The sequence below is a fragment of the Aliiroseovarius sp. D2-2 genome, from assembly GCF_055809455.1.
The window spans coordinates 1,254,236-1,368,524 of sequence record NZ_CM147913.1 but is presented as its reverse complement, the minus strand read 5'-3'; the positions used below and the strand labels follow the sequence as shown (position 1 = coordinate 1,368,524).

The following is a 114,289-nucleotide window of genomic DNA, read 5'->3' as shown; positions in this document are numbered from 1 at the left end:
AGAACTCGGCTGATAGCTCGGTCGTTGATGCTCTGGGACTTGAAACCCCTGCAGCTGAAGGCGAGGCCACACCGTCTGTTCCGGATGTCAGCGATTTGCTGCCGCCCGTTAACACGGATGAAAGCCTGACACCGCCACGCGCGGATTGATCAATCGGGCAGGCCTGTCTGCCCGCTTTGTACTGTTGCGCCGGTTTTTGCCTTGAAAACCGGACGATAGAGAACCCACACAAGACCTAGACGCTGGGTGCAAAAGCACCCCATCATCTAGACGATCCGGTTGCGCGGGGAACCGGAATCGATTATATCTTTAACCCCGTGGAGTATGGATTCGCAGCGGCAGATTCTATCTGTAGACCTGCGTATCTTTTCACCAGATTTTTTTGACGCAACGACGTCTAATTCACGGGGGCAGCCAACCATATGGCACGTTACATCTTCATCACCGGCGGTGTTGTTTCATCCTTGGGCAAGGGCCTGACCGCGGCTGCGCTTGGTGCGCTGTTGCAGGCACGAGGCTACACAGTGCGTTTGCGTAAGTTGGATCCGTACCTGAACGTAGACCCCGGCACGATGAGCCCGTTTGAACATGGCGAAGTCTTTGTGACCGATGATGGCGCGGAAACCGATCTTGATCTGGGCCACTATGAGCGGTTCACCGGCGTTGCAGCCCGCAACACAGATTCGGTCAGCTCGGGTCGCATCTATACCAATGTGCTCGAGAAAGAACGCCGTGGTGACTATCTGGGAAAAACCATTCAGGTGATCCCGCATGTGACCAATGAAATTAAAGACTTCATCGAAATCGGTGATGATGAGGTCGACTTCATGCTGTGCGAAATCGGCGGCACGGTCGGCGATATCGAAGCCCTGCCCTTTTTTGAAGCCATCCGTCAGTTCAGCCAGGAACGTCCGCGCGGTCAGTGTATCTTCATGCACCTGACTTTGCTGCCCTATCTGGCCGCATCGGGCGAGCTGAAGACGAAGCCTACGCAGCACAGCGTGAAAGAGCTACGCTCGATCGGTATTGCGCCCGACGTGCTGGTTTGCCGCTCGGAACACCCAATCCCGGACAAAGAACGCGCCAAGATTGGACTGTTCTGTAACGTGCGTCAGGAATCAGTCATCCCGGCCTATGATCTGAAATCGATTTATGAAGCGCCAATGGCCTTTCATAAAGTGGGACTGGATCAGGCGGTTCTGGACGCGTTCCAGATTGCACCGGCCCCCAAGCCCGACCTGACCCGTTGGGAGGATGTGGAAGACCGCATTCACAATGCCGAAGGCGAAGTTCGGGTGGCTGTTGTGGGCAAATACACCCAGCTTGAGGATGCATATAAGTCGATCAAAGAAGCCCTGACCCATGGTGGCATGGCCAACCGCACCCGCGTAAAGCTGGAATGGGTCGACGCCGAACCTTTCGACAACGAAGACCCCGCCCCTTATCTGGAAGGCTTCCACGCCATCCTTGTGCCCGGGGGCTTTGGCGAACGTGGTACTGAAGGCAAGATCAAGGCTGCTCAGTTCGCTCGCGAACGCAAGATTCCTTATCTGGGCATCTGCTTGGGCATGCAAATGGCCGTGGTCGAAGCCGCGCGTAATGTGGCTGGCATCACCGATGCGGGATCGGAAGAATTTGACCACGAGGCGGGCGAAACCCGGTTCACTCCGGTTGTCTATCACCTGAAGGAATGGGTGCAGGGCAATTACAAAGTGAAGCGAAAGGTGTCCGACGACAAAGGCGGGACCATGCGTCTGGGCGCCTATACTGCTACGCTGACCGAAGGATCAAAAGTGGCTGAAGCCTATGGCACAACCACAATCGAGGAACGCCATCGCCACCGCTATGAAGTGGACACGAAGTATCGCGAGAAACTGGAAGCCTGTGGTTTGGAGTTTTCGGGCATGTCCCCCGATGGCCGTCTGCCTGAAATCGTCGAATGGAAAGACCACCCATGGTTCATTGGCGTCCAGTTCCACCCGGAGCTGAAGTCAAAACCCTTTGATCCGGCACCTCTTTTTGCCGACTTCGTGCGCGCCGCGAAAGAGATCGAGCGACTGGTTTAACGCAGACCACAGACTGACAAAGGGCGGGGATTTCCCCGCCCTTTTCTTTGCGGATTGGCTTCATTAGGGTCAGGATCATCAAGGAGATCCCAATGACCGACCTTAGTTTCTGGACCAAAGACGCGCAGCGCACCATGGGTGTCCTGTTGGTACGGCTTGCCCGTGCGGATGCCGATTACGCACAGGCCGAGATCGCCCGCATCGACCGCCTTTTTGCTCGCCACTATGATCTCAGTCCAATTGATGCGGCCAAACTGCGCGCAGAATGCGAGCAGCATGAGAAAGAAGCTGGCTCTATCGAAGAACTGGCGAACATCGTTCAAGACATCATGCCGCTTGAGCAACGTATCAAGGTTGTCACCGCGCTGTGGCAGGTTTCTTTGGCCGATGGTGTGTTGCGAAATGAAGAAGCGGATTTGGTGACCCGCGTGGCAGATGCAATAGGCGTGCCGCGATCTGATATCACCGTGGAATGAGACTGGCGGCGCTCCTTGCTTTATGCCTCTCGACCAACATGGCGACGGCGCAATCCGTGGTCCCAACTCCTTATGAGATAGTTGAAAAACTCACCGCCGGGGTGCTGGATTTCGAAAGCTTTCCAACGATACCTGAACCAGGCCAACCCATTGCGGGTGTGACGCGCATGCAGGGCTTAACCCTGGGGGAAAGCCTTGCGGGTCAGATGGTGCGCAAGGACGGTGGATATGATGTGCTCGCAGGCCATTTGACCACGCCAATCACTGTCGTTGTGGCGGATGAGGCACCGCTGGCCGTGGCCTATCACACGGGCTTTGGATCGAATGCAGCGTTTCCTATTGGCCCGAACGGGTTTGCCAAACGGTCCGGCCGAGGCGAGGGAGCAGTAGCAATTACTTTCGATAATCCCATCACTGCCTTCGCCCTGCGCCTTCATGCAGACTATCTTGACCCATTGGGCAGCCGCCCTTCCCCCGGACCCATTTGGCTGCATTTCTACGACGCTCGCGGGGCATTGATGCATCTGGAAGAGTTTACACCAATCGCAGGCGTCCAGAGCTATGGCTTCTTATCCTCTTCCCCGATCCAAGCCATCACACTAACCCACCGCGATCCGGGCGGAATTGCGATTGACGACATCCGCTATTCACTGGACAGTCTGACAAACTGAAAAAAGGTGGCAACGATGGCAAAAGGATACTGGATCGGGCGTGTCGATGTGCAAGACCTCGACCGATACATGGACTACGTTAAAGCCAACGCCGCCCCCTTCGCCGAATTTGGTGCGCGTTTCATCGTGCGCGGCGGGGACTTTGAAACGGTCGAGGGCACATCGCGTTCACGCAATGTTGTGATCGAATTTCCAAGCTACCAAGCTGCACGAGACTGCTATGACAGCGACGGATATCAGGCCGCAAAGAAATTTCGGGATGATGTTTCGATCTGCGATCTGATCATCGTTGAAGGCTATGACGAATAAGTGAAAGGTTTGGGCTTGGCATCTTGCGTGCCGCACCCAAGTAAAATGAATGCTTCGATCAATCCTTGATAAACTGACCCAACCCACAGCAGAGCCGCTTCCTGACAGCGACGCGCGCCTTGCTGTAGCGGCTATTCTTGTGCGCCTTGCGCGGGCGGATCACGACTATGATCCATCTGAACAGCAAGCCATCGACCGCATCCTTGCACAGCGACACGGGCTTTCCGATGACGCAGCAACGGCCCTTCGCAAACAAGCGGAAGAACTTGAAGCCGAAGCCCCCGATACGGTGCGGTTTACCAACGCGGTGAAAGACGCCGTTCCACTGGAAGATCGCATCGCAATTCTTGAAGCGGCTTGGACCATTGTGCTGACCGATGGCGAACGTGCGTCCGAGGAAGATGCCTTGATGCGGATGATTTCCAAGTTCCTTGGGATCAGCGATATGCAAAGCAATTTGGCCCGACAACGGGCTGCAAAAGCCACCTAAGGGCGTGAACCCTCGTCCGGTTTGATTCCTTCGACGACTCAGCTGCGCGCGCCCGACCAACGCGTCTCAACCCCGTGTTGATCGCGACGGACGCAATCCGACATTCTGCTGCTCAATCCGACATTCCACCCGTATTTACGCGACTTCCCCGTCATTTCGCCGTTGCAATCCAGAAGGATTTACTCCCTACTCGGTGCTCACAAAACCTGACTTATGCCGGAACCACTCGTGCCTCGCGACAATACTGACCAAGATACCGCCGACACCTCATACGTGATCGAAATCCGCGACCTGCATAAAAGCTATGGTTCGCTGGAAGTTTTGAAAGGCGTTGATCTGGTTGCACCGCGTGGGCATGTTGTGTCGCTGATCGGCTCATCGGGGTCCGGAAAATCCACTCTTTTGCGCTGTGCGAACCTGCTTGAAGAAAGCCAGCAAGGCGACATTCGCTTCGAAGACGAACCAATTAAGTGGAAGGGTCATGGGTTGAACCGTCACCCATCAGATCGTGCGCAAGTCACGCGCATCCGTACAAACCTGTCGATGGTGTTTCAGCAGTTTAATCTGTGGTCGCACATGACCATCCTACAAAACGTGATGGAAGCCCCAGTCACCGTCCTTGGCCGCGATAAGGCCGAGGTCGAGGTGAAAGCACGCGAATATCTTGAGAAAGTCGGCATCGGCGACAAATGTGACGTCTATCCGGCCCAGCTTTCCGGCGGGCAACAACAACGCGCAGCCATTGCGCGTGGCTTGTGTATGGAACCCAAAGCGCTGCTGTTTGATGAACCGACCTCGGCGCTGGACCCGGAGCTTGAACAAGAAGTGGTTAAAGTGATCAAGGATCTGGCCAGCGAAGGCCGGACGATGATCATCGTGACCCACGATATGCGCATGGCGCATGACGTCTCGGACCACGTGGTGTTTTTGCACCAAGGTCTGGTCGAAGAAGAAGGCGCACCCGCAGAGCTATTCGGAAATCCGAAAAGCGAACGCTTGCAGCAATTCCTGTCTCACTCGAACCCCGTGTGAGACCAAAATCAAACTAACTACGTAACCAGGGAGTAAATCATGAAAAAACTGATCATCTCGACGGCGGCGCTGGCCCTAACGGCTGGCTTCGCAATGGCCGAGGGCAAGACCGTACGTCTTGGCACAGAGGGCGCATATGCGCCGTGGAACTTTGTGAATGATGCTGGCGAAATCGACGGCTTCGAACGCGAGCTGGGCGATGAGCTGTGCACACGCGCCGAGCTGAAATGCGAGTGGGTGAAGAACGAATGGGACACCATCATTCCTAACCTCGTATCGGGCAACTACGATGCGATCATCGCGGGCATGTCGATCACCGACGAGCGTGACGAAGTCATCGACTTCACTCAGCCCTACACACCGCCAGATCCCTCGGCTTATGCAGCTATGTCGGCTGACGTAGACCCTTCTGGTGGCGTTGTGGCCGCTCAGGCGACCACCATTCAGGCTGCTTTCGTGGCTGAACAAGGCTGGACACTGATTGAATTCGCGACACCGGAAGAAACCGTTGCTGCCGTTAAAAACGGTGAAGCCGACGCAGTTCTTGCGGACAAATCCTTCCTCGACACCATGGTTGGTGCCGATGGTCTGATGTTGCTTGAGCGTATGGAGCAAATCGGCGGTGGCGTCGGTATGGGTATCCGCGAAAGCGATGGCGAGCTTCGTGCGATGTTCGACAAAGCCATTCAGTCGATGAAAGACGATGGCACGCTGAACACCATGATCGCCAAATGGGAAGTTGCTTCTCAGTGGTAATCTAAGTTTCGGGCCCGTGCGCAAACGTGTGCGGGCCCTGATTTTCTAGCGGATAATCTAATCACGCGATGTTTTCCTACTGCACCGATCCTTCCACGCTTGAGGGCCTTCAATGGCTCAGCTGCTACCTGACCACAGGCAAGCACATGGCGTTCTATTCGTCCTTTGCGACGGTCTTGGTGTTGTTGGCAATCACCGCGCCTGTGGCGCTTTTGTTTGGCTTTGCCGGCGCGACCGCTGCCCGGTCACGGTTTCTGCCCCTAAGCCTTCTTGGCAAGGGCTACACGTCCATTGTGCGCGGTGTTCCTGACATCGTCTTCTTCATGTTCTTCGTGATCGCTCTGGATCAGGCATTTGAATATCTGCGTCACAAGGTGAAATGTCCCGATTGGTCAGAGCCAATCCGGCAAGGCAACGACTTTGTCGTGTGTACTCAGGCCAAACTGCCCTTGTCTGCAAGCCCTCAATGGGTCCACGAGACTTACGGCTTTTCCCTTGCTGTCCTGACATTCGCCATCGTTTTCGGTGCCTTTGCTGCCAACGTTCTATTTGGCGCGATGAAAGCCGTGCCTCGTGCGCAACTGGAAACAGCCGAGGCCTATGGCATGAACCACCGTCAGACCTTCTGGCGCATTCTGGTTCCACAGATGTGGGTCTATGCCCTGCCCGGCCTGTCAAACCTCTGGATGATCTTGATCAAGGCAACACCGCTTCTGTTCCTGCTTGGGGTCGAAGATATCGTCTATTGGGCACGAGAATTGGGCGCCACTAAAAGCCCCAAGTTCTCGGACTATCCACACGGCAATTGGCACGCGATCTACTTCTTCGGGCTTTTGGTGTTCTATCTGATGCTCACATCGGTCAGCGAGCGGGTGTTCAAGCGTATCACGGCCCGATTGTCTCACGGCCAGGCGACAGCTGCAGGTGAAGCTCAACGGAAGGCTGCCCTATGAGCTGCGCACAAACCATCCAGGACTACGCGCTGCGCTCGATTGGGTACGGCGAACGGCTTTTGCCACGCGAAGACTATACGCTGTGCGAGCAGTTCACGCTGATTGGTTCCGGGATGATCTGGAACATCTACTACGGTCTTGTCGCACTTTTGTTTGGGTTTTTTGCGGCCACCGGGCTGGCCATGGCCAAAAACAGCACGAACAAATGGCTGCGCAAACCGGCTGAGTTTTTCATTTACGTGTTCCGTGGATCGCCGCTGTTTATCCAGTTTTTCTTTGCTTACGCAGTGTTCTTGTCACTCAAGCAAAGCTTTCCATTCCTCCAGCCGCTCACGTCAGCATGGCTTGGGGCAACCCTGGTCCTGTTTTTCAACACCGCCGCCTACTCCGCCGAGATTTTCTATGGCGCGCTACGGTCCATTCCGAAGGGCGATATGGAGGCTGCAGATGCTTATGGGATCATGGGGTGGAACAGGTTCAAACGTATCACTTGGCCCACAATGCTTCGATTGGCGTGGCCGTCCTATACAAACGAAGCAATTTTTCTGTTTCATGGCACCGCGCTTGTCTCATTCTCAAGCTTTCCTGTGCGTGGACAAAAGGGGGATGCGCTGTATTACGCAAGTTACTTTGCGGACAAGACGTTCAACCCGTTCGTCCCCTACCCCATTTTGGCGTTTTACTTCATCCTTTTGACGCTGGTGGTCATCACCGTGTATGGCACCATCGGGAAGCGGTTGAACCGCCACCTTCCACAAGCTGTCATGCGTCGCCCAAGCTTCATGCGCACCTTGTTTCGCTGAGCTTCTGGAAAGATTACCCTTGCCCAATATCCACGGCTCAGCTAGGTCAGAAGAGACCTTTCGGTAATTTGATCAAATTCGGTGCGATATGAAAATTGGCATTCTGCAAGCGGGCCATTCCCCTGATGAACTGCGCGACAGCGTTGGCGACTATGGCGAGATGTTTACGCGTCTTTTGGATGGGCATGGGTTTGAGTTCCAGATCTTTTCAGTTGTGGATGGAGAGTTCCCATCTGGCACCGACGCCGCCGATGGTTGGCTTATTACCGGATCAAAACACGGCGCTTATGAAGACCATGACTGGATCCCCCCCTCGAGACCCTGATCCGCGATATTCGTGATGCTGGGCAACCTCTTGTAGGTGTGTGTTTTGGTCATCAAATCATCGCGCAAGCCCTTGGTGGCAAGGTTGAGAAATTCGACGGTGGCTGGTCGGTAGGTCGCACCGAATATGACTTTGGTGATCAGTCTATGGCCCTGAATGCTTGGCATCAGGATCAGGTTGTCAAAGCCCCTGCTGGGGCTGAGGTGATTGCATCGACCGATTTCTGCGAAAACGCGGCGATGATGATCGGTGACAAGATTTTGACCATTCAGCCCCATCCAGAATTCACAGCACCACTTGTTGCGGGCCTGATCGAACATCGGGGGCGTGGAAACGTGCCGGATGACTTGCTGAAAAAAGCCGTCGATGCGCTGGAAACAAATACGGACAACAAGCTTTTTGCAGAAAAGATGGCAGCCGTTCTAAAATCCTGACGTCCGTTTGATCAGTTGGCGCTTTCGCATAGCGCAAAACCTCGAACTATTTGGTGGGGAGCGTTTCTGCCCCCAGCACCAACATAGCTGCACCCAAGTTGTTCGTAACAAAAGCATAACAACCTCAAAAACTTTGCCTCCGAATTGCTAACGAATTTTCTGGTCAGATACGCCTGTCTCTTTTATGTTTTCTTAAATTAGTTTTCGAAAAAGCCGAAAAGGTAAAGCTCGAAAGAGGAGACAGCATGACACTGGACCCGCACGCCGCGCAGAACACGGCCCCGAACGTTCATGACGCCGAACCCATTCCCGAATCTGCCCGCGATGAGATCGATCGACTGCTCCAGTCTGGCGATCTTTTCCGCTACACCGCCCCTGAGAATGCGCCCGTCGCCCTTCTTGAAGCCGAGTTTGCCGAGATGATGGGTGCAAAATATGCATTGGCTGTGGCCAGCTGTTCAGCAGCGCTGTTTCTATCCCTGAAAGCACTCGATTTACCCCGCGATACCAAAGTGTTGATACCCGCCTTCACCTTCGCAGCCGTGCCCAGTTCAGTGGTGCATGCGGACTGCCAACCGGTTTTGGTGGATGTGAAAGACAACTACCGGATCGACATGGCGGACTTTGAAGCCAAGCTGACATCAGATGTCGGCGCGGTGATTATCAGCCACATGCGCGGTCACACATCAGACATGGATGCGATTATGCAGCTGTGCGACGCAGCAAGCATTCCAGTCATCGAAGATGCAGCCCATTCGCTGGGCACGCTTTGGCATGGGCGCAAGATCGGCACGATTGGTAAAATTGGCTGTTTCTCGTTCCAATCCTACAAGATGCTGAACGCGGGCGAAGGGGGCATTCTGATCACCGATGACGCCGAGCTGGCCGCCCGTGCGGTGATCATGTCCGGCGCGTATGAACACAACTGGAAAAAACACAAAACACCGCGCGGCGAGAATTCGACCGATCTGGCTGATGCCTTTGCGCGTTGGCAAAACAAGCTGCCGCTGTTCAACACACGTCTGTCCAACCTCTCGGCCGCAGTGATCCGTCCGCAGCTGAACGAACTGGACCGCCGCGTCACCGACGGGCTGCGCAATCATGACTATGTGGCTGCCAAGCTTGAGAAAAGCCCGTGAATCTCGGTTCCTGCGCCATTGGCCCCAGAAACCCGCGCGCCGGATTCCATCCAGTTTAATCTTGTGGATGTGACAGACGATGAAACGCGCGCCTTCCAAGAGGCCGCAAAATCACGCGGTGTAACCGTTCAGGTCTTTGGCATGAGCGAAGACAACGCCCGCGCTTTCTGGAACTGGCAGTTCATCGGCGATCAGGGTCCATTGCCGCAAACACGCAATATGCTTTCGCGCGCCTGCGACACGCGTTTGCCTGTGCGTTTGAAAAAGCCCGAGCTGGATTTCATCGCAGAGGCCATTACCGGGGCAATTGACGACGTGAAATCCCGAAAGAATAGTTCTGCAGCCTGAGGGGGTTACAGAACCCGCAGGTTGCCGTCCAACCACGGATAGGCATCGACGACGGGTTTGACGATCAGCTGATCAAGAAGTGTCTTACATCTTGCAGACAGATCGCCGGGCAGCTCCCCCAGAACATCCTTGCGTGCAACAAGATTGATGCGTCTTGTGAACGGCGCGAAAGGCAGTTCAATCAAATCCGCCGCATCCCGAAAGCGTTGTGCACGTAAAAACCCAAGCGGCGTAATTATCGTCCAACCGGCACCACCTGCTACCATCGCCATGATCGCGTGATAGCTGTCGAGCTCAAAGCGGTTGTCCAGTTTCAGGTTTTGGCGCGCCAGATGGTCGGAAATAACCCGCCCCATATGATGCCGCGCGGTGTACTGCACCAGTGGCAAATCTTTCAGAACATCACGCGGATTTCGCGTCCCAATCACGCCCTTTGGCACTGCGGCCACGAAAGGTTCTTCGAGAAGTGGATGAACCTCCATCCATGGGGCAGAGACCCCAGTGTCGGCGGCGACAACCACATCTAAGGCACGCGCATCCAGCTGGTCATGCAAACGATGGGATGCCCCGGTTTCCAGCAAAAACCGCGTGGTTTTCAACTGTCCGGCCACCTCGGACAACAAGCGTGGAGTTACATCGGCATCGAAATCCTCGATCATGCCAAGACGAAGGCGCGATAGCTCTGACATGGCGCCCAGTGTCAGCTCGGCTTTAGCCTGTTCAGCTTCATTCAGGATGGCCTGCGCGCGTTTTAAGAACAGCGATCCCGCCACGGTCAACGTAATGGGACGGGCAGAGCGGTCCAGCAGGTTGGTCCCCAACGCGCCCTCTAGATTGGTCAATTGCTGGCTGACCGACGAAGGACTTACCCCCAGCCTGCGCGCCGCCACCGAGATCGATTGCTCGTCGGCAATCGCGACAAACACTTCAACCCCCCAAAGTGTGATCCGCCCGGCGGTTTCGACCATGGAACTCTCCTTTCGCCAAAAGCTAGGGGGAAAGATGCAACCGGGCAATATGCAATCAGTGCCCGCGCGTCCAAAGGCGGGTGACGTCATCCGGGCGCGAGGGATAGATTTGCCAGCCATCCGGCGTCGTTCTGACTGCAACCGCCCCGCTTTTGGCCAGAAACTCTCGGTCAAGCACGTCGCAACCATTGGGGATATCCCCTTTACGCCATGCTGAAAGCACCACCAGATCCCCTTTGGTGCAAGCCTGTGCAAGTCGGGATTCTGCACCACGCCCGGTTAGGTGAACAAGTGAGAAACCAGAGAGTTCCACCTGCATCTCACCTTTCTGACCCAGAAAGCCAGACCGCTCAGCCGCCATTTCCTGCAAAGCCGGGTCACCGTCATTTTCCAACCACGACCGCGCCGCAAACCCTTCGCCGCGCGGCTTTGACAGGGTGCGCCCCTGATCAGTCATAACGCCAACCAGCCCACCAGTTTCGCTGATCAGGATTTCTGGTCGATCAACATCTGCCCAGCTGTAGACGATGAAAACAAAGGGAAGGACGGTGATCCACTTCTCGCGTCCGCGCAGCAATATCAGCAAAATGCCCGTCACGGCCAACATTGGAAGCACCACGGAAGGGGGGGATGGCACCTTGCCGACCGCCCCTTCCAGTGATGAAACCGATTCTGCGACCCACAAGATCCAACGTATTGGAAAATCCATCAACCACAGGGCAAGGGCCTCGAGCCGGACAAGCGCCAGCAACGCAGCCAGCACGGCCAGCGGCATGATCACAGCGCCCATAATCGGCACGCTTAGCAAGTTGGCCACCAAACCATAGTGGCTGACCTGATTGAAATGCGCGGCCCCTATTGGTGCCGTTGCAAACCCCGCCACGGCAGATGAAATGACAACCGCTGCGATCGGTCTGGCCCATCCAGGAAGCCTGCGTGTTGTTTCCGATCGCGACCGATCACGCAGCCAAGCGAACACGGCGACAAGGGCTGAGGTGGCCGCAAAGGACATCTGAAAACCCGGTTCGGTCAAAGCTTCTGGGGTTAAGACCAAAACAATCAACGCAGCCATGGCAACTGCGCGCAGGGTAAGCGCCCGCCTGTCGAACAAGATTGCCACGAACATGGTCGTGACCATGATGAAAGCCCGCGTGGTGGCGACACTCCCCCCTGACAGTGCAAGATAGAATACGCCCGCACCAATGGCCGTCACAGCCGCAAGTTTCTTCACCGGGAAGTTCAGCGCAAGTCTTGGCCAAAGCCCCATCAGAACGCGCATCGCCTGAAAGACAAACCCGGTCAGAAGCCCCATATGAAGCCCCGAGATCGCCAATAGATGCGCCAGATTTGAGCCCCGCAATGCCTCGATCGTTGCGCGATCCATTGAAGACCGATCGCCGGTTGTGATTGTTGCTGCGAAGCCTCCGCTTTCCCCCGGCAACACTGCGCGCACACGATTTGCAATCTTCTGCCGCAGCCGCGCCACTGCCAATGAAAGCTCGCTTGTCGGCGGTATCAACAGCAGCGCTGGGGTCCGCGTATATCCAACCGCGCCGATGCCGCGAAACCACGCCATGCGCTGAAAGTCGAAACCGCCCGGTTCAACCGGACCATTTGGGCCTGATAAGTGAGCCGTCAGGGCAATGCGTTGTCCAATGGCTGGCTTAAGGTACCCCTGATCCCCATGCAGTGATACCCGAACCCGATCCGGTACTTTCCATGGGGCAACATCGCTTAATCGCACCTTGTCCAAGGTCAGACGCACCGCATCAGACTGAGATCGATCCATTACGATAACGCGCCCTTCAACGGGGCCGTAATATCGAAACTCAAGCACCGGACCAGCAATCCAATGGGCGCGGGCCCCTGCAGCACAGAAGCCAAGGAGGACACAGATCAGGACGCGTGCAAGCGGCCCGCCCCCCCATGGCCAAAGCCATGCCCCCACCAAGCCAGCAAGACCAAGTAAAGCCAAGGTGGTGTAGGTGATGATGTTCGGTTCTTGTGATTGTGCGAAGTACAAGCCGATGCCCGTGCCAAAAAACAACGGTGCCCAAATCAGGAACCGACCACGCTCTTCTTCAATCCGGGTTAGGAGTTTCACGGCCAGCACCCTTGTTCACGGCCTCCCTTTTGCTTAACACCTGCTTAACTCGCGCTTGGTTTCCAAAAGGTTAATGTCCGATGTCCCAGACACCTCAGATTGTCACCCGTTTCGCCCCGTCCCCCACAGGCTACTTGCATATTGGCGGTGCTCGTACGGCGCTGTTCAACTGGCTTTACGCCCGCGGACGCGGCGGAAAATTCCTGCTGCGGATCGAAGATACGGACCGCGCGCGCTCGACCCCGGAAGCAACCGAGGCGATCCTGAAGGGAATGGCATGGCTGGGGCTGGACCACGACGGAGAGGTTATCAGCCAGTTTGACCGCGCAGATCGTCACGCCGAAGTCGCACGCGAGATGCTGGAAAATGGGCACGCCTATAGGTGCTTCGCCACGCAGGACGAAATTCAGGCCTTCCGTGATGAAGCCCGCGCCGAAGGCCGATCAACGCTTTACCAAAGCCCGTGGCGCGATGCCGATCCATCCACATACCCGAACACGCCTTATGTGATCCGCCTGAAAGCCCCGCGTGAGGGCGTGACGGTCATTCGCGACGAAGTGCAGAAGGACGTCACCATCCGCAACGATCAGCTGGATGACATGATTTGTTTACGTTCTGATGGCACACCCACCTATATGCTGGCTGTTGTTGTTGATGATCATGACATGGGCGTCACCCATGTGATCCGGGGGGATGACCACCTGAACAATGCGGCGCGTCAGATCATTGTCTATCAAGCCATGGGCTGGGATCTGCCCGTTTGGGCCCATATCCCGTTGATCCACGGCCCCGATGGCAAGAAGCTGTCCAAACGCCACGGTGCACTTGGCGTCGAAGAATACGAGGCGATGGGCTATCCCGCCGCCGCGATGCGCAACTATCTGGCCCGCCTGGGTTGGAGCCACGGAGATGACGAGTTTTTCTCGGATGCGCAGGCGCTGGAGTGGTTTGATCTTAGCGGCATTGGCAAAAGCCCTGCCCGCTTCGACTTCAAAAAGCTCGATAACCTATCCGGGCAGCATCTGGCTGCCATGGCAGATGGCGATGTGATGGCTGCTTTGGAGGGCTACATTGCTGCAGCGGGCGAAAAACCTTTGCAGTCGCAGCAATTTGATTTGATCGGAGCGGCAATTCCCTTCTTGAAAACAAGCGCCAAAAATTTACCGCAACTCCTTGAAAAGGCACGATTTGCCACCGCTTCGCGCCCTCTTGATCGGGACGAAAAAGCGGAAAAAGCACTGGATGAAGTATCCCGTGGTATACTGAAAGAATTGACGCCGCAGCTGCAAAATGGTAGCTGGGATCGCAACACGCTTGAGGACATCCTCAATGGCCTCGCCGAGGCGCATGACCTCAAGTTCGGTAAACTCGCAGCGCCCTTGCGGGCTGCCCTTGCCGGACGGGCCGCTTCGCCCAGCGTTTTTGATATGATGCTTGTGCTTGGGCGCGATGAAACCATCGCACGGCTTGAGGACGCAAGCGCTTAAAGCAAGAGGCGCTCGCCCAACGGGGTGGGTTGCTACTAACACGAACATGAAGGAATGATACATGGCTGAACCAACCGGAACCGCGAAGCTCACTTTTGGCGATAAGGAGCTGGAACTGCCCATGTATTCCCCCACAGCGGGGCCGGATGTAATCGACATCCGTAAACTGTACGCTCAGGGCGATGTATTCACTTATGATCCCGGCTTCACTTCGACAGCAAGCTGCGATTCGACCATTACCTTCATCGATGGCGACAAAGGTGAGCTGCTGTATCGCGGCTATCCGATCGACCAGTTGGCCGAGAAATCGCACTATCTGGAAGTCTGCTATCTGCTTCTCTACGGTGAGCTGCCCAGCGCAACCGAAATGGAAGACTTCGAAAGCCGTGTGACCAATCACACGATGGTACACGAGCAGATGATCAAGTTCTTCTCGGGCTTCCGCCGCGATGCGCATCCGATGGCAATCATCACCGGCGTTATGGGCGCTATGTCGGCCTTCTATCATGACTCGACCGACGTAAATGACCCGTGGCAACGCGAAGTGGCTGCGATCCGCATGATCGCCAAGCTTCCGACAATCGCCGCGATGGCGTTCAAATATTCCGTCGGCCAGCCTTTCGTATACCCAAAGAATGACCTTGATTATGCGTCGAACTTCCTACGCATGTGCTTTGCCGTTCCGGCCGAAGAATACGAAGTGAACCCGATCCTGTCGAAAGCCATGGACCGCATTTTCACACTGCATGCCGATCACGAACAGAACGCGTCGACCTCGACCGTGCGTTTGGCCGGGTCGTCGGGCGCGAACCCGTTTGCTTGTATTGCTGCTGGCATCGCATGTCTGTGGGGTCCCGCACACGGCGGCGCCAACCAAGCTTGTCTTGAGATGCTGCGTGAAATCGGCTCCGTAGACCGCATTCCCGAATTCGTGGCGCGTGCCAAGGATAAGGAAGACCCATTCCGCCTGATGGGCTTCGGTCACCGCGTCTACAAGAACTTCGATCCGCGCGCGAAGGTCATGAAGGAAAGCGCCGATGAGGTGCTTGAGCTTCTGGGTGTTGAAGACAATGAGACGCTGAAAGTCGCCAAGGAACTGGAGCGCATCGCGCTGGAAGATCCGTATTTCGTTGAGAAGAAACTCTACCCGAATGTGGACTTCTATTCGGGCATCATTCTTGAGGCGATGGGCTTCCCGACCTCGATGTTCACACCGATCTTTGCGTTGTCGCGTACCGTCGGTTGGATTTCGCAGTGGAAAGAAATGCTGGGCGATCCGGGTCAGAAAATCGGCCGTCCGCGTCAGCTGTATCTGGGTGACACCCAGCGCGACTACATGGACGTATCCAAGCGCTAAACTCTACCATTCTACAAAAAGCCGCCGATTTCGGCGGCTTTTTTTGTTTTTATGGCAAGATTTTCCGTGAGCGGTAAGTTTTCTGTTCAGGAGGTGCCTATGTCTCAATACCTGTCTGGAAGATGTCTGTGCGGAGCCTGCCAGTTCGACTATTCCGGCGAAATACGTTTTACGATTCAATGTTACTGTCGTGATTGCCAACACGTCACCGGCGCAGGTCATGCACCACAGATGATGGTGAACCGACATGCGCTGATGACCAAGGGGCCGACAAAGACCCATCGTCGAAAATCGGATTCCGGTTCGATGCTTGAGTTCATCTTCTGCCGGGATTGTGGTTCCCCCCTTTTGAAAACCACGTCACGGATGCCAGATGCGATCGCCATCTACGCCGGCGCACTTGACGATCCGTCATTGTTCCAGCGTGGAAAAGACGTGTTTGAGACGGGTCGTCAGGCTTGGGATAAAGACTAGGCCTCAGCGCCCTTCGTAGTGGGGGCTGCGCTTTTCAAGGAAAGCCAGAACACCCTCTTTAAAGTCACGCGATTTCCCGCACTCGCCCTGTAAGCTGGCCTCGAGCGCCAGTTGTTCGTCCAGCGTGTTGTTCATGGACGCGCGCAGGGCTTTCTTGATGTTGCGATAGGACAAGGTTGGTCCCTTTGCCAGCTGCTCGCCCCGTTTGCGCCAGGTTGCTTCGAAAGCGTCATCCGCGACGCATTCCCAAATCAACCCAAGATCTGCGGCTTCCTGTGCTGGCATTTTCTCAGCAAACAGGGCTGCGCCCATTGCCTTGGCAAAGCCCATCTGACGGGGCATCCAATAGGTGCCGCCTGCGTCAGGGATCAGGCCGATACGTGAAAAGGCCTGCATGAAAAACGCGCTTTCTGATGCGATGACCACATCGGCGGCCAGCGCAATGTTCGCCCCTGCACCCGCAGCAGCCCCATTCACCGCCGAAATGGTCGGGATCGGGCTGTCATAGATGGCGCGCAGCAGCGGTTCGTATTCGTCACGCAAGGTGCGTTCCAGATCAACTTCAGCAGCGTTGGCACGATCGCCCAGATCCTGGCCCGAGCAAAACGCGCGGCCCGACCCGGTGATGACCAAGGCGCGGGCGCTTTTGCCGGCTTCTTGCACTGCGTGGGCAATCTCGGCCCGCATTTGTGTGTTCAGAGCATTCATCACATCTGCGCGGTCGAAGGTCAGTACGGCAAGGCCATCCGTGATGTCCAAAGTGATCGTATCGTATTTCATGTCATCCTCCCGGGAGTTTCACGCAGTTTAACCGACCACACGGTCAGGTAAAGATGAACGCACCGTCATTTTCTAAATTCTCAATCGTTTGAGCTTACTTTTTCAAAAGCTCTTTCAGACGTGCCTCTTCATCTAGCGTCAAAGAATTCGTACCGTCGCGTGCACTGGCGCGGCGGCGCAGATACAAGCCACCGGAAATAAGCGCGATCAAGAAAAGCATCGGTCCTGCCGCCCACAAGATCAAATTGGCGCCTGAACGGTTTGGCTTCATCAGAACGTATTCGCCATAGCGTTCAACGATGAAGCCGACCACCTCATCGTTGCTGTCACCTTCGGTCAGGCGCTCGCGTACCAAAAGACGCAGATCACGCGCAATCGCGGCGTTGCTTTCATCGATGTTCTCACCTCGGCAGACCACACATTTCAAATCGGCCGAGATATCGCGCGCGCGTTCCTCTAGCACCGGATCTGATAGAACTTCGTCCGGGTTCACTGCATGGGCGGGCACGGCAAGACAACCCAGCATAGCAAGTGTCGCAATCAGGCGTTTCATTCTGCGGGAACCCCTTTCATGCGGGTCGACTTGCCGGCACCGGCGGCCACGCGGAAGCGACGATCAAACAAGCTGAAGATACCGCCCAAAGCCATAATGATGGTCCCAGCCCAAATCCAGTTCGTGAAAGGCTTGATAAAGGTGCGCACAGCCCAACCGCCATTTTCTTGCGGATCACCAATCACCAGATAGATATCGGTCCAGAACCCATTGGAAATGGCCGCTTCAGTCGTGGGCATCGCCTGAACCGGATAGACGCGTTTTTCAGGGTAAAGCGTGGTCAGATGTGCCCCGCCCCGCGAAACCTCGATCTCAGCTTTCGTAGAGATAAAGTTCGGTCCTTTTTCGCGCCCGACCTTCAAAAGAGTAATGTCGTAATCCGCGACCTGAAATGTCTCACCGATTTGGGCGACACGAATGTCTTCAACTTCCCATGCCATCAGGCCGGAAATCCCCATCATGGTAATCCCAAGCCCTGCATGTGCAGCGAACTTGCCCCAATCGGCCCCCGGAAGACGGGTTAGGCGTGAAAAGCGGCCAGCAATCGCGCCGCGCCCGGTACGCCCGAAAATGTCTGTCATTGACCCGGCAACCAGCCATGTCCCAAGGAACATTCCAATTGGGCCCAGAGCGGATTTGCCTGATTGCATGGACCAAACCAACGCCAAAACGGCAATAGCCAACACAAACGCGGGCACCAACTGCTTCACTGCACGACCAATGCTGGCACGTTTCCACGGCAGCATCGCCCCAATGGGCATCACAAGAGCCAAGACCACCATAAAGGGCGTGAATGCTGCTTCGAAGAACGGCGGCCCGACCGAGATTTTGCGATCAAACGCCTCGCCCACCAAGGGCCAGATCGTACCGACGAACACGACAAAGGACGAGACTGCCAACAGGATGTTGTTCACAATCAATGCGCTTTCTCGGCTGACGAAGCCGAAAACGCCTTTGGCCTCCATCGCGCCCGCACGGGCTGCGAACAAGGTCAGCGCGCCACCGGTGAAGAACAGCAAGATGAACAGGATAAAGACCCCGCGTTCAGGGTCTGATGCAAAAGCATGCACCGACGTAATCACGCCCGAGCGTACGATGAATGTTCCGATCAGCGAGAACCCAAAGGCAAGGATAGCCAACAGAATGGTCCAGCTTTTCAGACTCTCGCGTTTTTCAACAACGATGGCCGAGTGCAGCAATGCCGCCGCAAAGAGCCAAGGCATGAACGAAGCGTTCTCGACCGGGTCCCAAAACCAAAAGCCACCCCAACCTAATTCATAGTAGGCCCACCAGCTGCCCAGCGCGATACCGATGGTCAGAAACACCCAAGCCGCCAGCGTCCACGGGCGCACCCAGCGGCCCCATGCCGCATCAATTCGGCCCTCGATCAAAGCGGCGACAGCGAATGAGAACGCCATCGATAGACCAACGTAACCAAGGTAGAGGAACGGTGGGTGGAAGGCCAAACCAGGGTCTTGCAGCAGCGGGTTAAGGTCCTGCCCGTCAAAGGGCGGCTGCGCCAAGCGCAGAAACGGGTTTGAAGTGAAGATGACAAAGGCCAAAAACGCAACCGCGATGGAGCTTTGCACCGCCAGCACCCGTGCTTTCAACGTTCTGGGCAGGTTCTGACCAAACCAAGCAGCCGTCGCGCCAAAGCCCGCAACAATCAACACCCAAAGCAGTATGGACCCTTCGTGGTTCCCCCACACCCCTGAGATTTTGTAAAGCATCGGCTTGGCTGTATGAGAGTTCAACGTCACCAGCCGAACCGAGAAATCCGACGTCACAAACGCATATGTCAGCGCCAAAAACGATGCGGCGATCAGCAGAAACTGGATCGTGGCCGCAGGAACGGCCATCTCCATCCAGCTGTTCCAGCCCTTATGTGCCCCAATCAGCGGCACAATGGTTTGCACCACGGCCACGCCCAGCGCCAAGATCAGCGCAAAATGTCCAAGCTCAATAATCATGGCGCGACCTTATCGAGAGTCGCGCTAAGTCACTAGCCCTTCCCGTGCCAGATGCGGCACCCGGTCACGGGTGTTTGATCTCAGATCAACAGATATATCGCCGTTGAACACATGACGGCCCCCAGAACCGGGGCAAGAAATGCCGCACCATGCCAGCCAAATGAACGGTGAATCACACTGAAATGTAAGATTGCGCCGGATAGATACAGCGACAGCGGCGCAAAAAGCAGGGCGCTGGCGGTCATCGCTTCTGGCGCCCCCAGCAGGGCATAAAGCCACCACCAGCCCAGAACCAAACTGGCCCCACACCAACTGTATGCCATGCCCAACGCCAATGGCGTGGCACGTTGGATGTAAAGCCACAGGAAAGTTAAGGCGATCATCAGCCCCATCAGGGTGATGGCACCAAATCCGATTTGGAAAACCGCGTCATATCCAGCGGACCAATATCCTAGCTGCAGCAGCACCGCCAAGAATGCCACCAAAAGAGATGCTTGTTTCATTTTTGTAAGATACCTCTGACAACTGTGTCCAATTCGGCTGCTGCTTGTTCGTTTCGTGTAAGTGCGCGCTGAAATCGCCCCCCTAGGATCAAAGCCCGGAATCGTTGTTTCAGCATCAGATACCAACGCCAAATCATCGGCGCGCACCCGCGGCAGGAAGGCGTTCGCGAATGATGGTTGTGATTTCGATCAGGATTGATGAGTTTTTGTCCAGAACCGCACGCGTGGCCTGATCTTTCTGCAAATCCCGATAGAGAAGATAGAACACCAGCAAAACCCACGGCCCGTGATCCGAAACGAGTTTCAGGATCAGGTCACTTCCCATTGCGGCGTTCCACCCAGTCTTTCAGCGCAGCGTTGCCCGATGCGTCGACAGGTCCGGCGCCCGCATGAGGAGTTTCGACCTTATCCTCGCTTGCAGAAGAGGTAGGCTCTGGGTCCGCTATAAAAGGTGCAGGTTCAATCACTTGCTCTGTTGGGGCTGTCGGGGTTGAGGCGGGCAAGTGTGCCGGCGAAGGCGCAATCCCATTGGCGCGGACCAGTACTTCAGCAATCGATCTTTGAAACTCCTGCCCTTTTACCTGTTGGCGTGCGCCGAAATAGAAACTGACAATCGCACCCATCAGCCACCAAAGCGGTTCGGGCACCAAAGCCACTCCCTGCATACGGTCCGCAAACCAAGCCGGGCTGATCATGGCGGCCGCAAACAGCCCCAAGGTCGACAACGCCAACGCGGGCCGAGGCACCCTGTTCAACCCGTCCATAAACCGGTCAAACCACCCTTTTCGCGCATGGGAAAACTCGGCTGCAAAGGCCTCGATCGCCGCCATTTGCAGATCAGCATCACGGGCTGAAGCGGCCTCGGCGTTCTCGCGAAAAACCTCGGCGGTTTCGCGTATCATGTTGTTTTGTCCGCCAAAAAAGACCTTGATCATATCGCCCATCAGCCCCATTTCTGCGTCCTCTTCCGGTGGTCAGCACTTGAATAATGATAGGGCGCCGCGATGAATTCCTCGGCGCGCTTGATCCAGCCGCCTTTGCCCCCATCACGTCTGCGCGCATATTTACGCGAGGCCGGGCGGCGATCCGCCAATCGGTAGTAGTAATTGCGCCGCTCGATCCCATACGCATCGACCAGATGATCCGGGGCCAACGCCATGGCTGCCCGTGCAATTCCCAAGGTTTGCGGCCCCAACGCGCCGTCTTTTGCAAGCTGGTAGCCCATCTTGGCAAGCAAGCCCTGCAATATGCGAACGGCATTGCCGCCCGCATTCACATACATGTCAAAGACCGAAGCCTGCAGCGGTTCCGGCAATTCACCGATCCGGGGCTTGTGATAGTAGTGTTTAAGAAAGATATCGCGGGCTTGTGTGCGGGTAAGGCGTTTCACATCCGCAGGCGTCACCTTGCCATCGCCCGTCAAGTCCATCCCCAACCGGCGCATGGTATGGATGGTGACCCCGAAATTGGTCGCCCCACCGGGATCATCAGGATCGTTTACATAGCCGCCTTCACGGGCGACAATCTGGTCGGCAATTTCTGTGACAGTTTGCATCCGGGCCCTTCCCCGCGTTTAAAAACACGAGGACAAGGCTGGATTGCTTCAGTTAACAATGTCGAAATCAGGAGCCCGGTTCGACGTAGACACCACTTTCTTTCAAAGACTCCACAACCTCTTTCGGCATGTAGTCTTCGTCATGTTTGGCAAGAATTTCAGTGGCTTCAAAGGTGCCTTCTACATAAGTCCCCGTGCCGATCATGCCCTGATTTTCGGAAAAGAGGTCTGGCAACACGCCAGTATATCGGACCGGCACCGTTTCAGCTCCGTCGGTCACAGAGAAGCTGACGGTTTCACCCTGTCCACGAATGATCGACCCTTCGGAAACAAGCCCCCCCATGCGGAAGACCTCGTCTGAACGGGGCGGCTCGGCGATCACTTCGGTCGGGGACCGATAGTAGTTGATGCCGTCTTGCAGTGCGTAACCGATCAAACCCGTCGACAGCGCAAGCGCTACGAAGGCCAGCACAATGATCTGGATACGACGGGTTTTCTTTAGGCTTTTAAGACCGGCCATTTCGGCATCCTTTTCATTATCTTACGGAAACACAGGGGGCATCATCAGCCCCGTGGTTTCATCTTCGCCCAGCATCAGGTTCGCGTTCTGCATCGCCTGCCCCGATGATCCCTTACACAGGTTATCAAGCGCAGACACGACCAGCGCGCGGCCGGGGATGCGGTCGCCCGACACGCCCAGATGGCACTGGTTTGATCCCATCACCTGCCCCATACCGGGCAACTTGCCTTTGGGTAGCACAGTTACGAAGGGCTCATCTTGATATTGCTCAATAAGCTTGGCGTGGATCGCATCGGCGTCGCCATCCACATAGCAATCAGCAAGGATGCCCCGGTTCACAGGCACCAAATGCGGCATGAACTGAATGCGCACGTCGCGGCCAGCCAGCAGTGAAAACTCCTGATCGAACTCGCCCAGATGGCGGTGCGTGCCGCCCTGCGCGTATCCCAACACATCGGTCGAGCGTTCGGCAAACAGCATGTTTTCCTTCAACGACCGCCCAGCCCCTGACACGCCGTTCTTCAGGTCGCAAATGATCCGATCCAGATCAATCAGGCCCGCCGAGATCAATGGCCGCAAGGCAAACTGCACCGTTGCCGCGTTGCAGCCCGTGCCCGCCACCAACCGTGCGGCCTTGATGTCATCGCGGTAAAACTCGGTCAGTCCGTAGACAGCTGATTTCTGCAGCTCGGTCGCCACATGCGGCGCGCCATACCATTTTTCGTACTCTGCCGGGTCGCGCAGACGGAAATCCGCGCCAAGATCCACAACTTTCACACTGTCAGGCAAGTCGCGCACCAAAGCCTGAGACAGCCCGTGCGGCAAGGCCGCAAAGGCCAGATCCACGTTTGAGAAGCTGATCTGATCCATCTTCACCAGCTTCGGCAAATCAAGGTGGCGCAGATGCGGATAAACGTCCGACATCTCTTGTCCAGCCTTGCGGTCAGCGGACATGGCGACGATTTCCATCGTCGGATGGGTGGCGATCAGCCGAACAAGTTCTGCGCCAGTATAACCGGACGCACCAAGAATGGCGATTTTGTGGGTCATCGTGACCTCCTGCAAATTCGTCGAAAACATGTAGTGGTTTTGTGCGCCCGCTGCAATCAGGCGGCTTCGAAAGCGATCTTTCGTCGCAGGAACTGGGTGGCGCGATTGGACACCTGGGCTGGGTCGCCGGTGGTCAGAAACTTGCTTTCGCCCCCCGTGCCACGCATGTTTGGATGGCGTTCCAGATAGTCGCCAAGGCTTTCAGCCACCAGATTTGCCTGACTATACACCGTCACATCCGCGCCCAGCGCGTCTTGGAATTCGGTCTCCATCAGCGGGTAATGCGTGCAGCCCAGAATGGCTGCTTCGGGCTTGGGCATCTTGCGTTTCAACGCATCCACGTGACTGCGTACAAGGGCCTCGGCCAAGATCATATCCCCATCTTCGATGGCATCCACAACACCGCCGCATGCCTGTGCTTCGACATCCACACCAATGGCGCGGAAGGCCAGTTCGCGTTGAAACGCGCGGCTGGACACTGTGGCAGGCGTGGCAAACAAGGCCACATGCTTCACTGCAACCTCGCGGGGCGGCGTGTTGTCGCCCCAACCGCGCTCGGTCATCGCCTCGATCAACGGGACAAAAACGCCCAACACGCGCTTGTCCGACGGAATCCAGCTTTCCTGCATCCGGCGCAAAGCCGCCGCCGAGGCCGTGTTGCAGGCGAGGATCACCAGATCACACCCCTGATCCCACAGGGCAGACACCGCATTTTTGGTAAGCTCGTAGATATCATCAGCATCGCGCACACCGTATGGCGCATGCGCGCTGTCGGCATAATAGACGAAGTCCACATCCGGCAGGCGCTTTGCGACCGCGTCCAGAACCGTCAACCCGCCCAGACCGCTATCAAATACGCCAACTGCCATTGTTTTATGCCTTTTCCTAGATCATCCCATGCCCCGCACGCGGCAGGACATGGACTAGGCATAGGTCTGTTTGCGACGGAAATCCATCGCCTATTTGTCGCGCATCCCTACTCGGCGGCTTGTGCCACAGGGGCGGTCCCGTCGAACTGCGCCCAAAGGGCTGCACGGCGGGTTTCGGCAGCAGTCACGCTGGCCTCTTTCACCGGGCCGAAGCCACGGATGGACAGGGGCAATTCAGCAATCTCTTGCGCCACCGACAGGTTGGCATCGGTTAGCCCCGCCAGAACACGCTCCATATCTGCTTCATATTCAGCGATCAGTGCACGTTCGGTCACCCGTTCTGCCGTGCGGCCAAAAGGATCAAACGCGGTGCCGCGAAGCCCTTTCATGCGCGCGAGCAGCGGGGCTGCGCGTTCAAACCACGCACCGAAACCACGCTTTTTCGGGCGGCCGTTGGCGTCGTCACCGCTGAGCATCGGCGGAGCAAGGTGATAGGTCAGCTTCAGATCGCCGTCGAACTCGGCCTCAGCCTTGGCGCGCGTTTCGCACAAAAGCCGCGCAACCTCGTATTCATCCTTATAGGCCAGAAGTTTATGATAGCCCTTTGCCACGGGTATTTGCAGAGCTTCGGGCATACGCGCCACCTGAGCGCGGTAAGCCTTAGCCAGTGATTTCCCTTGGAACTTCACCAGATGATCCGCGCGGAATTCCACAATCTCGGCCAGTGTTTTGGGAAGCTCAACCACCTCTGCCTCAAGGCATTTCGCTGCCTCGGCAGGGCGTTCAACCGCCCAGCGCCCCAGTTCGAACGCACGTTTGTTGCGATCTACCGCCTGTCCGTTCAGCTCAATGGCATACATCAGCGCTTCATGGGTCAGCGGCACATAGCCCGCCTGCCAGCTGGCGCCCAACACCATCATGTTGGAAAAGATGCTGTCGCCCATCAGCACACGCGCCAACTCGGTGGCATCAAACATCGCAAGCCGATCGCGCAAACGCGCCTGCAAGGACAGTTGAAGGCGATCACCCGGGATAGCGAAGTCCGTGTTTTGCGTGAACTCCCCAGTCACGGTTTCATGGCTGTCGACCACTGCGCCCGTGCGATCCGTCTTGGTCAGACCCAATGTGGTCGCCGCCGCGGAAACGACCAAATCACACCCGATCAGCGCGTCACATTCACCAGTTGCTACACGAATGGCTGAAATATCGTCGGGCTTCTCGGCAAGACGCAAATGCACCGTGACCGCTCCACCCTTCTGGGCAAGCCCTGCCATTTCCATCATGCCGGCACCCTTACCGTCGATGTGTGCGGCCTGCGCCATGACGGCACCGATGGTCACAACACCCGTACCGCCGACCCCGGTGATCACCGTGTTAAAGGTGCCGTTGATGGCGGGCAGCGTGGGCATGGGCAGATCGGGCAGGTCAACTTCTGCCGTGGCGGTTTTCTTCAGCTTTGCGCCCTCGACGGTCACAAAGCTGGGGCAGAACCCATTCACACAGCTGAAATCCTTGTTACAGCTGGATTGGTCAATCGCACGTTTGCGGCCAAGTTCAGTTTCGACAGGCACGATCGAGACGCAGTTCGATTGCACACCGCAATCACCACAGCCTTCGCAGATATCCGTATTGATAAAGATGCGCTTGTCTGGGTCTGGGAACAGGCCCCGTTTGCGGCGACGGCGTTTTTCAGCAGCACACGTCTGGATATAGAGGATGACGGACACCCCTTTGATATCTCGGCATTTCTTTTCAACCTCCAAAAGCGCGTCGCGGGTGTGAAAGCTCGGACCTTTGGGAAACTGGGACGCGTCCACATCCTCTTTATCGTCATAGACAACAAAGATGTCTTTCACGCCCATCGCCTGCACCTCGCGCGCAATGCGCGGGGCATCCAGATCGCCTTCGTTTTCCTGTCCGCCGGTCATTGCAACAGCGTCATTGTACAGGATCTTGTAGGTCATGTTGGCGTCCGAGGCCAAAGCCGCACGGATTGCCAGATTGCCTGAGTGGTTATACGTGCCATCGCCCAGGTTCTGGAAAACGTGTTTGGTGCTGGAGAACGGTGCTTCACCAACCCAATTCACGCCCTCGCCGCCCATTTGGGTGAACCCAACCGTGTCGCGATCCATCCACTGCACCATATAGTGACAGCCGATACCCGCATAAGCGCGGCTGCCTTCGGGCAGTTTGGTCGAGGTATTGTGCGGACAGCCCGAACAAAAGAACGGCAAACGTGCAGCCAGGTCAGGGGCGTTATCTGCGGCTCTCGCCTCGTTCAGCTTGGCCAAACCGGCTTTCACCGCATCTGTGCCCCTGCCCTCTTCAATCAGGATACCGCCCAACTTCTCGGCAATCATGATCGGGTCCAGCGCATAGCGTGTCGGGAACAGCTCAATCCGACGGCCATTTTCCCACTGATCGCCTTTGTGCCAGCCGTACACGCGACGGCCACGACGGTCATCAAAGATCGCTTCTTTGATCTGCACCTCGATCAGTTTGCGTTTTTCTTCGACCACAACGACCAGATCTAGCCCTTCGGCCCATTCATGGAACGAGGTCATGTCCAGCGGGAACGTCTGGCCGATCTTGTATGTGGTGATCCCTAGTCGTTCCGCCTCGGCCTGATCAATGCCCAGAAGGTTCATTGCGTGCACAAGATCTAGCCAGTTCTTGCCCGCGGCCACGAAGCCGATCTTGGCGCCGGGTTTGCCCCACATGCGGTTGTCGATACGGTTTGCACGAGCGTAAGCCTCTGCCGCGAAACGCTTATAATCAATCATCCGCGCTTCTTGCGGGATGCGATCATCAATCAAACGGATGTTGAGCCCACCTTCGGGCATGTCGAAATCGGGTGTGACAAGCTGCATGCGATCCACGCGGCCATCAATTACGGATGTCGCCTCGACCGTGTCTTTCATCACTTTCAGGCCCGCCCAGACGCCGGAAAAGCGGCTTAGCCCATAGCCATAGATGCCATAGTCCAGAATTTCCTGCACACCAGCGGGGCTTAACACCGGAATATACGCATCAACCATGGCCCAGTCGGACTGGTGCAACACGGTTGAGCTTTCGCCCGTGTGATCATCACCCATCGCCATCAACACGCCGCCGTGCGGGCTGCTGCCCGCCATGTTGGCATGGCGCATCACGTCGCCGGTGCGGTCAACGCCCGGCCCCTTGCCATACCACAGACCAAAAACACCATCATGGGTGCCTTCGCCACGCAGCTCCGCCTGCTGACTGCCCCACAGCGCGGTTGCGGCAAGGTCTTCGTTCAGGCCGGGGTGAAACTTGATGTCATTGGGCTCTAACAATTTACGCGAGCGATCCATCCAAAGATCGACACCCCCCAAAGGCGAGCCACGATAGCCAGTCACATATCCGGCTGTGTTCAGCCCGGCCCTGCGGTCACGTTCTTTCTGGGTCAGCATCAAACGCACCAGCGCTTGCGTGCCGTTCAACAAAACCTGTTCTTTTGACAGATCAAAACGATCATTCAGAGTGATTTGCGGCTTGCCCATGACACACCTCCCTATACGTGACACCTGCTTGCTTGATCCAAACATATTAGGTCATAATCTCTGACCTTTCAATTCTTTTTGCATCAGAATCCGTGCTGGAACTGATCACGATTCTAATGGTAACACTGTGCAAGCTTTTCACGCTAACAAGGATCGGTTCTTTCTTTATGGATTGGGACAAGCTCAGAATATTTCACGCGGTGGCGGATGCGGGGTCACTGACCCATGCTGGTGATGCGCTACATTTGTCGCAATCTGCTGTGTCTCGCCAAATACGCGCACTTGAAGACGGACTGAATGCAACCTTGTTTCACCGACATGCTCGCGGACTGATTCTTACTGAGCAAGGCGAGTTGCTGTTTGACGCCACCAAAGCGATGAACCAGCGGCTCGAGGCCGCCGTGGCACGCATCCGTGACAGCAAGGAAGAAGTGTTCGGTGAATTGCGCGTTACAACAACGACAGCCTTCGGATCCATGTGGCTGGCCCCGCGCTTGCCGAAGCTTTACGAAGCCTATCCCGACCTCAGAATTGATCTGATGCTGGAAGAACGCGTGTTGGATCTGCCCATGCGCGAAGCTGACGTTGCCATTCGCATGAAAGAGCCCAGCCAAGCGGACCTGATCCGCAAGCGCTTGATGGATGTGCATATGCGGCTATACGCAACGCCCAGTTACCTTGAAGCGAATGGAACGCCGGAAACGATGGAAGACCTCTCCAAGTTCCGGCTGATTTGTCAAAATACGTCGGCTGCGCAAGTCAGTGCAGGTGCCGCTTTGGTACGCGAACTGCTGACCTACGATGTTGGCTCACTTCTAACGGTGAACAATTATTTCGGAGTTCTGCAATCCGTGCTGAATGACCTGGGGATTGGCGTGCTTCCTGACTACATCACGCACGACTTTCCCCAGCTGATCCGCGTCTTGCCTGACGTAGAAAGCAAAGACATACCGGTTTACCTTGCTTACCCCGAGGAGCTGCGCGCCTCCAAACGGATTGAAGCTTTCCGCGATTTTGTCACGTCCGAGCTGATTGCCCAGCGCCGCAGCACAGCAAGCTGAGAAATACATTCAATATTAGTGATGCGATTTCGCAACAGTGAAATTGCGGGGGTTTTAGGCTGAAACCCTATCAAAACAAGATAGTTTCGGTGTTAAAGTTCTCAAAACATTGAACTATCCCAAGTAGAACTTAAACGCACTTGGCCTTTGATAGCTCCAATTGCAAAGAGGCATGCGCAAAATGCATAGCCGCAATGCAGCATTTTTCCTTGAACCGAGTCGTTCTGGCACCTAATTCTTATCCAAAGCCGATGGTTGAGCTTCGCTCTAGTCGGTTTTTACCTCCCTGTTGGACTTGGCCGGGCTCTGCCCGGCCTTTTTTTTGCCTAACGCGCATTGTTCGTGCAAAACAAGGCATCCTAGCCCTTCCCCAATGCCCGCCCATCGCCTACAAGGCGCAGCAACTGACATTGACGCATATCGCGCGCGAGTCGATGTTGCTGCAACGCCGAAGGGGACCGAGCATGAGCGAGCCGAAAATCACCACAGACCTGATTGAAGCACATGGCTTGAAGCCCGACGAATACGAACTGATCCTCGACATCATCGGGCGCGAACCCAGCTTCACCGAACTTGGCATCTTCTCTGCCATGTGGAACGAACACTGTTCTTACAAGTCCTCAAAAAAATGGTTGCGCACTCTGCCCACCGAGGGCCCGCAGGTAATTTGCGGCCCCGGCGAAAACGCAGGCATCGTGGATATTGGTGACGGACAGGCCGTGGTCTTCAAAATGGAAAGCCACAACCACCCATCGTACATCGAACCCTATCAGGGCGCAGCGACCGGCGTTGGTGGCATCTTGCGTGACGTCTTCACCATGGGTGCACGTCCCATCGCTGCAATGAACTCGCTGAGCTTCGGCGAAATTGATCACCCCAAAACCAAACAGTTGGTCAACGGTGTGGTTGAGGGCATTGGAGGCTACGGCAACTGCTTCGGCGTACCCAATGTGGGCGGCGAGGTGCGGTTCCACCCGGCCTATAATGGCAACTGCCTGGTGAACGCATTTGCCGCGGGCCTCGCGGATACTGACAAGATTTTCTATTCGGCAGCATCGGGCATTGGCATGCCGGTTGTCTACTTGGGTGCCAAGACCGGTCGCGACGGCGTTGGCGGTGCGACCATGGCCTCGGCCGAATTCGATGACACGATCGAAGATAAGCGCCCTACTGTTCAAGTGGGTGACCCATTCACCGAGAAGCGCTTGATGGAAGCCACGTTGGAGCTGATGCAAACCGGCGCCGTAATCTCGATCCAGGATATGGGGGCCGCTGGCCTGACCTGTTCGGCTGTTGAAATGGGTGACAAAGGCGGTTTGGGTGTCAAACTGAACCTCGAGGACGTCCCGCAGCGCGAAGACGACATGACGGCCTACGAAATGATGCTGTCTGAAAGCCAAGAGCGGATGCTTATGGTGCTGAACCCCGACCTTGAGGCTGAAGCCCGTGCCGTGTTCGACAAGTGGGACCTGGATTTTGCCATCGTTGGTGAAACTCTGGCCGATGACCGCTTCCTGATCATGCATCATGGTGAAGTGAAAGCCGACCTGCCGCTATCGCCTCTGTCTGGCCGTGCGCCGGAATATGACCGCCCGTGGATCGAAACACCTGCCGCTGAAGAACTGGCTGACGTGCCAGAGATCGACGCGATTGATGGTCTGAAAGCTTTGCTTGGCAGCCCAAACCACGCCGCGAAACAATGGGTGTACGAGCAATATGACCACATGGTTATGGCTGACACCGTGCGTGCACCGGGTCTGGGTGCAGGCATCGTGCGTGTGCACGGCACAGACAAAGCGATTGCGTTCACATCGGACGTGACGCCGCGCTATGTCATGGCCAACCCGTTTGAAGGCGGCAAGCAAGCGGTGGCAGAAGCCTACCGCAACCTGACTGCCGTTGGTGCAAAACCCTTGGCCACAACCGACAACCTGAACTTCGGCAACCCCGAAAAGCCCGAGATCATGGGCCAGTTCGTTGGTGCCATCAAAGGCATCGGTGAAGCCGTGGCTGCCTTGGACGTTCCAATCGTCTCGGGCAACGTATCGCTGTATAACGAGACCGACGGTCAGGGCATTCTGCCAACACCGACCATCGGTGCAGTTGGCCTGCTGGATAGCCTAGACGATATGATCGACGGCGTAGCGCGCGATGGCCATGTGGCCATGGTTGTGGGCGACACCCAAGGCCATCTGGGTCAATCCGCGCTTCTGGCCGAAGTGTTCAATCGCGAAGACGGCGACGCTCCGCATGTGGATCTGGACGCTGAAAAGCGCAACGGAGATTTCATTCGTGCGAACCGCGAGCTGATCAAAGCCTGTTCTGACCTGTCTGACGGCGGACTGGCCCTTGCAGCTTTCGAAATGGCCGAGGCCGGTGAAGTTGGTGTACAACTGGACGCTGCCGACACACCCACGCTGTTCGGCGAAGATCAGGCACGCTATCTGGTCGCCTGTAACTTCGATCAAGCCGAAGCGCTGATGATCGAAGCGGGCCGCGTTGGTGTGACCATTACTTCGGTTGGTCGCTTCACTGGCGACAGCGTGAAGATGGGCGGCTCGGAAGCCCCCTTGGCAGACCTCGCCCAGATCTTCCGCACCGGCTTTGATCAGGCCCATTCGTAAGTGGACGCGCCAGCCCCTCGCGACCTTAACCAACTGGTGGCCGATTGTGCCGCCTGCGCGGGGCTGTGCTGTGTTTCGCCCGGATTTGATGCGGGCGATGACTTCGCCTTTGACAAACGCGCCCTTGCGCCTTGCCGCCATCTTGGATCGGACAACCTGTGCCGCATTCATGAAACGCTGGAAGATCAGGGGTTTCCGGGTTGCTCCAAGTTCGACTGCAAAGGCGCTGGTCCGTATGTCATGCGTCACATCTTTCCACGAAAACGCTGGCGCAAGGACCGCGAAACGCTCGAGGCGATTTCAGAAGCCTACCGCCGGATGCGCGCCATCACCGACATGATCGAGCTGTTCCGCGTGGCCGAAGCCCTACCCCTTTCTGCAACCCAAGACGCTGCCCGTCGCGACATGCTGGACCGGCTGTTGCCTGATCCCGCATGGACTGCGGATAGTCTGGCGCGTGCGGAAGAAGAGGGCCTTTTGTCGGATGCCCGCGCCGTTCTGGCCAGTTTTCGCGATGCCGCAATGAACCGCTAGGCCTTGCGGCCCCCCTGCCCCACACATAAGTTAGATGAAACAAACACGAGGTTTCGCCAAATGGCCATGGAAGCATCCGCAATCGAAGACCTGATCCGCGCAGGTTTTCCCGACGCCCAGATCACCATCACGGATCTGGCCGGTGACGGGAACCACTGGGCCGCCGAGGTCGTGGATGAAAGCTTCCGCGACATGAACCGCGTACAACAGCAACGCGCCGTAAACGCGACTGTCCGTGCGCAGATCGACAGCGGAGAGCTGCACGCGCTGGCGCTGACGACGAAGGTGCCTGAGTAAATATGCTGTGGCTCTGGGTCCCTCTTGGCCTCGTTACTCTGATCATTGTCGCTGCCTTCGCCGAAGCCTATGTACGAAGAAACGAAAAACGCCCGCTCTCTCGTCATGCACTGAACAAGCGCCGATGGGACGACAAGAACTATGAAGAAGACGGGACCCGCGACGACCACGTCATTCACATCAAGGGGATGCCTGACAGTCGGACCGGAGCCCGCCAAAGCACGACATGGTCCGTACCAAAGGATCCAAATAAACAGGCTGGTGTGCTGATGCCACGCGAAGACAAAGGAAAGTAGCTAAATGACCGACGCAAAAACACGCATCGACGAAACCGTCAAAGCCAATGACGTTGTGCTTTATATGAAAGGCACGAAAGAAATGCCGCAATGCGGGTTTTCTTCCCGCGTGGCTGGCGTTCTGAACTACATGGGCGTGGACTTCGCCGATGTGAACGTACTGGCGGACGAAGAAATCCGCACGGGCATCAAGGAATACTCCGACTGGCCAACGATCCCTCAGCTTTACGTCAAAGGCGAGTTCGTCGGCGGCTGTGACATCATCACCGAGATGACCCTGTCGGGCGAGCTGGACACATTGTTTGGTGACAACGGCGTTGCTTTCAATAAAGAAGCTGCTGACAAGATCCGCGAAGCCAACGGCTGATTTAGGCCCCGCTTAAAACAAAAAACGCGCGCTGGAATACCGGCGCGCGTTTTTGTGTTTCTAAAGAGGATTTATAGCCTTCAGTTCGCTTTCAACCGATCTTCGACGGAAGCAGCCATGCTTTCAGCACGTGCAGCGATCTCGGCCAACGTATCCGTAACTGCGGCTGGCACCACTGGCACCTCAACTTTCTGAGGTTCCGCGCTTTTCAACGCTTCAAGCTCGCTTTCCAGCTCGGCCACGCGACGCTCGGTCAGTTTCACTTTGTCTTCCATGCCCGCGGTCTTATCCGCAAGCATCAGCCCCGACATCAAAAGCATGCGGCTTTCGGTCAGGTTCGAGATCTGGCTGACCAAGACAGAGGCCTCGGTATCCAGCATGGCGGCAGCGGATTGCAGGAAATGCTCTTCGCCCTCTTGGCAGGCCACTTCAAAGCTGCGGCCACCGATGTTGATCGTGATATCAGGCATGTGTGTCCTCCTCGGCTTTGGGGGTGGCCATCGTGGCCAGCTCGTTCAGCACCGCATCCAATTCAGCGCGATCCGCTTGCTGCGTTGCCTTCAATGCGGTCAATTCCGCAGTCATGGCATTGTTGATCAAAGTTGCGTCGACAACACCTGTTTTTGCGGCCTCTCGCAATGCATCGTTTGTGCTGCGAAGCTCTTGATTGGCTTGCCGAAGGCTTTCAGCATTTGCCTCTGCTTGTGCAAGCTGAGCGTTCAGTTTCCCGACCTCGCGCTCTGCCGCGTTGGCAAGATCACCAGCCTGGGATTTCAGGGCCGCCAGCCTTTCGTTCAGCTGCGCGTTGGCGGTGCGCTCTTCTTCAAGCTGAGTTTGAAGGGTCTCTTGCGCGTCAGTGTCGGTCACCGGGGTGTCGGCCAGTTGATCCAGCCCAGCATTGATCCGTTCCAGCGCGGCGGTAATACGGGTTTCTAGTTCGGAAATGTCACTCATAATCTGCCCTGCATAGTCCTATCTTGCCGATCTTGTCACAAGGAGGCGCAACACTCAACGCCAAGTGCACTTTGGGGGCCGGAAATGCGATTCGCCGCCCGCTGTGCCCTTGAGGGCAATTAAATGCCCTTTCAGGCTGCTTGGTCGTCTTGGATTACAAACACTTGGGGCCCAACCGCTTGCTTTGCTTGACCCAAGCCGTAGGGCTGTTATCAGAGGCCAGTCTTTACTTAGCCAAAGGATCCGGACCTTGGATATTGCCGCTCTTGCCAAAGCCCACCCTGACCACTGGAAAAAAGCTGCTGCGATCCGCTCGTTGACGCTGGATGCTGTTGCTGCTGCGAACTCCGGTCACTCTGGCATGCCGATGGGCATGGCCGATGTGGCGACTGTGCTGTTCGAAAAGCACCTGAATTTTGATCCCTCTGCACCGCGCTGGGAAGACCGCGACCGGTTCATCCTGTCTGCTGGTCACGGCTCTATGCTGATTTATTCGCTGCTCTATCTTACGGGTTACAAAGACGTAACGCTGGATCAGATCAAAAACTTCCGCCAGTGGGGCGCCATCACCGCCGGTCACCCGGAATACGGTCACGTGTCGGGGGTTGAGACCACAACAGGACCGCTGGGTCAGGGCATCGCCAACGCAGTTGGTTTTGCAATGGCTGAGGAAATCCAACGCGGCCGTTTCGGCAAAAAGATCGTCGACCATTACACCTATGTCATCGCTGGTGATGGGTGTTTGATGGAAGGCCTTAGCCAAGAGGCGATCGGCATTGCCGGGCGTCACGAGCTATCGAAGCTGATCGTCATGTGGGACAACAACGACATCACCATCGACGGCAAGGTTTCCTTGTCTGACCGCACAGATCAGGTTCAGCGCTTTAAGGCGTCTGGTTGGCACGTGCAGGAAATCGACGGACACGATCCGGTGCAGATTGATGCCGCGATTGCCAAAGCGAAAAGCACTGGCAAACCGTCGATGATTGCTTGCAAAACCCACATTGCTCTGGGCCATGCGGCGCAGGACACGTCGAAAGGTCACGGCGCACTGACAGATGCGGACCAATTGGCTGCGGCGAAAAAGGTTTACGGCGCACCCCAAGGCGCGTTCGAAGTTCCTGCTGACGTGAAAGCCCAATGGGAAGCCATGGGCACGCGCGGTGCGGCTGTACATGCCGAGTGGGAGACGCGGTTTACCTCGATCTCGGATCGTAAACAGGCGGAGTTCAAGCGCGCCTATGCTTTGGACGCACCGAAGAAACTGGCCGGCGTCATCCGCAAGCTCAAGAAAGAAGTTGCGGAAAGCAAGCCTTCGGTTGCGACGCGCAAGTCCTCTGAAATGGCGCTTGCCGCGATCAACCCGGTGCTACCAGAAACCGTAGGTGGATCGGCTGACCTGACCGGTTCGAACAACACCAAAACCGGTGATCTGGGCGTCTTTGACACCGACAACCGGAGTGGACGCTATATCTATTGGGGCATCCGCGAGCACGGCATGGCCGCTGCGATGAATGGCATGACCCTGCATGGCGGCATGCGCCCTTACGGCGGCACATTCTTCTGCTTCACCGACTACGCGCGCCCTGCCATGCGTCTGGCGTCGCTGATGCGGATCCCAACCGTGTTTGTGATGACCCACGATTCAATTGGTGTTGGCGAAGATGGCCCTACACACCAGCCGGTCGAGCATCTGGCCATCTGCCGTGCAACACCCAACAGCTACACGTTCCGCCCGGCGGACACGGTGGAAACCGCGGAAGCTTGGGAAATTGCGCTGACGACAAAAGAGACTCCGTCGACACTGGTTCTGACCCGTCAAAACCTGCCGACCCTGCGCACCGACTATAAGCAGAAGAACCTGACCGCCCAAGGTGGCTATGTTCTGGCCGACGCCGAAGTTGGCAAGCGTCAGGTGATCCTGATTGCGACCGGTTCGGAAGTGTCGCTTGCCATGGAAGCCCGCGCAACGCTTGAAGCTGAAGGCATCGGCACCCGCGTTGTTTCCATGCCCTGCATGGAGCTGTTTGCGGAGCAAGAAGAATCCTATCGTCGCAAAGTTCTGCCCCCAGGCGCAGTACGTGTTGGTATCGAAGCCGCCGTTCGTGAAGGTGGCTGGGATCGTTTGCTTCTGGGTGAACGTGGGCGCGAAGCGAAAGCTGCCTTCGTCGGCATGACTGGCTTTGGCGCTTCGGCCCCTGCTGGCGTCCTGTTCGAAAAGTTCGGCATTACCAGCGCGAATGTTATCGCCAAAGCGAAAGAGCTCTTGGGCTAACGTCCAACTTGATCGCAAAGCTTTCACGCCCCGTCAGCTTCTGGCGGGGCGTTTTCTATTGTGTCGCTCCTAATCTCTGTCAACAGTGCCCGTGATCCACCTTCGCAAAGGCCGAAAGATGAGCGAGAACACAAAAGGCGCATTGTTCATGCTGCTTGCCATGGCGGCCTTCGCGGTCGAGGATATGGCCCTCAAAGCCGCAGCGCGTGACGTGCCAATCGGCCAAGTTGTTGCGATGTTTGGGGCAGCTGGAACCCTTGTCTTTGCCGGCATTGCCCAGATGCAAGGAACGCGCGCCGTGCATCCTGACATGTTCGGAAAAATCCTGATCATCAGATCATCTTTTGAGATATTTGGACGCCTGTTCTTTGCCTTGGCGATTGCTCTTACGCCGCTTTCAAGCGCATCTGCAATCCTTCAGGCGACACCCTTGGTGGTCGCATTGGGTGCGGTGTTCGTTTTTCACGAAAGGATTGGTTGGCGCCGCTGGGCTGCGATCTTTACGGGCTTTTTGGGTGTCTTGCTTATTCTACGTCCCGGGTTGGACAGCTTTGACCCCCTGTCAATTTTCGCTGTACTGGCCCTGATTGGTTTTGCGGGTCGCGACCTTGCAACACGGGCAAGCCCAGCATCGCTTTCGACGGCGCAGCTTGGCGTGGCGGGTTTTGTCGTCTTAACCGTAGCGGGGCTGGTACTGGTCGCAGTCACTGGGGAACTAAGCCCCCTGACCACGACCAGCATCTGGTTCATCACACTCGCAACTGGTGCCGGCGTATTGGCCTATGCGTCCCTGACAAAGGCCATGCGCACAGGTGAAGTGTCGGTTGTCACACCGTTTCGCTACTCCAGACTGCTTTTCGCGCTGATTTTGGGCATCACTATATTCCATGAACGCCCAGACGCACTGACATTAGTGGGCAGCGCCGTCATCGTGCTAAGCGGTTTGCTTTTGCTTGCGCGGTCGAAACCGAAAGCTTAGGCGCGGCCCTTGAAGACCGCCCCCCAGATCGGACCGATGACCCAAGTGGCCAAGGGGATGATCAACACACCAAGCGCCAAGCCGAGTATCCCGTCCAAAGTGGCGGTTACGACCCATTTAACGAAACCCGCATAGTCCGGCACCGCGTGCGCTGCGGCCTCGGCCAGATGATGAATGGTCTCGTAGGGTAGATGCCAGCCCAGCTCGTGGAACCCATGTACGATGATCGATCCACCGACCCAGATCATCGCAGCCGTTCCAATGATGGTCAGAAGCTTCATCACATAAGGCATCGCTTTCACGACTCCGCGACCAAACGCCTGCGTCGCCCCCAGCCGCGCGTTGTTGGCCAGATAAAGGCCAAAGTCATCTGCTTTCACGATCAGGGCAACCGACCCATAGACCGCAACAGTGATGCCAACGGCGGCGACGGCCAGAGTTGCAGCTTCCATCCAGAAATTGCTGTTCGGAATGCCCGATAGGATGATCGTCATGATTTCAGCTGACAGGATGAAGTCGGTCTTGATCGCGCCTGCGACCTTGCTTTCTTCCAGATGTGCCGGGTCGCCTTCGATATGTTCGGCGTGATCCCACGTGTGTTCATGCGGGAAGAGGACATGCCAGACCTTCTCGGCCCCCTCAAAACACAGATACGCCCCACCCAGCATCAGAAGTGGCGCAATCAGCCAAGACGCAAAGGCTGATAGCAAAAGCGCGATGGGCAGAAGAATGATCAGTTTATTCTTGATCGAGCCCCACGCGATCCGGCCAATAATCGGCAGCTCGCGTTTGGCCTCGAAACCCTGCACGTATTTAGGCGTCACCGCAGCATCATCGATCACGGCACCCGCCGCTTTCGCACTGGCCTTGACCGCCTGCCCCGCAACATCGTCGATCGAGGTCGCCGCGACCTTCGCTATTGCTGCGACGTCATCCAGAAGTGCAATCAAACCACTCATTCACTCGTCCTACCCATTCCAAGTCGTGTTCACACGCGAATCTAGCGAAACCGCATCAAAGGGCAAGTCCAACTCGATCGATACCTCACGATAAATTCGCGGCCTTGAAGGTTTGCGCTAACGATCAGCTTAACTCGATATGTTTTCGCTATCATGCTGGTACAGAAGGTGTTTTCTGGGTTGGGTGCCCCTGTCGTCGGCGGTATACCTCCTGCAAATCTCAGATTATCTCTCGCGGTTATCGACAACCGTCTTGTGAAAGAGGAACAACTCATGACCGTCAAAGTCGGCATCAATGGATTTGGCCGCATCGGCCGCTGCACACTGGCCCAGATTGCGGCCTCGGGTCGCGAAGACATCCAAGTGGTGAAGGTGAATGCAACCGGCCCGTTGGAAACAGCCGCTCATCTGCTGAAATACGACAGCATTCACGGTCGCTTCCCCAACGACGTTGTTTTGGGTGATGGCACCATGGATGTGGGCCAAGGCCCGATGCAGATGATGTCGACCTATAACATGAACGACTTGGATTGGTCCGGTTGTGACGTGGTTCTGGAATGTACCGGCAACTTCAACGACGGGATCAAGGCCAAACCGCACCTAGAGAATGGCGCAAAGAAAGTCCTGCTGTCCGCCCCCGGCACCAATGTGGATAAGACAATCGTGTGTGGCGTGAATGAAGAAATGCTGAAACCCAGCGACACGATGATTTCAAACGGGTCGTGCACAACAAACTGTCTGGCCCCGATGGCCAAGGTGTTGCTGAACGCGTTCGGCATCGACAGCGGCGTTATGACAACGATCCACGCCTATACCGGTGACCAGCCCACGCTGGACCGCCGCCATAACGATCTGTACCGCGCCCGTGCTGCGGCAATGTCGATGATCCCGACCTCTACCGGCGCTGCGAAAGCTTTGGGCGAGGTTCTGCCCGCCCTGAAAGGCAAGCTGGATGGCTCTGCTGTGCGCGTCCCAACTCCGAATGTATCCGCTGTTGACCTGACAGTTGTTGTCGAAAAAGACGTGACCATTGCCGATGTGAACGCCGCGATGAAAGAAATGTCCGAGGGCGCTATGAAAGGCGTTCTGGGCTACAATGAAGAACAGCTGGTATCGACCGACTTCAATCACACGGAAGACAGCGCGATCTTTGCGGCGGATCAAACCAAGGTGCTCGGCGGACGTCTTGTCCGCGTATTGGGTTGGTATGACAACGAATGGGGATTCTCGACCCGCATGGCAGATTTGGCCGTGAAGATGGGCAACATCTGACCCTATCACATTTTATGTGTATTGAACCCTCGCAGCGCTACTTGCGGGGGTTTTCTTTTGTCTTGCCCATGTCGGCAACAGTTGCAACATTAGCCCAATCGGGCAAGAGCAGCCGCAGGAGCAACCGTCGTGACCAATCAACTTGCCTTAGCGCTTGGCGCGGTAATCCTGATCCTTTTAGGTTTGGATATATTCCTGTGGGATGGAACCTATCTTTTGTTTCTCTCCAAGAAATTTTTGGCACTCACCGACTGGGCCGCCTTCTGGCGTTAAGTCCGCAAACATGGGTTGCCTCTTGACCTTTTCGAAAAACTTGCGATGTTAGCGCTCACATTACCATGTGCGTGTGAAGGAGCGATTTATGACGATCAAAGTGGCAATCAACGGTTTTGGTCGCATCGGTAGGCTTGTCCTGCGCGCCATTCACGAAAGCGGTCGCAAAGACCTCGAGGTCATCGCCATCAACGACCTTGGTTCGGTCGAGATGAACGCCCACCTGTTGGAGTTTGACAGCGTACATGGACGGTTCCCAAACAAGGTGACTTTTGGCGATGACTGGATTGACGCCGGGCGCGGCAAGATTGCCGTCACGGCCATCCGCAATCCCGATGATCTGCCTTGGGCCAATGTTGACATCGTCATGGAATGCACTGGGATCTTCAAAGGCGAAAAAGCACTGGTGCACCTTGGGAATGGCTCCAGCCGCGTGTTGGTCTCGGCCCCATCGTCAGGCGCAGACAATACGGTGGTTTATGGCGTTAACCACGACAGCCTTAGCGCTGAACACATTCACGTCTCGAACGCCTCATGCACCACGAACTGCTTGGCCCCGGTCGCAAAAGTGCTGAACGATACTGTGGGCATTACCAAAGGTTTCATGACCACAATCCATTCCTACACCGGTGATCAGCCGACGCTGGACACGCTGCACAGCGACCCCTATCGCGCGCGCGCTGCAGCTATGAGCATGATCCCGACTACAACCGGTGCTGCCCGCGCCGTTGGGTTGGTGTTACCCGAGCTGAACGGAAAATTGGACGGCGTTGCAATCCGCGTCCCGACTCCAAATGTGTCCTGCGTAGACCTGACCGTCCAAGCGTCCCGCGACACCACCGCGGAAGAGGTGAACGCAGCCATGCAAGCTGCCGCTGATGGTCCGTTGAAAGGCGTTTTGGGCGTCACAGATCGTCCGCTGGTCTCCATCGATTTCAACCATGACCCGATGTCTTCGACCCTGGCCTTGGATCAAACCAAGGTTCTGGATGGCAACATGGTGCGCGTACTAAGCTGGTATGACAATGAATGGGGATTCTCGTGCCGCATGCTGGATACAGCAGTAGAGATGGGCAAATACCTTTAAGGCCCGTCCGCGCCTACAAAACTTGAGATAAAAACTGACGCGTCCGCGCTTCGCGAGGCGCGTCAAATATTTGATCAGGTGTGCCTTCTTCCAAAATCCGCCCACTTTCAAGAAAGCACACCTTATCCGCCAATTCGCGCGCGAACCCCATTTCATGGGTGGCAAGGATCATCGTCATCCCCTCGCCCCTAAGCTGGCGTAGAACATCCAACACTTCTGCAACCAGCTCAGGATCCAAGGCCGATGTGATTTCATCAAACAGCAAGATATCGGGCTTCATCGCCAAGGCGCGAATGATCGCCACACGCTGCTGTTGGCCGCCAGATAACTGATCTGGATAGTGATCAATGCGGTGGCCGAGACCAAAACGGTCGAACAGCTCGGCCACGCTATCGCGCTGCGCAGCTTTGCTAAGCCCTTTCACGCGACGCGGTGCCAACATTACATTGTCAGCGGCGGACATGTGCGGAAACAGGTTGAAAGACTGGAAAACCAGCCCGATCCGCTGTCGTACTGGTTGCGGATCCAGTCCCGGTTCAGCGATATCAACGCCTTCGAACCAGATCTCTCCATCATCAACTGGGTCCAACAGATTTATCGCGCGCAGTAGCGTCGATTTCCCAGACCCGGAAGCCCCGATCAGGCACACCATTTCCCCGCGCGCAACCTCAAGGTCGATCCCGCGCAAAACCTGATGATCCCCAAAGCTTTTTTGAACATTCCTCAAAGACAGCATTGGCTATTGCTCCTGCTTGCGGCGTTTGTTCATCAGGTGATCGGCAAAACGCGTCATTGGGATGGTGATCGCCAGAAAGATGATCGCCGCCCCGACATAAGGTGTGAAATTTGCATAGAGCGACTTGTAGACTCCGGCCTGCCTGAAGATCTCGACCGGGCCGACGAAGGACAAAAGCGCGACGTCCTTTTGCAGGGCCACAACAAGGTTCATGTTTGCAGGCAACACGTTGCGCAAAGCCTGAGGCAGGATCACGTAACGCATCGCATCCGCGCCCGACAGGCCCAAGGAAAGTGCCGCTGAGCTTTGGCTTTTGTGGATTGATCCGATGCCAGATCGTATGACCTCGGCCACATAGGCAGCGTAAACAAGGATCAAAGCAAGCGACCCCCAGATATAGGGCGAATTCCAAGGACGCGGCAGCCCCAGCCCCGGAATGCCGAACCCCACAAGATAGATGACAAGAATGACAGGAAGCCCCCGAAACACATCTGTGTAAACAGTCGCAAAAAGCCGAAGTGGGTAAAGCGCCGGCCTTTGAATATCTCGACAGATCGCCACGAACAGCCCCAAAAGTGCAATCAGCGGGGCACACCATGCAAAGATCGCCATGTCCAACAGAAAAGCATTCAACAGCCCTGGAAAGGTCTTCGTGAACACGCCTCCATTAAAGAAACTTTTCTTCACGGCCTCCCATCCGGGTGCCAACGGCACCAGAACCAGAATTACAACAATAACCAGTGTTGTCGAAACACCGGCAACCCACATGGATCGGCGGCGCTGCGCAGCTTCAAACTGCGCGCGCCGCCCCGGCATTGCCGGTGGTTCACCTGACATCGTCATTCTGCGTGTTTTCCGCCTTAATTGATTACCGGAACACCTGTTGCCGCTTGAAGCCATTCAGCTTCAATCTCGGCCAGCTTTCCGGAATCCGTCAGTGCTTGAATGGCTTCATCCACGCAAGGCTTCAAAGCACTGCCATCCGCCATGAGTGCACCGAACTGATCGGGTTTTTCTGAACGTTCTGCCGGAAACTGACCAAGCAGCGCACCGTTTTCAACCACCACAGCCGACAGGTAAAGTGCGGTTGGCAGGTCGAACAGCGCCGCATCAATCTGATTGGCCTGAAGGGCGGCTGTGACGTCTGTGTTGTCGTTGTAAAGCAGCACGTCCTGATCCGGAGCAATTACTTCACCGACCATAGACGCACCGGTATGTGATGCCCCTGCCCCCCAAAGAAGCCCCTTCAATGTCTCCAGTGTCGGCTCACCAACTTTGTCGGCCACGGATTTGGTCGTGAGCACAGCCATCGCCGAACTGTAATAAGGCAATGAGAAATCAACCATCTCTTCACGTTCTGGCGTGATCGAGAACTGTTGCATGTTGAAATCAAAGCTTTTCTCGCCGGGCTGAATCGCCTCGTCGAACGACGTGCGCACCCAAGTTACCGCGTCATCTGCAAATCCCATTTCGCCTGCGATCGCATAAGCCACTGCGGCTTCAAAACCTTGTTTGCTCTCGGGGGAGTCCTCCATGACCCATGGATAATAAGCCGGGTTGCCCGTCGCGATTGTCAAAACTCCGTCGTTCAGTGTTTTGCCCGCCGCGCAATTGTCAGCGGCAAAGGCTGCACTGCCCACAAGTGAAGCGCACATAATCGTCAGAACTTTTTTCATATCAGTCATCTCCCCAGATTGGATGTTTCGACTGAGCCTAGCGTGAACCACCTAACTGGGCGAGCGAAAAAGCGTCTTTCGAAACACGGCCATTGACCTTCCCCAATTTTTTGATCAAATATTTCACACCGTATCTATTTTCAAACCGACGACGGCATGACACCGACGTTGTAGGAGGTTTTGATGTCACCAAAGCGCCCCTTGGATTGGGCCTCGAGTTTGTCCGCTGATTTTGTCGCCTATGCAGATGGGCGTCGCATTGAAGAAGTGGAGTGCATCATCCCCGACATTGTCGGAACCTCGCGCGGGAAGGCCATGCCCGCCACCAAATTTGATCCCAAAGCCGAGCTCGCCCTGCCAATATCCCTCTTTTACCAGACGATTTCTGGCGAATATGTGGATATGGAGATCGAGAACCAGTGGCTAGAGCGAGACATTGTCCTTCGCCCGGACATGGGCACCGCTTGCGCTATTCCATGGGCTGAAGATGTTTCGGTTCAGGTGATCTGCGACATGTTCAATCGCGACGGTTCACCCTTGGCTGTTTCGCCGCGGGCGTTGTTGAAGCGCATTGTCGGGTTATATGCAGACAAAGGCTGGAAGCCGATTATCGCGCCCGAACTTGAGTTCTATTTGACCAAACCCAACCACGATCCCAACGAACCAATTGAACCTCCTATCGGGCGCACGGGTCGTAAGGGTGCAAGTCGGCAGGTGTATTCGATGTCCGCTGTGGATGATCACGGCCCAGTCATCGACACGATCTATGACTACGCCGAAGCACAAGGGCTTGAGATTGACACCGTCATTCAAGAAGGCGGAGCCGGTCAGATCGAGATTAACCTGAACCACGGCGACCCTGTGAACCTTGCCGATCAAGTGTTCTATTTCAAACGCACGATCCGCGAAGCTGCGCTGAAGAATGGTGTGTTTGCTACGTTTATGGCCAAGCCAATCCGGGACGAACCGGGCAGCGCGATGCATGTGCATCAAAGCATTGTTGATGCGAAGACTGGCAAGAACATCTTCTCGAATGAAGATGGAAACGCGTCTGACCTGTTCCGCTGGTTTATCGGTGGATCCCAGAAGTACACGATGGATGTCGTGCCGCTTTTGGCCCCTTACGTGAACTCGTTTCGTCGCATCACGGTCGAAGGACAATCCGCACCAGCCAATTTGGAATGGGCGTCTGACAACCGCACCACAGGCCTGCGTGTTCCACATTCCGGACCTGCCGCACGGCGCCTTGAAAACCGCGTGATTGGCATGGATGCGAACCCATACATCGCCATCGCGGCCTCGCTGGCCTGCGGTTATCTGGGCATGATGAACAAGATCGAGCCGCGCGCCGAAGCCAAGAAGGAAGTGTGGGAGGTCGAACAGCCCCTGCCCGCCGCCTTACGCGCCGCACTGGATATATTTGATGACGCAAAAGACATCCGCGCCGTACTGGGCGAGGAATTCTGCAAGCTCTATTCAGACATCAAATGGGCCGAGAACGAAGAATACCAGCGCGAAATCTCGCCTTGGGAACGGCAGCATTTGCTTTTGAATGTTTAAGGCACTCTGGATGTTCGGAAACTAAGACGCGGTCACCTGAAGCGGTGGCCGCATTCTTTTGCGTTTCAACAGATCAAGGACGGCAAACGGTCACCGTCCCGTCCTTAGAAAAACTCTCACCCGAAACGGTTTAGACAAAAAGCCTCGCCCATGAGCCCGGCATTCTAGGCTCAGGGAGAGTTCAAGACGCTTACCGTTATGCAAACTACTTTGGATAGGTGCTTAAGTGTGATGAAGTTATCAGAAGCATGATCTTGTCACCTGCTGCAATCTGCGATTTCAATGCGTGAAATGTCAAAGCACCCATTTGGCGCGCCTCCCTCATAGTTCCACTGAAGGTGCACCAAGCATTCTCAGAGGCTTATTCCCCAGCAGCCTTCATATCTTCGATCAGGCGCGTTTCAAGAAGCTGCCCATGCTTGTAGAGAAGCGGATAGGCAATCGACGCAATATGGCTATTGAACTCGCGCAAGGCTCGCAATGTCTCTAGATGGACATCCGAGGTTTCAAAACTCTCGACCAGTCCCTCCTGTAAGCGCTTGAGGTGACGCTTGCGGCTTCTACGTTCAGCCTGTTTCAATTCAGTCTTTTCAAGGCTCAAGACACGTGCACTTTCTAGATCGTCAGACACCAACACATTAGAGGCAAGCCGCATATTCGCCATGATACATTCATGCATGCGTATCAGCTCGCCCCAACCTTCCTTGGAAAATTGGGTCCGGTTCTCATGCATCTCGCCCGCCAGAACACATAATCGTTTCGCCACAACATCTCCGGCCGTTTCCAAACGAATTGCATATTCCATCAGGTCGCGTGCGGTCTTGACGTTCTCTTTGCCAAACTCGTTCTTTCCAGGAAGAGATGCCACATAATCGCGAATTCCAGTCAAGCAATCGTTGACGTCCAAATCGATCGCTTGAACGGACTGGATCTTCTCGGCGTCCCCATCGCGGTAGAGTTCCAATGAAGGGCGGAACATCACTTCGATCAGTTCCGACATGCGCAAGAGTTCTTTTTTCAGGCTGGCTAGGGCCTGAGCTGGCAAACCGATATTGTCCGGGTCGAGTGCAGAAGATGGTCGTACATCAATCCCATTTTGCAGCAACGGATCCGTGCGTTCAGGCAGCAGTAAGACCATGTTCGATGCAACAAATTTGGTGAACGGCAGAGCAAACAGTAACAGTAAGCCGTTGAACGCAATATGCGCGAAGATCAGCATCTGGCCGGTTTCTGGAATCTCAACCACACCTGAGCGCAAAAACAGGTTGGCGGTAAACAGCGCTACGACAGCCCAAATGCCACGCAAGACAAAATTGGCGTATGGCACCCGACGCGCGACCATATCCATGCCTCGCGTCAACCAGATCGGAATCAGGGCCGACCCAAGATTGGCACCCAGCACCAATGAGACACCCGCCGCAAAGGGAATGGCGTCGATCTGCACGAGCGTCACACACATCAGGATTGCCGCCACAGACGAATGCATCACGAAAGCCAGCGCAGCCCCAACCAGGAATGCGGTTAGATAATCGCGCGCAAGATATTCGGCAATCGCCGGCAAAAAGGCACTGTCACGGATCGGATCCATTGCTTCACGCAGGAACCGCAGCGAAATCAGGATAAACGCCACCCCCATCAAGATCCGGCCGGCCTGTCGCCAATTGCGGCTTTCCACTTTGACAAAAAGCCACCCGCCCACAGCCAGAAGCACTGGCACCAACCAATCAAGCCGGAACGAGAGTATCTGAATGATCAGAGCCGATCCAAGGTCGCCGCCCAATACAATCGCCAGAGCTGCCGGGAATTGCAGGTAACCGCCAGCTACGAACCCCGTTGCAAGCAAAGCGACGGCCGCCGAACTTTGCAAAATCATGGCCAACATCACACCAAGTGCCGAGTTATAAAGAGGCCCGCCTTTGGCGGTCATCATGCGTTGGAAAGACGCGCCAAAGCTGCGTTCGATCCCCGTTCGCACCATCCGCACCGCAAACAGCAAAAGCATCGTGGCCCCTGCCAAACTTGTTATGAAACTCAGTATAGCCATCAGTTTTTCACCAGATCCAGCAGTTGGGAGTGTAGTTCCGGAGTAGCGGCGGTAAGCACCTGACCGTCGCTTTCCAGCGTCAAAGGCGCGCCAGACCAGTCGCTCGTCACGCCACCCGCTGCTTCGATCACCGCCGACACAGCTAAAAAGTCATAGGGTTGAAGATCATAATCCACCACGGCATCCACGTGACCCATCGCCACCAGCGCGTGAGGATAGCAATCATATCCCATCCGTCGGGTCTGTGCCGCCTTGGTCAGGCGATCAAACACCTGAGGATGATCTCGATAAATCTTCTCACCTTCATTTATATAGAGAATGGCACGATTAAGATCGGTCTGTTCAGACACCGCGAGAGGGGCTCCGTTCAACTTGGCCCCCTGCCCACGTACCCCGATCAGCACCTCGTCAAGCGCTGGCATTCCAATAACTCCTATCTGGGGCTGCCCATCAATCAGATGGGCCAGAAGGAAGCCAAACAATGGGTGGCCAGACAGAAAAGACCGCGTACCGTCAATGGGATCAATCACCCAGAGATGCGAACTGCCCTTGGTGTCGATCCCTTCTTCTTCGCCGAAAATACCGTGATCCGGAAATTTTTCGGCAAGATAGCTGCGCAGTTCTGTCTCCACCGCCTTGTCCGCGTGAGTCACTGGGCTTTCATCCGCCTTAAATTCAATGCCCAACTTGCCCCGGAAATGGGAATTTGCGGTACGGGCGGCAATCTGCGCCATGGCTTCGGCATGTTGGGTGAGCTGTGCAAGATCTGTCATGATACATCTTCAAGGTCAGAGGCATCTACTTCGGCTATTCTGCCTGACGCCTTTCCGGACGAGGCAATGGCAAGCTCCACACCCCACTCCTTCAACGCGCGCGCCATCTCTCTGTCGGGTGCCCGATCTGACACCAAAAGATCGACAGCTTGCGGATCCATCCCGCAGTGGGGCGCCTTGGCGCTAAACTTGTGATGATCCAAGCCAACGACCACTCGATCAGCGCAGTCCGCGATCACCTCAGAAAGGGCAGCTTCAACCGGGTTGGAAAACAAAAACCCGCGCTTATCTGACAGTGCATCCGCACTGATCATTGCAAGGTCAAACACATAGCGGCGCGCTTGGCGTTCGGCCACTGCGCCGAAAGTGCCCCGCTCGTCGCTTTTCATCTCTCCACCCAGGAAATGCACCCGATTATCCTGTGTACCCATCAAGGTCTGCGCGATACCGATCGAATTGGTAACCACGGTCAACCCTACATGTTTGCGCAGCCGTTCTGCCACGAACGCAGTGGTAGACCCCACATCCAGAAACACCGTCATTCTGTCATGAACCTGCTTGGCGACCAGTTTGGCAATCTGCCGTTTCTCATCCGGGTGGTGTGCCATGCGCCGAAAAAAGCTTGGATCACCGGCCCCGCCAACCAAATAGGCCCCACCGTGCACCCGCTCAACAGATCCGGTTTTAGAAAGTGATTTGATCCCTCGACGGACGGTCTCTTCGGAGACATCGAGATGCTTCGCAAGCTCTGACGACCGAGCAGTCCCTCCCAAGTGACGCAGAGCAGACAGCAGCTCAAGTTCCCGATGGGATAGGTTGGAAGTATTGGTCATTTCCACGCTCATTCAGTCACTTTCCATCATATAACCCACATTTACCTGCATATTTGCAACTGCAAAATGCGAAAAACAGAAATATACTCCAGAAATATTCGCCAAATTCTCCCAAAAACCCTCAAACGCACTGATTGACCTTCACGGCGTAGGCGAAATGGGCGCGGTTGCAGAACAATCCGCACATGTCGCATTCAGAGAATTCGATACCACCCACCTCGTAATATGAACCACACCCTGATGATGCAGCCCTCCGCCGATGACGGGTCAAAGCGTTCGTGTGATGAAGCTTGAACCGCTGCATCGGCCAGCAAAACCCTCGACCATAAATCGCACCTATAGATCGATCACAAAAACAAACTTGCAGTTTGATCCTGAACAATGGCCACTATTAAAATAACCAGACAGCAGGAAACACGCATGAAAATCGTCAGAACAGACAAAGAGCTGCACACACCTTTGGTCGACGCCGCGATACGCGATGCTGGGCATGAATTGGTCTTGCTTCCCGACGGGGTTGAGGAAGACCAGTTGATCGCCGAAGTCCAAGACTGTGATCTTCTACTCATGTGCTACACTCCGATCACTCGACGGGTTATCGAAGCCGCACCCAACTTGCGTGGAATTGTGAAATACGGGGTGGGTATCGACGCCATAGACATTCCAGCCGCAATGGAAAATGGCGTTACAGTTGTCAATATTCCAGAATATGCCGAAGAAACTGTAGCCGAAGGCGCATTTGCTTTGCTTATCTCTTTGGCCAAGAAACTACCCGCCCTGAATGATCACATGCACAAAGAAGGCTGGGGATGGCCCGAACCGCAATGGCTGGGCACAGACATCGCCGGAAAGACGCTTGGCATTGTTGGACTGGGCAAGATTGGGCGGTCGATGGCCCGGATGGCTGGTCAGGGCTTTCGCGCCCGCGTCATCGCCTTCAGCCCCCACACTCCAGAAGAAGAGATGCAGGCCATAGGGGTGGAGAAATGCGACACACTCGACCACCTACTTGAAGAAAGTGATTTCGTCAGTGTGCACAGCGTTCTGAACCCTGAAACCCTCGGGATGATCGGAGAGCGTGAGCTCAAGCTCATGAAGTCCACTGCTATCCTTGTCAACGCTGCTCGAGGAGCAATCATTGACGAAAACGCTTTGACGCGTGCGATGCGCGAAAACTGGATCGCGGGATTGGGACTTGATGTATTCAGCCAGGAACCATTGTCGTTGAAAGATCATCCAATGAGCGAATTGTTTGACCACCCCAACGTGATCCTGTCCCCCCACCTGACATTTTATACACACGACGCGATGGAGCGGCTGGAAAAAGAGACATTGGAGCGCTGCCATGAGCTTCTGGACGGGCGGGACGTGCTGGTGAAGTCAGCGGATCCACGCCTTCGAATGCAGACCAAAGGCGTCACCTTTGGTAAGTGATCAGGTTATTGAGGAGTTGGCTTTCGCCGATCCCGCTGAAGATGTTCCTCATAGGCTCGCAGCTCGTGCCCGATATCGTTTTCCGTCCACCTCATGTATGGTGCTGCTGCCCTCGCGACTTGTTCTGAATTCTTCAGGCCTTGATCAGCGTTCCATCCAAGACCCAAACGGCGCATCATCAGATCGGCAAGACTTGTCGGATTTTCGTGACGCACACTATGTTCAATTGCCGTTTGTGACACCTCACCAGAGGCATTGGTTACATTCAAAGAGGTGTAGCAAGGCTGACTGCGTGCGCGAGACGGGGTCAGGATGGGGCGGATGCGATCCACAAACCGCTGCGCTACCTGGCGATGGGTCACAATCGGAGCGCCGGTCAGCGTAAACATCCCCTTCAGACCCTCGGAAGACAGGTCGTGGATCTTGATCTCCCGACTACCCAACTCCTGCTCTTTGTCATGGGTGAGCGGGTTCACTCCGGCCCAGCTGTACAGGACATGCTTGCGCGAGAGATCCAGGTCAGGAAGCGATCGATTAATTTCCCCCAGCATCCAGTCGATCTCTTGATCCGTGGCATGAACACCCTCGGCCTCTCCGGAGAATTTGGTGCGCGTCAGTCCGACGTAATGATATCCGCGCCATGGCAGGCAATAAAGGGGTTCGCCGAGGCTGTTGTAGGTGAACACGCCCCAATCTTGAAACGCGGGTGGCAGTTGAAGCGCAATGTGAATCCCCTTCATGCCCCGGCACTTTCGAGACGCATTTTTTCCTGTTTGAGCCGTCACCTGATCGATCCAGGCGCCAGCCAAATTTAGCACGATCCGGGCGCGGATCCGAAAAGGCTGACCCAAACCTTGGGTGGGTTTGAGGGACAAATTCCAACCATCATCCCCATTCGATGTCAGTTTTTCGACCTTCACATAATTGTGCACTTCCGCCCCCATCCGGCGCGCATCGAACAGGGCATCAAGCGCGATGCGCTCAGGCCAATCGAAAATGTATTCCCGAAACACAGCGACTCCTTGCAACTGATCAGAGTCTCGTAGCCAGGGCGCAATCGGCACCTGATCGAATTGATCGGGACGATATCGGCGATAATCAAGGCTCTCACCCTTTGGGCTGGTCATCCGCAAAAGCGCAAAGGCTGCATCCAGATGCCACGGGGCATAGGGATCATCTTTATAAATCGGGAGTGCGAAATTTATCGGATTCACCCGCTCTGGAATGGATCGCACTATCTCGTCACGGGCGACCATATCAGCGCGAACCGTTCCCAAAGATCGTGCAAACCTGTCGGGTCGCAACAGCATTTTTCCAACGCTTGTACCATCCGCGAGATGGCGCAGCCCGCAATGTAGAAGACGGCTTGAACGGCTACTGGCACCGTTTGCAAAATCACCCTGATCTGCGACGAAAACGCTGTATCCAGCGGCGCTCAGATGCTGCGCGGCAGAGGCACCATTAATCCCAGCCCCAATGATGGCGATATCAAAGCTTTGCCCATCCAGTTCTACCATGGCGTCTTCCTTACCGGGTCGCAGCGATCGCTGCGATCCCTAACCCAACCACAATCGCAGCCAACAGCCTTTGTCTTTTTGGTCCTTCGCCGAACCAGATCACACCAATCAACGCCGCAAAGATAACTGAGGTCTCTCGCAAGGCTGATACCATTCCCAGCGGGGCAACAGATTTTGCATAGAGCACAAGCGCGTATGCAGCACCTGAAATCAGTCCTCCACACACCCCGATGACCAATGAACGAGTCGGTATGGCTCGCACCCTCTCCCAACGTGTGGGGAAAACGTAAAACACGATCATCAGCTTTGCTGTGAACAGCCAGCCGATATAGCTGATCGCATGGCCCGACAAACGTATACCAACCCCATCTATCAAGGTATAGCTCGCCACAATTACGCCAATCCCAAGCGCTGCGAGCAACGCGCTGGCAGGCAAGGCTCCTGTAAACGCAGAACGGGACAAAATCATGATCCCGGCAGATACAAGAAAGATACCGACCCAAGCGAACACAGGCAGGTTTTCACCCACCCAAAACTGCGCACCCAGCGCCACCAGAACCGGGGCAAGCCCTCGCGAGATCGGATAAATTAAACTAAGATCACCGAGCCGATAGGCCGTATTGAGCAGGAAGAAGTAAACCCAATGCACCATGATCGAGGCGATCATGAACGGAATAGAGGCCAGTTCTGGCAATGGCGACAAACCGATCATAACCATTCCTGGGAACACATGCCCCAGAGCGATACAACCCAGTATGATCGTTTTGTCACCGGAACCTTTCACCAACGCGTTCCAAAGCGCATGCAAAAGGGCCGCAGTCAGAACGATAAGGCCAATCGCCGGCGTCATACCACTTCGTTGATTGCAGTCACCACGATATCAAGTGCCCGATCCAGATCCTCGCGCGAAATGGTCAGTGGAGGTGACAGGGTCAGCACGCAGCCTTGCGAAATCTTGAAGCTCAGACCGGCGTCCAGACAGCGATAGTAGACTTGTTCGGCCAGCGCATTTCCCGGCGTCTTATCGGCACGGTTTTGGACAATCTCGACGCCAAACATCAGACCACGACCCCGAATGTCGCCCACAATAGTAACGTCCCCCAAACGGTCTTGGAGCTGTGCTTTGGCGTAGTCTCCCAGTTCCGCTGAACGATCCACCAGCCCTTCTTCTTCAATAATCTCAATGGTGGTTAGGGCCGCGCGAGCGGTCACAGGGTTTTTCTCATGGGTATAGTGACCGATGGCAAAGTCTCCGCACACATCCAGATCTCGACGCGCAACGCAGGCAGCGATGGGAAGCACGCCACCGCCTAGGTTTTTTCCCAAAGTTACGATGTCTGGAATGATGTCGTCGTGTTCGAATGCGAACATTTTGCCTGTCTTGCCTAGACCCGTCGGAATTTCGTCCATGATCAGCAGCGCCCCGCGAGCGTTACAAGCCTCGCGTACTGCTTTCCAAAATCCCGCGGGGGGCACATAAGGCACGGCGCGCATTGGTTCAGCAATCACAGCAGCAACGTCCCCTTCGCGCTCAAGAACGAAGTCCACCATCTTGGCGCAGGCCAGTCCGCAAACATCCGGTCCCGAGTGATTGTATGGGCAACGATAGCAGGCGAAAGGTGCAACATGTTCCGCACCCGCTAGAAGCGGTCCTGCAATATGGCTGCGGAAAGTTGCCTCACCCCCAACGCTCGCCGCCCCGAAACCTGCACCATGAAACGCGTCCCAGAAACTTACAGTTTTGAAACGCCCGGTCGCTGCACGTGCGATTTTCAACGCAACTTCATTGGCGTCAGATCCACCAGTTGTAAAAAGAGTTTTGCCCAGATCACCCGGAGCAATTTCGGCGAGTTTTTCGGCTAGGGCGACTGCTGGGTCATTGGTGAAACGGCGCGGCGCAAAGGGCAGATCATCAAGCTGCGCCTTGATTGCTGCAATCAGCTTTGGATGCCCCCAGCCGATGTGGTGTACCGAGTTACCATGGAAATCCATATAGCGACGCCCGTCCAAATCTTCGACCCAGATTCCTTCAGCTTTGGCGATGGTGCTGACGCAGGGACTCGACAAGCTTTGGTGTAGAAACACCTTGGCATCACGGTCCAGCAGTGGCTTCGACTTTGGTCCGATCGACTTCTCAAGCCACGCTTTACGAGCTTCTGAAGTATTGGATTCACCTTCCGTGTGAATGATCGTCGACATGTTGGACCTCTGCTTTCAAATTAAAAAGTGAGCCCCGACAATCAGGTCTCACCAGTAACGGGAAAAATCAAGAGAGGCCCCCCCTGATGGGGGGAGCCAGTTATTAGGCCGATCAGTTCGGCCACGGGAGTGAGTAAGTCTTTACATTGGTAAAGAATTTCATCGCCTCGGTAACACCTTCCTTTACCGCGTTGCCGCTGTCTTTGATGCCACCGAAAGGTGAGGTTTCAATACGATATCCGGGTTGTTCCCAGATGTTGCACGTCCCCACATCGAGCCCGTTAATATAAGCAATAGCCCGGTTCAAATCGTTGGTGCAGACACCAGAGCTGAGACCGAAATCGGTAGAGTTCGAAATCGCCATGACGTCTTCATCGTTGTCAGGCACACGCACGATCGGCACGATCGGACCAAAGGTCTCTTCCATTACCAGTTCGCTGTCATGGGGCACTTTGTCCACCACGATCGGCGGCAAAAGAGCGCCCTGCCGACCCGGATGATAGAGAATCTCAGCCCCCTCTTTCTCAGCCTGAAAGACGCGTTTTTCGAATAGCTCGGCAGCCTGCGCGTGGATTACGCAGCCCAGTTCGGTGTTAGGATCCTGAGGATCGCCAAACTTGATCTTCTTAGCTTTCTCTAGAACCAAAGGCACGAACTTGTCGGCCACACTTTCCTGAACCAGAATGCGCTTGATCGCGGTGCAGCGTTGACCTGAGTTACCGGTAGCACCGGCCACGGCAATGGTTGCTGCCTTTTCCAGATCAGCATCGCTCAGATCGTTGCAGACGATCAGCGGGTCATTCCCACCCAGTTCAAGGGCCTGTCGCTTATACCCGGCTCTCTCCGCGATCAACTTGCCAACTGGCACACCGCCAGTGAACGTGATGATGTCGATGTGTTCATTCACCATCATCTCTTCACCGATATCCTTCGGCCAGCCAGTCACGATCTGGAACATCTCGGGTGGCAAACCCGCCTCATAGAGAATATCAGCCAGCGCGATCGCTGTAAGCGGTGTTAGTTCCGTCGGCTTGCAGACCATGCAGTTGTTGGTCGCAATGGACGGAGCAATCTTGTGGCTGACCATGTTCAGAGGGTGATTGAAAGGAGTGATGGCCGAAATAGCGTTCACCGGTTCGCGCTTGGTGAAAATCTTGCGATCCTTACCGTTGTGGGTCAGGTCGCACGAGAAAATCTCGCCGTCGTCCTGAAGCGCCTGAGCGGCGGCGAACTGGTACACATCCTGCGCACGTTTGGTTTCATAAATGGCATGCTGATGACAGATGCCAAGCTCAAGTGTAAGCCATTTCGCCAGGTACTCACGGCGTTCGCCGATCAATTCCCCAGCGCGCTGCAAGATCTGGCTGCGCTCGTAACGCGTTAGTTTAGGCTTGTAATTTGCCGCAATTTCAAAGGCCTGACGCGCGTGTTCGGCGGTGCCCGCAGGCACCGTGCCAATCACCTCTTCGGTGTAGGGGTACTTCACCTCGATCACTTCATTGGTAAAGACAGCCTTACCGCCGATACGCATCCCCTCTTCGCGGATTTCGATTTTGTCTTTCATGTGCGTCAGGCCTTTCAATTACAGGGCAGCGGCTTCAGTGGCGTAGAAAAACGCGTCGAAGTTGCGCAGAACGGGGCGTTCAGGCAGGGCCAAAACGCGGTTGCAGATAAACGGGACTTCCTGTTCGGTCAGACCACCATGACTGCGCAGCGGTTCTTTGAGCGCTGCCAGATCGTGGCGATGTTCGGATGTACCGATGCAGATATTCTCGCCCGAGATCATCACGATGTCACCAATTCGATCTGACGGCAATTCGAAGCGCGCGACGGCCTCGGCATTGGTCAACACATGGGTGATACCTGCAGTCGCGCGCAGTTTCGCCATGATGTCGTCGCGATCAGCACCTTCAGGCAGATAACACGTTGCGAACGAGCCAAGAGCGCCGTGGTGCACAACATACGGGTCGGTGATCGGAAGGATAACGCGGGCCGCATCCTTGCCCAGCCACTCATCCATAAGATCCTGACAATAAACCACATTGGGCGATCCATCGGCGTGGTGTTTGGCTTTCATGCCATGATCGGCGGTGACAACAATTGCGGCCCCCAGCTCATCCAGCTCTCCTAGATACCGGTCAAACATCTCATAAAAGTCCAGGGCTCCCTGCTGTTCGGGGGCAAATTTGTGCTGAACGTAGTCCGTGGTCGACAGGTACATCACGTCTGGCTTCATTTCTTTCAGAAGCTTTACACCTGCTGCAAACACGAACTCGGACAATTCTGCCGAATAAACCTCGGGTACTGGCATGCCCAACCATTCGCTCGCATTTTCAATACCGTGATCAGCCTTGGTTGTTTCACCTGAACGTTCTGCCGAGAATGCTACGGCGCGATCTTCGTCAAATTTCAGGCCAGCGCCTAACAGTGCGCGTAGTTTGTCTTTAGAGGTCACCATCGCCACACTAGCGCCAGCCTCATAGAACTGCGAGAAGATGGTCGGAGCACGCAGGAAGCGCACGTCGTTCATCATCACCTCTTCCCCAGTGTCCGGATCGATAAGGTAGTTGCCGCAGATCCCATGCACTACAGGCGGACGACCAGTGGCAATCGAAAGGTTGTTTGGGTTGGTAAAGGACGGGATAACCGAATGGGCCAAACGATCCGTACCCTCTTCGCGCATCCGTTTGAGGTTTGGCATCAGCCCTTTGCCGATGGCCACTTCAAGATATTCCGGCTCACACCCATCAAGGCAGATCGCAATTGCGCAGACCTTTGGGGTCGCATAGGCACGCCCGTTCGCAACAACAGGAGATTGAATGGTCATTATTATGTTCCTTTATGTATTCAAGCGGCCAGCTTGGCACGTTCTTCGAGGGCCAGAGCAGGTGGGCTTGCGTCTGCTACCCCCATTGCCTCCAGCGTTTCCTTCGCGGCGGTCACGACCTGCCGCATAATATGTTCATCCATCTGACCGATGCAGCCAACGCGGAAACTGTCAACAACAGTCAGCTTGCCCGGGTAGATGATGAAACCTTTTTCTTTCATCAGCTCGTAGAAGCGATCAAAAACAAAGTTTCCGTCTGATGGGCAAAAGAAGGTCACGATAATGGGCGACAGCCAGCGGTCCTTAAGCAGGGTTTCAAACCCAAGCTCGCGCATGCCCTCGACCATCACGTCGCGGTTACGGGTATAGCGTGCGCCACGACCGGCCACACTTCCTTCTTCCTTATGTGCACGCAGTGCTTCAAGGAACGCGGCTACCACGTGGGTCGGAGGTGTGAAGCGCCATTGACCGGTCTTGTTCATATGCGCCCATTGCGCATGAACATCCAAGCTAAGCGAATGGCTGTTGCCTTTGGCAGCCTCCAACTCGGAATTGCGCGCGATAATGAAGCCAAATCCAGGCACGCCTTCGATGCACTTATTGGCAGATGAGACCATGGCTTCGTAACGAATGTCTGCCGCTTTCAGCTCAATCGCGCCAAAGGCCGACATGCTGTCGATCAGAAGCTTGCGACCCGCTGCATAGACTGCCTCGGAAATCTCTTCGACCGGGTTGAGGATGCCGCTGGACGTCTCGCAGTGAATAGCAACCACATGGGTGATATTCGGATCATCGGCCAAAATTTGTGCCACTTCTTCGCCTCGCGGCGGAAGATAGTCGCCCTTGTTCAGGACAACATGCGCCCGACCAAGATACTCCAGTGTTTGTGCAGAACGCATTCCATAGGCACCATTGGCAAGAACCAGTGCTTTTCCATCGCGTGGAATGAAGGATGCCAGCATTGCTTCGACCGAGAAAGATCCCGAGCCCTGCATCGGAACACAGTCAAACTCATCCGACCCTTTACCCAGCAATTCCAACAACATAGATCGCATTTCTTGGGTCATCGCGCGGAAGTCATCATCCCAGCTACCCCAATCCCGCAACATCGCTTCTTTGACGGCATAAGAGGTGGTTAATGGACCTGGTGTCAAAAGGTATGGCTCACCGAGTCGGGGGGAGTCGATTCTGGTAGTTGGAGCAGTCATTTCGCATCTCCGAAGTGGTCTATCACAAACAGCATTGCAGGAAGTTGCTCCATATGTGAAATTGCTAATGGCAATCGTTATATAGGCCCAGCTTATAGTTAAATGCAGGCTGGGAATTGGGGAAAATCGTATGCGGCACAAACAACTAAAGGCGTTTCATAGTGTGGCGCGATTTGGCGGATTTTCCCGAGCGGCCGAGGCGTTGTTTCTGACGCAGCCAGCCATTTCCGAACAGGTGCGTAAGTTGGAGCAGGATCACGATCTACTGCTTTTTCACCGCGAACGGAAACGCGTTTGGCTGACCGAAACTGGAGAGCAGCTTTATCTGTTGACGAAGAGATATTTCGAGGTGGAAGAGCAAATTAGGGAGTATCTTTCGCAAGAGAGTACAGCTGTCGAAGGAGAGTTGAGGATTGTTGCGGATTCCGCCCACCATGTGACCGAATTGCTGGGGCTATTTAAAAAGCGTTATCCAAATACGACGATATCTCTTCGCGTCGGAAACACCGAGAAAGTCGTCGAGGAATTGCGTGCCTATAATGCTGAAATCGGTGTGATCGGCAGCTTGTCTCCTGGAAAAGATATCACAGTGCTTGACCTTGGGACGTCCGAGATCATCGCTTTCGCCGCACATGGGCTTCTTCTTGCATCACAAGAAAGCCTGACAATGAATGAGCTTTCCAAATACCCTTTGGTGTTTCGCGAAAACGGATCAAAAACTCGGCAGAAATTAGTTGAAGAAGCGGATAGACAGGGCATCACGCTATCCCCGACCATTGTTGCGGAAGGGCGAGAGGCGGTACGCGAAGTCGTAGCCTCAGGTGCTGGGATCGGGTTCGTCTCTTTGGCTGAATATGTTCATGATGTGCGGTTCCGAAAGATCAGCCTTTCCGGCTCGCATATCCCTATGAGTGAATCACTTGTGCATTTGACCCAGCGACATGATGTGAAGGTAATACGTGCGTTCATGGATATTGCGAGGCAAACGCAGAGTTGACATGAAAAACTCCGCCGACACCCAAGTGCGGCGGAGCTAATTGACTTCATATGTATGGGCTTAACGGGCGCGCCAAGCCTGTGTTTTCGTCAAGATCCCACGAGATGCAATCAGGTGAATGATCCGCGCCGCTGCATTGGTGTAGAAGATCATCATCCCCATCGCCGCTGCCGGAGCAATATCCCCTGCATCATCCATGTTTAGCACCGCAATCGATGCGAGCGTGGTTTTAGGCGAATAAAGGAACACCACCGCCGACACTGTCGTCATCGCGTTCACGAAGAGATAGATCGAGATGTCCAATACAGCAGGCATACACACTGGTACTGTCACGCGCGAGAAGAGTTTCAATGTGGGCTGCTTCAACGAAGCCGAAACACTTTCAAACTCGCGGTCCATTTGCTTTAGCGCCGTTACCGCCGTCAGGTGCGACACCGTGTAAAAGTGGGTCACGGTACAAATCACCAAGATCGCCATTGTACCGTAAATCGCGTTCAGCGGGTTTGCCGGATTATTGAAGAAGAAGATATAGGCAAGTCCCAGGACCATGCCTGGAATGGCCATAGGCAGCATTGCAAACATTTGGAAGATCGCGCGCCCGGTCCGGAACCCGTTTGATTTCTCAACAAGGTAAGCGCCAAAGAACACCACTGCCGTGCCACAGATTGCAGTCAGGAAACCCAATTTGATTGAGTTGAAGTAAGACGCCCAACCGCCGCCATCCATCTGATCAAAGTTATAGTTGTTCAGGCTCAGGCTCAGGTCATAGGGCCAAAACTTGACGAGCGCGGCGAATTGGCAGACCGCCAAAAGGCCAATGATGAAGACAGCGACAAGGCAGCAATAGACAAAGAAGATACGGTCCGTTTTTGCGTTTGGCGTCGGCTGATAGGGAACTGAACGGGCTGACAGCGCAGCCACTTGTTTCGATTGCACCAGTCGATCAATCGCGAAGGCTAGTATTGCCGGGACAATCAGGACCACCGACACCACCGCACCCATCTCAAAGTTCTGCTGACCAATCACCTGCTTGTAGATATCCACCGCCAAAACATTGAACTGACCACCAATCACTTTGGGCAGGCCAAAATCGGTGATGACCAGGTTGAAGACCACAAACGCTGCAGAAATCAAACCGTATCGCGCGCCAGGAATTGTGACCGTCCAAAAGGTCCGCCAGGGCGTCGATCTCAGGCTTGTAGCCGCCTCATAAAGGCGCCCATCCGAAATGGCCAAAGCCGTAGAGATGATCAGGAAAGCATGTGGAAAGGTGAAGAAAATCGAGCCGATGACGATTCCGATCGGCCCATAAATGCTTGCACCAAACAAGAGCTCTTTGAGCATGCCTTGGTTGCCGAAAAGGTAAACCAGAGCAATTCCAGGCAACAGTGAGGGCACGAGGATAGGTGCCATCGCCACAAGACGAAACAATCCTTTGTAGCGCATGCAACTGCGATTGAGCGCATAGGCAAACCAGAAAGCCAACGTCACCGTGACGATCGTCGACACCACAGAAATCCACAGCGAGTTCTTGATGGAATTGAACAAAGCTGGCGTCGAAAAATAGCTGATAAAGTTATCCATCCCAGTGGATTTTACCGGGCGCAATTGCACCCGCCTGAAGGTGTTGCTGTCCAGCGTCACCCACTCTGTAGTGTCCTGCAAAGTCGACCCCACAAGGAATCGCCCTTCATCCGAGGTATTCCGGATCTGGTACATTACCGGGCTGCGGAAACTGAAGTCTGGGAAAAGCGCAGTCACACCTAGTCGCCCATCAGATCCCGTGCTTAGGTCCAAATCCTCAAAGGCCCGGGTGCTTGTGTTCAAGTTCTCAGCAGACAGGATGGTCCCATCAAAAACACCGGCTTCATCGGTAACCTGGAATTCATACTGAGATAATTCAAACCGATATGTCGAAAAGGATTTCGACAGCATGGCATAAAGCGGCAATACCATTGTGGCGATAAGGTAGAGTGCAATAACAATCATGCCACTTCGCATGATGAGGTCATCTCGGCTGACCTTGCCCTTGACCACCGGGCCGTCAGGCAAAGTTGTAAGATCGGTTGTCGGGCTACTCATTTTGATGCCTCCGGACGCTCAAATGCCATCAGGCGGTCTTCTGGCAGCTCAATGACCATCGATCTCCCTTCACCAAGCCCCAGTCGACGCACAGCGTTGATCGAAAAGTCGGCGATCAGCTCGGACTCCCCGAAACGCTCGTTACGCAGACGGCAACGCCAAAACGAGCCAAGGAACTCCATTTCATGTAGCATTGCGTCAATGCAGTTCCGATTTGGATCTTCGGAAGTATAGCCCTCTTCGTGCGGGATAACGTCCTCCGGGCGAACGGCTGCAACAACGGGAGTCCCATCCGAAAACTCATGTTCGTGACAGGCAAAGGTTTTTTCGCCAACAGACAAACGACCCCCTTTTGTAACCAAGCTTTCGATCTGGTTCATTTCACCGATGAAGTCGGCCACAAACAGGTTCTTGGGCTCGCGATACACTTCTGTTGGGGAACCAATCTGTTCGATCACGCCGTGGTTCATCACCACAATCCGGTCTGCCATGGCCAGCGCTTCTTCCTGATCGTGTGTCACCATCACGGTGGTCACTCCGAGCTGGCGCTGCAATTCGTGAATTTCATGTCGAAGGTGGACCCGTACTTTTGCATCCAATGCTGAAAGAGGCTCATCAAGCAAAAGCAAGCCGGGGCTTGTGGCGATTGCGCGAGCCAATGCGATCCGTTGTTGTTGACCGCCCGATAATTGTGCCGGGTACTTCTTGCCTTGGTCTGGCAGGCCCACGAGATTCAACAATTCGTCCACGCGCACAGCGATTTCTGACTTGCTGCGCCCAGTGTTTTCAAGGCCAAAGGCGATGTTTTTCTCGATCGTCAGGTTTGGGAACAAAGCATATGACTGAAAGACGATACCAAAGTCGCGCTCGGATGGGGGCAGATTGGAGACATCTTTACCATCCTGCATGATGGTGCCCTTTGTTTGCAGATCAAGGCCAGCAATTGCACGAAGCAACGTGGTCTTCCCACAACCAGATGGGCCTAAGAAGCAGATGAATTCGCTTTCCTTGATATCAAGCGAGATGTCCTTTAGCGCCAAAAAGTCGCCAAACGCTTTCCAAAGATTTTCGATACTCAGGTAGAGTTCACCAGATGCGTTTTCTTGCGTCACGGGAATGTTCCTTAAGTCTTTGCATTGCAAGGAATCAATGTCCTGGCACCGCGAGACAGTTTTGTGTGTGGAAAGAGAGTGGTTGCGCGAGAAGCAAGAAGCTCGCCCCTCGCGCGGTGTTTTTACTTGGCTTCAGATTTGCCGTCGTAACGAGCTTGCCATTCCTTAAGGATGGCGGCCCGATTGTTCGCAGCAAATTCGAAGTCGTTTTCGATCATTGCGTCAAGCAGACCATCTGGGAAATGCTCAACCGGTTTGGCGATTCCCGGATAGGCAACAACTGCATAACCCACGTTATACATCTCGTTGGCTTCCTTGGTGACTGTGAAGTCGACCAGTTTCTTTGCAGCTTCTAGATCATCGGTGCCTGCGACAATTGCTGTGGCTTCCATATCCCAGCCTACGCCTTCGCTCGGAACGATCACCTCAAGCGGTGCACCAGCGGCCTTCGACTTGGCGCCGCGGAATGCGAAGGATACACCGATCGGGATCTCACCGGCAGCAGCTAGTTTACAAGGCTTAGAACCGGAATGGGTGTAGCGCGCAATGTTTTCATGCAGCGCATCCATGTATTCCCAACCACCTTCTTCACCAAACAGCTGCAACCAGCTGGAAACGTCCAAGAAGCCAGTGCCCGAAGAGTTCGGATTTGGCATGATCACATGACCTTTGTACTGGGCGTCGGTCAGATCTTTCCAAGATGCTGGCGGAGTTAGGCCATTCTTTTCAGCTTCAACGGTGTTGTAGCATACTGATGCCACCCATGCGTCCATGCCCACCCAAGCAGGCGGGTTGTCACCATCAACGAACTTGGCGTCAAGGCTTTCGACACCTGCCGGCGCATAGGCTTCCAGCATGCCTTCGGATTTCAGCAAAAGCAGCGAAGTAGCGGCCAGACCCCAAATAACGTCAGCTTGTGGGTTATCACGTTCAGCCAGTAGCTTCGCGGTGATGATGCCGGTCGAGTCACGTACCCAATTGATCTTGATGTCTGGGTGCGATTCATTGAATTTTTCAGCATAACGGGCCAAGTCTTCTGCTTCGACCGCAGTATAAACAGTGAGTTCTGTATCAGCCAGCGCGCTTGTGGCCAGCAATGCACCCGCCGCCGCAGTGGTAAGAATGGATGACAATCGTTTCATATTTTTCTCCTCTGTTGGTCGTTCAAACCAGGTTCTGGATTCTTCTGCGTTTCAGTAACCAAGTTTAGTTTGGCAGGTTTCATCAACAAGAAAAGTTGATAAATCCTACAACATCATTAGTTTTAGTTATGGTTTAGTCACCCCCATTTTGAATAAACCCATAATTTTTTTGCACATTTCACCCAATCCTCGCGGACATCCGTCTGCGGACTGGAGTTCGTCCAAAGCTCTTTCGGAAACGCTGCGAAAATGACGAGTACGAGCCGAAACCGCAGGCCAGAGCGATTTCCAGCATAGGTAAGTTTGTCCCTCTGATCATTATATCAGCCCTCTCTAGACGCTCGGCCAAATAGAAAGCTTTTGGTGACAACCCTGTGACAACAAGAAATTTTCTTTCAAGTTGTCGAACTGAAATCCCGACCTGCTGCCCGACCTGCTGCAACAATAGTGGCACCTCTAGGTTCTCGCGGAAGATTTCTATTGCCTTGTCTACCACCGGGTCGCCGGTGGTTGCGGGTTCTGAGCAGGATTGCAACAACTTAGCGTCAGACTCGGCCATGTTGCTTTGGTGGTATCCGAAAAAGCATCTGGCCAGTTCAGCCTTAACCCGTTGCCCTGCTGATTGCGTCACCAGATTTGACATCAGATTTAGAAGAGCAAACTGACCAACGGCGGACCACAGATTTCCAACGGTACTATGAGGTTGGTCAAGCACACTAACCTGAGAGAAGCGTTCCGCCAGAATGGTCTGAACTTGACGCGTTGCACAGATGTCAGCTTGGTCTAATACACCCGTGCTTGCCACTTGAAGGACGGCATTCTCAATAACGGCCACAACGGATCCTGCGCTAAGATGCCGTCTCAGGATCATACGCAATCGAGCAAGATCCTCCGCCTGATGCGAGATACCTCCAAATACAAACAAGTATTGGAATGGGCTGTGATCCACCGGCAAAGCGTTTGTGCTAACCGTCAAACCACATTCACATTCAATCTCACCTCCTGACAGTGAGACAATCTGAGTATGAAATAACGTTCCCGTTGCGAACTGGTTCGCCGCTTTCAGATACCTGAAAGCAACGGAAAGCTGGTCGAGCGGCAATCCTTCGAGGCACAGAAAGCCAACGGACGTGACTCTCTGTGAACTATTCAGATTGGCAGGGTCATGTTTCATGACTTGTCCTCCACTGGGATCAGGGGAATTCAACCATCCGCCTTGGTGCGTTCCCCTTTCGGGTCATAGGGCGAGCGCAAATGTGCAACGGCGGCGTATTTCACTCCGGCCAGGTCGATCTCGAAGGTGCCGGCCCGAATGTAGTCTGCCGTCACACGTTCGGGTGCGTCCAGTTGGCATAGCGCCACTGCGGTCCCAAGTGTGTGCCCATAAGCCGCTGAGCGCACTTCACCAATTTCGACACCATTGTTAAGAACAGCCTCGCCACCCCAAAGTTGGGCATCACAATCTTCAAGCACCAGTTGCACGATCCGGGTTTTCAGGTGATCGGGGCTCTCCTTAGCCGCCAGCAGCGCCTCTTTCCCGATGAACCCGCCCGGCTTATCGTAATCTACGGCGAAGTTCAGCCCAGCTTGGATTGGCGAAATGTCCGGAGTGAGCTCGCGGCTCCAGGCGCGAAACCCTTTCTCGATCCGCAGACCTTCGAGTGCATAGTAACCTGCGTCGGTCATGCCAAATTCCGCCCCTTCACGCATCAGGTCGTCATAGACGCCCGCGGTGAATTCCACCGGCACGATTAGCTCCCATCCCAGTTCGCCAACATAGGTCATGCGGTTCGCCAAGACAGTGGCATAGCCCAGGTCGATTTCTTGCACTGTGGCGAAGGGGAAAGCCGCGTTCGACAAATCGGCCTTGGTAAGCTTCTTCAATACATCGCGCGACTTTGGCCCCATGACAGACAGGACTGACCAAGCGGCCGTTACATCGGTTAAGAACACATGGCTGTCTTCGCTGAAATTTTTGCGGACCCAATCGGCGTCATGCACGGTTTGCGCAGACCCGGTGATCAGCATGAACTCTTGCTCTTTCAAACGCAGCACGGTGAGATCGGACTCATACCCGCCTCGCTCATTCAAAAGCCCAGTATAGACCGTTTGCCCAACTGACACGTCGACATTCGCTGCGCAAATCCGGTTCAGTTCCGCGCAGGCGTCACGGCCTTGGACCAGAAGCTTCGAGAACGAACTTTGGTCAAACAACGTCACCGCCTCGCGGGTGGCTTTGTGCTCCTTGCTAACATTGTCATGCCAGTTCTGGCGGCCAAAACTGTATTCGATTTCAGGCTTTTCACCTTCGGCAGCGAAGTAATTCACCCGCTCCCAACCCATCTTGGAGCCAAACACAGCGTTTTTCGAAGCCAACCGATCATAGAGAGCTGACCGTCGGAACGGGCGCGCTGTTTCCAGCTCGCGGTTCGGCCAAGGCATGGCATAGTGCAATCCCAGCGTTTCCTTCACACGATCATGCAGCCAGGTAGGGTTGTTGTTGAAGTTGGCAAAACGGCGGATATCAACGGCGAACAGATCAGAGGTTGGCGCACCTTCGACAATCCATTCCGCCAATGCGCGCCCTGCCCCACCGGCACTGGCGATCCCCATCGAGTTGAAGCCAGCACCAACAAAGAAGTTTTTCAATTCCGGCGCTTCGCCCAGAAGATAGTTGTTGTCGGGCGTGAAGCTTTCCGGGCCATTATAGAACTGACGCACTCCGGCATCAGCCATCTTCGGCACACGGATCAGTGCATTTTCCATCAGGATTTCAAATTGGTCCCAGTCATCTTCCAAAAGTTGGAAGAAGAAGTTATCGGGGATCCCATCCATGCCCCATGGTTTGGCATCTGGTTCGAAACCGCCCATGACCAGACCACCGGTTTCTTCCTTGAAATAGATGAAGCCATCAGGGTCGCGTAACACGGGTAATTCGGGGTTCACTCCCTCGATCTGCTCGGTCACGATATAGTAGTGTTCGGCCGAATGGAGCGGTACGTTCACGCCGCACATCTTGCCAACCTGACGCGCCCATTGACCGGCACAGTTCACCACGAACTCGGCCTTGATGGTGCCCTGATCGGTTGCAACACCAGTGACAGTGCCTTCCTTGGTCAGAATGTCAGTGACTTTGATCCCTTCGATAACCTTAGCGCCACCCGTACGTGCACCTTTTGCCAGGGATTGGGTCAAGTCTGTGGGGTTGGCCTTGCCGTCACCGGGCATCCACAACCCGCCCTTGACGTCGTCGACCTGCATCACCGGCCATTTATTCTGTGCTTCTTGAGGGGTGATCACCTCAACCTCGACCCCCTGTGCACGCGCAGCGGCAGCAGTGCGCATCAGCATGGTCATACGATCGTCGGTCCGAGCTACCGTTACAGACCCACATTCTTTCCAGCCTGTGGCCAGACCAGTTTCCTGCTCCAACTGCGAATATAGCTCGGTCGAGTAGCGGATCAGGTTGGTCATCGCGGGTTGACTGCGCAATTGGCCAACAAGCCCGGCAGCGTGCCATGTGGTGCCACAGCTCAGCTGGCCCTGCTCAAGAAGGACAACGTCTTTGTGCCCCATTTTTGTCAGGTGATAGGCAACAGAGCAACCGACAATGCCGCCCCCGATTATGACGTATTGCGCCGAGGTAGGAAGGGTGGTGTCAGCCATTGCATCGCTCCATGCGGTGGGATTCGTTTCCAACACCCTAGCGATATTTTGCAATTTTTGGCAATTACTTTCTTATTTTGGCATTACGCCACTATTACCTCTAACTTTTCTCGCGCCAAGACGTCTGCCAATTCCGCGGGTGGGCTTTTATCAACAACAAGAGCGGCAGACGGAGGCAACGGCTTCATCACCACCTGCCCCACCACACCAAACTTGTTGTGATCGGCCAAAATCAAGGGGCGCTGAGAGCGCTGCATCATCAAATGCCGCAAATTGGCCGCTTCTATTGAGAAGTCAGTCAACAGCGCGCGGGCACTAATCCCGCCATTACCAATCAGGGAATACTCCGCATGAAATCGTCCAAGATGGTCAAGCGTATCCATCCCCATTGTTGCATTTTCTAAGTCATTCAATCGCCCACCAAGCAGCGTCACCTCAGCACACGGGGACATCAACGATGCAATCACTAAATCATTGGTATAGATTGTTAAATTAGCCCTACTGCGCGCAAGTTCCTGGGCGGCTGCAAGTGTCGTTGACCCATTGTCGATAATAACACTGGCACCATCCGGAATCATTTGCGCGACACATAAACCAATTTGCTTTTTTCCTTCAGGGTTGCTGAGAGATCGATCAACTAGGGGCGGCTCATGTTTGCGCACACTTGTTGCGCCTCCGCGCACCTGTTTCAGTTCACCCGCCTGCGCCAGTAGCTCAATATCCTTGCGAACGGTTTCGCGTGATACGCCAAGCCGTTCTGTGAGGTAACGAATGGAAATCGCAGGTTGGTGTGCCGCTTCCTGCAGGATTATCGCATGTCGTTCAGAAGCAAGCATAGCGGAGATCTCCGATTTTTTGTTTTGCCAAGTTTTGCCAAATAAACTGGCATATTCCAATTGTTTATTTTTTTTACGTACTTATCGCGACAGTTTCACTGCCTCCAGTTACCTTATGCGATACAAGCAAACATAGTTGGTGGGAACAAAATATCTTCAGATAAATATTTGCCCCACTGCAATCTTACTTCGTCTGCCAACTGCAAAACTTCCCGATCTGCTCTCGAAACCAGATTCTGTTTCTTCCACTCATCTATGATGTCCGAGTACAGTTTGATCTCCGGATGCTACACGCAAATGCTCCTCTGTCGTGGCACAAGATGAGATTTCAAGAAGCCGAATTTCTCACAACAACAAAAAAGACCACCGGATTGCGCCGGTGGTCTATTTCTCTTAGTTCCGCAAAACGACAGACGGTGCTGTTCACGCCTCTTGAACGCGATGCACTTCTCTTAGAAATGCGCCGATTTTGCTGTTGAAGGGATCGTCAATGGCGGCGCAAATCTGGTCAGATCGATGCCATCGACAGCAGCCTTGTATTCCTCCAGCGTGGGTGTTCGGCCCAGGATTGCAGAGAGCACGACCACCGGGGTTGAGCCCAACAGGCTTTCACCTTTCTTGTCCGGCGCATCCGCCACAACACGACCCTGGAACAAGCGGGTCGATGTGGCCAGAACCGTATCCCCCTTTTCCGCCTTTTCCTGGTTCCCCATGCAAAGGCTACAACCAGGACGCTCGAGGTAGAGAATATTCTCGTACTCGGTGCGCGCCTGCGTTTTTGGGAACAGGTCGTCAAACTCAAAGCCCGAATACTTCTGGAGAATCTCCCAGTCACCCTCTTCTTTCAGTTCGTCGACGATGTTGTAGGTCGGAGCGGCCACAACCAGCGGCGCATTGAATTCGACCTTGCCATGGGCCTTTTCAAGGTTCTTCAGCATCTGGGCCACGATTTTTATGTCGCCCTTGTGCACCATACATGAGCCAACGAAACCCAGATCCACCTGTTTCTCGGCCTTGTAGTACGAGATTGGGCGGATTGTATCGTGGGTATAGCGCTTCGACACGTCGACATTGTCGACGTCTGGGTCGGCGATCATCGGCTCGACGATCTGGTCCAGATCTACCACGACCTCGGCAAAATACTTGGCGTTGTCATCCGGGGTCAAAGCGGGGTTTTCGCCCGATGTGATCTCAGCGATGCGCTTGTCCGCCTTGGCGATCAAACCCTGAAGCGTCTTGGCCGCGTTATCCATGCCCTTGTCGATCATGATCTGGATGCGCGATTTGGCCAGTTCCAGTGAGCCGATCAGCGTCTCATCGTTCGAGATACAGATCGACGCCTTTGCCTTCATTTCAGCGGTCCAGTCAGTGAAGGTAAAGGCCTGGTCGGCCAGAAGGGTGCCGATATGCACTTCGATGATGCGTCCCTGGAACACGTTGTCGCCGTGCTGGTCCAGCATTTGAGCCTGGGTGGCATGTACCACGTCGCGGAAATCCATGTGGTCGGCCATTGCACCCTTGAAGGTCACCTTGACCGATTCCGGGACAGGCATGGCCGCTTCGCCGGTCGCCAGCGCCAGGGCCACAGTGCCTGAATCCGCCCCGAAGGCTACGCCTTTCGACATTCGAGTGTGGCTGTCGCCGCCAATGATGACGTCCCAGTCATCCACAGTTATGTCATTCAGCACTTTATGGATCACGTCGGTCATCGAATGATAAACACCCTTCGGATCCCGCGCGGTAATAAGGCCAAAATCGTTCATGAATTGCATCAGTTTAGGGATGTTGGCCTGAGCCTTCTTGTCCCAGACCGATGCAGTGTGGCAACCCGACTGATAACCCACGTCAACCAAGGGCGAGATCACAGTGGCGGCCATAGCCTCAAGTTCCTGCGCGGTCATTGGGCCTGTGGTGTCCTGCGAGCCGACCACGTTCACCTTGACGCGCACGTCCGAACCGGCGTGCAGGATTTTGCCCGGGGTTACACCACGCGCATTCCGGTTGAAGATCTTTTCAACTGCAGTCAGGCCCTGCCCGTCAACTGTGATCTCTTGCGACGGTGCATAAGCCGATTTCAGCTCCTGCCCCAAAGCTTCAGCTGCGAATGTCTGAAGCTTCTTGCCGAAGACCACTGCGTAGGAACCGCTAGCCTTCATGAACTCCATCTTTTGCGGTGTGAAGGCGGCTGCGACGCTTTTCAGCTCAGCGCCCGATGCATCATGCAGAGTCTTAGTTTTCGTGTTGATGGTCAGAACAGTGCCGGTCGCGACCGAATAGGCCTCTTCCAGAACGGCTTCACCGTCTTCGTCTTCAACCACGTTGCCGTCGGCATCCAGTTTCTTGACCCAGTTGTCCAGATCAATTCCGATGCCGCCGGTTACACCCACGGTGGTCAAGAAGATCGGCGAGATACCATTTGTGCCAGCCACAACGGGGGCGATATTGATGAACGGCACATAAGGACTGGCTTGTTCGCCCATCCACAAGGCCACGTTGTTGATCCCCGACATACGCGATGATCCCACACCCATGGTGCCTTTTTCCGAGATCATCATCACGCGAGCATCGGGATGTGCCTTTTGCAATGCACGGATCTCAGCCTGAGCTTCTGGTGTGCTGAAACACTGACCGTGTAATTCGCGGTCGGCACGCGAGTGCGCTTCGGCACCCGGCGACATGAGGTCGGTCGAGATGTCGCCCACACCAGCGATGTAGGTGACGACTTTGATCTCTTCTTCGACTTCGGGCAATTTGGTGAAAAACTCAGCCTTGGCGTAGCTTTCCAGCAGCTCTTTGGCGATGGCGTTGCCAGCCTTATATGCCGCTTCAAGACGATCGGTGTCCGCTTCGTACAAGAATACTTGTGTTTTCAGAACATCTGCGGCCTGCGCAGCAATCGCTGCGTTATCGCCCAACGCCAGATCCAGCAAAACCTCTACCGAAGGACCGCCTTTCATGTGCGACAGAAGTTCAAAGGCATACTCGCCCGAGATTTCTGCAACCGAAGCTTCGTCCAGAATGATTTCCTTCAGGAACTTCGCTTTGATGCCAGCGGCGCTCGTTGTGCCCGGCAGCGTGTTATAAATAAAGAAATTCAGCGATTCATCGCGATGCGCATTGCCGGTATCTTTGATCTGTTCAATCAGTTCCCCCACCAGCGCGCCATCATCGATCGGCTTGGGGTGCAGACCCTCACCTTTGCGTGTTTCAATCTCATTTAGGTAGTCGGTGTACAAGCTCATGACGGTCCCTACGATTTCGAGTTGGATGCAGCCCGTTTCCCAGCGCGATAGAATCTATTCATGCACCGGGATTGGCTGCTGTATGCCGCTGTATACCAAACTGTTGTTGGCGGGGCAATATCTTCAAAGGCAACACAAAGCGCCTTTTTCAACTTCATAGCCGCATTCCGACCACGATCCAATCCCGCTGCGTCATTGAACCGCCCCTAGATGTTTAACAAATTCATAGACGTGAATATTTAACAGGCATAGAGACACTATAGAATTCATAATTGTCTGATTGGAGGGAGCTCATGACACATTCGTTCAATGCAACGCGCAGGGGATTTCTTAGCCTTGCCGCAGGTGCAGGTGCTCTGATGGCAACGGGGGCCACCGCCGCCGCCCCCAAAACAGTGAACACAAAAGCCAAAATTGTCATTCTGGGTGCTGGTGCTGCGGGCACCGCTTTGGCCAATCGCCTTGTCCGTCGACTGAACGGGGCAGAAATCACTATCATTGATCCACGTATGGAACATTGGTACCAGCCCGGCTTTTCGTTGATCGCAGCGGGTTTGAAACCTGCCAACTACTCGGTTTCGCAAACCGGTAGCTGGTTGCCTAAGGACATCAATTGGATCGCTGAACGCGCAGCAGAGATTGATCCTGATGCGCAAAAGGTGATGACAGATAGCGGCCAAGCCGTCCCCTATGACTTCCTTGTTCTGGCCACTGGCCTTGTGCTGAACTACAGCGCCATCGAAGGCTTCGAGATGGATATGATCGGCAAGGATGGTATCGGGTCGCTATATGCCGGACCAGACTATGCCGCAAAAACATGGGAGTCCGCTGGCCGCTTTACCGAAGAGGGCGGCGTCGGCATCTTCACCCGCCCCGCGACCGAAATGAAATGCGCGGGCGCGCCCATCAAACACACATTCCTAATCGATGACATCGCGCGCAAAGCTGGCGCATCCAAGTTGGACATCAACTACATGGCCCATAATGATGGTCTGTTTGGCGTTCCCATCATCTCGGAAAAACTGCGGATGCTGTTTGGGCAACGCGACATCACCCCCCATTACAGCCATGTTCTGAAGTCGGTGGATGCGGGCAAAAAGACCGCAACATTTGAGACCGAAAACGGCGATACCGAGATGCCATATGACTATCTGCATATCGTACCGCCGCAGCAGGCCCCAGATGTTGTTCGCAACTCGGCCCTGACCGATCCCGGAAGCTGGGATGGACGGGGTTGGGCAGCCGTCGACAAACATACCTTGCGCCACAACTTCTTTGACAACGTTTTTGCGGTTGGCGACATCGCAGGCGTTCCAAAAGGGAAAACGGCAGCCAGCGTTAAATGGCAGGTCCCAGTGGTCGAAGAACATCTGATCGCGCAGATAACCGGCACCACAAGCGACGCGAGCTACAACGGCTACACCTCGTGCCCGCTAATCACCCGCGTTGGCCGTGCGATGCTGATCGAGTTTGACTACGACAACAATCTGACCCCCAGCTTTCCCGGTGTGATTGCGCCGCTTGAAGAACTGTGGATCAGCTGGCTGATGAAAGAGGTTGCCCTGAAAGCAACCTATAACGCCATGATCCGTGGCGACGCATAAGGAGGACATGACCCATGAAAGAGCTTACCTTCGGAACGTTAATTGCCGTCTTTGAAGAGATCTTTGGCCCGACATTGTTCTGGGTGATGGTCGTGCTGGCCGCGGTGATCACACTGGCCTACATCTACGTCCTGATCCGTGACCGCGCGGTCAGTTGGCATAAATTCCTGCGCGCACAACTGTCTATGCCCATCGGGGCGGTCGTCGCGGTTTTGTTCGTGCAAAAGATGACCCATTCCAGCTTTTCCGACATCGGAGGGCCGATTGACGTGATCATCCTTCTAGGAATTGCGGCTATGGGCGCAGTTGGTGCAGCGATCTTGGTCTACACGTTTGATGCGTTGGTTTTGCAGAGATCCAAAAAGCAGGCTGATTGACCGTCTGCAAGAAAGACGAAAAAGGGCCGCGTCTTGCGGCCCTTTGTAATTTCAGGCTTTCCGCTGGTAGAATATCTGGCAATTCGTTTCGCTGAGGCTCCACACATTCCCTAAACAAATGCGAGAGTGTGCTTTCGCCCCGCCATACGGATCGAGAAAGGGAAAGAATGCTGAAAGCTACATTTTTTGCCCCAACATACGATGGGCTTCATGGCGAACAAGTCGCGATTCAAGCGGGACAAGTGACAATCTAGAGAAAACCGGCTGTGCATTTTTTCGCTTGCCAGTCTCCATTCAGCGTGAGTTCGCCCCACAACCCCTTCACCTCACCTCAACCTGCCGTAACTTCAAGACAATCTCTTCCGGTATGTGTCGCTTGTTCCCATATCTGATCCTCCGTTTACTAACTAAAGGGTCGGAACACTTCAGCGGGGCAGGATCAGGGTCTGAAGTTGCCGGACACCCTGAAAGGCCCCGGTATAAACGGGCAAGAATCCGAAAACTCGTACTGCTATGAAACTGTTATGAGTATTGGCTGGGGTGGTAGGATTCGAACCTACGGTACACGCTACCAAAAAGCGTTGCCTTACCACTTGGCTACACCCCAACTGTGGGCGATTAACTAGCTAAAGGCCGAACAGGACGCAACCCTAAAATAGCGGATTTTGGCGGAATTTCCCACGGCATGTTGTAGTTAGCAAAATGCACTAGCAATCTGATCTTCGTTGGAACCAAACGGTATTAACTTAACACCATGAAGCTTCAATATTTGCTACAACATTGATCATAAGAAGACATTTGAGATTTCGGCCATGGTCCCTTTCGGGATCCAAAGAGATCTCACTAGGTTGTCAGCGCAGTTTAGTTGTTCAGGGTCATAACCATGAGTACGTCTGACTCGCGAAAGCCAGATAAGCAATAGCGCAAGGTCACGACATTCGATCGGCAATTGGGCGCGATTTGGCCAGACTGTCAAACGCCGCCAGGTCGTTCAGAAGGGATGGCATCTGATCAACTGGGATCATGTTGGGTCCGTCTGAAGGGGCATTATCGGGATCTTGATGCGTTTCGATGAACACGCCTGCCACACCAATGGAAACCGCCGCCCTCGCCAAAACAGGTGCAAAGGCTCGCTGACCGCCAGAGGATTTACCCTGTCCGCCCGGCATTTGAACGGCATGCGTTGCATCCATAATTACCGGAAAATCCATTTCCGCCATTTGTGGCAAAGCACGCATGTCCGTCACCAAAGTGTTGTAGCCAAAGCTTGTCCCACGCTCGGTCAGCATTATTTGAGAGTTCCCGGCATCGATCATCTTCTCGGTGACATGCGCCATGTCCCACGGCGCCATGAACTGTCCCTTTTTGACATTCACCGGCCTTCCGGTTCTTGCGGCTGCCCTCAGAAGATCGGTTTGCCTGCAGAGGAATGCTGGGATTTGAAGCACATCAGCAACCTCAGCCACTGCGTGGCATTGCTCGGGCAAGTGAACATCGGTCAGAATGGGCACCCCGACCTCGGCTTTAACAGCAGCAAGTATGTCCAACCCAGCATCCAGACCCGGCCCGCGTTCTCCGCGATGCGAAGTGCGATTGGCTTTGTCAAATGATGCCTTAAATACCAAACCCAACCCGGCCGCATCACAAGCAGCTTTCAACTTTTCGACTAGGAACAGCGCATGATCGCGGGTCTCCAATTGACACGGGCCAGAAATCACGGCCAAAGGCAAATGGTTGCCAAACCGAACCTGACCTATCGTAACCTCTTTCATATCAGGACGAGATTTGTTCACGTAGGATCGACGCTGTCAGAGAGAGCATCAGATAGATCCCCGAAAAAATCAGGAAGGCCAGAAGTGTGTTTTCAAATGCCCGTGGATAGGTAGGCTGGTCGGGGGCCACAGGGCTGACATTGGTAGACAGATATCGGGTCTGCTTGTTGGCTTCGATCCGGGCCATTTCAAGCTGTTGCAATGCCTGCTGCATAAGCAAAGTCCGGGTTTCCAAATTGGTTTGCGCAATCCGCAACTGCCCACTGATAGACGCCAACGAGCCATTCTCGCCGCCCGTATTCGTTAACTTGCCACGCAACTCGGCAATCAGCGTTTCCAGTCGAGTGATGTCCCCTGTGACCCCATCGACGCGAGCCTTATTTGGACTGGCATTGTCCAACAGCTGCTCGAGCCGCAGGCGCTTGTCCTGCAATTGCAGCTCATATGTGGTGATCTGAGACATGAGTGACGACGCGTCCGAAGTTGCATCAAAAACACCCATCGTTTCTTGCAGCACCAACACCTGGTCCTGCGCGGCCAACATTTCGCGCTCAGCATCTTCATAGCTTTCTTGCGCGCCCTCCATCTGATCTTTGCGTTTGCGCTGTGTCAGGTTGTCGACACGCTCTTCCGCATAGGCGATCAATGATTTCGAATATTGCTCGCTGACCTCTGGTGTGGCCGCGATAACTTCCATCTTGATGATGCCTTCGGTTGGATCAAAGCCGATTTTCACCCGCTTCTTGTAGGTCTTATATGCCGCCTCATTGCTGGCTTCGGGATCGAGCCGTTGCACAAGATCAATGTTTTCATCGCTGAAATGAGATTTGAAACCAACGTCGCGATCTAGCCTCAGCATAGCTTCGCGTGAAGTCAAATAACCCTGCACCCCGATACTGTCTTGGCTTGACGCGAGCCCGGTGCCAGCAAACAGCCCTGCTGCCCCACTGCCTCCACTTCCATCGGCTTGTTGAATAACAAACTCGGACTTCGTGGCATACATTGGGGTCGCGATGCTGAGATAATAGTATCCCGCCACGATCGACGGCAGAACGACAAAGAACAACAGCCGCAACAGCAGCATACGCATGTTGCGGCGGCGGCGACGTGCAATATCGCGTTGAATATCCATGACCGAGCGGGCGCGCTCTGCCGCATCAATAACCCCTGGCCCCGGCATACCTGGCTGTATTACCGGCTGGGGCAGGTTCGCAGACGCCCCCATACCTTCGCCTTCAACCAGTTCAAGCATGTTGGCGCGTTTGAAGGGGTCAATTCCCGCCAATCTAAGTCGATAGACAGCTTCCTGATCGGTTTCAGCCTGAATTCCGTGTTTCTGTGCCACGCGGCGTGCCATGCGCAGTTGTCGACCCGTCAGCCCTTCTTTGTGGACCTTGTCAATCTCTGCTGCATCTCCTGACGTGTTAGAAGTATTCGCGGCTTTCTGTGCCGACTTTGCTCCGCCTAAGGGCGGCAAGCCGTCTTCTTGCGATTGTTGTGCCATCTGCTCCAACGGATTTGGCTCAGGGTTAGAGCCGGATTCAGGTTGGTCAGGCTCGCTCTTAACAACGCGCGCCACGGCTTCTTCGGTCTGATCCTGACTTTCACCTACAGAATCCGCACTCTCGTTCGCGTTAGAATCTTCGCGCGTGTCCTCATCCTCAGCCCCTGAAGCTGCGGTCGTTCCACGCCGTATGCGATAACGGTTAGCCATGGGTCTGATAGTCATAGAGCTGTTTCGCTTCTTCTAAAGTATCGAACTGGTAAAACTGGCCGTTGGTCAGGACCGCCGCTGATGTGCACAGCTTTTCTAGCGTTTGCGCCTGGTGTGATACCACAATAACCGTAGCGTCTTTCAAGCGGTCTTGTAACACGGTTCCTGCCCGACGGTTAAACTCTGCATCAGTTGTTTGCGGCATACCTTCATCAATCAGATAGATGTCAAAATCCATCGCCAAAAGAAGCGAGAACGTAAACCTTGCGCGCATACCACCACTGTAGGTTGCCAATGGGAAATCATAGTATTCTTCCAGATTGCACAGCCACCTGGTGAAGGCCTCAAGGTAATCCGGATCTAGACCATATAGTCGTGCAATATGGCGGGCGTTATCGCGCGCTGAAAGCTTTCCTATCACCCCCCCCATGAAACCCAATGGAAAGGAAATTCGGCAACCGCGCTCGATCTCGCCCTCATCCGGTTTTTCCAGTCCAGCCATCATGTTGATCAGCGTCGTTTTGCCGGTTCCGTTAGGCGCCAGAATGCCAAGGGATTTGCCCAGCTCAACCCGAAAGGAGGCCTGGTCAAGTATGACCTTGCGCTGTTTGCCGGTCCAAAAGGACTTGCTGACATTCCTGAATTCGAGCATGTGCGCCCCGATACCTGAAGTTGCCTCAATCCCTCTTAGACGAATTATCTTAACTAAGAGCTATAGGCCGCCATTTCGGCGAAATTATGTCTGTTTCACCGTAAGACTTAGCGTGGATCTTTGTGAAAAAAAGGGGAAAGCGCCAGAATGACTGACGCTTCCCTTGAATTACAGGCTTTAGGAGATCCTCAGTGAGGACCGGATCTTGATCAGCCGTGTTGCTTTTCGACCTTGAAAATCTTGCCCGCAATGAAGGACAAGAACACCGCGCCGAAGCTGAACAACGCACCCATCTTTGCCGCGTCCTGAACCGGGCCCGGTTCAAAGGCTACTGCCGCTACGAACAGCGAAACAGTAAACCCGATAGCAGCCACGAATCCGATCACAATCAGATCGACCAATCGCATACCAGCTGGAAGTCCCAAACGCATCGGGCCAACCGCAATCCACCCCATGATGAAGACACCTAGGGGTTTCCCGATGATCAGACCGGCAAGCACCAGCCAGGTCGCTTCGCCAATAGCACCGAACTCAACCCCGGCATTTAGAAGCCCAAAGAAGAACAGTACGATGTCTACTGGAATGGCCAGCGAGTGCTCCATTTGGTTCAACGTGTCAGTCAGGTATTTCTCAGCCTCAGCGAAGATGCCAAACGCGCGGTCTGCGTGCGGGATTGCCGGAATAACCGGAAGAAGACCCAACGCCGGGTGAATGCCCGCCTGCGCGAAACCATACCAGCTAAGGCAGCCCGCAATTGCGTAGGGAATCCAACCCAGCTTTTTGCGCACAAAGGTCGAATAGCGCCGCAGCTGGTCCCCACGGTCTTTGCGACGCGGCAGCCAATTGAACAGTACAAATACGCTGACAGACGCTGCGACGGATAGAAGCAACCATTCTGGTGCCAGCTCTCCTGACGGGTAGAAGATCGCAAGAATGATCAAGCCCGCTGCGTCATCCGCAATGGCAAGCAACAACAGGAAACGCACCGCAGGGTGTCCCGCGCCAAAGACCAAACGGCCAACCAGATAGCTGAATGCGATATCGGTCGCCGTCGGGATCGCCCAACCACGTGCAACAGCATCAAACGTGCTGGAACCAAGGAAATAAGCGATGCCCAGATAAATTGCGATCGGACCCAGCATGCCTCCAGCCGTCGCCACAAGGGGCGTTGCCGCTTTCTTTCCGCGCAAGCTGCCATTTTTCAAAATGACAGCTTCCCAGACTTCTTTACCTGCAATGGCAAAGAACAAAGCCATCAAAACATCGTTGACAAGATAATGAAAAGTCAGAACCTTTTCGACATCACCATACTCAAAGTGATGTGCCCCATCACCATAGGCTTTTTCCCAATATCCGATATCGATGCCGATCCAGCCATTAAACCAGATCGGGTATTCCACGAAATGGTGATAGGAGTGAGGTTCAATGTTTGCCCAGACTAGGGCGATTACAGCGCCACTGATAAGAAGAACCGAATAGGTGGTGATGAAGTTCCACACACGATACATGACAATCCCCGTCTTTACTGTTCTTGCAAACCGGTCGCACTCCGGCTTTCAGACTGGAACGCGACCGTATGTTGTTACAATTGGAAATAATCTAATTGGCGTCAAACAACAATGGTAAGGCGGCAAAACTCTGCCGCCTTAATCTCTCATTGTTTTTTGATCTTACGCGATTGCGCTCCAACCGAGCCCCGCCAGAACCGCACCAACAACCGCGATCCCTAGATAAGCGGCAAAGACACGGGGCTTCACCAAAGCCCAGACCGCGACAGCAGCCGGGATACAACTGACCCCACCGGCGATGACGAAGGACATGGCCGCGCCGTTTGACATACCTTGCTCAAGCAAAGCGGCGACCATGGGAACGGCGGCATAGCCGTTCAGGTATGCCGGTGCACCTACGAGTGCGCCCAATATGATCGGACCAATCCCTGTGCCGCCCAGAACCTGAGCCACAAGTTCGGCAGGGATGTAGCGCAGCATTAACGCTTCGATCATGTAAGCCAGAAGCAACCATTTACCCAAGAACAGTGCGTTTTCCAGCGCCGACGATTTGAAAGTTTCGCGTCGATGGGACTCGGTCCAGAATTTCCAGTTTACATCACCCGAATACACATCAGCTCCGGATTCAGACCCACACGACGAGCTGCAACAGGACTTAACAGGCGCATTTTTTAACGGATCGGCAAAGACGGCCGAAGTGGCAAAAACTTTGACAACAAAGCCGCCCATCAGCCCAACGCCGATTGCAGCCACCAGTTTAGCAGTCGCAAAACCAGTGCCGAGAGTTCCTGCAGTGATTGCGAACATGGCGGGGTCCATCAAGGGCGACGACAGCCAAAATGCCATAACCGCAGACAAAGGCGCCCCGACCGCCAGAAGTGCCGCGATGAACGGAATAACTTCGCACGAACAAAACGGCGACAGGCCCCCTGCCAGTGCGGCGACGATAATCATGCGGGTCTCGCGCCCCTCAAAGGCTCGGGCCAAAAGGTTTTCGGCCCCTGTGGATTTCAGAAACGCCACAGCCAAAATCGCAAACAAGATGAACGGTGCTGTATGGCCCAGCGCGGTCAGCGCAAACCGGATCATCGGCATCAGCTCTGCCGGGTCGAGCACCGCCAGAATGGCAGGCAACAGCAAGACGAACACCCATGCCCAATCGGGTTTGAACCGCCGCTGTGGCTGTGGTTGCGTTGTATCAGCCATGATCGTGGCCCTTTCCATCTGCACAATCGGCGCAGCATTCGGACAGTAAATAGTCCGACAACGCGCGCATCACGTCATACTCAGCGGCGGCACATATAATCGAGCGCCCTTGCTTCTTCTGCGTCACCAACCCGGCAGCTGACAGAATTTTCATGTGATGTGTCAGGGTCGATCCAGTGACTCCACATCGATCGCCAAGGGCTCCAATTGAAAGCCCGTTAGGCCCCGCGCGCACCAAGGTACGCAGTACGCCCAGACGATGCTCTGATCCAAGTGCTGCGAACTGTGACGCTGCAATATCTAGATTTAAGGGTTCGAGAGATTCGTGTTTCATATTTCTAGAAATATCGAAATAATTAACTCGCGCAAGCTTTATTTCGACAAAGCTAGAAATATTGAAATCAGCGAAGGGGAGCCCTACCCTTCATAAATGACCACGCTTCATAACGCCATCAGCACCTGCTCCCTATGCAAATCCCGGTTTGCCCAAACCAAAACCTCGCATGCGCCACGCCCCGTGGTGTGGTTTCAATCCGAAGCGCGGTTGCGCATCGTCGGACAAGCGCCGGGAATGCGCGTTTACAAATCTGGCAAACCATTCGACGATCCATCTGGCGACAGATTGCGGCAATGGATGGGAGTCGATCGCGACACCTTCTACGACCAGACACGCATCGCCATAACCCCGATGGCCTTTTGCTTTCCCGGTTATGACGCAAAGGGATCAGACTTGCCGCCACCAAAAATTTGTTCCGAGACATGGGCTGACAAGGTTGATCAGCACTTTGAAGATGTTCCGCTGACATTGATTGTCGGCGGGTATGCCCAATCCCGACACCTTGGCCGAGGAAAGTCTGTCACCGACACCGTGAAATCCTGGCGCGATCATGCGCCGCGGGTCTTCCCCTTGCCACATCCGTCTTGGCGCAATACGGGATGGCTGAAGAAAAACCCGTGGTTCGAGGCCGAGCTTCTGCCTGAATTGCAATTGCGTGTTTCCCACGCGCTGGAACACTAGCCGGAGAATGTCATGAGCGAACAGACGCCTTTGGACAAAGCCCACGCCGCCATGCAGGCTGACCTGAACGACGATGCCGCGCGGCTAAGGTTTTACGAACGTCTGGCAGATCGCGAACTGTTCCTTCTTTTGGCAAAAGAGCCTCAAGGCGACGATATCGACCCCGAGTTGTTCGAGCTTGAGACCGAGAAGTACGTTTTGGTGTTTGATCGCGAAGATCGGTTGTCCGAATTTGTCGGCAACCCTGCCCCCTATGCAGCCCTGCCGGGTCGGGTGATTGCAGGCATGTTGTCTGGTCACGGGATTGGGCTTGGCGTCAATCTGAGCGTGGCCCCATCGTCGATCCTGATCCCGGCCGAGGCGATGGACTGGCTTGCACAAACCCTGAGCAGCGCACCAGATGAAGTCGAAGCACAGATCGCCGAGATCCTGCCCCCCTCAGCCCCAGACGTCCTGTTAACCGCACTTTCGGAAAAGCTGGGTTCAGCGCTGGGGTTGGCCGAATGTGCGTGTTTGGCGGGCGTGCGACATACCGATGGCAAACGCGGGCATCTTTTGGCGTTCATCAATCCGGCTGACGGAGCTGAACGCGCGCTGGCGGGTGCTGCTAACGAAGCGCTGACCTTTTCAGGGCTGGATGCAGGAGAGCTGGATGTCGGCTTTTTTGCCGAAACAGAAGAAATTTCGCAAAAGATGATGTCGATCGGACTGCGCTTTGATTTGCCTGCGCCAGAGGTTCCAGCTCAGCCGTCGCCGACTATCCCCGGCTCAGATCCGAACAGACCACCGATCCTGAAATAGCACCCAAAGGCCGCATGAAAATGGGGCGCAGTCACCTACGCCCCCTTCCCTATTTAGCTATGTGGTCGGATTAGCTGCGCTTCCAAACCCACAATGCGTTGTTTTCGTGCTTACCGGTGTCTTCACCAATCAAAACCGAACCATCGCGACGGATCACAAGGTTGTCTGGGTTCGAGATTGAATCGACCGGGCAAGCGTTAGGCGCATTGTCTTTGTTGTACCCATGGCCAGCCACAACCGGCACCATGGTCTTCACGTCGAAATCTGCTTCCAGCTTCATTTCGTAAACAACGCCGCACTTGTTGGCTTCCAGACGCACATCACCTTCTCCGTCTGCCATGCCTTTGCCGATCGACGACATTGCCATGTACATATATGGAACCGACCCATCCTTGGCGCCTTCGTAGTTGATGTTCACGCCTTCCATTTTGCGGAACTCGGCGGTGGCACCTTTCGCAGCTGCGGCTTTACGGCTTTCAAGGAAGGCCACGCGGTTGTCCGCGGCTTTGCCGTCTGCCCAAGAGGCGATGTCCGCTTCGGTCAGATAGCTGTTTTGACCTTCCACAAAGTTATCAGGAGTGATGCCGTCGTATTCGCGTACCCAAGCTGCAACCTCGGCGCTTGTGCCATGTGCCAGCTCGATCCAGCTAACATCAAAACCTGTTGTGGCGGCATCAGCAGCGTTGCTGTCGTCCTGCTGAACCATCTTTGCGGCGTACAAAGTACCCGCCGACAGATCATTTTCTTTGTCAGAAACGAATTTGAAGAACACAACATCTGTGCCGTCATCCGACAAGTAGACCGTCTTGTGATCTGGCATAACAACCGCGTTTTCGTGGCTGAAACGGCCCATCGCAAAATGCTTAACCGGAGCAGCAGTTGCAGCCGGGTCAGAGACCTCGACGATATAGCCATAATCATACGGGTTCGGGAATTCGCCGCCCAGATATTTGGCCAGATTCAGCTGGTCTTCGTGATACTTATAACCCGGGTTGTTCCAGTCGGCCGAGTTGTCAAAGTAAAGCTCTTCCGACGACAGCGGGGTCGCCCAAGGGGTCATGGTGCCAAAGCAATTCACCCATGTGCCACGCACGGACGAGAAGTCCAGCATCATGGTGTCACCCACAGACCAAGTGCCATCTTCGGCACGGGTCAAAGCGGCGCGGCTCATCCCGCCGGGACGGTTTTCCCAGTTGGTGAACAGAAAGCCGGTGTTGTCGCCAGTTTTGACATATCCGTTGAAATCCGGGTCGTTCGACGTCAGCAGCGCCTCACCACCGATGGTCTTGATCACGCCCATCACGCCGTTATCACCTTCCTGCATCAGGATCTGATAATCGCCCAGCGTAGACATAACGCGGGTCTTGTCAGCATCTGCAGTTGGCACAGCCAGCTCACCCGCGTCCCAATTCACGTTGGAGATCACACCGACACTGGCCTTGGCAAATTCATTGCCCAGCTCTGTTTCCGGGTGCTGCGTATTGAAGAACAGGTCGTTGCCCTCTTCATAGATACCGGTGATTTCGGCACCAAGCTGAACAGTGGCAACGCGTTTCAGAGTGTGGCCGTCAGCATATGCGATAACTGGGGTCATCGACGTGGCAGCCAACAGGCAGGCGAGCGTCTTTTTCATTGGATCTGTCTCCTAGGTCATAGCAGCACGCGCGATATTGCACGCTTGCGGCTCTCCTAGGTTGGGAGTGTAACACACTGAATACACTCGTGTAACAGTTCCAAGACACCCCTAAAATCCCAAGGGTATTTGAAGATCGATTACTTTTTGGCTTCCAATGCGTCGATGCGCATCTTCAGGGCTTCGTTTTCTTCGCGGGCCTTCTGAGCCATCGCGCGCACGGCGTCGAACTCTTCGCGGGTCACAAAGTCACGATCGGCCAGCCAGCGATCCATCCAGCTTTTCATCGCTGTCTCGGCTTCATCCTTCGCGCCCTGCGCCACGCCCATAGCGTTGGTCATCATTTGGGAAATGTCGTCAAAAACCTTGTTGCGCGTCTGCATCTTCTTCTCCTCGCATGAGCTGAGCCCTATATGGGGGTTTGAACACGCAGAGACAAGGTTGACTTGCCCCAAAGAAGAGGTTCAACACAGCAGTATGTTTATGGCCATCCCCTTCCCCGCCATCGCGCCCGAGATCTTTTCGATCGAGCTCGGCAGCTTCACTTTCGCCCTGCGCTGGTATGCTCTGGGCTATCTTGTCGGCGTCGCAATAGGCTGGTGGGTCATGGCACGTGCAATTGGAAGGGCCTCCCTTTGGATCGGCAATCCGCCCATCACGCGCGCGCAGCTTGAAGACTATGCCACATGGGCCATTGTCGGCATCATCCTTGGGGGCCGGCTTGGCTATGTCATGTTCTATGAGCGTGCCTATTTCATGGCCAATCCCGGTGACATTCTAAAGATCTGGACCGGTGGTATGTCCTTTCACGGTGGTTTCGCCGGCGTCGTTCTGGTGACGTGGCTTTATGCTCTCCGCCACAAGATCGAACTTGCCAAATTTGCCGATCTCGTCGCCATCGCGGCCCCGATTGGCATCGGCCTTGTTCGCGTCGCCAATTTCATCAATGCCGAGCTTTGGGGTAGACCAACAACGGTCCCGTGGGGCGTGATTTTCCCCGGTGCTGCGGCGCAGGACTGTCCCGGTTGGGACGCGGCCCTTGGCGCATGTGCGCGGCACCCCAGCCAACTGTATGAAGCCGTACTTGAGGGCTTCATTTTGGCGATCATCATGATCACGTTGGCGTTCAAACGCGGCTGGCTGAAACGCCCCGGCAAACTGACCGGCTTGTTCTTCTTGGGATACGGTTTGGCCCGATTTACTGTGGAATTCTTCCGTCAAGCGGACGCCCAGTTCATCACGCCAGACAATCCTTGGGGACATGTGATCCGGGTCGGCGACCTTGGCATAACGATGGGCCAAACGTTGACCTTGCCCATGATCGCCATCGGCATTGCCATTCTGATCTGGGCCAACCGACGTGCAGCACATGACGGCGCTTGAAGACATCCTGACGGGCCGGATCGCAAAGACCGGTCCGATCTCAGTTGCTGAGTACATGACGGAATGCCTTTTGCATCCGGAACACGGATATTACACCACAAAAGACCCTTTGGGCGCAGAGGGCGATTTCACCACCGCGCCGGAAATCAGCCAGATGTTTGGTGAAATGATGGGGTTGGCTTTGGCTCAGGCCTGGTTGGATCAAGGTTCTCCATCCCCGTTTACACTGGCAGAGCTTGGGCCGGGCCGCGGCACGCTGATGGCAGACATATTGCGGGCCACCACGGGCGTACAGGGGTTTCATGACGCGGCACGGGTGCATCTTATCGAAGCCTCGCCTGTTTTACGCGAACGTCAGACCAGAAACCTTGAAACGTTTGCCGTGGCGCATCATGACAGTGTTGGAAGCCTACCTGACGCCCCCCTTTTCCTTGTCGCAAACGAGTTCTTTGACGCGCTGCCGATCCGGCAATTCCAAAGGGATGGTGACGGCTGGCGGGAACGCCAAATCGGGCTTGAAGACGGCAAACTGGCGATGGGGCTGACCGCCCCCATGCCCGTCAAAGACTTAGCGCATCGGCTAACTGACACCAAAGATGGGAATCTGGTTGAACATTGCCCGGCTGCACTTGGCGTTACAGAAACGATTGCCCAGCGCATTGCGACACATGGCGGGGCCGCATTGATCATCGACTACGGGGATTGGGTTTCAGTCGGGGATACGTTGCAGGCGGTCAAGGATCATGCAGCTGTTTCCCCACTAGCGACGCCGGGAAGCGCCGACCTGACAGCTCATGTGGATTTCGAAGCACTGGCGCGCGCCGCCGATCAGCTCGACCCGCATCTTCTGACCCCGCAGGGGGTGTTTTTGGAACGGCTTGGCATTACGGCACGGGCGCACACCCTTGCCGGAAAGCTCAGCGGCGAGGCGCTGAACGTCCACATTGCTGCACACCGACGCTTGACGCATCCTGATGAAATGGGGACGCTCTTTAAGGTACTGGGACTGACTCGCGCCGATGCGCCCGATCTGCCCGGCCTTCAACGCAACAGGTCACAGGCGCGCTCCGATGACACTTGAGATTCTGACTTCTGACGCACTCGGTGCGACCCGGCATGGGTTTTTCACCCGTAAGGGTGGCGCGTCCTCAGGCGTTTATGCTGGGCTGAACTGCGGCAGTGGCAGCAAAGATCAGGCAGAGCTTGTCCAAATCAACAAAGACCGCGTGGCCAAAGCGCTGGATGTCGCCCCCAGCCATCTGTGCGGGGTGTATCAAGTCCACTCGCCCGACGTTGTCAAAGCAGATGGTCCCATCGAAGGGGACAAACCCAAGGCGGATGCCGTTGTCACCGCCACGCCCGGACTCGCCTTGTCTATCCTGACGGCCGATTGCCAACCCGTGCTGTTTTCCGATCCCGACGCCAAAGTGATCGGCGCGGCCCATGCTGGCTGGAAAGGGGCGATTGGTGGCGTACTTGAAGCGACAATAGACGCCATGGAACAGCTTGGTGCGAAACGCTCAAATATCTTGGCTGTGATTGGCCCGACCATTAGCCCCAGCGCCTATGAAGTGGGGCCAGAGTTTCGTGATGAATTCGTCGGTCACGATGCCTCGTATGATCGTTTCTTTCAGAATGGGGCTGGCGACCGCGCCATGTTCGATCTGCCAAGCTTTGGCCTGCATCGCCTAACAGAGGCAGGCGTCGGACATGCTGAATGGACCGGCCATTGCACCTATACTGATCCTGAGCTCTTTTATTCTTATCGTCGGACCTGCCATCAGAATGAGCCGGATTACGGGCGGCTAATCTCGGCAATTCGGCTTTAGGCCAGACAGATAAAATGCCGCCAACACCTAGGTGGGCGGCATTCCAGAACTCGGCGATGCGAAACGCTTAGGGCGTATCTTCCATCCGGGCTTCCAGCACGTCAAACGGCACTCCCGGTTCATCCTTGGCTCCGCGAATGACAAGCGACGTTTTCACCGACGCCACATTCTCGGCCGCAGTCAGTTCTTCCGTCAGGAAGCTTTGGAACGTCGACAGATCGGGGGCAACACATTTCAGGACGAAATCCACCTCGCCGTTCAGCATGTGACATTCGCGAACAAGGGGCCAATTCCGGCACTGTTCTTCAAAGGCGGACAGGTCAATCTCAGCCTGACTGACAAGACCCACCATCGCGAAAACCTGCACCTCAAAACCCAGCGCGCGCGCATCTACATCCGCGTGATATCCCCGGATCAAACCGTGCTCTTCCAGCGTACGCACACGGCGCAAACAAGGGGGCGCGGAGATACCGACGCGCTTTGCGAGTTCCACGTTGGTCATACGACCGTCGGCCTGAAGTTCGGCCAGAATCATACGGTCGATTGGATCAAGTTTACTTGCGGACATTGAGCTGCCTTTTGATGAGCATCCGGTGGCGCGCCACGTGGCGGCTTCCGATCGGAAATTGCGCAGAGATTACATCCACATGAAGGATTGCGCAACAATCTTTCACACTGGCGCAACATCATTTCTTGCCGGGCGCGTCCTGCGCGGTTGCAACATTGGCTTGCATCCGACCCGCAATGGCCTTTCATTACAGGCTCGGCACGCTTATATGCGACACGAAACAAGAATGCTCAAGGAAATATCCATGTCCGAGACTCGTCACACCAAAGTCCTGATCATCGGCTCCGGCCCAGCCGGTTACACTGCTGGCGTATACGCGTCGCGCGCCCTGTTGGACCCGATCCTTGTGCAGGGGATTGAACCGGGTGGCCAGTTGACCACCACAACCGAGGTTGAGAACTATCCCTCCTTCATCGACATCCAAGGTCCAGAGCTGATGATGAAGATGGAAGAGCACGCCCGCGCGATGGGCACCGAAGTGATCGGTGACATTATTGTTGACCTCGACATCTCAAAACGTCCCTTCATCGCAAAGGGCGACAGCGGCACGACCTACACCGCCGACGCCGTCATTCTGGCCACAGGCGCACGCGCCAAGTGGTTGGGGCTGGAGAGCGAAGAGAAGTTTAAGGGCTTCGGCGTGTCTGCCTGTGCAACCTGTGACGGGTTCTTCTATCGCGGCGACGAAATCGTCGTTGTGGGCGGCGGAAACACCGCTGTGGAAGAAGCACTGTTCCTGACCAAGTTCGCATCGAAAGTGACCTTGATCCACCGCCGCGACACGCTGCGCGCCGAGAAGATCCTGATCGAACGTTTGATGAAAAACGAAAAGATCGTTCCGCTATGGGATCACCAACTCGAAGAGGTTGTGGGCGACGATAACCCGCTTGGCGTCACTGGCGTTCGTGCCAAACATGTCGAAACCGGCGAAGTTACCGAAATCCCTGCAAAGGGCGTTTTCATCGCCATCGGCCACGCCCCAGCAAACGAGCTGGTGAAAGACACACTGGAAACCCATATGGGCGGCTACGTTGTCACCAAACCGGATTCGACTGCCACATCCGTGCCGGGCGTCTTTGCAGCGGGTGACCTGACGGACCATAAATATCGTCAGGCTGTCACCTCGGCCGGAATGGGCTGTATGGCCGCGCTGGAAGCCGAGCATTTCTTGGCCGAACAAGAGTGATCCCCTTCACAGGCAACGCGTATCGGTTGGTCTTCACAGATCAAGATGCGCTGTTGCCTGTACGCTCGCCTGAAGGACGGTTTCATCATTCAGGCCAGTTCGCGATTTATACCTCGTTGACGCCAGAAGGCTGCGGCGTCGCGATCAAACGATACTTAGGTGACGAAGAGGCTCCGCGGCACATCGTTCCGCTGTCGGTGTCATTGGACCATGTGGCCGATCTGCGCGGACAGTCAGAGGCATCGGTCGTGTGGCAAGATGAACGAGCGCTCGGACAAATCCCGTCTACGTGGGAGCTGTCGGATGCAGCGCGCAAAGCAGGAGCGCAGGGGGCGCTCTATTCCTCGCGCTCGCGCCCAGAGCTGACTCACCTCGTCGTTTTTACTGACCTTCCGCACGCCTTACAGCAATCGGGCACCCCCCTGCCCTTCCCCATGTAAACAGCGGAATTTCTTACGTTGCCAGCGGGCCACGTTCAAAATTTTCATGATTTCCCCGTAAAAAACACTTTGCGCTCGCAGAAATCCATGCGATGTGTTCACGCGTGAACACACTTTGAGTCGTCAGTTATGTCGTTGCCCGTAACAAAGCCCAATCCGGACGAGGAAGATCAACTCTTCCGCCTTCTGCGCCAACTCGATACGGCGCCGGAAGCTTCGCAACGCGCGATCGCTGCTGCGATTGGAACTTCGTTGGGTCGGCTGAATGCGCTTTTACGCACCGCAGCCGAGGCTGGCCTGATCACTATTAGTGAACGGGCCGGACCTGATAAACGCCAACGGTTTGCGTATTCGCTAACCGCACGAGGCGCTTCGGAAAAGATGCGGCTCACAGACATTTTTTTGACCCGCAAGCTTGCAGAATATGACGCATTGCACGCGGAACTAACCGGTACAACCAGCGGCCTGGTTCCGCTTAAACACAGGACCAATCTTATGGAAAACAATCTTGCTCCTATTCCCGAGCTTTATGTCAGCCACGAAAGCGCGCTGAAGCTGAAAGTCGAAGCGGCTGACCTGACCAGCCACGATCTGACCCCGCGCCAGATCTGCGATCTTGAGCTGCTGATGAACGGTGGCTTCAACCCGCTGAAAGGCTTCCTGTCCGAGGAAGACTATAACGGTGTTGTTGAAAACATGCGCATGGCCGACGGGTCACTTTGGCCGATGCCAATCACGCTGGACGTGTCCGAGGATTTCGCCCAGTCGATCGAACTGGGACAAGACATTGCCCTGCGCGATCAGGAAGGCGTGATCCTTGCGACCATGACCGTCACAGACCGCTGGGAACCTAACAAAGCCAATGAGGCCGAGAAGGTCTTTGGCGCGGACGACGATGCCCATCCGGCTGTGAACTATCTGCACAACGAAGCTGGCAAGATCTATCTGGGTGGCCCAGTTGTCGGCATTCAGCAGCCCGTTCACTATGACTTCCGCGGCAGCCGCGACACTCCGAACGAATTGCGCGCCTATTTTCGCAAGCTGGGCTGGCGCAAAATTGTTGCGTTCCAAACCCGCAACCCACTGCACCGCGCGCACCAGGAACTGACCTTCCGCGCCGCGAAAGAAGCGCAGGCCAACCTGCTAATCCATCCGGTTGTTGGTATGACCAAGCCGGGCGACGTGGACCACTTCACCCGCGTGCGCTGCTACGAGGCTGTTCTGGACAAATACCCAGCATCGACCACAAACATGAGCCTTCTGAACCTTGCCATGCGTATGGCTGGCCCACGTGAGGCTGTGTGGCACGGTCTGATCCGCGCCAACCACGGTTGCACCCACTTCATCGTGGGTCGCGACCACGCTGGTCCCGGAAAGAACTCGGCCGGTGATGACTTCTACGGCCCCTATGACGCGCAAGAACTGTACCGCGCCAACCAATCGGAAATCGGCTGCGAGATGGTCGACTTCAAACACATGGTTTGGGTTCAGGAACGCGCACAATATGAAGCAATCGACGAAATTCAGGACAAAGATGACATCACCATCCTGAACATCTCGGGCACCGAGCTGCGCCGCCGCCTGTCCGAAGGGCTTGAGATCCCCGAGTGGTTCTCTTTCCCCGAAGTGGTCAAAGAACTGCGCCGCACCAAGCCGCCGCGTGCCAAGCAAGGTTTCACCGTGTTCTTCACGGGCTTCTCGGGTTCGGGCAAGTCGACCATCGCCAACGCGCTGATGGTGAAGCTAATGGAACAGGGTGGTCGCCCTGTGACGCTGCTGGACGGCGATATCGTTCGTAAGAACCTGTCGAGCGAGCTTGGCTTCTCGAAAGAGCACCGCGACCTGAACATCCGCCGCATCGGTTATGTCGCGTCGGAAATCACCAAGAACGGCGGCATCGCCATCTGTGCGCCCATCGCGCCCTATGCGACCACCCGTCGTGCCGTGCGTGAAGACATCGAAGCCTTCGGTGCCTTCGTTGAAGTACACGTCGCGACCTCGATCGAGGAATGTGAACGCCGTGACCGCAAAGGCCTTTATAAGCTGGCCCGCGAAGGCAAAATCAAAGAGTTCACCGGCATCTCGGATTCCTATGACGTACCGGCAAGCCCTGAACTGTCGGTTGAGACTGAGAACGTGGACGTCGACAACTGCGCCCACCAGGTTCTGTTGAAGCTGGAAAGCATGGGTCTGGTGAAAGCCTGATCTCTTAGACACCTAAGAAAAAGCCCGGCCATTGCGCCGGGCTTTTTCGTTGGGCAGGCCTCAGCTGGTCAACCCATCCGGCATCGGATTCCAGTCGAAATAGGCTTTCACGATCCCATGATCGGACGCGCCCAGCTCCTCTTCAAAGTTTTCACGGTTTAGATGGTCGTTGATCACTTCCATCTCGCGGAAGGACCACAGCCGTTTGCGGGAATGGTCATAGAACTCCTCGCTGACCAGAATATGGTCAAGGCTTTCGCGTTTATGTTTGTAAACATGCGTGTAATAGACATGCCGCATCGACCGGTATTGTTGCAGCCGTTCGACGGAATAAAGCCCCTTATCCGCCGACAACCCCGCCCTGCTTTTCTGGATCACGCGATAGGTTGGTTGATCAGATATCAGCTCGTTCGTCACAGACATCGTATCATCGTTCAGATCCCCCATCACAATGGTGGGCGAGATATCGTGATCTTCTTCTGACTTCATCCAACTGTCCAAAAGCACCCGAAGCGCGCCCGCCTCCATCACCCGCCGGATATGGGCCAGCGTGGATTTCGCATGTTTGGCGTGGTGTTGCAGGATGATCGGTTGCGGCTGGGCAAAAGACACGCGGGCCGGTCCCTTGGATTTCAGATGTGCCACAACGACGGTCACTTCCGGCGGGGTCGGACCGTCCCCTTCCGGCTGGATCTTGGCAATCAACAGGGGGCGCGAGAATTTGTTGATAGTGATGGTGATTTCTTCCTCGGCGCCTGCGGTTTCGCGCACCTTGTCGAACCGAAACTGCGGTGGGAAATCGGCGTGCCAACCGCCTTGGACCAGCTGAGATACCTCGATGCCGGTCTTTGCGTACTGCCAACGCGACCTGAGGCCGCCCCCGGCCCGGCGCATCACGTGCCACAAGGTCATAGTCATTGGTCAATCCTGCCTCGGCAAAACATTCCCGCAAGGCCAGAACGGACCAAAGCTCTTGAAAGGCGATGATCTCAGCGTCGACTTCTTTCAGACGCGCCGCGGTCCACTTGATTTTGCGCTGATAATAGGCCCGCCCTTCATCATCGTCTTCTATATGGGGACGGTTGGAATAGGTGATCCTGCCGGGGACCTGCAGATTGAAAAGATTGATCGTCGCAAAACTTAAATCGCGCATATTTGCACGGGCCATGACAAATTCCTCCTGAAAACAACTTCAGCAAGAATAGCACGATTCTTCACGTCACCGGTGAAAACCCGGTAAGCCCTTATTCTTGGGGCTTATTGCTTGTTGATTGTAATTGTCTGAACCACAGTTTCAGGCTCTGCGCGTTCTAGGTCGATATGCAAAAGACCGTTTTCGGTTTTCGCACCAGACACCTCAACCCCGTCAGCCAGCACAAAGCTTTTCATAAACTGACGTGCTGCGATGCCACGGTGAAGGAATACGCGCCCTTCGACGTTTTCGCTTTGCGCACCACGGATCACCAGTTTGGCGTTCTCAACGGTGATCGACAGATCTTCATCCGCGAACCCGGCCACGGCAAGCGTGATCCGGTAAGCGTGATCTGACACCTGTTCGATGTTGAAAGGCGGATAGCCATCTTTGCCAGATTTCGCGGCCTGTTCGACCATGCGTTCCAGCTGCTCAAACCCCAGTAAAAAGGGGTGCGTTCCCAAGCTCATCTTCGTCATAGACACGTCCTTGAATAAGCGACACGTTTGAATGGCCCCATAAAAGGCAACCACCCCCAGAATATGGGAGCCGAACCAGTCAGTTGCAAGGCGGCTTTTACTTGGCGATCACGACAGTCTGGCGTTATGCTTGGGCGACCACGCAACGAGAACGACTCGAAAATGAGCAATGCCAAGGAAATGAAGACCGACGATGTGCTCCGTGTAGAGCTTGAGGTCTTCCGTGCCGAACATCGCGATCTAGACGAAGCCATCCACGCCCTTGAAGAAAGCGGCCGTGCGGATCAGCTGCGCCTGCGACGCCTGAAAAAGCAAAAACTGTCGCTAAAAGACAAAATTACGCGGATCGAAGATCAATTAACCCCCGATATCATTGCCTGATTGCAACGCAGCATTGCATCAGGGGGCGTGTAACCTGTAAGGAAGCGCCAACTGACGCAAAGGATGCGAGGGAAGCATGACGGATGTGAAAGTCGGGATCATTATGGGCAGCCAATCGGATTGGCCCACGATGAAGGAAGCCGCCACCATTCTGGACGAACTGGGCATCGCCTATGAAGCCAAGATTGTGTCCGCACACCGCACACCAGATCGTTTGTGGGATTACGGCAAAACAGCCGCAGATCGTGGCCTGCATGTGATCATCGCAGGTGCCGGCGGAGCCGCACATTTGCCGGGCATGATGGCATCTAAGACCCGCGTGCCTGTTGTCGGTGTGCCAGTGCAGACCCGTGCCTTATCTGGCGTCGACAGCCTTTACTCCATCGTACAGATGCCTAAAGGCTTTCCGGTTGCAACGATGGCCATCGGTGCTGCCGGTGCTGCCAATGCGGGCCTGATGGCCGCTGGCATTCTGGCTGTTTCAGATGCCGCCCTAGCCGAACGGCTGGACGCTTGGCGCGATGCGCTTTCCGCCTCGATCCCGGATGAGCCTTCTGATGACTGATATGCTTTCAACCGGCGCGACCATTGGTATTCTGGGTGGCGGGCAGCTGGGCCGTATGCTGTCTGTTGCGGCCTCTCGGCTTGGTTTCAAAACACATATTTTCGAACCCGGCGCGAACCCACCCGCAGGTCAGGTTGCAGATCGTGTGACCACTGCAGGCTATGACGATGTCGCAGCACTTCAGGCCTTCGCAGCCTCGGTTGATGTCATCACCTATGAGTTCGAGAATATCCCGACCGAAGCGCTGGATGTTTTGGAAGCACATAAGCCAATCCGCCCCGGTCGCGAGGCATTACGTGTCAGTCAGGACCGTTTGACCGAAAAGGACTTCCTGTCAGGTCTCGGCCTGAAGGTAGCCCCATACGCCAATATCGAATGCCCTGACGATCTGACGCAAGCGCTGGACACAATCGGCGCGCCTTCGATCCTTAAGACCCGCCGCTTTGGGTATGACGGCAAAGGTCAGGCGCGGATCATGACGTCCGCTGACGCGGAAACGGCCTTGGCCGATATGCAGGGTGCCCCTTCTGTGTTGGAGGGGTTCATTGACTTTTCTCATGAGGTCAGCGTGATCGCAGCGCGTGGTATTGGCGGCGACGTGGCCTGTTTTGATCCCGGTCAAAACGTTCATAAAGACGGCATTCTGGACACCACCACCGTGCCTGCCAACCTTACCGCATCGCAACGCATGGACGCCGTTCTTCTGGCAGCTAACATCCTGAATGCACTGGACTACGTCGGCGTCATGGGGGTCGAGCTTTTCGTCACGCCGCAAGGATTGATCGTGAACGAGATCGCCCCGCGCGTGCACAATTCTGGCCACTGGACGCAGCAAGGTTGCACCATTGATCAGTTTGAACAGCATATCCGCGCCGTGGCCGGATGGCCGCTGGGTGACGGGTCACGGTTCGCTGATGTGGTGATGGAGAACTTGATCGGCGACGACATGGATCGCATTTCCGAGATCGCCCGCGAAGGAAATGCATCTTTGCACCTTTACGGAAAGGCCGAAACGAAACCCGGTCGCAAGATGGGCCATGTGAACCGCATCGCGGCCCGCCAATCTTGAAGATATCGAACTTTTGATTGGCAGCGGCGTTACCTAATCTGCCATGGCGATTCCGCTTTTCCACAGGTTCAAGCTCTGGCTGAACCGGGATTTATGATCGCGCTGGTTTGTTGAACCCTGCGTGTAGGTGTTGATCAGGATCGGGCGGTTCTGCGGAACGGTCGCAGGAATGCGCCAAGCAGCAGTGATACGATCAACCATCCCCCAATAAAGCCAATCCCGGCACAAAGCAGCCCGTCTGCAGTGACGGGCACGGCGGGGCGGTATTCGTCCCACGTCCTTTGGACCAAATCCGTATCCCGGAAATGCCAAAGCTTGGTTAGGCGCATCAATGGTTCGGTTCCTTTGAGGGCGGTATAGGACCCGTCCAGCCGTTCGTAGCGGCCGAAACTGTCTTGCATCTGATTGCGCAGATCATTCTGAAACTCTGAACCACCCATTTTGTCCAGAGCTTCTTCACGTGTGAAACCAGCAGCCTTCGCTGTCAGATCGAACCCTGCGGTGATCACTTTAAGCTCGGTACGCGCACCGGACAGGCGTTGCATGTATTGCTGCGTAAACTCGGGAAACTGGCTCATCGCCACTGCGCCCGCCAGACCGCCGATCATTGCCAGTGTTTTAATCATTTACCTCACCGCTCTTACATTATTTTGTCACGAGAATCCCAAAGCACCGTGCTCAGGTCAAGGGGAGCGGACGGATTACGTCCCCGCAAAACGAAAAACGGCGCACATAACTGCGCGCCGTTCTAAGGAAACTAATGTGGATCAGATGCCGCGAACGTGGTGCGACTCGTAAATCTCGATGACTTTGGCGATTGCTGCCTCGGGCGACAGCTCTTCGCTTTCACCTGTACGACGGCAGGTCAGCTCTACAACACCGTTTTTGAGGCCGCGCGGGCCAACGGTGATCCGCCAAGGCAGGCCGATCAGATCCATGGTGGCGAACTTCCCGCCGGCACGTTCCTTACGGTCATCATATAGCGGCTCAAGCCCGGCCTTAGTGATAGCTTTGTAAAGTGCGTCACAGGCAGCGTCAGCCTCGTCATCACCCTGCTTCAGGTTCACAATGCCAACATGGAATGGGGTAACGCCTTCGGGCCAGATAATGCCCTTATCGTCGTGGCTGGCTTCGATAATGGCGCCCAGAAGACGGCTAACACCAATGCCGTGCGATCCCATGTGAACCGGAACGTGGTTCTGATCCTTGTCCACAACTTTCGCGCCCATGCTTTCGGAATACTTGGTGCCGAAATAGAAGATCTGGCCAACCTCAATGCCGCGGGCCACGCGGCGGCGCTCTTCCGGCACTTCGTTGAACTTGGCTTCGTCATGGGTTTCATCGGTGCGGGCGTATTTCGAGGTGAACTCCTCCATCACACCCTGACATTGCGCCACGTCATCATAGTCGATGTCACGATCGCCAAAGGTCAGATCGGTCACCGCGCTGTCATAGAAGACTTCGCTTTCACCAGTTTCTGCCAGCACGAGGAATTCATGGGTGTCGTCGCCGCCAATCGGACCACTGTCCGCACGCATCGGGATCGCTTGCAGGCCCATACGCTCATAGGTGCGCAGATAGCTTACCAGATGGCGGTTATAGGCGTGCAGGGCATCTTCCTTGGTCAGGTCGAAGTTGTAGCCATCTTTCATGTAGAATTCGCGGCCCCGCATCACGCCAAAACGCGGACGAATTTCATCGCGGAACTTCCACTGAATTTGATACAGCGTCAGCGGCAGGTCTTTGTAGCTGTTTACGTGGCTGCGGAAAACGTCGGTGATGACCTCTTCGTTTGTGGGGCCATAAAGCATGTCACGTCCATGGCGGTCTTCGATGCGCAGCATTTCTTCGCCATAGTCTTCGTATCGACCGCTCTCGCGCCACAAATCAGCAGGTTGGATCGTCGCCATCTGCATGGGAACATGCCCGGCACGAATTTGTTCTTCGTGAACAATGTTTTCGATCTTGCGCAGGACTTTAAAGCCCAATGGCAACCAAGTGTATATTCCAGCCGCTTGCTGTTTGATCATACCGGCACGCAGCATGTAGCGGTGGCTGACAATTTGGGCATCAGCCGGGGTTTCTTTCAGCACGGGCAGGAAATAGCGGGACAGGCGCATGTCGACCTCAGTTCGTTTATGTATCCCAAGCGGTCTAAGCCATCGTGCGGGTCGGGGCAATCGCCCAATGCCACATGTTCGAATACGACCGCACATCGTCGCAAACCTGCTTGGCAATCCCCGCGACGCCTTGCACTCTTCATCACCAAAGGAGTGCTATATGACCAACGCCATTATGGAGCCCGCCCGCATGACCCCCGTCATCCACTGCACTGATGTGTTGGTGGTCGGTTCGGGGCCAGGTGGTTTGGCAGCGGCACTTGCTGCCGCACGCGCTGGCGTCGAGGTTACATTGCTGGATCGGTTTGGTTGTTTTGGTGGCAACATTACGACCGTTGGGGTCGAAGGTTTCGCCTGGTATCGCCATGAAGATACCGTGGAAGCTGGCGGGATCGGACGCGAGTTTGAAGATCGTGCAAAGGCAATGGGCGCTGCCGTCCCTGAAAGCCAATCGCTGAGCTACGAGCTGGACAGCGAAGGGTTCAAACTGGTTGCTGATCGGTTGGTGGAAGAAGCCAGCATCCACCCGATGCTGCACCGCACTTTTGTGGCGCCCATTACCGAAGGCAACGCCATCATTGGTGTGATCGTCGAAAGCAAAGCAGGACGCGAGGCGATCCTAGCCAAACGCGTAGTCGACGCGACAGGTGATGCGGACATTGCCCAGTTGATGGACGCACCCTGCGTCAAAACCCCAGTGGAGGAGATGCAGGCGGCATCCGTCATGTTCCACATCGCTGGCGTGGACAAGCAACGTTTCATGGAAGGCATACGCGCGGACCCTCAGACCTATGCGGACTGGTCTTCGGGTGAATGGCAGGTGGAAACGGACGGCAAGGAGGACACCATGTACTCACCCTTCCTTGGCAAACCGTTCGAGGCTGCGATCCGCGATGGTCTGATCCCGCCCCACTTGAATACGATCGGCGGCACTTGGGGCGCGGTGCATGATAGCGGCGAGATGACCTATATGAACCTCGTTCATCTGGCCGGCATCGACGGCACCGACCCCGACAGCATGACGAAAGGCGAGATTGAGGGACGCAAGCAAGCCATGCTCGCTATTGATGCGTTGCGTGCCTATACGCCGGGCTGCGAAGGGGCGCGGCTTCGCAATTTCGGCATGACCATCGGCATTCGTGACACGCGCAAAATTGATGCCCAGTACAATATGACAGAAGCCGATGTGCGCGCGCAGGGACGGTTCGAGGACACAATCGGCATTTATCCTGAGTTCATCGATGGCTATGGCGTGCTGATCTTGCCGACGACAGGTCGATATATGCAGGTGCCATATCGCGCGATGTTGCCAAAAGGGGTCGAAGGGCTGTTGGTCTCCGGGCGCGCAATTGGCGGTGACAAGATTGCTCACGCCGCCACACGCAACATGGCGTGCTGTGCTGTTGCCGGACAAGGCGCGGGCATCGCTGCTGCGTTGTCGGTCAAACACCGCGTGGAACTGGGAAATGTCAGCTTGGTGGCCGTTCAGACAGAGCTAAAACGACAAGGTGTTCGCATTGACTAGGCCCATACCCCTAGATCGAACCCCCTATACTGACCGTCACTTTGGTTTCGGTATGCGGCGTTACGGTGCCATCTTCGTATTTCACCCCGAACCCAGATTCGCCTGACACGCTAACACCAGGCTCTCTCGGTTCGTATTGATGCCCTTCACAAGCGGAAAGTACCAGCGACATGGCAATTACGGCAAAAGCAGTCTTTTTCATCAGTCGTCCTTTCAGGAACATCAACCTAGGTTGACCGCAATTAGGGGCATAAGTGCAAGCAAGAAAACGCAGTAAGAGCTATAACCTGCCGAAGGTCGTTCACACCTGAGGTCGCCCAGCCCTTGAAATACCCTTTAGCTTAGGCGACATAGAAGAAAGTTCATTTGTCGGAGCCACCATGCCGCTTCCCGTTCAGACACAGGCCAAATACTGGTCGATCGCCATTGCAATTCTGGCCCTTGCCCTGTGGTTTTTGGGTGATGTGATCATGCCCTTCATTTTGGGAGGGGCGGTTGCATACTTCCTTGACCCGGTGGCCGACCGCCTTGAAAAGGCAGGATTTTCACGAGTGACGGCAACGGTCGTCATCTCGTTACTGGCTGTTCTTGTGGTGATCTTGGGCTTCCTTTTGGTTGTTCCTACTTTAGTGTCTCAAGCCATTGCATTGGCCAATGCCGCACCGGATTTGCTGCGCGAATTGCAGGCATTCCTGACAGAGCGCTTCCCCTCTTTGATGGACGAAAGCTCTACCCTACGGCAGTCATTGGAAAGTCTTGGGCAAAAAATTCAAGAGCGTGGCGGCGAACTTGTTGGCACGCTTCTCAGCTCGGCCATGAGCGTCATCAACATAGTGATCCTTCTGGTGGTCACGCCGGTAGTAGCCTTCTATATGCTGCTCGATTGGGACCGCATGGTTGAGAAGGTCGACGGCTTATTGCCCCTGGATCATCGCCCCGCGATCCGCCAAATCGCCAGCGATATCAACCGCACATTGGCCAGCTTCATTCGCGGGCAAGGCTCTGTTTGTATTGTCCTTGGCACCTACTACGCCGTTGCCCTGATGTTGGTCGGATTGCAGTTTGGCCTGGTTGTTGGCTTCATTGCAGGGCTGATCACTTTCATTCCCTACGTCGGAGCCCTTGTAGGAGGTGCGCTCGCCATCGGACTGGGCTTGTTCCAGTTCTGGGGCGAATGGTGGAGCCTTGGTGCTGTGGCCGCGATTTTCATGCTGGGGCAGTTTCTTGAAGGGAACATACTTACACCAAAACTGGTGGGCAAATCGGTGGGGCTGCATCCTGTCTGGCTATTGTTTGCGTTGTCCGTCTTTGGATCTTTGTTCGGCTTTGTTGGGATGCTGGTTGCCGTACCGGTCGCCGCCGTCATCGGGGTGGTCACGCGCTTCTTCATCGCACGCTATCAGGCGGGGCGGCTCTATCAGGGTATTACCGGGCAACAATCCGTGCTGGACGAGGACATCGCGGACTAATGGCCCAACAGCTGACCTTTGACCTGCCCGCGCATCCGGCGCAGGGGTTGGACGACTTTCTTGTGACCTCGTCAAATGCGAACGCTATGGCTACGATTGAAACTTGGGAAAACTGGCCCAATCGTAAGCTGGTTCTTGCGGGTGACACTGGCACCGGGAAAACCCATCTAACCCATGTGTGGGCAGGCATGTCTGGCGCGCGCATCCTAGCCGCAAGCGCCCTGCCACAAACCAAGATCGAAGATCTGGCGGGCCTTTCCATTGCCGTGGAAGATGCTGATCTGATTGCGGGTGATGCGGACGCGGAAAACGCCCTGTTCCACCTGCACAATCTGGTTCTCGCCGAAGGTGGCTCGCTGCTGATCACGGCCCGCACCGCTCCGTCGCGCTGGGGACTGTCCCTGCCTGATCTGAAAAGTCGAATGGAGGGAACGACGCTTGCAAGGCTTGATCCCCCCGACGACATGCTTTTGTCAGCCGTGCTGGTCAAACTATTTCACGATCGACAGATTACGGTACCCGCCAATCTGATCGACTATCTTCTGCCCCGAATGGAACGTTCGTTGGCAGAAGCCGCAGAATTGGTTTCAATCTTGGATCAAGCCGCCCTTTCCCAGGGCCGCGCAGTGACACGCACATTGGCCGCACGTGTTCTGGACAAATCCCCTGAAAACAGGGCATAACGTCACCTTCCCGTCACACTTTCCCACGATAGAGTGCCGTCATGAATACGTCCAATACACCAGAAATACCTCTTGTTGATTTCCTCTCTGCTGATTTCCCGGCCGCCATAACGCTGCCCGAGGAAGAATTTGCAGGCCCAAAGCGCTTCTTTAACAGAGAGCTAAGCTGGCTGGGGTTCAACTGGCGTGTGCTGGAAGAAGCTGAAAACAAACGAGTGCCCTTGCTTGAGCGCCTGCGTTTTCTGTCAATTTCGGCCACCAATCTGGACGAGTTCTACACCGTGCGTGTGGCAGGCTTGCGCGAACTTGTGCGCGAAGGTGTGTCCACGCCTGCCGCAGATGGGATTAGCCCAGCCGCGCAGTTGAAGTTGATTGACGCAGACGCCCGTGCGCTGATGGCGCGCCAACAAACCGTGTTTGATACCCTGTCGCGCGAAATGCGCGAGACCGGGATCATCATTGCCCGCCGTGAAGACCTGAACGATGCGGACCGCGCCCATCTGGATCAGGTGTTTCTGTCGCAGGTGTTCCCGGTCCTGTCCCCGCTTGCCATCGACCCGGCCCACCCCTTCCCGTTCATTCCAAACACCGGCTTTTCGCTGGCGCTTCAGTTGGAACGCGCGAAAGACAAGCAGAAGCTGAAAGCTTTGCTGCCGATCCCGCAACAGATCGACCGCTTTGTTGCCCTGCCCGCCGAAGACGGCCAGGTCCGGTTCCTGCCGCTGGAAGACCTGCTGCTAGAACATCTTGGCTCGCTATTCCCCGGTTACGTGGAAAAAGGGCATTGCGCGTTCCGTATTCTGCGTGACAGCGATCTCGAGGTCGAAGATGAAGCCGAAGATCTGGTGCGCGAGTTTGAAACCGCGCTGAAACGCCGCCGCAGGGGTGGCGTCGTGCGCCTTAAGATCACATCCGGCGCCCCATCCGCATTGCTATCCATGATCAAACGCGAGCTGCGCATTTCGGACCACGAGATCGTTGAAGCAGACGGTATGATCGGCATGGCAGATTTGGGCGAACTGGTTCTGAAAGACCGCCCTGATCTTCTTTGGCCCAGTTTCACCCCACGCGTGCCCGAACGTGTGCAAGACCATGAAGGCGACATGTTTGCGGCAATCCGTCAAAAGGACATGTTGCTGCATCACCCGTACGAAACCTTCGACATGGTGGTGCGTTTTCTGCATCAGGCCGCCCGTGATCCGAATGTGGTGGCGATCAAACAAACGCTTTATCGCACCTCACATGACAGCCCAATCGTGAAGGCGCTGTGTGAAGCCGCCGAAGACGGCAAATCCGTCACTGCATTGGTTGAACTGAAAGCCCGCTTTGATGAAGCCGCGAATATTCGCCAATCCCGTCGGTTAGAGCGCGCGGGTGCACATGTCACCTATGGCTTCATCAACTACAAAACACACGCCAAAATCTCGACCGTCGTACGTCGCGAAGGGGACGAGCTGGTCACCTATACGCACTACGGCACCGGCAACTATCACCCGATCACGGCGCGCATTTATACCGATCTCAGTCTGTTTACCTGCGACACCGCGCTAGGGCGTGATGCGACCCGCGTTTTCAACTACCTGTCGGGCTATGCCGAACCGCAAAGCCTTGAGAATCTTGCCATCTCACCTCTCGACCTCAAATCCACCTTGATCAAGCGGATCGAGATGGAGGCCGAGTTCGCAAAGGCTGGGAAGCCCGCGCAGATCTGGGCAAAGATGAATTCTCTGGTCGAACCGGATGTCATCGACGCGCTTTACGAAGCGTCGCAAGCCGGCGTGAAAATCAGCCTTGTGGTGCGTGGAATTTGCGGCTTGCGCCCCGGCATCAAGGGTCTGTCCGAAAACATCCGCGTTAAATCCATCGTGGGACGGTTCCTTGAACACTCTCGCATTGTCTGCTTTGGGAATGGCCATGGCCTTCCGTCGAAAAAGGCGCGTGTCTACATTTCGTCTGCGGACTGGATGGGACGCAACTTGAACCGCCGCGTCGAAACACTGGTCGAAATCAAGAATGCCACGGTGAAAGCACAGATCGTCAGTCAGATTATGGCCGCCAACCTTGCAGATGTTGCCCAAAGCTGGGTGATGGGTGCGGATGGCAAATTCGCCCGTGCAGACCTTGAACGCATCGAACGTCCCTTCAACTGCCACAGGTTTTTCATGGAGAACCCGTCGCTGTCGGGGCGCGGCTCTGCCGGGGCATCTGACGTACCTGAACTAACACATTCACAAGATTGAGTAATGTCAGGTGCACCGCTAGACTACCTTCAGTGATTCAGGGGGATTCTATGGACGGACGTGGTGACACCGGGGACGACTGGGGCCCGTTTGGACGACCGCTTTTTGATGATCCTTCCGCGCGTGCCCTTAGCCGCGTTGGTGTTGTCGATGTCGGCTCGAACTCGGTCAGGCTGGTTGTGTTTGATGGTGCTGCGCGATCACCCGCATACTTTTTTAACGAAAAAATCCTATGTGGTTTGGGTCGTGGTTTATCAGAAACCGGGCGCCTTCACCCAGAAGGCCGGGCACGCGCCCTATCAGCCATCAAACGTTTTCAACGGCTCGCCGAAGGAATGGACCTTGGCCCCCTATCAGCCGTCGCAACCGCGGCTGTACGCGACGCAGATGATGGCCCCGAATTCCGCCAAGAAGTACTGAAAGAAACCGGGCTTGAGCTGTACGTCATCGATGGCGAAGAAGAAGCCCGCCTGTCAGCGCAAGGTGTGCTGCTTGGCTGGCCAGAAGCCCAAGGGCTTATGTGCGACATTGGCGGGTCGTCCCTTGAGCTTGCTCATATTAGCAAGGGTGAGGTTGGCAAACGCGTTACCTCTACGCTTGGTCCGCTGAAACTGGCCGCTGTTCCCGGCGGAAAGAAGGGGCTGAAAGCCGAAATTGCCCGCGTCGTTGATCAGCTCGCTGACCAAATGGGGACAGATCACAAACGCCTGTACCTTGTGGGCGGGTCTTGGCGCGCCATCGCACGGCTTGATATGGAGCGGCGGGGCTACCCCCTGACCGTTCTTCACGAATATCGCATGTCGCCAAAATCGCTTTCCAAGACCCTGAAATGGATTGAAGAGGTTGATTTGGATGAAATTCGCCAACACACGGGCACCTCTGCCGCGCGTATGGCGCTGGTGCCGATTGCAGCGCAGGTTCTGAAACGCCTGATGCGCGTGTTCCGTCCGAAAGAGATTGCCGTAAGCTCCTACGGTATCCGCGAAGGGCTGCTGTATGAACAGATGCCGGACAGGTTGCGCAAGCGCGATCCGTTGATCGAAGCCTGCTATCACGCGGAAAACAAAGACGCGCGCAATCCCGGCTTTGGTAAGGCGTTGTTTCGCTTTTTGACTCCGCTCTATAAATCCGTGAAATACGAGGATCAGCGTATCATTCGCGCCGCCTGCTTGCTGCATGATGTCAGCTGGCGCGCGCACCCAGATTACCGGCATGAGGTTTGTTTCGACAACGCCACACGCGCCAATCTGGGCGGTTTGACGCATGAACAACGTGTGTTCCTTGGGTTGGCACTGCTGCACCGCTACAAAAACAGCCGCGAAGGATCGCGGTTCGAGCCCCTGTTCGACATCTTACCGGAAAAAATGCAGGCCCGCGCCGAGGTCTTAGGCAAAGCAATGCGGTTTGGGGCCATGTTCTCGGTCGTGGATCCGACCCAAATGGGAGAGCTGCGCTGGTTCCCGAAAAAACGAGAATTGGTGCTTATCCTTAAAAAAGAGGCTGACGGACTGTTTGGAGAGGTGGCCGAAGCCCGGTTCCAGACATTGGCCGACGCCCTTGAGGCCACACCGATTGTGAAGAAGAAGCGCAAATCTGACTAAAGCGTTTCGCGAAACTACCAAGCATTCATTAAGGCGAAGCTTCCGCGCTGGTGTCTAAATATCCGTCTCACCCGGCTCTGGCCGATCAAGCGGTTCTCGACGGCGGATGATAATATCCCCGTTGGGCAGGACTTCTGGCGGATGATATACCTGCATGTCGCCAAATTTCTCGACCATTTTGGCCCATCCTTCGGACCACTCTTCCGCCATTGGTTCAATCTCGTTTGCCAATCCCTCAAGCAAAAGCTGGAACCCACGGTTCAAAAGCTCAGCCCCCTCAGACAATTCAGGGTTCTCGGGGGGCGTCGTGTCTTGTGCCGCAATGCCATGACTTAGGCCAACAGCAACAAGCGCTGCCAAAACGGGTGTTTTTGCAATCTGTTTCATACCTTGAATGTAGGCAGTCTTTGCCGAATGTGAAGGTCAGAGTGTCAGGTCAACCGAAACCGGGAAGTGGTCAGAAGCCGCCAAAAGCGCTTCACGCATTGGAACATCCTGATAGCATTCCGGGTCATCAAACGGGTGCCAGATACGCCATGTCGGCTTGGTCTTCAGCAGGTCGGGCGACACCATGATATAGTCCAAAAGCGCCTGCAAATACCGCCTTTCCTTGGCGATATAGAAGCGCGAGGTTGTTGGCCGCGCGCTGGTGCGATGCGTCAAGGCCATGCGCGCGTGCGGGTCGTACATGCAAGGGGCGTCACCTTCACCCAACACGATCTCGACCCCGGAACGGCCAAAAAGTTTCTCGTACTCATCAAGACCTGGACCATCGTTGAAATCGCCTAGAACGATCAGTGAATCACCTGCGTTAAGATGTTCATCCACACGACGTCGAAGCCAAATACACTGCGCCATCTGCTTGCGTCGATTTTCGATTGCGACACGCATAACCTCGGCCGCGCCGCGTGCACCGTGTGGTGCCTTCGACTTTGCATGCACACCGATCAACCGCAGAAACTTCCTGCTTTGGCGGTGGGTTAATTCCACTTCAAACGGCGGCTTGGAAAATACGACAGCTTCGGGTGAAGAATCCGTATCTAGATCAAGCTGGAAACTGGTATCGAAACGAGGCGCAGCAAAGGCATCCTCGACCTTTTCGGCCCCCAATGGGTCATGGCGCGCACTTACAATGTCAGGATCATACAGCAGCGCGATTTCTTGCTGTGTGTCGTTGGCAAAACCGATCATGGCTTTGCGCGCACGCAATCCAAAATGATCAGCAAAGCCTTCCAACGCCGGAACCGTCGAGCGTCTTCGGTTTTCGTCAGGAGCTTCAATGATCATCACCGCATCTGCATCAAGTGCAGAGAAGACCTTTCCCACCGCCTTGAACTGGGCTGCCCGTGTCACATCCTGCCGCCCAGACCATCCGTTATCGATAAGGGGCTTTCCAGCGTCGTCAAAAAGGCTGTTGAACCATTCGACATTGTAGGTTGCGATACGCATCAGCTGTGACCTTCGTTGATCTCTTCCCAAGCGCGGTTGACTGCGATTAGACGCCTTTCGGCCAGCTTCAATGCTTCTATGGGAACACCACGCGCGATCATGCGATCCGGGTGGCTTTCACGTACCTCATGACGCCAAACCTTGCGGACATCTTCAAGCGAAGCGTCACGCGGGACGCCCAAAACCTGATAAGGATCGGGGTGGTCATCGGGCACCATACGCGAGCGCAATGCGGAAAACCGTATAGGGTCCACGCCGAATATGCGCGACACCTCTTCAAGGTACGCATTTTCAGCTGGGTGGTATTCCCCATCCGCCAGCGCAATGTGGAAAAGCCCTTCCATCAAGTCGCACAGCGCTGGGTCATCCGGACCAAACATTGCCGCAACCCGTTGGGCGTAAAGCTCAAATCCAGCCACATCGGTACGGGCCAGATTGAACAGACGCGCTGCGTTCTTTTCCTCGGATTTCGGGATGGTGAAGACTTCACGAAAGGCAGAAACCTCATCCCGAGTCACAAGCCCGTCGGCTTTCGCCATTTTCGCACCTAAAGCTATCACTGCGATTGCAAAACCAGCAGAGCGGTCGGGCGGTGTGCGCAAATGCGAAAACACGTCCGAAAGGGTTTCACCTTTGGCAAGCGCGGAAAGCGCATCTGAGATACGGGACCAAATCGACATAGATGCAGTGTTAGCGGCTTTCATCAGCGGGTCACAGGATTTTCTGCATCAAGATAAGGTCATGCCATTGGCCGAATTTGCGACCCGCTTCGGGGACCACCCCAATGGTTTTGAAACCAACGGCCTTGTGGAAAGGCTCCCCCATTGGGTTTGAGGCGGAAACCCCCGCAATCACAGAATGATAGCCCAACTCACGTGCCGCGATTTCTAACGCTTGCATCAAAGCGCGGCCAATGCCGCGACCACGGGCTTCCGGGGTCAACATGATCGCGTGTTCGGCAGTATGGGCGTATCCAGCGCCAGCACGAAACTGGTCAAGACTGACATAACCCAGCACGTAGTCCTGATCTTCAGCAACAAGCACCACTTTGGCCGTTCCAATCATATTGGTAACGTCTTCAAGGGTTTTTGCCACCGAATTGAAGGTGATCAACGTCTCTAGGATGGCAAGGTTCCACAGCTTCAAGATTGCCGGTGCATCCGCCGCCGTCGCCGCGCGAATTATCACAGCTGTACCAGGCCGTTGGGCGTATCGATCCAAGCGGATATGCCTGCTTCCCCTGAATGGAGTGAGATGCGTTTGTCTTCAACAAGTGGATGCAGTGCGACGGCAAGCGCCTCGGCCTCTGGATGCGTGATCTCAAGCGCCGCCAACCTTAACCCGTGATCTGGCAAACGTGGGGCTGGCATCTGATCTTGCCAGCTTAACAAACCCGGTGCGCATCCAGAAAACGGCAACCGCCCGTCATTTGGCACTGCCATGTCCCAATGCAAATCGCCGCGTGACAAGTGCAGCTCATCCCCGGATCCTTCCGGCGCGCGCAACAATGCCTGATGCAGGTTCGGCACGCGAAGCGCCCAATTGGTCAGTCTTGCCGGGCCAGTGAAATAGTCCAGATCAAACCAACGCGCATGATCCGGTGCGGTAGCTTCCGGATCAACTGCGATCACTTCCAAATAGGTCTCTGGGCCAAGGGATAGAAGGGCATTGTGGGTGCCCATGAGCGGGTGGTCTCCTCCCACCGTCATGGACACCCCAAGCAGGTCCTCGATATACGCGACGCCTTCTGACAGGGTCGCGGAGGACACCACAAGATGATCGATCTTTCCCAGAGCCATTTTGTTCCCCCAATGGTCTGAGAGGAAGCTGGCGGGAAAAACCGCCAGCCGCAAGTATTTTTAGCCTTAGGTGCGCGTTGTACGCACCAGTTTCAGGATGTCCTGAGCGGCTTCCGGAATATTTGTGCCGGGGCCAAAGATGGCCTTCACCCCATTTTCATAAAGGAAATCATAATCTTGCTGCGGGATCACCCCGCCACAGATTACGATGATATCCTCGGCGCCCTGTTCTTTCAAAGCTTGCACCAGTTGCGGCGCCAGCGTTTTGTGACCTGCGGCTTGCGAGGAAATCCCAACGATATGCACGTCGTTGTCGATGGCATCCTGCGCGGCTTCGTCAGGCGTCTGGAACAGCGGCCCCACGTCGACGTCAAAGCCAATATCGGCAAAGGCGGTGGCGATAACCTTGGCGCCACGGTCGTGACCGTCCTGCCCCATCTTCACCACCAACATACGCGGGCGGCGGCCTTCAGCGTCGGCGAACTCCTCGACCGATTTCTGAATGGCCGCAAAACCTTCGTCGCCTTCGTAAGCAGCGCCATAGACACCAGCCAGCGTTTTCACTTCGGCGCGGTGGCGGCCAAACTCATCTTCCATAGCCATGGAAATTTCTCCTACGGATGCACGGGCACGGGCGGCTTCAACGGCAGCTTCCAGAAGGTTGCCCCCTTCTTTGGAACGGCGGGTCAGTTCGGCCAAAGCGGCCTCGCAAGCGGCGGTGTCGCGGGTTGCACGGATCTGTTCAAGTCGGGCCACTTGGCTTTCACGCACGGCCACATTGTCGACGTCCAGGATCTCGATCGGGTCCTCTTTATCAAGCTTGTGCTTGTTTACGCCGACAATGGTTTCTTCGCCCTTGTCGATCATCGCCTGACGCTTGGCGGCGGATTCCTCGATCCGCAGCTTGGGCATTCCCGAGGCCACAGCCTTGGTCATTCCACCCATGCTTTCGACCTCTTCCATCAGCTCCCAAGCTTTGTTGATCAGCTCGTCAGTCAGGCTTTCCACGTAGTAAGATCCCGCCAGCGGATCGACCACATTGGTCACGCCGGTTTCTTCTTGCAAGATGATCTGGGTGTTACGCGCAATCCGGGCCGAGAAATCGGTGGGCAGCGCAATCGCTTCGTCCAGCGCGTTGGTGTGCAACGACTGTGTCCCGCCCAGCGCCGCCGACATCGCTTCATAAGCGGTGCGGATCACGTTGTTATAGGGGTCTTGTTCCTGCAGCGACACGCCCGAAGTCTGGCAGTGAGTGCGCAGCATTTTTGAACGCTCAGACTTCGCGCCAAAATCCGTCATCACGCGATGCCACAGGGTACGGGCAGCGCGCAATTTTGCGGCCTCCATAAAGAAGTTCATGCCGATGGCGAAGAAGAAGCTCAGGCGCCCTGCGAACTTGTCCACATCCATGCCAGCTTCAATCGCAGCACGCACATATTCGCGACCATCCGCAAGCGTATAGGCAAGCTCCTGCACAAGGTTCGCGCCGGCTTCCTGCATGTGGTAGCCCGAGATCGAGATCGAGTTGAACTTCGGCATCTCATTCGAAGTGTATTCGATGATGTCCGAGATGATCTTCATCGACGGTTCAGGCGGATAGATATAGGTGTTGCGCACCATGAACTCTTTCAGAATGTCGTTCTGAATGGTGCCTGCCAGCAGCGATTTGTCATGACCTTGCTCTTGCCCAGCAACGATATAGTTGGCGAGGATCGGAATGACAGCGCCGTTCATGGTCATCGAAACCGAAACCTTGTCCAGCGGAATGCCGTCAAAGAGGATTTTCATATCCTCGACCGAGTCGATGGCCACACCAGCTTTACCAACATCGCCAACCACGCGCGGGTGGTCGCTGTCATAGCCTCGGTGGGTCGCAAGGTCGAACGCGACCGAAACACCCTGCTGACCGGCAGCCAAGTTGCGGCGGTAAAAGGCGTTCAATTCCTCAGCGGTCGAGAAGCCAGCATACTGGCGAATGGTCCAAGGACGGCCCGCATACATGGTGGCCTTCACACCACGGGTGAAGGGTCCAAATCCTGGCAGCGTGCCCATATGATCCAGATCCGCCGTGTCTTCAGACGTATACAGCGGCTTCACGTCGATGCCTTCCAGCGTATTCCAGGTCAGGTCATCAAGGGCACGACCGCGAAGTTCCTTCTCGGCCAGTTCCTTCCAGTTCTTCGTATCGGTCATCTTGTGGTCCTTTTCGTCTTAGCGCGCCCTTGGGCGCTGGCTGGTTCTGGGCCGCGGGTCAAAGGGGATACTCCGGCGGCAAAAAAGAGTTTTCGTTCAACGGGGTCGAGGATCATCACCCCCCCAACACCGGTGTCATAGGCCAACACCGCACCCGGGCGGGTTAGGGCACGATGGAAGTCTTGGCTGTCTGCATCCGACAGGCATTTCCCGACCAACGCCGCGGCGGCAAGGGCTTGCCGCCCAAAGGCGCCATCCTCGGTCGTCAGCATTTCGTCGGTCAGTTGATGCGGCGTTTTATCCGCCGCGCGAACCGCAGCTTTGCCCGTATTGCGAAACAACTCCTGCGCTTCAACACTGGTCTCGGCCAGTGGCATATCGGCCATGACGTCATTCTGGACGGCGCGGAAAACTGCAGCGGTGCATGTCAGCTTGCTTTGGAAAGACAAGGTGTCGCCCAACATGAAGTACTGCTCCAACGCTGTTCGAAGGGTCGTTTCGCGATGCAGATTGCATCCCGACAGAAGCGAAACGCTGGTGGCGGCAATCAAAGGAATGCGGCGAACAAAGCTCATCCTTCGCCCTCATTGATAACGGTGAGAACGGCATCACCCTGCACCTCGGGAACAAAGCCGGTTAGCTGGCGGCGAAGATCGGCTGCGGCCGCTGGCTTCGTCGCATAAAAACTTACGTCAAACCCGCCAAGAAAGGCAGGACCTCCGGTGAAGGTCAGCGTTCCCACCTTGACCCAAGCTTCGCCGATACCTGCATCGATCCAGCGATCATAAACGATGGCGAGTTCAACTCCTGCCTCGTCAACAAGGTCGGCGGCCCAGCCGGGATAGGGATCATCCAATCGGATCTTAAGTGCTTCGTATGAGGCAAGTCCCCAAAGGTCGAGCACCCGGTTGGGGTTTGCCCAAGCCACAAAGCCCAAATCGTTCACCGCGACCGGCTTTTGGTAAACCTCTTTCACAAAGTGCCCCATATTGCCGTGTTGCGAGTGGATCGCGTTCGGGCCATTGGTACCGTAATACAGCAACCATTGTCCGTAGCTTGCCCCCAGGAAACCGAAGCCGACCAGCAGAAGAAGCCGCATCGTGTGGAGGGTTTGGTCTTTCAAAACGACCAGCATCATAAGGCCTAAAACGAATGCCATCGCATATAGTTCGTAACGCTCGAACCAACCAAACTGGCCCAACAGAAGGTGGCCAAAACCAGTGAAAAGCGCGCCCGCAAGCAACGCGTTGCGCCGCGGGCCGTCTGCACTGGGTCGTACCAGCAACACGAGCGCGCAGAGCAATGCAATCAACAGCACAACCGCTTTGTGCGAGAAAAGTTGCACCAACACCTTGATTGGCAATTCGGTGATTGAAAAACGCACATGGCCGCTGCCAGACAGTTTCGCCATGACCGAATTCGGCAGGGGCTCAAGCCCAAGCGATGTCAGGAACCACATGAAACCTGCGACCAAGACGGTCGCCCCTGCGAATAGCCCGATGCCTGCGGCCCAGCGCCCCATCAGCAAAAGCGCAAGCGCCCCACCCCCGGTGACCGCCAGCCCTTCAAATCGAACCATTGGACCAAGCACCATTCCGGCAATCAAAAGCCAGCTGATACGGCCGTCATCCATCTGGGTTTGTAACCCGCGTAAGACGGCAAGGCTGGCCAGAATATGCAGGCTATGCTCCATTCCGACCATCGCGGCACCGGCAAAGTTAAACGCCAAGGGTCCAAGTGCTGCAAAGGTTAGCATCCAGCCGCGCGATACACCCGTTTGCACCACGATCCGCGCCCAAAGCACGCAAGCCAGAACCAATGCCAAACTGTTCCAAAACAGCGGCAGCCAGACTTGTGCAGCCGTCCCGGCAAAGGGGGTCAGCAATAGAGGATAAATTGGCGATGACGCAGCAGAGGTATACTCACCCGGGTTCACCCCATATCCACCGGCAGCAATCTGTTCTGCCACCGCAAGATGGATGTAAACATCGTCGAGCGGGTATTCGAAAACACCCGCTCGGATCAGGGACACACCCTGATAAAGTGCGAAAGCCACCACGCCAACAATTACCGAGGTAAATGTCAGCTGCCCTGAAGTCCGGGACAAAGTGGTGGCATTGGCCATCTTATTCGAACTCCATAATCACTTCGTCAACGGCCAGGCTATCGCCCGAACCTGCATTGATTTTGGAGACGACACCCTTCTTCTCGGCGCGCAAGATGTTTTCCATCTTCATCGCCTCGATTGTGCAAAGGGCCTGACCTTCTTGTACTTCCTGACCGACTTCCACATCGACCTTCACCACAAGACCCGGCATCGGGCAGAGCAGCATTTTCGACGTATCCGGCGGTAGTTTTTCCGGCATCAGACGGGCAAGCTCGGCCTGACGCGGCGAGCGCACATGGACCTTCAGATCCGCACCGCGCGAACGCATGCGGAAGCCCGAGGTGATCTTTTCAACCTTCAGAACCAAGGGCTCACCGTCCACTTTCAGCGTGGCAAGGCTATCGCCCGGCGTCCAGTCGGACGTCACGCGCATTTTCGATCCATCTTCGAACTTGATGGTCGACCCTTTCTTGTCTGCCTTGATCTTCACAGCAAACTCTTCACCCTGAAGCGCGACGCTCCAGTTCTTACCAACCTTACGTTCGTGGTTGTCCATGCGACCCGAGATGCGAGTGCGACGGATTTCCGCAACACGGTACATTGCGGCCGCAGCCGCAGCGATGCGTTTCAACGCGTCTTTACCCAGCTCAACCCCTTCAAATCCCTCGGGATATTGTTCTTCGATGAAAGCGGTTGTCATCTCGCCTTTCATGAAAACCGGGTGATCCATGACTGCGCTGACGAAAGGAAGGTTGTGACCAATTCCTTCCAGCTCGAACCCATCTAGCGCGTTGCGCATGGCTTCGACCGCGTCGTCACGGGTGGGTGCCCATGTGCAAAGCTTGGCGATCATCGGGTCGTAGTACATCGAGATTTCGCCGCCCTCGAAGACGCCAGTGTCGTTGCGAACCGCAGTTTTACCCTTCGAGGCTTTGTCCGCCCATTTGCCATTCTCCAACATTGGACCAGCGGCCACTTCTGCGGGCGGACGGTAACGGGTCAGACGACCGATCGAAGGCAAGAAGCCGCGATAGGGGTCTTCCGCGTAAACACGGTTCTCAATCGCCCAGCCGGTCAACGTCACGTCGTCTTGCGACATTTCAAGCTTTTCGCCAGCCGCCACGCGGATCATTTGTTCAACAAGATCAACGCCAGTGATTAGCTCGGTCACCGGGTGTTCCACCTGCAAACGGGTGTTCATTTCAAGGAAATAGAAGTTCCGGTCGCCATCGACAATGAACTCCACGGTGCCGGCCGAGGCATAGTCCACAGCTTGCGCCAAAGCGACAGATTGTTCACCCATTGCTTTGCGGGTGGCTTCATCAAGGAAGGGCGATGGGGCTTCTTCTACTACCTTTTGCTGGCGACGCTGAATCGAGCATTCACGCTCGCCCAAATAGATGCCGTTGCCATGGCTGTCGCACAAAACCTGAATTTCGATGTGGCGCGGCTGCGTAATGAATTTTTCGATGAAGATACGGTCATCGCCAAAGCTGTTGGCCGCTTCGTTTTTGGATGACTGGAACCCTTCGCGGGCTTCGTCGTCGTTCCATGCGATCCGCATGCCTTTGCCGCCGCCACCGGCAGAGGCTTTGATCATCACGGGATACCCAACCTGGTTCGAGATCTTAACAGCCTCTTCCGCGTCTTCGATCAATCCCATATAGCCGGGAACCGTGGAAACATCGGCGTCTTGAGCAATCTTCTTCGAAGTGATCTTGTCACCCATCGCTTCAATCGCGCCTTTGGGTGGTCCGATAAAGGCCACGCCAGCGGCCTCAAGCGCTTCAGCAAATTTCGAGTTCTCCGACAGGAAGCCGTAACCGGGGTGGACAGCCTCGGCGCCCGTTTCCTTGATCGCCTTCATCACATTTTCAATGACGATGTAGGATTGGTTAGCCGGGGGCGGACCAATGTGAACAGCTTCGTCTGCCATTTTCACATGAAGCGCATTACGGTCGGCATCCGAATAAATGGCGACTGTCTTGATGCCCATTTTACGAGCAGTCTTGATTACGCGGCAGGCGATCTCGCCTCGGTTTGCAATCAGGATCTTTTTGAACATGTCCTGTCCTTTCGGTTCATGTGAGGGCGCGGTGGGCAGAACCATCGCGCACATTGGCATAGAAAAGCCCGCCGGACACGAAGGTCACGGCAGGCCGATTGTGTTGGGTGGCTACGTCAGAGACGAAACCGGAAGTTTTCAGATCAGTTGCAGATGCCGACCCCGACGTCATCGCAAAGCGCACCTGCGCCCGCACCGATGACTGCCCCGGCGAGAAGGTTGCCGCTGGCTGCTTTTGCGACCACGGCGCCTGCGGCTGCGCCAGCCCCGGCGCGTTGAAGGTCGTTCCACTGGCATCCTGCCAGCAAGACAAGGGCGACGGACCCTGCAAGAATTCTTGTAAACTGCATTTTTGACTGCCTCTTTCAGAGTTTATTCTTGCAGTCATTATGCCCCGATAACGGGAGTTTCCCAAGGAAATTTTCCGCGATCCACGGCTTGGCGCGCGGCGCAAACGCCTGCCTAGCAACGAAAAAAGGCCCGGTTCAGACGCTAATGCACTGAACCGGGTAGAAGAAGGGGAAGGGTAATGGTTTTGACAAACCATTGCAGAGAACGGGGATGTGTTCCCTGCATGATTGGTATGTTGACACGAAACAGTGTGTTCGCAAGCCCCGAACAAAGCCGACGGGGCTGGGTGGGCTGTTTTCTGCCGGTAAATGTAACCTGCGGGCGAATTCATGCCGATTGATCCTCGAACGCATCAGGGAAGGACGCGCGTGCGCGCGCCTCGTCAATCACCAGCAAAGCTTCATAGTCTTCAGCGTCAAAAGGGTCCTGAGCTGCAAGAACTTCGCGTTCGAACAACCAAGACAAACGACCGGCATCCAAGTTGCCGCGTTCGAAAGGCTGATCTCCGAAATTCTCCCACAACGCTTTCATAAAACCTATGTCCGCACGCCGGTCAGCAGGCCTGCGGTCGGCATAGCGTTCCCGCGCACTTAGCTTCGTGGCCCCGGTTTTGCTGGAGCGACGGATCGTGAACTGAAAGTCCGTGCCCGTAAGACGGCCTGGAAAACCTTTGTGTTTCAGCATGTATGGCAATGCCATTAGAAACCCTCCCACACGCACACACCGT

General features: G+C 55.3%; 106 protein-coding genes, 1 tRNA gene and 2 pseudogenes (2 of these 109 cut by a window edge). 47 read left to right on the top strand and 62 right to left on the bottom strand.

From position 1 onward, the window contains the following. The 12 genes and pseudogenes from secG to AC0L6A_RS06730 all read left to right on the top strand — a co-directional run. On the top strand, positions 1-149 hold the end of the coding sequence (secG, locus tag AC0L6A_RS06785) for a preprotein translocase subunit SecG (protein ID WP_473293042.1). The gene continues 220 nt to the left of window position 1, outside the view; 149 of the gene's 369 nt are visible here — the last part of the coding sequence; its start codon lies off the left edge, out of view; the stop codon is at positions 147-149. Positions 150-422: 273 nt separating this feature from the next. Next, positions 423-2,066: a CTP synthase gene (locus AC0L6A_RS06780; protein ID WP_473293041.1), complete on the top strand. Its 1,644-nt coding sequence runs from the start codon at positions 423-425 to the stop codon at positions 2,064-2,066. Positions 2,067-2,158: 92 nt separating this feature from the next. Continuing rightward, positions 2,159-2,542 (top strand): tellurite resistance TerB family protein, encoded by a 384-nt coding sequence (locus AC0L6A_RS06775; protein WP_473293040.1) that lies wholly within the window; start codon positions 2,159-2,161, stop codon positions 2,540-2,542. Between the two features lie 38 nt (positions 2,543-2,580). Beyond that, on the top strand, positions 2,581-3,213 hold the full coding sequence (locus tag AC0L6A_RS06770) for a hypothetical protein (RefSeq protein ID WP_473293038.1): 633 nt from the start codon (positions 2,581-2,583) through the stop codon (positions 3,211-3,213). Between the two features lie 15 nt (positions 3,214-3,228). Continuing rightward, positions 3,229-3,522 (top strand): DUF1330 domain-containing protein, encoded by a 294-nt coding sequence (locus AC0L6A_RS06765; protein ID WP_473293037.1) that lies wholly within the window; start codon positions 3,229-3,231, stop codon positions 3,520-3,522. A gap of 49 nt (positions 3,523-3,571) precedes the next feature. Then, positions 3,572-4,012, top strand: coding sequence for a tellurite resistance TerB family protein (locus AC0L6A_RS06760; RefSeq protein WP_473293036.1), 441 nt, complete (start codon positions 3,572-3,574; stop codon positions 4,010-4,012). A 213-nt stretch (positions 4,013-4,225) separates the two neighbouring features. Beyond that, a complete protein-coding gene (locus AC0L6A_RS06755; protein ID WP_473293035.1) occupies positions 4,226-5,044 on the top strand; it encodes an ABC transporter ATP-binding protein in 819 nt (272 codons plus the stop codon). A 39-nt stretch (positions 5,045-5,083) separates the two neighbouring features. Next, positions 5,084-5,800, top strand: coding sequence for a transporter substrate-binding domain-containing protein (locus AC0L6A_RS06750; RefSeq protein WP_473293033.1), 717 nt, complete (start codon positions 5,084-5,086; stop codon positions 5,798-5,800). Positions 5,801-5,868: 68 nt separating this feature from the next. Next, entirely contained in the window at positions 5,869-6,753 is an 885-nt protein-coding gene (locus tag AC0L6A_RS06745) for an ABC transporter permease (RefSeq protein ID WP_473293031.1), read from the top strand. Further along, a complete protein-coding gene (locus tag AC0L6A_RS06740) occupies positions 6,750-7,556 on the top strand; it encodes an ABC transporter permease (protein WP_473293030.1) in 807 nt (268 codons plus the stop codon). The genes AC0L6A_RS06745 and AC0L6A_RS06740 overlap by 4 nt, the downstream gene beginning before the upstream one ends. A gap of 88 nt (positions 7,557-7,644) precedes the next feature. After that, positions 7,645-8,315, top strand: a pseudogene (locus AC0L6A_RS06735) (type 1 glutamine amidotransferase). 245 nt (positions 8,316-8,560) lie between these two features. After that, positions 8,561-9,802: pseudogene (locus AC0L6A_RS06730) on the top strand (DegT/DnrJ/EryC1/StrS family aminotransferase). Between the two features lie 5 nt (positions 9,803-9,807). Here the strand turns inward: AC0L6A_RS06730 and AC0L6A_RS06725 are convergent. Together AC0L6A_RS06725 and AC0L6A_RS06720 are read right to left on the bottom strand one after the other, a co-directional pair. After that, a complete protein-coding gene (locus AC0L6A_RS06725; protein ID WP_473293028.1) occupies positions 9,808-10,770 on the bottom strand; it encodes a LysR family transcriptional regulator in 963 nt (320 codons plus the stop codon). Between the two features lie 55 nt (positions 10,771-10,825). Continuing rightward, entirely contained in the window at positions 10,826-12,874 is a 2,049-nt protein-coding gene (locus AC0L6A_RS06720) for a ComEC/Rec2 family competence protein (RefSeq protein ID WP_473293027.1), read from the bottom strand. Between the two features lie 80 nt (positions 12,875-12,954). Between AC0L6A_RS06720 and gltX the strand changes: the two genes are divergently transcribed. From gltX to AC0L6A_RS06705, 3 genes are all read left to right on the top strand, one after another. Next, positions 12,955-14,361, top strand: a complete 1,407-nt coding sequence (gene gltX / locus AC0L6A_RS06715; protein ID WP_473293025.1) for a glutamate--tRNA ligase — start codon at positions 12,955-12,957, stop codon at positions 14,359-14,361. Positions 14,362-14,422: 61 nt separating this feature from the next. After that, entirely contained in the window at positions 14,423-15,718 is a 1,296-nt protein-coding gene (gltA, locus tag AC0L6A_RS06710) for a citrate synthase (RefSeq protein WP_473293024.1), read from the top strand. 99 nt (positions 15,719-15,817) lie between these two features. Beyond that, positions 15,818-16,192 (top strand): GFA family protein, encoded by a 375-nt coding sequence (locus AC0L6A_RS06705; RefSeq protein ID WP_473293023.1) that lies wholly within the window; start codon positions 15,818-15,820, stop codon positions 16,190-16,192. 3 nt (positions 16,193-16,195) lie between these two features. Here the strand turns inward: AC0L6A_RS06705 and AC0L6A_RS06700 are convergent, their stop codons facing one another. From AC0L6A_RS06700 to AC0L6A_RS06650, 11 genes are all read right to left on the bottom strand, one after another. Next, positions 16,196-16,972 carry an enoyl-CoA hydratase-related protein gene (locus AC0L6A_RS06700; protein ID WP_473293021.1) on the bottom strand — a complete coding sequence of 259 codons (777 nt, stop codon included), beginning with the start codon at positions 16,970-16,972 and terminating at the stop codon, positions 16,196-16,198. A 94-nt stretch (positions 16,973-17,066) separates the two neighbouring features. After that, positions 17,067-17,525 (bottom strand): cytochrome c-type biogenesis protein, encoded by a 459-nt coding sequence (locus AC0L6A_RS06695; protein WP_473293020.1) that lies wholly within the window; start codon positions 17,523-17,525, stop codon positions 17,067-17,069. Continuing rightward, on the bottom strand, positions 17,522-19,495 hold the full coding sequence (locus AC0L6A_RS06690; protein ID WP_473293019.1) for a heme lyase CcmF/NrfE family subunit: 1,974 nt from the start codon (positions 19,493-19,495) through the stop codon (positions 17,522-17,524). The genes AC0L6A_RS06695 and AC0L6A_RS06690 overlap by 4 nt, the downstream gene beginning before the upstream one ends. Before the next feature lie 80 nt (positions 19,496-19,575). Then, positions 19,576-19,998: a hypothetical protein gene (locus AC0L6A_RS06685; RefSeq protein ID WP_473293018.1), complete on the bottom strand. Its 423-nt coding sequence runs from the start codon at positions 19,996-19,998 to the stop codon at positions 19,576-19,578. A 133-nt stretch (positions 19,999-20,131) separates the two neighbouring features. Next, positions 20,132-20,323 carry a hypothetical protein gene (locus tag AC0L6A_RS06680; protein WP_246935409.1) on the bottom strand — a complete coding sequence of 64 codons (192 nt, stop codon included), beginning with the start codon at positions 20,321-20,323 and terminating at the stop codon, positions 20,132-20,134. After that, complete coding sequence (locus AC0L6A_RS06675; RefSeq protein WP_473293017.1) at positions 20,313-20,951, bottom strand: holin family protein; 639 nt, start codon at positions 20,949-20,951, stop codon at positions 20,313-20,315. The genes AC0L6A_RS06680 and AC0L6A_RS06675 overlap by 11 nt, the downstream gene beginning before the upstream one ends. Beyond that, positions 20,942-21,553: a holin-associated N-acetylmuramidase gene (locus tag AC0L6A_RS06670; protein ID WP_473293015.1), complete on the bottom strand. Its 612-nt coding sequence runs from the start codon at positions 21,551-21,553 to the stop codon at positions 20,942-20,944. The genes AC0L6A_RS06675 and AC0L6A_RS06670 overlap by 10 nt, the downstream gene beginning before the upstream one ends. A gap of 67 nt (positions 21,554-21,620) precedes the next feature. Then, on the bottom strand, positions 21,621-22,073 hold the full coding sequence (gene ccmE / locus AC0L6A_RS06665) for a cytochrome c maturation protein CcmE (RefSeq protein WP_473293014.1): 453 nt from the start codon (positions 22,071-22,073) through the stop codon (positions 21,621-21,623). A 21-nt stretch (positions 22,074-22,094) separates the two neighbouring features. Continuing rightward, complete coding sequence (gene argC, locus AC0L6A_RS06660; protein ID WP_473293013.1) at positions 22,095-23,123, bottom strand: N-acetyl-gamma-glutamyl-phosphate reductase; 1,029 nt, start codon at positions 23,121-23,123, stop codon at positions 22,095-22,097. A gap of 56 nt (positions 23,124-23,179) precedes the next feature. Continuing rightward, positions 23,180-23,992 carry a glutamate racemase gene (gene murI, locus AC0L6A_RS06655; RefSeq protein ID WP_473293011.1) on the bottom strand — a complete coding sequence of 271 codons (813 nt, stop codon included), beginning with the start codon at positions 23,990-23,992 and terminating at the stop codon, positions 23,180-23,182. A gap of 107 nt (positions 23,993-24,099) precedes the next feature. Then, positions 24,100-27,516: an indolepyruvate ferredoxin oxidoreductase family protein gene (locus tag AC0L6A_RS06650; RefSeq protein ID WP_473293010.1), complete on the bottom strand. Its 3,417-nt coding sequence runs from the start codon at positions 27,514-27,516 to the stop codon at positions 24,100-24,102. A 167-nt stretch (positions 27,517-27,683) separates the two neighbouring features. On the opposite strand from AC0L6A_RS06650, the gene AC0L6A_RS06645 reads away from it, so the two are divergent. The 6 genes from AC0L6A_RS06645 to grxD all read left to right on the top strand — a co-directional run bounded on the left by AC0L6A_RS06645 (position 27,684) and on the right by grxD (position 32,695). Then, complete coding sequence (locus AC0L6A_RS06645; protein WP_473293009.1) at positions 27,684-28,577, top strand: LysR family transcriptional regulator; 894 nt, start codon at positions 27,684-27,686, stop codon at positions 28,575-28,577. 464 nt (positions 28,578-29,041) lie between these two features. After that, entirely contained in the window at positions 29,042-31,201 is a 2,160-nt protein-coding gene (gene purL, locus AC0L6A_RS06640; RefSeq protein WP_473293007.1) for a phosphoribosylformylglycinamidine synthase subunit PurL, read from the top strand. After that, positions 31,202-31,735, top strand: a complete 534-nt coding sequence (locus AC0L6A_RS06635) for a hypothetical protein (RefSeq protein WP_473293006.1) — start codon at positions 31,202-31,204, stop codon at positions 31,733-31,735. A 60-nt stretch (positions 31,736-31,795) separates the two neighbouring features. Continuing rightward, positions 31,796-32,032, top strand: coding sequence for a BolA family protein (locus AC0L6A_RS06630; protein ID WP_246935389.1), 237 nt, complete (start codon positions 31,796-31,798; stop codon positions 32,030-32,032). Between the two features lie 2 nt (positions 32,033-32,034). Further along, positions 32,035-32,328 (top strand): hypothetical protein, encoded by a 294-nt coding sequence (locus AC0L6A_RS06625; RefSeq protein ID WP_473293004.1) that lies wholly within the window; start codon positions 32,035-32,037, stop codon positions 32,326-32,328. Between the two features lie 4 nt (positions 32,329-32,332). Beyond that, positions 32,333-32,695, top strand: coding sequence for a Grx4 family monothiol glutaredoxin (grxD, locus tag AC0L6A_RS06620; protein WP_473293003.1), 363 nt, complete (start codon positions 32,333-32,335; stop codon positions 32,693-32,695). Positions 32,696-32,775: 80 nt separating this feature from the next. Here grxD and AC0L6A_RS06615 read toward each other — a convergent pair whose 3' ends face one another. Together AC0L6A_RS06615 and AC0L6A_RS06610 are read right to left on the bottom strand one after the other, a co-directional pair. After that, entirely contained in the window at positions 32,776-33,165 is a 390-nt protein-coding gene (locus AC0L6A_RS06615) for a cell division protein ZapA (protein WP_473293001.1), read from the bottom strand. Then, complete coding sequence (locus AC0L6A_RS06610; protein WP_473293000.1) at positions 33,158-33,649, bottom strand: hypothetical protein; 492 nt, start codon at positions 33,647-33,649, stop codon at positions 33,158-33,160. The genes AC0L6A_RS06615 and AC0L6A_RS06610 overlap by 8 nt, the downstream gene beginning before the upstream one ends. A 250-nt stretch (positions 33,650-33,899) precedes the next feature. Between AC0L6A_RS06610 and tkt the strand changes: the two genes are divergently transcribed. Together tkt and AC0L6A_RS06600 are read left to right on the top strand one after the other, a co-directional pair. After that, on the top strand, positions 33,900-35,924 hold the full coding sequence (gene tkt, locus AC0L6A_RS06605) for a transketolase (RefSeq protein ID WP_473292999.1): 2,025 nt from the start codon (positions 33,900-33,902) through the stop codon (positions 35,922-35,924). A 118-nt stretch (positions 35,925-36,042) separates the two neighbouring features. Then, complete coding sequence (locus AC0L6A_RS06600; protein ID WP_473292997.1) at positions 36,043-36,903, top strand: DMT family transporter; 861 nt, start codon at positions 36,043-36,045, stop codon at positions 36,901-36,903. On the opposite strand, the gene AC0L6A_RS06595 is transcribed toward AC0L6A_RS06600, so the two are convergent. Next, positions 36,900-37,862, bottom strand: a complete 963-nt coding sequence (locus AC0L6A_RS06595) for a DUF808 domain-containing protein (RefSeq protein ID WP_473292996.1) — start codon at positions 37,860-37,862, stop codon at positions 36,900-36,902. The two genes, AC0L6A_RS06600 and AC0L6A_RS06595, sit on opposite strands and share 4 nt — an antisense overlap. A gap of 273 nt (positions 37,863-38,135) precedes the next feature. Here AC0L6A_RS06595 and gap (AC0L6A_RS06590) point away from each other — a divergent pair, with 273 nt between their 5' ends. The 3 genes from gap (AC0L6A_RS06590) to gap (AC0L6A_RS06580) all read left to right on the top strand — a co-directional run bounded on the left by gap (AC0L6A_RS06590) (position 38,136) and on the right by gap (AC0L6A_RS06580) (position 40,494). Further along, positions 38,136-39,134, top strand: coding sequence for a type I glyceraldehyde-3-phosphate dehydrogenase (gap, locus tag AC0L6A_RS06590; protein WP_473292995.1), 999 nt, complete (start codon positions 38,136-38,138; stop codon positions 39,132-39,134). 129 nt (positions 39,135-39,263) lie between these two features. Beyond that, positions 39,264-39,407 carry a hypothetical protein gene (locus AC0L6A_RS06585; protein ID WP_473292993.1) on the top strand — a complete coding sequence of 48 codons (144 nt, stop codon included), beginning with the start codon at positions 39,264-39,266 and terminating at the stop codon, positions 39,405-39,407. A gap of 88 nt (positions 39,408-39,495) precedes the next feature. Beyond that, the gene (gene gap / locus AC0L6A_RS06580; RefSeq protein WP_473292992.1) at positions 39,496-40,494 is read left to right on the top strand and encodes a type I glyceraldehyde-3-phosphate dehydrogenase; all 999 of its coding nucleotides are present in this window, start codon (positions 39,496-39,498) and stop codon (positions 40,492-40,494) included. 13 nt (positions 40,495-40,507) lie between these two features. Here the strand turns inward: gap (AC0L6A_RS06580) and AC0L6A_RS06575 are convergent, their stop codons facing one another. From AC0L6A_RS06575 to AC0L6A_RS06565, 3 genes are read right to left on the bottom strand one after another with little or no spacing between them, the layout of a single operon-like run. Continuing rightward, positions 40,508-41,230, bottom strand: coding sequence for an amino acid ABC transporter ATP-binding protein (locus AC0L6A_RS06575; protein WP_473292991.1), 723 nt, complete (start codon positions 41,228-41,230; stop codon positions 40,508-40,510). Positions 41,231-41,233: 3 nt separating this feature from the next. Continuing rightward, positions 41,234-42,067 carry an amino acid ABC transporter permease gene (locus AC0L6A_RS06570; RefSeq protein WP_473293405.1) on the bottom strand — a complete coding sequence of 278 codons (834 nt, stop codon included), beginning with the start codon at positions 42,065-42,067 and terminating at the stop codon, positions 41,234-41,236. A gap of 23 nt (positions 42,068-42,090) precedes the next feature. Beyond that, positions 42,091-42,906, bottom strand: a complete 816-nt coding sequence (locus AC0L6A_RS06565; RefSeq protein WP_473292989.1) for an ABC transporter substrate-binding protein — start codon at positions 42,904-42,906, stop codon at positions 42,091-42,093. Between the two features lie 183 nt (positions 42,907-43,089). Between AC0L6A_RS06565 and AC0L6A_RS06560 the strand changes: the two genes are divergently transcribed. Continuing rightward, positions 43,090-44,466: a glutamine synthetase family protein gene (locus tag AC0L6A_RS06560; RefSeq protein WP_473292988.1), complete on the top strand. Its 1,377-nt coding sequence runs from the start codon at positions 43,090-43,092 to the stop codon at positions 44,464-44,466. 361 nt (positions 44,467-44,827) lie between these two features. Here the strand turns inward: AC0L6A_RS06560 and AC0L6A_RS06555 are convergent, their stop codons facing one another. From AC0L6A_RS06555 to AC0L6A_RS06545, 3 genes are read right to left on the bottom strand one after another with little or no spacing between them, the layout of a single operon-like run. Next, positions 44,828-46,510, bottom strand: coding sequence for a Na/Pi cotransporter family protein (locus AC0L6A_RS06555; RefSeq protein WP_473292987.1), 1,683 nt, complete (start codon positions 46,508-46,510; stop codon positions 44,828-44,830). Further along, positions 46,510-47,283, bottom strand: a complete 774-nt coding sequence (locus AC0L6A_RS06550; protein WP_473292986.1) for an inositol monophosphatase family protein — start codon at positions 47,281-47,283, stop codon at positions 46,510-46,512. The genes AC0L6A_RS06555 and AC0L6A_RS06550 overlap by 1 nt, the downstream gene beginning before the upstream one ends. Further along, entirely contained in the window at positions 47,280-48,116 is an 837-nt protein-coding gene (locus tag AC0L6A_RS06545) for a DeoR/GlpR family DNA-binding transcription regulator (RefSeq protein ID WP_473292984.1), read from the bottom strand. Before AC0L6A_RS06545 ends, AC0L6A_RS06550 begins: the two co-directional genes overlap by 4 nt. Positions 48,117-48,536: 420 nt before the next feature. On the opposite strand from AC0L6A_RS06545, the gene AC0L6A_RS06540 reads away from it, so the two are divergent. Continuing rightward, entirely contained in the window at positions 48,537-49,550 is a 1,014-nt protein-coding gene (locus tag AC0L6A_RS06540; protein WP_473292982.1) for a 2-hydroxyacid dehydrogenase, read from the top strand. A gap of 5 nt (positions 49,551-49,555) precedes the next feature. Here the strand turns inward: AC0L6A_RS06540 and AC0L6A_RS06535 are convergent, their stop codons facing one another. From AC0L6A_RS06535 to AC0L6A_RS06510, 6 genes are all read right to left on the bottom strand, one after another. Then, complete coding sequence (locus AC0L6A_RS06535) at positions 49,556-51,067, bottom strand: FAD-dependent oxidoreductase (RefSeq protein ID WP_473292981.1); 1,512 nt, start codon at positions 51,065-51,067, stop codon at positions 49,556-49,558. 10 nt (positions 51,068-51,077) lie between these two features. After that, positions 51,078-51,917, bottom strand: coding sequence for an EamA family transporter (locus AC0L6A_RS06530; RefSeq protein WP_473292980.1), 840 nt, complete (start codon positions 51,915-51,917; stop codon positions 51,078-51,080). Further along, positions 51,914-53,266 (bottom strand): (R)-1-hydroxy-2-aminoethylphosphonate ammonia-lyase, encoded by a 1,353-nt coding sequence (pbfA, locus tag AC0L6A_RS06525; RefSeq protein ID WP_473292978.1) that lies wholly within the window; start codon positions 53,264-53,266, stop codon positions 51,914-51,916. Before pbfA ends, AC0L6A_RS06530 begins: the two co-directional genes overlap by 4 nt. A 112-nt stretch (positions 53,267-53,378) precedes the next feature. Next, positions 53,379-54,830 (bottom strand): phosphonoacetaldehyde dehydrogenase, encoded by a 1,452-nt coding sequence (phnY, locus tag AC0L6A_RS06520; RefSeq protein ID WP_473292977.1) that lies wholly within the window; start codon positions 54,828-54,830, stop codon positions 53,379-53,381. 18 nt (positions 54,831-54,848) lie between these two features. Next, complete coding sequence (gene phnA / locus AC0L6A_RS06515) at positions 54,849-56,093, bottom strand: phosphonoacetate hydrolase (protein ID WP_473292976.1); 1,245 nt, start codon at positions 56,091-56,093, stop codon at positions 54,849-54,851. Positions 56,094-56,113: 20 nt separating this feature from the next. Further along, on the bottom strand, positions 56,114-57,301 hold the full coding sequence (locus AC0L6A_RS06510; RefSeq protein WP_473292975.1) for a 2-aminoethylphosphonate--pyruvate transaminase: 1,188 nt from the start codon (positions 57,299-57,301) through the stop codon (positions 56,114-56,116). 130 nt (positions 57,302-57,431) lie between these two features. On the opposite strand from AC0L6A_RS06510, the gene AC0L6A_RS06505 reads away from it, so the two are divergent. Then, the gene (locus tag AC0L6A_RS06505; protein WP_473292973.1) at positions 57,432-58,298 is read left to right on the top strand and encodes a LysR substrate-binding domain-containing protein; all 867 of its coding nucleotides are present in this window, start codon (positions 57,432-57,434) and stop codon (positions 58,296-58,298) included. 60 nt (positions 58,299-58,358) lie between these two features. Here the strand turns inward: AC0L6A_RS06505 and AC0L6A_RS06500 are convergent, their stop codons facing one another. The 7 genes from AC0L6A_RS06500 to AC0L6A_RS06470 all read right to left on the bottom strand — a co-directional run bounded on the left by AC0L6A_RS06500 (position 58,359) and on the right by AC0L6A_RS06470 (position 70,378). Continuing rightward, complete coding sequence (locus AC0L6A_RS06500) at positions 58,359-60,380, bottom strand: putative 2-aminoethylphosphonate ABC transporter permease subunit (protein WP_473292972.1); 2,022 nt, start codon at positions 60,378-60,380, stop codon at positions 58,359-58,361. Beyond that, the gene (locus tag AC0L6A_RS06495; RefSeq protein ID WP_473292971.1) at positions 60,377-61,492 is read right to left on the bottom strand and encodes a putative 2-aminoethylphosphonate ABC transporter ATP-binding protein; all 1,116 of its coding nucleotides are present in this window, start codon (positions 61,490-61,492) and stop codon (positions 60,377-60,379) included. Before AC0L6A_RS06495 ends, AC0L6A_RS06500 begins: the two co-directional genes overlap by 4 nt. 122 nt (positions 61,493-61,614) lie before the next feature. Beyond that, the gene (locus AC0L6A_RS06490) at positions 61,615-62,634 is read right to left on the bottom strand and encodes a putative 2-aminoethylphosphonate ABC transporter substrate-binding protein (RefSeq protein ID WP_473292969.1); all 1,020 of its coding nucleotides are present in this window, start codon (positions 62,632-62,634) and stop codon (positions 61,615-61,617) included. 178 nt (positions 62,635-62,812) lie between these two features. Continuing rightward, positions 62,813-63,808, bottom strand: coding sequence for a GlxA family transcriptional regulator (locus AC0L6A_RS06485; RefSeq protein ID WP_473292968.1), 996 nt, complete (start codon positions 63,806-63,808; stop codon positions 62,813-62,815). Between the two features lie 29 nt (positions 63,809-63,837). Then, positions 63,838-66,300, bottom strand: a complete 2,463-nt coding sequence (locus AC0L6A_RS06480; protein WP_473292967.1) for a GcvT family protein — start codon at positions 66,298-66,300, stop codon at positions 63,838-63,840. A gap of 83 nt (positions 66,301-66,383) precedes the next feature. Beyond that, the gene (locus AC0L6A_RS06475) at positions 66,384-67,196 is read right to left on the bottom strand and encodes a DeoR/GlpR family DNA-binding transcription regulator (RefSeq protein WP_473292965.1); all 813 of its coding nucleotides are present in this window, start codon (positions 67,194-67,196) and stop codon (positions 66,384-66,386) included. Between the two features lie 392 nt (positions 67,197-67,588). Beyond that, complete coding sequence (locus AC0L6A_RS06470) at positions 67,589-70,378, bottom strand: bifunctional aconitate hydratase 2/2-methylisocitrate dehydratase (RefSeq protein ID WP_473292964.1); 2,790 nt, start codon at positions 70,376-70,378, stop codon at positions 67,589-67,591. 293 nt (positions 70,379-70,671) lie between these two features. Here AC0L6A_RS06470 and AC0L6A_RS06465 point away from each other — a divergent pair, with 293 nt between their 5' ends. After that, a complete protein-coding gene (locus tag AC0L6A_RS06465; RefSeq protein WP_473292962.1) occupies positions 70,672-71,982 on the top strand; it encodes an NAD(P)/FAD-dependent oxidoreductase in 1,311 nt (436 codons plus the stop codon). A 14-nt stretch (positions 71,983-71,996) separates the two neighbouring features. Further along, positions 71,997-72,359: a DUF5368 domain-containing protein gene (locus AC0L6A_RS06460; RefSeq protein WP_473292961.1), complete on the top strand. Its 363-nt coding sequence runs from the start codon at positions 71,997-71,999 to the stop codon at positions 72,357-72,359. 532 nt (positions 72,360-72,891) lie between these two features. Here AC0L6A_RS06460 and AC0L6A_RS06455 read toward each other — a convergent pair. The 7 genes from AC0L6A_RS06455 to AC0L6A_RS06425 all read right to left on the bottom strand — a co-directional run bounded on the left by AC0L6A_RS06455 (position 72,892) and on the right by AC0L6A_RS06425 (position 79,545). After that, positions 72,892-72,966 (bottom strand) — tRNA-Gln (locus tag AC0L6A_RS06455). A gap of 322 nt (positions 72,967-73,288) precedes the next feature. Then, the gene (gene kdsA, locus AC0L6A_RS06450) at positions 73,289-74,131 is read right to left on the bottom strand and encodes a 3-deoxy-8-phosphooctulonate synthase (RefSeq protein WP_473293403.1); all 843 of its coding nucleotides are present in this window, start codon (positions 74,129-74,131) and stop codon (positions 73,289-73,291) included. Between the two features lies 1 nt (position 74,132). Further along, positions 74,133-75,845, bottom strand: coding sequence for a KpsE/RkpR family capsule polysaccharide export protein (locus AC0L6A_RS06445; protein ID WP_473292959.1), 1,713 nt, complete (start codon positions 75,843-75,845; stop codon positions 74,133-74,135). Beyond that, positions 75,838-76,497: an ABC transporter ATP-binding protein gene (locus tag AC0L6A_RS06440; protein ID WP_473292958.1), complete on the bottom strand. Its 660-nt coding sequence runs from the start codon at positions 76,495-76,497 to the stop codon at positions 75,838-75,840. The genes AC0L6A_RS06445 and AC0L6A_RS06440 overlap by 8 nt, the downstream gene beginning before the upstream one ends. Before the next feature lie 209 nt (positions 76,498-76,706). After that, complete coding sequence (locus AC0L6A_RS06435; protein ID WP_473292957.1) at positions 76,707-78,005, bottom strand: Na+/H+ antiporter NhaA; 1,299 nt, start codon at positions 78,003-78,005, stop codon at positions 76,707-76,709. A 162-nt stretch (positions 78,006-78,167) separates the two neighbouring features. Next, the gene (locus tag AC0L6A_RS06430) at positions 78,168-79,211 is read right to left on the bottom strand and encodes a permease (RefSeq protein ID WP_473292955.1); all 1,044 of its coding nucleotides are present in this window, start codon (positions 79,209-79,211) and stop codon (positions 78,168-78,170) included. Further along, complete coding sequence (locus AC0L6A_RS06425; RefSeq protein ID WP_473292954.1) at positions 79,204-79,545, bottom strand: ArsR/SmtB family transcription factor; 342 nt, start codon at positions 79,543-79,545, stop codon at positions 79,204-79,206. The genes AC0L6A_RS06430 and AC0L6A_RS06425 overlap by 8 nt, the downstream gene beginning before the upstream one ends. A 96-nt stretch (positions 79,546-79,641) precedes the next feature. Between AC0L6A_RS06425 and AC0L6A_RS06420 the strand changes: the two genes are divergently transcribed. Next, positions 79,642-80,229, top strand: a complete 588-nt coding sequence (locus tag AC0L6A_RS06420) for a uracil-DNA glycosylase family protein (RefSeq protein ID WP_473292952.1) — start codon at positions 79,642-79,644, stop codon at positions 80,227-80,229. A 12-nt stretch (positions 80,230-80,241) separates the two neighbouring features. Next, complete coding sequence (locus AC0L6A_RS06415; RefSeq protein WP_473292951.1) at positions 80,242-81,030, top strand: SseB family protein; 789 nt, start codon at positions 80,242-80,244, stop codon at positions 81,028-81,030. A 70-nt stretch (positions 81,031-81,100) separates the two neighbouring features. Here AC0L6A_RS06415 and AC0L6A_RS06410 read toward each other — a convergent pair whose 3' ends face one another. Together AC0L6A_RS06410 and AC0L6A_RS06405 are read right to left on the bottom strand one after the other, a co-directional pair. Continuing rightward, a complete protein-coding gene (locus tag AC0L6A_RS06410) occupies positions 81,101-82,663 on the bottom strand; it encodes a PhoX family protein (protein WP_473292950.1) in 1,563 nt (520 codons plus the stop codon). Between the two features lie 140 nt (positions 82,664-82,803). Continuing rightward, positions 82,804-83,046, bottom strand: coding sequence for an accessory factor UbiK family protein (locus AC0L6A_RS06405; protein ID WP_473292949.1), 243 nt, complete (start codon positions 83,044-83,046; stop codon positions 82,804-82,806). 94 nt (positions 83,047-83,140) lie between these two features. Here AC0L6A_RS06405 and lgt point away from each other — a divergent pair, with 94 nt between their 5' ends. Genes lgt through pgeF form a run of 3 tightly spaced genes read left to right on the top strand, consistent with a single transcriptional unit; the run spans position 83,141 to position 85,875 of the window. Then, positions 83,141-84,046, top strand: coding sequence for a prolipoprotein diacylglyceryl transferase (lgt, locus tag AC0L6A_RS06400; RefSeq protein WP_473292947.1), 906 nt, complete (start codon positions 83,141-83,143; stop codon positions 84,044-84,046). Further along, a complete protein-coding gene (locus AC0L6A_RS06395) occupies positions 84,033-85,127 on the top strand; it encodes a class I SAM-dependent methyltransferase (RefSeq protein WP_473292946.1) in 1,095 nt (364 codons plus the stop codon). The genes lgt and AC0L6A_RS06395 overlap by 14 nt, the downstream gene beginning before the upstream one ends. After that, on the top strand, positions 85,117-85,875 hold the full coding sequence (gene pgeF / locus AC0L6A_RS06390) for a peptidoglycan editing factor PgeF (protein WP_473292945.1): 759 nt from the start codon (positions 85,117-85,119) through the stop codon (positions 85,873-85,875). The genes AC0L6A_RS06395 and pgeF overlap by 11 nt, the downstream gene beginning before the upstream one ends. 67 nt (positions 85,876-85,942) lie before the next feature. Here the strand turns inward: pgeF and AC0L6A_RS06385 are convergent, their stop codons facing one another. Beyond that, positions 85,943-86,443 (bottom strand): Lrp/AsnC family transcriptional regulator, encoded by a 501-nt coding sequence (locus AC0L6A_RS06385; protein ID WP_473292943.1) that lies wholly within the window; start codon positions 86,441-86,443, stop codon positions 85,943-85,945. Between the two features lie 244 nt (positions 86,444-86,687). Between AC0L6A_RS06385 and trxB the strand changes: the two genes are divergently transcribed. The 3 genes from trxB (at position 86,688) to AC0L6A_RS06370 (ending at position 90,274) form a co-directional block, all read left to right on the top strand. Further along, positions 86,688-87,629 carry a thioredoxin-disulfide reductase gene (trxB, locus tag AC0L6A_RS06380; RefSeq protein ID WP_473292942.1) on the top strand — a complete coding sequence of 314 codons (942 nt, stop codon included), beginning with the start codon at positions 86,688-86,690 and terminating at the stop codon, positions 87,627-87,629. Continuing rightward, positions 87,626-88,069, top strand: coding sequence for an RES family NAD+ phosphorylase (locus AC0L6A_RS06375; protein ID WP_473292941.1), 444 nt, complete (start codon positions 87,626-87,628; stop codon positions 88,067-88,069). Before trxB ends, AC0L6A_RS06375 begins: the two co-directional genes overlap by 4 nt. Positions 88,070-88,198: 129 nt before the next feature. After that, positions 88,199-90,274, top strand: a complete 2,076-nt coding sequence (locus AC0L6A_RS06370) for a bifunctional sulfate adenylyltransferase/adenylylsulfate kinase (RefSeq protein WP_473292939.1) — start codon at positions 88,199-88,201, stop codon at positions 90,272-90,274. Between the two features lie 60 nt (positions 90,275-90,334). On the opposite strand, the gene AC0L6A_RS06365 is transcribed toward AC0L6A_RS06370, so the two are convergent. Together AC0L6A_RS06365 and AC0L6A_RS06360 are read right to left on the bottom strand one after the other, a co-directional pair. After that, positions 90,335-91,192: an endonuclease/exonuclease/phosphatase family protein gene (locus AC0L6A_RS06365; RefSeq protein WP_473292938.1), complete on the bottom strand. Its 858-nt coding sequence runs from the start codon at positions 91,190-91,192 to the stop codon at positions 90,335-90,337. Between the two features lie 339 nt (positions 91,193-91,531). After that, on the bottom strand, positions 91,532-91,945 hold the full coding sequence (locus AC0L6A_RS06360) for an Hsp20 family protein (protein ID WP_473292936.1): 414 nt from the start codon (positions 91,943-91,945) through the stop codon (positions 91,532-91,534). A gap of 162 nt (positions 91,946-92,107) precedes the next feature. Between AC0L6A_RS06360 and AC0L6A_RS06355 the strand changes: the two genes are divergently transcribed. The 3 genes from AC0L6A_RS06355 (at position 92,108) to AC0L6A_RS06345 (ending at position 93,960) form a co-directional block, all read left to right on the top strand. Then, entirely contained in the window at positions 92,108-92,326 is a 219-nt protein-coding gene (locus tag AC0L6A_RS06355; protein WP_473292935.1) for a YdcH family protein, read from the top strand. 76 nt (positions 92,327-92,402) lie between these two features. Then, complete coding sequence (gene purE / locus AC0L6A_RS06350; protein ID WP_473292934.1) at positions 92,403-92,891, top strand: 5-(carboxyamino)imidazole ribonucleotide mutase; 489 nt, start codon at positions 92,403-92,405, stop codon at positions 92,889-92,891. Further along, the gene (locus AC0L6A_RS06345; protein WP_473292933.1) at positions 92,884-93,960 is read left to right on the top strand and encodes a 5-(carboxyamino)imidazole ribonucleotide synthase; all 1,077 of its coding nucleotides are present in this window, start codon (positions 92,884-92,886) and stop codon (positions 93,958-93,960) included. Before purE ends, AC0L6A_RS06345 begins: the two co-directional genes overlap by 8 nt. 134 nt (positions 93,961-94,094) lie before the next feature. On the opposite strand, the gene AC0L6A_RS06340 is transcribed toward AC0L6A_RS06345, so the two are convergent. Next, on the bottom strand, positions 94,095-94,586 hold the full coding sequence (locus AC0L6A_RS06340) for a DUF2937 family protein (protein WP_473292932.1): 492 nt from the start codon (positions 94,584-94,586) through the stop codon (positions 94,095-94,097). Between the two features lie 141 nt (positions 94,587-94,727). Further along, entirely contained in the window at positions 94,728-96,080 is a 1,353-nt protein-coding gene (gene proS, locus AC0L6A_RS06335) for a proline--tRNA ligase (RefSeq protein ID WP_473292930.1), read from the bottom strand. A 160-nt stretch (positions 96,081-96,240) separates the two neighbouring features. Between proS and AC0L6A_RS06330 the strand changes: the two genes are divergently transcribed. After that, a complete protein-coding gene (locus AC0L6A_RS06330; protein ID WP_473292929.1) occupies positions 96,241-97,605 on the top strand; it encodes an FAD-dependent oxidoreductase in 1,365 nt (454 codons plus the stop codon). A 10-nt stretch (positions 97,606-97,615) separates the two neighbouring features. On the opposite strand, the gene AC0L6A_RS06325 is transcribed toward AC0L6A_RS06330, so the two are convergent. After that, positions 97,616-97,807 (bottom strand): hypothetical protein, encoded by a 192-nt coding sequence (locus AC0L6A_RS06325; protein WP_473292928.1) that lies wholly within the window; start codon positions 97,805-97,807, stop codon positions 97,616-97,618. Between the two features lie 178 nt (positions 97,808-97,985). On the opposite strand from AC0L6A_RS06325, the gene AC0L6A_RS06320 reads away from it, so the two are divergent. The 4 genes from AC0L6A_RS06320 to AC0L6A_RS06305 are packed head-to-tail and all read left to right on the top strand — an operon-like array spanning position 97,986 to position 103,598. Continuing rightward, a complete protein-coding gene (locus AC0L6A_RS06320) occupies positions 97,986-99,074 on the top strand; it encodes an AI-2E family transporter (protein ID WP_473292927.1) in 1,089 nt (362 codons plus the stop codon). Next, entirely contained in the window at positions 99,074-99,757 is a 684-nt protein-coding gene (locus AC0L6A_RS06315; protein WP_473292926.1) for a P-loop NTPase family protein, read from the top strand. Before AC0L6A_RS06320 ends, AC0L6A_RS06315 begins: the two co-directional genes overlap by 1 nt. A 41-nt stretch (positions 99,758-99,798) precedes the next feature. Continuing rightward, entirely contained in the window at positions 99,799-101,997 is a 2,199-nt protein-coding gene (locus AC0L6A_RS06310) for an RNA degradosome polyphosphate kinase (RefSeq protein WP_473292924.1), read from the top strand. Between the two features lie 50 nt (positions 101,998-102,047). Next, the gene (locus tag AC0L6A_RS06305) at positions 102,048-103,598 is read left to right on the top strand and encodes a Ppx/GppA family phosphatase (RefSeq protein WP_473292923.1); all 1,551 of its coding nucleotides are present in this window, start codon (positions 102,048-102,050) and stop codon (positions 103,596-103,598) included. A gap of 54 nt (positions 103,599-103,652) precedes the next feature. Here AC0L6A_RS06305 and AC0L6A_RS06300 read toward each other — a convergent pair whose 3' ends face one another. The 12 genes from AC0L6A_RS06300 to AC0L6A_RS06245 form a co-directional block, all read right to left on the bottom strand. Continuing rightward, complete coding sequence (locus AC0L6A_RS06300) at positions 103,653-103,985, bottom strand: hypothetical protein (RefSeq protein WP_473292922.1); 333 nt, start codon at positions 103,983-103,985, stop codon at positions 103,653-103,655. 36 nt (positions 103,986-104,021) lie between these two features. After that, the gene (locus tag AC0L6A_RS06295) at positions 104,022-105,047 is read right to left on the bottom strand and encodes an endonuclease/exonuclease/phosphatase family protein (RefSeq protein WP_473292920.1); all 1,026 of its coding nucleotides are present in this window, start codon (positions 105,045-105,047) and stop codon (positions 104,022-104,024) included. After that, positions 105,047-105,727, bottom strand: coding sequence for a TerB family tellurite resistance protein (locus AC0L6A_RS06290; RefSeq protein ID WP_473292919.1), 681 nt, complete (start codon positions 105,725-105,727; stop codon positions 105,047-105,049). The genes AC0L6A_RS06295 and AC0L6A_RS06290 overlap by 1 nt, the downstream gene beginning before the upstream one ends. A 31-nt stretch (positions 105,728-105,758) precedes the next feature. After that, positions 105,759-106,235 carry a GNAT family N-acetyltransferase gene (locus AC0L6A_RS06285; protein ID WP_473292917.1) on the bottom strand — a complete coding sequence of 159 codons (477 nt, stop codon included), beginning with the start codon at positions 106,233-106,235 and terminating at the stop codon, positions 105,759-105,761. Then, positions 106,232-106,846 carry a VOC family protein gene (locus AC0L6A_RS06280; protein WP_473292916.1) on the bottom strand — a complete coding sequence of 205 codons (615 nt, stop codon included), beginning with the start codon at positions 106,844-106,846 and terminating at the stop codon, positions 106,232-106,234. Before AC0L6A_RS06280 ends, AC0L6A_RS06285 begins: the two co-directional genes overlap by 4 nt. A gap of 66 nt (positions 106,847-106,912) precedes the next feature. Continuing rightward, positions 106,913-109,039 carry a methylmalonyl-CoA mutase gene (gene scpA, locus AC0L6A_RS06275; RefSeq protein WP_473292915.1) on the bottom strand — a complete coding sequence of 709 codons (2,127 nt, stop codon included), beginning with the start codon at positions 109,037-109,039 and terminating at the stop codon, positions 106,913-106,915. Further along, positions 109,036-109,614, bottom strand: coding sequence for a hypothetical protein (locus AC0L6A_RS06270; protein ID WP_473292914.1), 579 nt, complete (start codon positions 109,612-109,614; stop codon positions 109,036-109,038). Before AC0L6A_RS06270 ends, scpA begins: the two co-directional genes overlap by 4 nt. Beyond that, the gene (locus tag AC0L6A_RS06265) at positions 109,611-111,164 is read right to left on the bottom strand and encodes a hypothetical protein (protein WP_473292912.1); all 1,554 of its coding nucleotides are present in this window, start codon (positions 111,162-111,164) and stop codon (positions 109,611-109,613) included. The genes AC0L6A_RS06270 and AC0L6A_RS06265 overlap by 4 nt, the downstream gene beginning before the upstream one ends. 1 nt (position 111,165) lies before the next feature. Continuing rightward, positions 111,166-113,211: an acetyl-CoA carboxylase biotin carboxylase subunit gene (locus AC0L6A_RS06260; protein WP_473292911.1), complete on the bottom strand. Its 2,046-nt coding sequence runs from the start codon at positions 113,209-113,211 to the stop codon at positions 111,166-111,168. 143 nt (positions 113,212-113,354) lie between these two features. After that, positions 113,355-113,561: a hypothetical protein gene (locus AC0L6A_RS06255; RefSeq protein ID WP_473292909.1), complete on the bottom strand. Its 207-nt coding sequence runs from the start codon at positions 113,559-113,561 to the stop codon at positions 113,355-113,357. A gap of 328 nt (positions 113,562-113,889) precedes the next feature. Next, entirely contained in the window at positions 113,890-114,246 is a 357-nt protein-coding gene (locus AC0L6A_RS06250) for a hypothetical protein (RefSeq protein WP_473293401.1), read from the bottom strand. Between the two features lie 14 nt (positions 114,247-114,260). Beyond that, positions 114,261-114,289: the end of a DUF6497 family protein gene (locus tag AC0L6A_RS06245; RefSeq protein WP_473292907.1), read on the bottom strand. It continues 436 nt past the right edge of the window; the window shows 29 of its 465 coding nt (coding positions 437-465); the start codon falls outside the window, past its right edge; its stop codon occupies positions 114,261-114,263.

What these genes read in the sequence shown, in the direction of transcription:
- AC0L6A_RS06780 (WP_473293041.1), top strand. Translation starts at nt 423, where the DNA reads ATGGCACGTTACATCTTCATCACCGGCGGTGTTGTTTCATCCTTGGGC.
- AC0L6A_RS06775 (WP_473293040.1), top strand. Translation starts at nt 2,159, where the DNA reads ATGACCGACCTTAGTTTCTGGACCAAAGACGCGCAGCGCACCATGGGT.
- AC0L6A_RS06770 (WP_473293038.1), top strand. Translation starts at nt 2,581, where the DNA reads ATGGCGACGGCGCAATCCGTGGTCCCAACTCCTTATGAGATAGTTGAA.
- AC0L6A_RS06765 (WP_473293037.1), top strand. Translation starts at nt 3,229, where the DNA reads ATGGCAAAAGGATACTGGATCGGGCGTGTCGATGTGCAAGACCTCGAC.
- AC0L6A_RS06760 (WP_473293036.1), top strand. Translation starts at nt 3,572, where the DNA reads ATGCTTCGATCAATCCTTGATAAACTGACCCAACCCACAGCAGAGCCG.
- AC0L6A_RS06755 (WP_473293035.1), top strand. Translation starts at nt 4,226, where the DNA reads ATGCCGGAACCACTCGTGCCTCGCGACAATACTGACCAAGATACCGCC.
- AC0L6A_RS06750 (WP_473293033.1), top strand. Translation starts at nt 5,084, where the DNA reads ATGAAAAAACTGATCATCTCGACGGCGGCGCTGGCCCTAACGGCTGGC.
- AC0L6A_RS06745 (WP_473293031.1), top strand. Translation starts at nt 5,869, where the DNA reads ATGTTTTCCTACTGCACCGATCCTTCCACGCTTGAGGGCCTTCAATGG.
- AC0L6A_RS06740 (WP_473293030.1), top strand. Translation starts at nt 6,750, where the DNA reads ATGAGCTGCGCACAAACCATCCAGGACTACGCGCTGCGCTCGATTGGG.
- AC0L6A_RS06725 (WP_473293028.1), bottom strand. Translation starts at nt 10,770, where the DNA reads ATGGTCGAAACCGCCGGGCGGATCACACTTTGGGGGGTTGAAGTGTTT.
- gltX (WP_473293025.1), top strand. Translation starts at nt 12,955, where the DNA reads ATGTCCCAGACACCTCAGATTGTCACCCGTTTCGCCCCGTCCCCCACA.
- gltA (WP_473293024.1), top strand. Translation starts at nt 14,423, where the DNA reads ATGGCTGAACCAACCGGAACCGCGAAGCTCACTTTTGGCGATAAGGAG.
- AC0L6A_RS06705 (WP_473293023.1), top strand. Translation starts at nt 15,818, where the DNA reads ATGTCTCAATACCTGTCTGGAAGATGTCTGTGCGGAGCCTGCCAGTTC.
- AC0L6A_RS06700 (WP_473293021.1), bottom strand. Translation starts at nt 16,972, where the DNA reads ATGAAATACGATACGATCACTTTGGACATCACGGATGGCCTTGCCGTA.
- AC0L6A_RS06695 (WP_473293020.1), bottom strand. Translation starts at nt 17,525, where the DNA reads ATGAAACGCCTGATTGCGACACTTGCTATGCTGGGTTGTCTTGCCGTG.
- AC0L6A_RS06690 (WP_473293019.1), bottom strand. Translation starts at nt 19,495, where the DNA reads ATGATTATTGAGCTTGGACATTTTGCGCTGATCTTGGCGCTGGGCGTG.
- AC0L6A_RS06685 (WP_473293018.1), bottom strand. Translation starts at nt 19,998, where the DNA reads ATGAAACAAGCATCTCTTTTGGTGGCATTCTTGGCGGTGCTGCTGCAG.
- AC0L6A_RS06680 (WP_246935409.1), bottom strand. Translation starts at nt 20,323, where the DNA reads ATGGGAAGTGACCTGATCCTGAAACTCGTTTCGGATCACGGGCCGTGG.
- AC0L6A_RS06675 (WP_473293017.1), bottom strand. Translation starts at nt 20,951, where the DNA reads ATGGGGCTGATGGGCGATATGATCAAGGTCTTTTTTGGCGGACAAAAC.
- AC0L6A_RS06670 (WP_473293015.1), bottom strand. Translation starts at nt 21,553, where the DNA reads ATGCAAACTGTCACAGAAATTGCCGACCAGATTGTCGCCCGTGAAGGC.
- ccmE (WP_473293014.1), bottom strand. Translation starts at nt 22,073, where the DNA reads ATGGCCGGTCTTAAAAGCCTAAAGAAAACCCGTCGTATCCAGATCATT.
- argC (WP_473293013.1), bottom strand. Translation starts at nt 23,123, where the DNA reads ATGACCCACAAAATCGCCATTCTTGGTGCGTCCGGTTATACTGGCGCA.
- murI (WP_473293011.1), bottom strand. Translation starts at nt 23,992, where the DNA reads ATGGCAGTTGGCGTATTTGATAGCGGTCTGGGCGGGTTGACGGTTCTG.
- AC0L6A_RS06650 (WP_473293010.1), bottom strand. Translation starts at nt 27,516, where the DNA reads ATGGGCAAGCCGCAAATCACTCTGAATGATCGTTTTGATCTGTCAAAA.
- AC0L6A_RS06645 (WP_473293009.1), top strand. Translation starts at nt 27,684, where the DNA reads ATGGATTGGGACAAGCTCAGAATATTTCACGCGGTGGCGGATGCGGGG.
- purL (WP_473293007.1), top strand. Translation starts at nt 29,042, where the DNA reads ATGAGCGAGCCGAAAATCACCACAGACCTGATTGAAGCACATGGCTTG.
- AC0L6A_RS06630 (WP_246935389.1), top strand. Translation starts at nt 31,796, where the DNA reads ATGGCCATGGAAGCATCCGCAATCGAAGACCTGATCCGCGCAGGTTTT.
- AC0L6A_RS06625 (WP_473293004.1), top strand. Translation starts at nt 32,035, where the DNA reads ATGCTGTGGCTCTGGGTCCCTCTTGGCCTCGTTACTCTGATCATTGTC.
- grxD (WP_473293003.1), top strand. Translation starts at nt 32,333, where the DNA reads ATGACCGACGCAAAAACACGCATCGACGAAACCGTCAAAGCCAATGAC.
- AC0L6A_RS06615 (WP_473293001.1), bottom strand. Translation starts at nt 33,165, where the DNA reads ATGCCTGATATCACGATCAACATCGGTGGCCGCAGCTTTGAAGTGGCC.
- AC0L6A_RS06610 (WP_473293000.1), bottom strand. Translation starts at nt 33,649, where the DNA reads ATGAGTGACATTTCCGAACTAGAAACCCGTATTACCGCCGCGCTGGAA.
- AC0L6A_RS06600 (WP_473292997.1), top strand. Translation starts at nt 36,043, where the DNA reads ATGAGCGAGAACACAAAAGGCGCATTGTTCATGCTGCTTGCCATGGCG.
- AC0L6A_RS06595 (WP_473292996.1), bottom strand. Translation starts at nt 37,862, where the DNA reads ATGAGTGGTTTGATTGCACTTCTGGATGACGTCGCAGCAATAGCGAAG.
- gap (WP_473292995.1), top strand. Translation starts at nt 38,136, where the DNA reads ATGACCGTCAAAGTCGGCATCAATGGATTTGGCCGCATCGGCCGCTGC.
- gap (WP_473292992.1), top strand. Translation starts at nt 39,496, where the DNA reads ATGACGATCAAAGTGGCAATCAACGGTTTTGGTCGCATCGGTAGGCTT.
- AC0L6A_RS06575 (WP_473292991.1), bottom strand. Translation starts at nt 41,230, where the DNA reads ATGCTGTCTTTGAGGAATGTTCAAAAAAGCTTTGGGGATCATCAGGTT.
- AC0L6A_RS06570 (WP_473293405.1), bottom strand. Translation starts at nt 42,067, where the DNA reads ATGTCAGGTGAACCACCGGCAATGCCGGGGCGGCGCGCGCAGTTTGAA.
- AC0L6A_RS06565 (WP_473292989.1), bottom strand. Translation starts at nt 42,906, where the DNA reads ATGAAAAAAGTTCTGACGATTATGTGCGCTTCACTTGTGGGCAGTGCA.
- AC0L6A_RS06560 (WP_473292988.1), top strand. Translation starts at nt 43,090, where the DNA reads ATGTCACCAAAGCGCCCCTTGGATTGGGCCTCGAGTTTGTCCGCTGAT.
- AC0L6A_RS06555 (WP_473292987.1), bottom strand. Translation starts at nt 46,510, where the DNA reads ATGGCTATACTGAGTTTCATAACAAGTTTGGCAGGGGCCACGATGCTT.
- AC0L6A_RS06550 (WP_473292986.1), bottom strand. Translation starts at nt 47,283, where the DNA reads ATGACAGATCTTGCACAGCTCACCCAACATGCCGAAGCCATGGCGCAG.
- AC0L6A_RS06545 (WP_473292984.1), bottom strand. Translation starts at nt 48,116, where the DNA reads ATGACCAATACTTCCAACCTATCCCATCGGGAACTTGAGCTGCTGTCT.
- AC0L6A_RS06540 (WP_473292982.1), top strand. Translation starts at nt 48,537, where the DNA reads ATGAAAATCGTCAGAACAGACAAAGAGCTGCACACACCTTTGGTCGAC.
- AC0L6A_RS06535 (WP_473292981.1), bottom strand. Translation starts at nt 51,067, where the DNA reads ATGGTAGAACTGGATGGGCAAAGCTTTGATATCGCCATCATTGGGGCT.
- AC0L6A_RS06530 (WP_473292980.1), bottom strand. Translation starts at nt 51,917, where the DNA reads ATGACGCCGGCGATTGGCCTTATCGTTCTGACTGCGGCCCTTTTGCAT.
- pbfA (WP_473292978.1), bottom strand. Translation starts at nt 53,266, where the DNA reads ATGTCGACGATCATTCACACGGAAGGTGAATCCAATACTTCAGAAGCT.
- phnY (WP_473292977.1), bottom strand. Translation starts at nt 54,830, where the DNA reads ATGAAAGACAAAATCGAAATCCGCGAAGAGGGGATGCGTATCGGCGGT.
- phnA (WP_473292976.1), bottom strand. Translation starts at nt 56,093, where the DNA reads ATGACCATTCAATCTCCTGTTGTTGCGAACGGGCGTGCCTATGCGACC.
- AC0L6A_RS06510 (WP_473292975.1), bottom strand. Translation starts at nt 57,301, where the DNA reads ATGACTGCTCCAACTACCAGAATCGACTCCCCCCGACTCGGTGAGCCA.
- AC0L6A_RS06505 (WP_473292973.1), top strand. Translation starts at nt 57,432, where the DNA reads ATGCGGCACAAACAACTAAAGGCGTTTCATAGTGTGGCGCGATTTGGC.
- AC0L6A_RS06500 (WP_473292972.1), bottom strand. Translation starts at nt 60,380, where the DNA reads ATGAGTAGCCCGACAACCGATCTTACAACTTTGCCTGACGGCCCGGTG.
- AC0L6A_RS06490 (WP_473292969.1), bottom strand. Translation starts at nt 62,634, where the DNA reads ATGAAACGATTGTCATCCATTCTTACCACTGCGGCGGCGGGTGCATTG.
- AC0L6A_RS06485 (WP_473292968.1), bottom strand. Translation starts at nt 63,808, where the DNA reads ATGAAACATGACCCTGCCAATCTGAATAGTTCACAGAGAGTCACGTCC.
- AC0L6A_RS06480 (WP_473292967.1), bottom strand. Translation starts at nt 66,300, where the DNA reads ATGGCTGACACCACCCTTCCTACCTCGGCGCAATACGTCATAATCGGG.
- AC0L6A_RS06470 (WP_473292964.1), bottom strand. Translation starts at nt 70,378, where the DNA reads ATGAGCTTGTACACCGACTACCTAAATGAGATTGAAACACGCAAAGGT.
- AC0L6A_RS06465 (WP_473292962.1), top strand. Translation starts at nt 70,672, where the DNA reads ATGACACATTCGTTCAATGCAACGCGCAGGGGATTTCTTAGCCTTGCC.
- AC0L6A_RS06460 (WP_473292961.1), top strand. Translation starts at nt 71,997, where the DNA reads ATGAAAGAGCTTACCTTCGGAACGTTAATTGCCGTCTTTGAAGAGATC.
- kdsA (WP_473293403.1), bottom strand. Translation starts at nt 74,131, where the DNA reads ATGAAAGAGGTTACGATAGGTCAGGTTCGGTTTGGCAACCATTTGCCT.
- AC0L6A_RS06445 (WP_473292959.1), bottom strand. Translation starts at nt 75,845, where the DNA reads ATGGCTAACCGTTATCGCATACGGCGTGGAACGACCGCAGCTTCAGGG.
- AC0L6A_RS06440 (WP_473292958.1), bottom strand. Translation starts at nt 76,497, where the DNA reads ATGCTCGAATTCAGGAATGTCAGCAAGTCCTTTTGGACCGGCAAACAG.
- AC0L6A_RS06435 (WP_473292957.1), bottom strand. Translation starts at nt 78,005, where the DNA reads ATGTATCGTGTGTGGAACTTCATCACCACCTATTCGGTTCTTCTTATC.
- AC0L6A_RS06430 (WP_473292955.1), bottom strand. Translation starts at nt 79,211, where the DNA reads ATGGCTGATACAACGCAACCACAGCCACAGCGGCGGTTCAAACCCGAT.
- AC0L6A_RS06425 (WP_473292954.1), bottom strand. Translation starts at nt 79,545, where the DNA reads ATGAAACACGAATCTCTCGAACCCTTAAATCTAGATATTGCAGCGTCA.
- AC0L6A_RS06420 (WP_473292952.1), top strand. Translation starts at nt 79,642, where the DNA reads ATGACCACGCTTCATAACGCCATCAGCACCTGCTCCCTATGCAAATCC.
- AC0L6A_RS06415 (WP_473292951.1), top strand. Translation starts at nt 80,242, where the DNA reads ATGAGCGAACAGACGCCTTTGGACAAAGCCCACGCCGCCATGCAGGCT.
- AC0L6A_RS06410 (WP_473292950.1), bottom strand. Translation starts at nt 82,663, where the DNA reads ATGAAAAAGACGCTCGCCTGCCTGTTGGCTGCCACGTCGATGACCCCA.
- AC0L6A_RS06405 (WP_473292949.1), bottom strand. Translation starts at nt 83,046, where the DNA reads ATGCAGACGCGCAACAAGGTTTTTGACGACATTTCCCAAATGATGACC.
- lgt (WP_473292947.1), top strand. Translation starts at nt 83,141, where the DNA reads ATGTTTATGGCCATCCCCTTCCCCGCCATCGCGCCCGAGATCTTTTCG.
- AC0L6A_RS06395 (WP_473292946.1), top strand. Translation starts at nt 84,033, where the DNA reads ATGACGGCGCTTGAAGACATCCTGACGGGCCGGATCGCAAAGACCGGT.
- pgeF (WP_473292945.1), top strand. Translation starts at nt 85,117, where the DNA reads ATGACACTTGAGATTCTGACTTCTGACGCACTCGGTGCGACCCGGCAT.
- AC0L6A_RS06385 (WP_473292943.1), bottom strand. Translation starts at nt 86,443, where the DNA reads ATGTCCGCAAGTAAACTTGATCCAATCGACCGTATGATTCTGGCCGAA.
- trxB (WP_473292942.1), top strand. Translation starts at nt 86,688, where the DNA reads ATGTCCGAGACTCGTCACACCAAAGTCCTGATCATCGGCTCCGGCCCA.
- AC0L6A_RS06370 (WP_473292939.1), top strand. Translation starts at nt 88,199, where the DNA reads ATGTCGTTGCCCGTAACAAAGCCCAATCCGGACGAGGAAGATCAACTC.
- AC0L6A_RS06365 (WP_473292938.1), bottom strand. Translation starts at nt 91,192, where the DNA reads ATGACTATGACCTTGTGGCACGTGATGCGCCGGGCCGGGGGCGGCCTC.
- AC0L6A_RS06360 (WP_473292936.1), bottom strand. Translation starts at nt 91,945, where the DNA reads ATGACGAAGATGAGCTTGGGAACGCACCCCTTTTTACTGGGGTTTGAG.
- AC0L6A_RS06355 (WP_473292935.1), top strand. Translation starts at nt 92,108, where the DNA reads ATGAGCAATGCCAAGGAAATGAAGACCGACGATGTGCTCCGTGTAGAG.
- purE (WP_473292934.1), top strand. Translation starts at nt 92,403, where the DNA reads ATGACGGATGTGAAAGTCGGGATCATTATGGGCAGCCAATCGGATTGG.
- AC0L6A_RS06345 (WP_473292933.1), top strand. Translation starts at nt 92,884, where the DNA reads ATGACTGATATGCTTTCAACCGGCGCGACCATTGGTATTCTGGGTGGC.
- AC0L6A_RS06340 (WP_473292932.1), bottom strand. Translation starts at nt 94,586, where the DNA reads ATGATTAAAACACTGGCAATGATCGGCGGTCTGGCGGGCGCAGTGGCG.
- proS (WP_473292930.1), bottom strand. Translation starts at nt 96,080, where the DNA reads ATGCGCCTGTCCCGCTATTTCCTGCCCGTGCTGAAAGAAACCCCGGCT.
- AC0L6A_RS06330 (WP_473292929.1), top strand. Translation starts at nt 96,241, where the DNA reads ATGACCAACGCCATTATGGAGCCCGCCCGCATGACCCCCGTCATCCAC.
- AC0L6A_RS06325 (WP_473292928.1), bottom strand. Translation starts at nt 97,807, where the DNA reads ATGAAAAAGACTGCTTTTGCCGTAATTGCCATGTCGCTGGTACTTTCC.
- AC0L6A_RS06320 (WP_473292927.1), top strand. Translation starts at nt 97,986, where the DNA reads ATGCCGCTTCCCGTTCAGACACAGGCCAAATACTGGTCGATCGCCATT.
- AC0L6A_RS06315 (WP_473292926.1), top strand. Translation starts at nt 99,074, where the DNA reads ATGGCCCAACAGCTGACCTTTGACCTGCCCGCGCATCCGGCGCAGGGG.
- AC0L6A_RS06310 (WP_473292924.1), top strand. Translation starts at nt 99,799, where the DNA reads ATGAATACGTCCAATACACCAGAAATACCTCTTGTTGATTTCCTCTCT.
- AC0L6A_RS06305 (WP_473292923.1), top strand. Translation starts at nt 102,048, where the DNA reads ATGGACGGACGTGGTGACACCGGGGACGACTGGGGCCCGTTTGGACGA.
- AC0L6A_RS06300 (WP_473292922.1), bottom strand. Translation starts at nt 103,985, where the DNA reads ATGAAACAGATTGCAAAAACACCCGTTTTGGCAGCGCTTGTTGCTGTT.
- AC0L6A_RS06295 (WP_473292920.1), bottom strand. Translation starts at nt 105,047, where the DNA reads ATGCGTATCGCAACCTACAATGTCGAATGGTTCAACAGCCTTTTTGAC.
- AC0L6A_RS06290 (WP_473292919.1), bottom strand. Translation starts at nt 105,727, where the DNA reads ATGTCGATTTGGTCCCGTATCTCAGATGCGCTTTCCGCGCTTGCCAAA.
- AC0L6A_RS06280 (WP_473292916.1), bottom strand. Translation starts at nt 106,846, where the DNA reads ATGGCTCTGGGAAAGATCGATCATCTTGTGGTGTCCTCCGCGACCCTG.
- scpA (WP_473292915.1), bottom strand. Translation starts at nt 109,039, where the DNA reads ATGACCGATACGAAGAACTGGAAGGAACTGGCCGAGAAGGAACTTCGC.
- AC0L6A_RS06270 (WP_473292914.1), bottom strand. Translation starts at nt 109,614, where the DNA reads ATGAGCTTTGTTCGCCGCATTCCTTTGATTGCCGCCACCAGCGTTTCG.
- AC0L6A_RS06265 (WP_473292912.1), bottom strand. Translation starts at nt 111,164, where the DNA reads ATGGCCAATGCCACCACTTTGTCCCGGACTTCAGGGCAGCTGACATTT.
- AC0L6A_RS06260 (WP_473292911.1), bottom strand. Translation starts at nt 113,211, where the DNA reads ATGTTCAAAAAGATCCTGATTGCAAACCGAGGCGAGATCGCCTGCCGC.
- AC0L6A_RS06255 (WP_473292909.1), bottom strand. Translation starts at nt 113,561, where the DNA reads ATGCAGTTTACAAGAATTCTTGCAGGGTCCGTCGCCCTTGTCTTGCTG.
- AC0L6A_RS06250 (WP_473293401.1), bottom strand. Translation starts at nt 114,246, where the DNA reads ATGCTGAAACACAAAGGTTTTCCAGGCCGTCTTACGGGCACGGACTTT.